The 115,343-nt window shown below is 37.9% G+C and carries 115 protein-coding genes and 1 other annotated feature (2 of these 116 running past the window's edge); of the genes, 95 read left to right on the forward strand and 20 right to left on the reverse strand.

What is annotated here, in order from left to right; genetic code table 11:
* The 13 genes from O7776_RS03730 to O7776_RS03790 all read left to right on the forward strand — a co-directional run.
* On the forward strand, positions 1-536 hold the 3' portion of the coding sequence (locus O7776_RS03730; protein ID WP_274309303.1) for an NAD(P)-dependent oxidoreductase. 331 nt of this gene lie to the left of the window's left edge; only the last 536 of its 867 coding nucleotides appear in the window; its start codon lies beyond the left edge, outside the window; the stop codon is at positions 534-536.
* 115 nt (positions 537-651) lie between these two features.
* Entirely contained in the window at positions 652-1,557 is a 906-nt protein-coding gene (locus O7776_RS03735) for a chemotaxis protein (RefSeq protein WP_274309304.1), read from the forward strand.
* Positions 1,558-1,726: 169 nt separating this feature from the next.
* Positions 1,727-3,271: a Ppx/GppA phosphatase family protein gene (locus O7776_RS03740; protein WP_274309305.1), complete on the forward strand. Its 1,545-nt coding sequence runs from the start codon at positions 1,727-1,729 to the stop codon at positions 3,269-3,271.
* A 26-nt stretch (positions 3,272-3,297) separates the two neighbouring features.
* Positions 3,298-5,436: an RNA degradosome polyphosphate kinase gene (locus O7776_RS03745; protein WP_420802167.1), complete on the forward strand. Its 2,139-nt coding sequence runs from the start codon at positions 3,298-3,300 to the stop codon at positions 5,434-5,436.
* 169 nt (positions 5,437-5,605) lie between these two features.
* The gene (gene fadH / locus O7776_RS03750; protein ID WP_274309307.1) at positions 5,606-6,373 is read left to right on the forward strand and encodes a 2,4-dienoyl-CoA reductase; all 768 of its coding nucleotides are present in this window, start codon (positions 5,606-5,608) and stop codon (positions 6,371-6,373) included.
* A gap of 162 nt (positions 6,374-6,535) precedes the next feature.
* Positions 6,536-6,772 (forward strand): short-chain dehydrogenase, encoded by a 237-nt coding sequence (locus O7776_RS03755; RefSeq protein ID WP_274309308.1) that lies wholly within the window; start codon positions 6,536-6,538, stop codon positions 6,770-6,772.
* Between the two features lie 214 nt (positions 6,773-6,986).
* Positions 6,987-7,427: a cyclic-di-AMP-binding protein CbpB gene (gene cbpB, locus O7776_RS03760; protein ID WP_241367804.1), complete on the forward strand. Its 441-nt coding sequence runs from the start codon at positions 6,987-6,989 to the stop codon at positions 7,425-7,427.
* Between the two features lie 319 nt (positions 7,428-7,746).
* On the forward strand, positions 7,747-8,640 hold the full coding sequence (locus O7776_RS03765) for a transcriptional regulator CcpC (protein WP_241367806.1): 894 nt from the start codon (positions 7,747-7,749) through the stop codon (positions 8,638-8,640).
* Between the two features lie 84 nt (positions 8,641-8,724).
* Entirely contained in the window at positions 8,725-9,438 is a 714-nt protein-coding gene (gene dapD / locus O7776_RS03770) for a 2,3,4,5-tetrahydropyridine-2,6-dicarboxylate N-acetyltransferase (protein WP_274309309.1), read from the forward strand.
* Between the two features lie 12 nt (positions 9,439-9,450).
* Positions 9,451-10,569: an N-acetyldiaminopimelate deacetylase gene (locus tag O7776_RS03775; RefSeq protein WP_274309310.1), complete on the forward strand. Its 1,119-nt coding sequence runs from the start codon at positions 9,451-9,453 to the stop codon at positions 10,567-10,569.
* Positions 10,570-10,700: 131 nt separating this feature from the next.
* Positions 10,701-13,019: a DUF8725 domain-containing protein gene (locus O7776_RS03780; RefSeq protein ID WP_274309311.1), complete on the forward strand. Its 2,319-nt coding sequence runs from the start codon at positions 10,701-10,703 to the stop codon at positions 13,017-13,019.
* Complete coding sequence (locus tag O7776_RS03785) at positions 13,016-13,960, forward strand: ABC transporter ATP-binding protein (RefSeq protein ID WP_274309312.1); 945 nt, start codon at positions 13,016-13,018, stop codon at positions 13,958-13,960. The genes O7776_RS03780 and O7776_RS03785 overlap by 4 nt, the downstream gene beginning before the upstream one ends.
* Complete coding sequence (locus O7776_RS03790; RefSeq protein WP_274309313.1) at positions 13,941-14,759, forward strand: ABC transporter permease; 819 nt, start codon at positions 13,941-13,943, stop codon at positions 14,757-14,759. Before O7776_RS03785 ends, O7776_RS03790 begins: the two co-directional genes overlap by 20 nt.
* A gap of 42 nt (positions 14,760-14,801) precedes the next feature.
* Here the strand turns inward: O7776_RS03790 and O7776_RS03795 are convergent, their stop codons facing one another.
* A complete protein-coding gene (locus O7776_RS03795) occupies positions 14,802-15,986 on the reverse strand; it encodes an MFS transporter (protein WP_274309314.1) in 1,185 nt (394 codons plus the stop codon).
* Between the two features lie 183 nt (positions 15,987-16,169).
* Between O7776_RS03795 and O7776_RS03800 the strand changes: the two genes are divergently transcribed.
* Positions 16,170-16,631 carry an 8-oxo-dGTP diphosphatase gene (locus tag O7776_RS03800; RefSeq protein ID WP_274309315.1) on the forward strand — a complete coding sequence of 154 codons (462 nt, stop codon included), beginning with the start codon at positions 16,170-16,172 and terminating at the stop codon, positions 16,629-16,631.
* A 42-nt stretch (positions 16,632-16,673) separates the two neighbouring features.
* Here the strand turns inward: O7776_RS03800 and O7776_RS03805 are convergent, their stop codons facing one another.
* Genes O7776_RS03805 through O7776_RS03825 form a run of 5 tightly spaced genes read right to left on the reverse strand, consistent with a single transcriptional unit; the run spans position 16,674 to position 21,006 of the window.
* Positions 16,674-17,750 (reverse strand): ABC transporter substrate-binding protein, encoded by a 1,077-nt coding sequence (locus O7776_RS03805; protein ID WP_274309316.1) that lies wholly within the window; start codon positions 17,748-17,750, stop codon positions 16,674-16,676.
* A complete protein-coding gene (locus O7776_RS03810) occupies positions 17,747-18,547 on the reverse strand; it encodes an ABC transporter permease (RefSeq protein WP_274309317.1) in 801 nt (266 codons plus the stop codon). Before O7776_RS03810 ends, O7776_RS03805 begins: the two co-directional genes overlap by 4 nt.
* Positions 18,547-19,353 (reverse strand): ABC transporter permease, encoded by an 807-nt coding sequence (locus O7776_RS03815; protein WP_274309318.1) that lies wholly within the window; start codon positions 19,351-19,353, stop codon positions 18,547-18,549. Before O7776_RS03815 ends, O7776_RS03810 begins: the two co-directional genes overlap by 1 nt.
* Entirely contained in the window at positions 19,346-20,446 is a 1,101-nt protein-coding gene (locus tag O7776_RS03820) for an ABC transporter ATP-binding protein (protein WP_274309319.1), read from the reverse strand. Before O7776_RS03820 ends, O7776_RS03815 begins: the two co-directional genes overlap by 8 nt.
* Positions 20,447-20,463: 17 nt before the next feature.
* On the reverse strand, positions 20,464-21,006 hold the full coding sequence (locus O7776_RS03825) for a helix-turn-helix domain-containing protein (protein ID WP_274309320.1): 543 nt from the start codon (positions 21,004-21,006) through the stop codon (positions 20,464-20,466).
* A 486-nt stretch (positions 21,007-21,492) separates the two neighbouring features.
* Between O7776_RS03825 and O7776_RS03830 the strand changes: the two genes are divergently transcribed.
* Both O7776_RS03830 and O7776_RS03835 read left to right on the forward strand, forming a co-directional pair.
* Positions 21,493-21,921 (forward strand): TlpA family protein disulfide reductase, encoded by a 429-nt coding sequence (locus tag O7776_RS03830; protein ID WP_274309321.1) that lies wholly within the window; start codon positions 21,493-21,495, stop codon positions 21,919-21,921.
* A 59-nt stretch (positions 21,922-21,980) separates the two neighbouring features.
* Positions 21,981-22,637: a potassium channel family protein gene (locus O7776_RS03835; RefSeq protein WP_274309322.1), complete on the forward strand. Its 657-nt coding sequence runs from the start codon at positions 21,981-21,983 to the stop codon at positions 22,635-22,637.
* A 177-nt stretch (positions 22,638-22,814) separates the two neighbouring features.
* On the opposite strand, the gene rnjA is transcribed toward O7776_RS03835, so the two are convergent.
* Together rnjA and O7776_RS03845 are read right to left on the reverse strand one after the other, a co-directional pair.
* Positions 22,815-24,482 (reverse strand): ribonuclease J1, encoded by a 1,668-nt coding sequence (gene rnjA / locus O7776_RS03840; protein ID WP_274309323.1) that lies wholly within the window; start codon positions 24,480-24,482, stop codon positions 22,815-22,817.
* 5 nt (positions 24,483-24,487) lie between these two features.
* Positions 24,488-24,697, reverse strand: coding sequence for a DNA-dependent RNA polymerase subunit epsilon (locus O7776_RS03845; RefSeq protein ID WP_241367825.1), 210 nt, complete (start codon positions 24,695-24,697; stop codon positions 24,488-24,490).
* Positions 24,698-25,035: 338 nt separating this feature from the next.
* Between O7776_RS03845 and O7776_RS03850 the strand changes: the two genes are divergently transcribed.
* Positions 25,036-25,806 carry a Cof-type HAD-IIB family hydrolase gene (locus O7776_RS03850; protein WP_274309324.1) on the forward strand — a complete coding sequence of 257 codons (771 nt, stop codon included), beginning with the start codon at positions 25,036-25,038 and terminating at the stop codon, positions 25,804-25,806.
* 255 nt (positions 25,807-26,061) lie between these two features.
* Here O7776_RS03850 and def read toward each other — a convergent pair whose 3' ends face one another.
* Positions 26,062-26,619, reverse strand: a complete 558-nt coding sequence (gene def / locus O7776_RS03855; protein WP_274309325.1) for a peptide deformylase — start codon at positions 26,617-26,619, stop codon at positions 26,062-26,064.
* Positions 26,620-27,002: 383 nt separating this feature from the next.
* On the opposite strand from def, the gene pdhA reads away from it, so the two are divergent.
* From pdhA to O7776_RS03885, 6 genes are all read left to right on the forward strand, one after another.
* A complete protein-coding gene (gene pdhA, locus O7776_RS03860; protein ID WP_274309326.1) occupies positions 27,003-28,118 on the forward strand; it encodes a pyruvate dehydrogenase (acetyl-transferring) E1 component subunit alpha in 1,116 nt (371 codons plus the stop codon).
* A gap of 3 nt (positions 28,119-28,121) precedes the next feature.
* Positions 28,122-29,099 (forward strand): alpha-ketoacid dehydrogenase subunit beta, encoded by a 978-nt coding sequence (locus tag O7776_RS03865; protein ID WP_241367831.1) that lies wholly within the window; start codon positions 28,122-28,124, stop codon positions 29,097-29,099.
* An 18-nt stretch (positions 29,100-29,117) separates the two neighbouring features.
* Positions 29,118-30,473, forward strand: coding sequence for a dihydrolipoamide acetyltransferase family protein (locus tag O7776_RS03870; protein ID WP_274309327.1), 1,356 nt, complete (start codon positions 29,118-29,120; stop codon positions 30,471-30,473).
* 3 nt (positions 30,474-30,476) lie between these two features.
* Positions 30,477-31,889, forward strand: coding sequence for a dihydrolipoyl dehydrogenase (lpdA, locus tag O7776_RS03875; protein WP_274309328.1), 1,413 nt, complete (start codon positions 30,477-30,479; stop codon positions 31,887-31,889).
* Between the two features lie 1,141 nt (positions 31,890-33,030).
* On the forward strand, positions 33,031-33,444 hold the full coding sequence (locus O7776_RS03880) for a CidA/LrgA family protein (protein ID WP_255731159.1): 414 nt from the start codon (positions 33,031-33,033) through the stop codon (positions 33,442-33,444).
* Complete coding sequence (locus O7776_RS03885) at positions 33,407-34,096, forward strand: LrgB family protein (protein WP_274309329.1); 690 nt, start codon at positions 33,407-33,409, stop codon at positions 34,094-34,096. Before O7776_RS03880 ends, O7776_RS03885 begins: the two co-directional genes overlap by 38 nt.
* Positions 34,097-34,323: 227 nt before the next feature.
* On the opposite strand, the gene O7776_RS03890 is transcribed toward O7776_RS03885, so the two are convergent.
* The gene (locus tag O7776_RS03890) at positions 34,324-35,793 is read right to left on the reverse strand and encodes an aminotransferase class I/II-fold pyridoxal phosphate-dependent enzyme (protein ID WP_274309330.1); all 1,470 of its coding nucleotides are present in this window, start codon (positions 35,791-35,793) and stop codon (positions 34,324-34,326) included.
* A gap of 125 nt (positions 35,794-35,918) precedes the next feature.
* Here O7776_RS03890 and O7776_RS03895 point away from each other — a divergent pair, with 125 nt between their 5' ends.
* Together O7776_RS03895 and O7776_RS03900 are read left to right on the forward strand one after the other, a co-directional pair.
* Positions 35,919-36,878 (forward strand): NAD(P)H-dependent flavin oxidoreductase, encoded by a 960-nt coding sequence (locus tag O7776_RS03895; RefSeq protein WP_274309331.1) that lies wholly within the window; start codon positions 35,919-35,921, stop codon positions 36,876-36,878.
* A 24-nt stretch (positions 36,879-36,902) separates the two neighbouring features.
* The gene (locus O7776_RS03900) at positions 36,903-37,175 is read left to right on the forward strand and encodes a UPF0223 family protein (protein ID WP_274309332.1); all 273 of its coding nucleotides are present in this window, start codon (positions 36,903-36,905) and stop codon (positions 37,173-37,175) included.
* A gap of 104 nt (positions 37,176-37,279) precedes the next feature.
* Here the strand turns inward: O7776_RS03900 and O7776_RS03905 are convergent, their stop codons facing one another.
* Positions 37,280-37,909 carry a YktB family protein gene (locus O7776_RS03905; protein WP_274309333.1) on the reverse strand — a complete coding sequence of 210 codons (630 nt, stop codon included), beginning with the start codon at positions 37,907-37,909 and terminating at the stop codon, positions 37,280-37,282.
* A gap of 192 nt (positions 37,910-38,101) precedes the next feature.
* Here O7776_RS03905 and O7776_RS03910 point away from each other — a divergent pair, with 192 nt between their 5' ends.
* Positions 38,102-38,299: a hypothetical protein gene (locus O7776_RS03910; RefSeq protein WP_274309334.1), complete on the forward strand. Its 198-nt coding sequence runs from the start codon at positions 38,102-38,104 to the stop codon at positions 38,297-38,299.
* 226 nt (positions 38,300-38,525) lie between these two features.
* On the forward strand, positions 38,526-39,320 hold the full coding sequence (locus O7776_RS03915; protein WP_274309335.1) for an inositol monophosphatase family protein: 795 nt from the start codon (positions 38,526-38,528) through the stop codon (positions 39,318-39,320).
* A 63-nt stretch (positions 39,321-39,383) separates the two neighbouring features.
* On the opposite strand, the gene O7776_RS03920 is transcribed toward O7776_RS03915, so the two are convergent.
* Positions 39,384-39,599, reverse strand: coding sequence for a DUF5325 family protein (locus O7776_RS03920; protein ID WP_274309336.1), 216 nt, complete (start codon positions 39,597-39,599; stop codon positions 39,384-39,386).
* 130 nt (positions 39,600-39,729) lie between these two features.
* On the opposite strand from O7776_RS03920, the gene typA reads away from it, so the two are divergent.
* The 3 genes from typA to O7776_RS03935 all read left to right on the forward strand — a co-directional run bounded on the left by typA (position 39,730) and on the right by O7776_RS03935 (position 42,772).
* Positions 39,730-41,580, forward strand: a complete 1,851-nt coding sequence (gene typA / locus O7776_RS03925; RefSeq protein ID WP_274309337.1) for a translational GTPase TypA — start codon at positions 39,730-39,732, stop codon at positions 41,578-41,580.
* 27 nt (positions 41,581-41,607) lie between these two features.
* Positions 41,608-42,003 (forward strand): YlaH-like family protein, encoded by a 396-nt coding sequence (locus O7776_RS03930; protein ID WP_274309338.1) that lies wholly within the window; start codon positions 41,608-41,610, stop codon positions 42,001-42,003.
* Positions 42,004-42,133: 130 nt separating this feature from the next.
* Positions 42,134-42,772 (forward strand): fucose permease, encoded by a 639-nt coding sequence (locus tag O7776_RS03935; RefSeq protein WP_274309339.1) that lies wholly within the window; start codon positions 42,134-42,136, stop codon positions 42,770-42,772.
* A 68-nt stretch (positions 42,773-42,840) separates the two neighbouring features.
* Here O7776_RS03935 and O7776_RS03940 read toward each other — a convergent pair whose 3' ends face one another.
* Together O7776_RS03940 and O7776_RS03945 are read right to left on the reverse strand one after the other, a co-directional pair.
* Positions 42,841-43,044 (reverse strand): YlaI family protein, encoded by a 204-nt coding sequence (locus O7776_RS03940; protein WP_274309340.1) that lies wholly within the window; start codon positions 43,042-43,044, stop codon positions 42,841-42,843.
* 11 nt (positions 43,045-43,055) lie between these two features.
* Positions 43,056-43,556, reverse strand: coding sequence for a peptidyl-prolyl cis-trans isomerase (locus tag O7776_RS03945; protein WP_274309341.1), 501 nt, complete (start codon positions 43,554-43,556; stop codon positions 43,056-43,058).
* A gap of 170 nt (positions 43,557-43,726) precedes the next feature.
* Here O7776_RS03945 and O7776_RS03950 point away from each other — a divergent pair, with 170 nt between their 5' ends.
* From O7776_RS03950 to pyc, 3 genes are all read left to right on the forward strand, one after another.
* Positions 43,727-44,008 (forward strand): Fpa/YlaN family protein, encoded by a 282-nt coding sequence (locus O7776_RS03950; protein WP_241367852.1) that lies wholly within the window; start codon positions 43,727-43,729, stop codon positions 44,006-44,008.
* A 217-nt stretch (positions 44,009-44,225) separates the two neighbouring features.
* Positions 44,226-45,395 carry an FtsW/RodA/SpoVE family cell cycle protein gene (locus O7776_RS03955; RefSeq protein WP_274309342.1) on the forward strand — a complete coding sequence of 390 codons (1,170 nt, stop codon included), beginning with the start codon at positions 44,226-44,228 and terminating at the stop codon, positions 45,393-45,395.
* Positions 45,396-45,412: 17 nt separating this feature from the next.
* On the forward strand, positions 45,413-48,847 hold the full coding sequence (gene pyc / locus O7776_RS03960) for a pyruvate carboxylase (protein WP_274309343.1): 3,435 nt from the start codon (positions 45,413-45,415) through the stop codon (positions 48,845-48,847).
* Between the two features lie 45 nt (positions 48,848-48,892).
* On the opposite strand, the gene O7776_RS03965 is transcribed toward pyc, so the two are convergent.
* Positions 48,893-49,804 (reverse strand): COX15/CtaA family protein, encoded by a 912-nt coding sequence (locus tag O7776_RS03965; RefSeq protein ID WP_274309344.1) that lies wholly within the window; start codon positions 49,802-49,804, stop codon positions 48,893-48,895.
* 962 nt (positions 49,805-50,766) lie between these two features.
* On the opposite strand from O7776_RS03965, the gene coxB reads away from it, so the two are divergent.
* The 6 genes from coxB to O7776_RS03995 all read left to right on the forward strand — a co-directional run bounded on the left by coxB (position 50,767) and on the right by O7776_RS03995 (position 56,411).
* A complete protein-coding gene (gene coxB, locus O7776_RS03970; RefSeq protein ID WP_274309345.1) occupies positions 50,767-51,837 on the forward strand; it encodes a cytochrome c oxidase subunit II in 1,071 nt (356 codons plus the stop codon).
* A 39-nt stretch (positions 51,838-51,876) separates the two neighbouring features.
* On the forward strand, positions 51,877-53,814 hold the full coding sequence (locus tag O7776_RS03975; RefSeq protein ID WP_274309346.1) for a cytochrome c oxidase subunit I: 1,938 nt from the start codon (positions 51,877-51,879) through the stop codon (positions 53,812-53,814).
* Positions 53,814-54,440, forward strand: a complete 627-nt coding sequence (locus O7776_RS03980) for a cytochrome c oxidase subunit 3 (RefSeq protein WP_274309347.1) — start codon at positions 53,814-53,816, stop codon at positions 54,438-54,440. Before O7776_RS03975 ends, O7776_RS03980 begins: the two co-directional genes overlap by 1 nt.
* Positions 54,440-54,787, forward strand: a complete 348-nt coding sequence (locus O7776_RS03985; protein WP_274309348.1) for a cytochrome C oxidase subunit IV family protein — start codon at positions 54,440-54,442, stop codon at positions 54,785-54,787. Before O7776_RS03980 ends, O7776_RS03985 begins: the two co-directional genes overlap by 1 nt.
* Positions 54,788-54,961: 174 nt before the next feature.
* On the forward strand, positions 54,962-55,873 hold the full coding sequence (gene ctaG / locus O7776_RS03990; RefSeq protein WP_274309349.1) for a cytochrome c oxidase assembly factor CtaG: 912 nt from the start codon (positions 54,962-54,964) through the stop codon (positions 55,871-55,873).
* A gap of 76 nt (positions 55,874-55,949) precedes the next feature.
* Positions 55,950-56,411, forward strand: coding sequence for a DUF420 domain-containing protein (locus O7776_RS03995; RefSeq protein WP_274309350.1), 462 nt, complete (start codon positions 55,950-55,952; stop codon positions 56,409-56,411).
* Positions 56,412-56,501: 90 nt separating this feature from the next.
* Here O7776_RS03995 and O7776_RS04000 read toward each other — a convergent pair whose 3' ends face one another.
* Positions 56,502-56,858, reverse strand: coding sequence for a YugN family protein (locus tag O7776_RS04000; protein WP_241367862.1), 357 nt, complete (start codon positions 56,856-56,858; stop codon positions 56,502-56,504).
* Positions 56,859-57,008: 150 nt separating this feature from the next.
* On the opposite strand from O7776_RS04000, the gene O7776_RS04005 reads away from it, so the two are divergent.
* The 3 genes from O7776_RS04005 to O7776_RS04015 all read left to right on the forward strand — a co-directional run bounded on the left by O7776_RS04005 (position 57,009) and on the right by O7776_RS04015 (position 60,098).
* Positions 57,009-58,055: a CAP domain-containing protein gene (locus O7776_RS04005; protein WP_274309351.1), complete on the forward strand. Its 1,047-nt coding sequence runs from the start codon at positions 57,009-57,011 to the stop codon at positions 58,053-58,055.
* Between the two features lie 69 nt (positions 58,056-58,124).
* Positions 58,125-59,603 (forward strand): UDP-N-acetylmuramoyl-L-alanyl-D-glutamate--2,6-diaminopimelate ligase, encoded by a 1,479-nt coding sequence (locus O7776_RS04010; protein WP_274309352.1) that lies wholly within the window; start codon positions 58,125-58,127, stop codon positions 59,601-59,603.
* 48 nt (positions 59,604-59,651) lie between these two features.
* Entirely contained in the window at positions 59,652-60,098 is a 447-nt protein-coding gene (locus O7776_RS04015; RefSeq protein ID WP_274309353.1) for a YlbF/YmcA family competence regulator, read from the forward strand.
* Positions 60,099-60,145: 47 nt separating this feature from the next.
* Here the strand turns inward: O7776_RS04015 and O7776_RS04020 are convergent, their stop codons facing one another.
* A complete protein-coding gene (locus O7776_RS04020) occupies positions 60,146-61,054 on the reverse strand; it encodes a glycerophosphodiester phosphodiesterase family protein (protein ID WP_274309354.1) in 909 nt (302 codons plus the stop codon).
* A gap of 275 nt (positions 61,055-61,329) precedes the next feature.
* Between O7776_RS04020 and O7776_RS04025 the strand changes: the two genes are divergently transcribed.
* The gene (locus O7776_RS04025) at positions 61,330-61,602 is read left to right on the forward strand and encodes a YlbG family protein (protein ID WP_274309355.1); all 273 of its coding nucleotides are present in this window, start codon (positions 61,330-61,332) and stop codon (positions 61,600-61,602) included.
* Positions 61,603-61,732: 130 nt separating this feature from the next.
* Here O7776_RS04025 and O7776_RS04030 read toward each other — a convergent pair whose 3' ends face one another.
* Complete coding sequence (locus O7776_RS04030; protein ID WP_274309356.1) at positions 61,733-62,122, reverse strand: DUF7147 family protein; 390 nt, start codon at positions 62,120-62,122, stop codon at positions 61,733-61,735.
* Between the two features lie 52 nt (positions 62,123-62,174).
* Between O7776_RS04030 and O7776_RS04035 the strand changes: the two genes are divergently transcribed.
* From O7776_RS04035 to coaD, 3 genes are read left to right on the forward strand one after another with little or no spacing between them, the layout of a single operon-like run.
* Positions 62,175-63,596, forward strand: a complete 1,422-nt coding sequence (locus O7776_RS04035; RefSeq protein ID WP_274309357.1) for an RNA polymerase II — start codon at positions 62,175-62,177, stop codon at positions 63,594-63,596.
* Positions 63,597-63,622: 26 nt separating this feature from the next.
* A complete protein-coding gene (gene rsmD / locus O7776_RS04040; protein WP_274309358.1) occupies positions 63,623-64,195 on the forward strand; it encodes a 16S rRNA (guanine(966)-N(2))-methyltransferase RsmD in 573 nt (190 codons plus the stop codon).
* Positions 64,192-64,677 (forward strand): pantetheine-phosphate adenylyltransferase, encoded by a 486-nt coding sequence (gene coaD, locus O7776_RS04045; RefSeq protein ID WP_274309359.1) that lies wholly within the window; start codon positions 64,192-64,194, stop codon positions 64,675-64,677. The genes rsmD and coaD overlap by 4 nt, the downstream gene beginning before the upstream one ends.
* A 49-nt stretch (positions 64,678-64,726) precedes the next feature.
* Here the strand turns inward: coaD and O7776_RS04050 are convergent, their stop codons facing one another.
* The gene (locus O7776_RS04050) at positions 64,727-65,554 is read right to left on the reverse strand and encodes a hypothetical protein (RefSeq protein ID WP_274309360.1); all 828 of its coding nucleotides are present in this window, start codon (positions 65,552-65,554) and stop codon (positions 64,727-64,729) included.
* 150 nt (positions 65,555-65,704) lie between these two features.
* Between O7776_RS04050 and O7776_RS04055 the strand changes: the two genes are divergently transcribed.
* Positions 65,705-66,754 carry a SepM family pheromone-processing serine protease gene (locus O7776_RS04055; RefSeq protein WP_274309361.1) on the forward strand — a complete coding sequence of 350 codons (1,050 nt, stop codon included), beginning with the start codon at positions 65,705-65,707 and terminating at the stop codon, positions 66,752-66,754.
* On the opposite strand, the gene O7776_RS04060 is transcribed toward O7776_RS04055, so the two are convergent.
* Positions 66,751-67,959, reverse strand: a complete 1,209-nt coding sequence (locus O7776_RS04060) for a nucleotidyltransferase (RefSeq protein WP_274309362.1) — start codon at positions 67,957-67,959, stop codon at positions 66,751-66,753. The two genes, O7776_RS04055 and O7776_RS04060, sit on opposite strands and share 4 nt — an antisense overlap.
* A gap of 184 nt (positions 67,960-68,143) precedes the next feature.
* On the opposite strand from O7776_RS04060, the gene O7776_RS04065 reads away from it, so the two are divergent.
* The 48 genes from O7776_RS04065 to pyrF all read left to right on the forward strand — a co-directional run.
* Positions 68,144-68,677 (forward strand): YceD family protein, encoded by a 534-nt coding sequence (locus O7776_RS04065; protein ID WP_274309363.1) that lies wholly within the window; start codon positions 68,144-68,146, stop codon positions 68,675-68,677.
* Between the two features lie 23 nt (positions 68,678-68,700).
* The gene (gene rpmF / locus O7776_RS04070; RefSeq protein ID WP_008403415.1) at positions 68,701-68,874 is read left to right on the forward strand and encodes a 50S ribosomal protein L32; all 174 of its coding nucleotides are present in this window, start codon (positions 68,701-68,703) and stop codon (positions 68,872-68,874) included.
* 186 nt (positions 68,875-69,060) lie between these two features.
* A complete protein-coding gene (locus tag O7776_RS04075; RefSeq protein WP_274309364.1) occupies positions 69,061-69,825 on the forward strand; it encodes an enoyl-CoA hydratase/isomerase family protein in 765 nt (254 codons plus the stop codon).
* Between the two features lie 108 nt (positions 69,826-69,933).
* Positions 69,934-70,317: a transcriptional regulator gene (locus O7776_RS04080; protein ID WP_274309365.1), complete on the forward strand. Its 384-nt coding sequence runs from the start codon at positions 69,934-69,936 to the stop codon at positions 70,315-70,317.
* 119 nt (positions 70,318-70,436) lie between these two features.
* Positions 70,437-70,649, forward strand: a complete 213-nt coding sequence (locus O7776_RS04085) for an acetyl-CoA carboxylase biotin carboxyl carrier protein subunit (RefSeq protein ID WP_241367878.1) — start codon at positions 70,437-70,439, stop codon at positions 70,647-70,649.
* Between the two features lie 17 nt (positions 70,650-70,666).
* A complete protein-coding gene (locus tag O7776_RS04090; RefSeq protein ID WP_274309366.1) occupies positions 70,667-72,202 on the forward strand; it encodes an acyl-CoA carboxylase subunit beta in 1,536 nt (511 codons plus the stop codon).
* 68 nt (positions 72,203-72,270) lie between these two features.
* On the forward strand, positions 72,271-73,158 hold the full coding sequence (locus O7776_RS04095) for a ketopantoate reductase family protein (protein WP_274309367.1): 888 nt from the start codon (positions 72,271-72,273) through the stop codon (positions 73,156-73,158).
* On the forward strand, positions 73,155-73,550 hold the full coding sequence (locus O7776_RS04100; protein WP_274309368.1) for a DUF3397 domain-containing protein: 396 nt from the start codon (positions 73,155-73,157) through the stop codon (positions 73,548-73,550). The genes O7776_RS04095 and O7776_RS04100 overlap by 4 nt, the downstream gene beginning before the upstream one ends.
* A gap of 103 nt (positions 73,551-73,653) precedes the next feature.
* Positions 73,654-75,267, forward strand: coding sequence for a bacillithiol biosynthesis cysteine-adding enzyme BshC (gene bshC, locus O7776_RS04105; protein WP_274309369.1), 1,614 nt, complete (start codon positions 73,654-73,656; stop codon positions 75,265-75,267).
* A gap of 176 nt (positions 75,268-75,443) precedes the next feature.
* Positions 75,444-75,875: a division/cell wall cluster transcriptional repressor MraZ gene (mraZ, locus tag O7776_RS04110; RefSeq protein WP_241367883.1), complete on the forward strand. Its 432-nt coding sequence runs from the start codon at positions 75,444-75,446 to the stop codon at positions 75,873-75,875.
* Between the two features lie 26 nt (positions 75,876-75,901).
* Positions 75,902-76,852, forward strand: a complete 951-nt coding sequence (gene rsmH / locus O7776_RS04115) for a 16S rRNA (cytosine(1402)-N(4))-methyltransferase RsmH (protein WP_274309370.1) — start codon at positions 75,902-75,904, stop codon at positions 76,850-76,852.
* Positions 76,853-76,855: 3 nt separating this feature from the next.
* Positions 76,856-77,239, forward strand: a complete 384-nt coding sequence (ftsL, locus tag O7776_RS04120; RefSeq protein ID WP_274309371.1) for a cell division protein FtsL — start codon at positions 76,856-76,858, stop codon at positions 77,237-77,239.
* A 38-nt stretch (positions 77,240-77,277) separates the two neighbouring features.
* Positions 77,278-79,467 carry a penicillin-binding transpeptidase domain-containing protein gene (locus O7776_RS04125; RefSeq protein WP_274309372.1) on the forward strand — a complete coding sequence of 730 codons (2,190 nt, stop codon included), beginning with the start codon at positions 77,278-77,280 and terminating at the stop codon, positions 79,465-79,467.
* Between the two features lie 57 nt (positions 79,468-79,524).
* Positions 79,525-81,441 (forward strand): penicillin-binding transpeptidase domain-containing protein, encoded by a 1,917-nt coding sequence (locus O7776_RS04130; RefSeq protein ID WP_274309373.1) that lies wholly within the window; start codon positions 79,525-79,527, stop codon positions 81,439-81,441.
* 135 nt (positions 81,442-81,576) lie between these two features.
* Positions 81,577-82,551, forward strand: coding sequence for a phospho-N-acetylmuramoyl-pentapeptide-transferase (mraY, locus tag O7776_RS04135; RefSeq protein ID WP_274309374.1), 975 nt, complete (start codon positions 81,577-81,579; stop codon positions 82,549-82,551).
* The gene (murD, locus tag O7776_RS04140; RefSeq protein WP_274309375.1) at positions 82,548-83,900 is read left to right on the forward strand and encodes a UDP-N-acetylmuramoyl-L-alanine--D-glutamate ligase; all 1,353 of its coding nucleotides are present in this window, start codon (positions 82,548-82,550) and stop codon (positions 83,898-83,900) included. Before mraY ends, murD begins: the two co-directional genes overlap by 4 nt.
* 7 nt (positions 83,901-83,907) lie before the next feature.
* Positions 83,908-85,020, forward strand: coding sequence for a putative lipid II flippase FtsW (ftsW, locus tag O7776_RS04145; RefSeq protein ID WP_274310440.1), 1,113 nt, complete (start codon positions 83,908-83,910; stop codon positions 85,018-85,020).
* A complete protein-coding gene (locus tag O7776_RS04150) occupies positions 85,004-85,852 on the forward strand; it encodes a cell division protein FtsQ/DivIB (protein WP_274309376.1) in 849 nt (282 codons plus the stop codon). Before ftsW ends, O7776_RS04150 begins: the two co-directional genes overlap by 17 nt.
* Positions 85,818-86,549 carry a DUF881 domain-containing protein gene (locus O7776_RS04155; protein WP_420802168.1) on the forward strand — a complete coding sequence of 244 codons (732 nt, stop codon included), beginning with the start codon at positions 85,818-85,820 and terminating at the stop codon, positions 86,547-86,549. Before O7776_RS04150 ends, O7776_RS04155 begins: the two co-directional genes overlap by 35 nt.
* Before the next feature lie 30 nt (positions 86,550-86,579).
* Positions 86,580-87,287 (forward strand): DUF881 domain-containing protein, encoded by a 708-nt coding sequence (locus tag O7776_RS04160; protein WP_274309378.1) that lies wholly within the window; start codon positions 86,580-86,582, stop codon positions 87,285-87,287.
* 14 nt (positions 87,288-87,301) lie between these two features.
* On the forward strand, positions 87,302-87,664 hold the full coding sequence (locus O7776_RS04165; RefSeq protein WP_241367893.1) for a small basic family protein: 363 nt from the start codon (positions 87,302-87,304) through the stop codon (positions 87,662-87,664).
* A gap of 107 nt (positions 87,665-87,771) precedes the next feature.
* On the forward strand, positions 87,772-89,064 hold the full coding sequence (gene ftsA, locus O7776_RS04170) for a cell division protein FtsA (RefSeq protein ID WP_274309379.1): 1,293 nt from the start codon (positions 87,772-87,774) through the stop codon (positions 89,062-89,064).
* Between the two features lie 39 nt (positions 89,065-89,103).
* Complete coding sequence (gene ftsZ / locus O7776_RS04175; RefSeq protein WP_274309380.1) at positions 89,104-90,264, forward strand: cell division protein FtsZ; 1,161 nt, start codon at positions 89,104-89,106, stop codon at positions 90,262-90,264.
* 191 nt (positions 90,265-90,455) lie between these two features.
* Positions 90,456-91,277 (forward strand): sigma-E processing peptidase SpoIIGA, encoded by an 822-nt coding sequence (locus O7776_RS04180; protein ID WP_274309381.1) that lies wholly within the window; start codon positions 90,456-90,458, stop codon positions 91,275-91,277.
* Between the two features lie 13 nt (positions 91,278-91,290).
* Positions 91,291-91,998, forward strand: coding sequence for an RNA polymerase sporulation sigma factor SigE (gene sigE, locus O7776_RS04185; RefSeq protein ID WP_241367897.1), 708 nt, complete (start codon positions 91,291-91,293; stop codon positions 91,996-91,998).
* A gap of 81 nt (positions 91,999-92,079) precedes the next feature.
* A complete protein-coding gene (sigG, locus tag O7776_RS04190; RefSeq protein WP_274309382.1) occupies positions 92,080-92,850 on the forward strand; it encodes an RNA polymerase sporulation sigma factor SigG in 771 nt (256 codons plus the stop codon).
* A gap of 66 nt (positions 92,851-92,916) precedes the next feature.
* Positions 92,917-93,156, forward strand: a complete 240-nt coding sequence (locus O7776_RS04195) for a PRC-barrel domain-containing protein (protein ID WP_241367899.1) — start codon at positions 92,917-92,919, stop codon at positions 93,154-93,156.
* 75 nt (positions 93,157-93,231) lie between these two features.
* Positions 93,232-93,900 (forward strand): YggS family pyridoxal phosphate-dependent enzyme, encoded by a 669-nt coding sequence (locus O7776_RS04200; RefSeq protein WP_274309383.1) that lies wholly within the window; start codon positions 93,232-93,234, stop codon positions 93,898-93,900.
* Positions 93,901-93,912: 12 nt separating this feature from the next.
* Positions 93,913-94,452, forward strand: a complete 540-nt coding sequence (locus tag O7776_RS04205) for a cell division protein SepF (protein ID WP_274309384.1) — start codon at positions 93,913-93,915, stop codon at positions 94,450-94,452.
* Positions 94,453-94,474: 22 nt separating this feature from the next.
* The gene (locus tag O7776_RS04210) at positions 94,475-94,735 is read left to right on the forward strand and encodes a YggT family protein (RefSeq protein ID WP_274309385.1); all 261 of its coding nucleotides are present in this window, start codon (positions 94,475-94,477) and stop codon (positions 94,733-94,735) included.
* A 98-nt stretch (positions 94,736-94,833) separates the two neighbouring features.
* Positions 94,834-95,622: a YlmH family RNA-binding protein gene (locus tag O7776_RS04215; RefSeq protein ID WP_274309386.1), complete on the forward strand. Its 789-nt coding sequence runs from the start codon at positions 94,834-94,836 to the stop codon at positions 95,620-95,622.
* A 95-nt stretch (positions 95,623-95,717) separates the two neighbouring features.
* Entirely contained in the window at positions 95,718-96,263 is a 546-nt protein-coding gene (locus O7776_RS04220; protein ID WP_274309387.1) for a DivIVA domain-containing protein, read from the forward strand.
* Positions 96,264-96,330: 67 nt separating this feature from the next.
* Positions 96,331-96,648, forward strand: a binding site (T-box leader).
* An 86-nt stretch (positions 96,649-96,734) separates the two neighbouring features.
* On the forward strand, positions 96,735-99,500 hold the full coding sequence (ileS, locus tag O7776_RS04225; RefSeq protein WP_274309388.1) for an isoleucine--tRNA ligase: 2,766 nt from the start codon (positions 96,735-96,737) through the stop codon (positions 99,498-99,500).
* Between the two features lie 89 nt (positions 99,501-99,589).
* Positions 99,590-100,306, forward strand: a complete 717-nt coding sequence (locus tag O7776_RS04230; protein WP_274309389.1) for an AzlC family ABC transporter permease — start codon at positions 99,590-99,592, stop codon at positions 100,304-100,306.
* A complete protein-coding gene (locus O7776_RS04235; protein WP_274309390.1) occupies positions 100,303-100,629 on the forward strand; it encodes an AzlD domain-containing protein in 327 nt (108 codons plus the stop codon). The genes O7776_RS04230 and O7776_RS04235 overlap by 4 nt, the downstream gene beginning before the upstream one ends.
* Before the next feature lie 343 nt (positions 100,630-100,972).
* Positions 100,973-102,115 (forward strand): FIST signal transduction protein, encoded by a 1,143-nt coding sequence (locus O7776_RS04240; protein ID WP_274309391.1) that lies wholly within the window; start codon positions 100,973-100,975, stop codon positions 102,113-102,115.
* Positions 102,116-102,120: 5 nt separating this feature from the next.
* Positions 102,121-103,101 carry a methyl-accepting chemotaxis protein gene (locus O7776_RS04245; protein WP_274309392.1) on the forward strand — a complete coding sequence of 327 codons (981 nt, stop codon included), beginning with the start codon at positions 102,121-102,123 and terminating at the stop codon, positions 103,099-103,101.
* A gap of 88 nt (positions 103,102-103,189) precedes the next feature.
* The gene (gene lspA, locus O7776_RS04250) at positions 103,190-103,666 is read left to right on the forward strand and encodes a signal peptidase II (RefSeq protein ID WP_274309393.1); all 477 of its coding nucleotides are present in this window, start codon (positions 103,190-103,192) and stop codon (positions 103,664-103,666) included.
* Positions 103,666-104,568, forward strand: a complete 903-nt coding sequence (locus tag O7776_RS04255; protein ID WP_274309394.1) for an RluA family pseudouridine synthase — start codon at positions 103,666-103,668, stop codon at positions 104,566-104,568. The genes lspA and O7776_RS04255 overlap by 1 nt, the downstream gene beginning before the upstream one ends.
* A gap of 388 nt (positions 104,569-104,956) precedes the next feature.
* Positions 104,957-105,502 carry a bifunctional pyr operon transcriptional regulator/uracil phosphoribosyltransferase PyrR gene (gene pyrR / locus O7776_RS04260; RefSeq protein ID WP_274309395.1) on the forward strand — a complete coding sequence of 182 codons (546 nt, stop codon included), beginning with the start codon at positions 104,957-104,959 and terminating at the stop codon, positions 105,500-105,502.
* Positions 105,503-105,532: 30 nt separating this feature from the next.
* Positions 105,533-106,819: a solute carrier family 23 protein gene (locus O7776_RS04265; protein ID WP_274309396.1), complete on the forward strand. Its 1,287-nt coding sequence runs from the start codon at positions 105,533-105,535 to the stop codon at positions 106,817-106,819.
* Between the two features lie 213 nt (positions 106,820-107,032).
* A complete protein-coding gene (locus tag O7776_RS04270; RefSeq protein WP_274309397.1) occupies positions 107,033-107,911 on the forward strand; it encodes an aspartate carbamoyltransferase catalytic subunit in 879 nt (292 codons plus the stop codon).
* Positions 107,912-109,186 carry a dihydroorotase gene (locus tag O7776_RS04275; protein ID WP_274309398.1) on the forward strand — a complete coding sequence of 425 codons (1,275 nt, stop codon included), beginning with the start codon at positions 107,912-107,914 and terminating at the stop codon, positions 109,184-109,186. It begins immediately after the preceding gene.
* Positions 109,186-110,286, forward strand: coding sequence for a carbamoyl phosphate synthase small subunit (locus O7776_RS04280; protein ID WP_274309399.1), 1,101 nt, complete (start codon positions 109,186-109,188; stop codon positions 110,284-110,286). Before O7776_RS04275 ends, O7776_RS04280 begins: the two co-directional genes overlap by 1 nt.
* A complete protein-coding gene (carB, locus tag O7776_RS04285; RefSeq protein WP_274309400.1) occupies positions 110,279-113,476 on the forward strand; it encodes a carbamoyl-phosphate synthase large subunit in 3,198 nt (1,065 codons plus the stop codon). The genes O7776_RS04280 and carB overlap by 8 nt, the downstream gene beginning before the upstream one ends.
* A gap of 1 nt (position 113,477) precedes the next feature.
* Positions 113,478-114,251 (forward strand): dihydroorotate dehydrogenase electron transfer subunit, encoded by a 774-nt coding sequence (locus O7776_RS04290; RefSeq protein ID WP_274309401.1) that lies wholly within the window; start codon positions 113,478-113,480, stop codon positions 114,249-114,251.
* Complete coding sequence (locus tag O7776_RS04295) at positions 114,248-115,159, forward strand: dihydroorotate dehydrogenase (protein ID WP_274309402.1); 912 nt, start codon at positions 114,248-114,250, stop codon at positions 115,157-115,159. The genes O7776_RS04290 and O7776_RS04295 overlap by 4 nt, the downstream gene beginning before the upstream one ends.
* Positions 115,159-115,343, forward strand: partial view of an orotidine-5'-phosphate decarboxylase gene (pyrF, locus tag O7776_RS04300; RefSeq protein ID WP_274309403.1) — the start only. It continues 526 nt past the right edge of the window; the window shows 185 of its 711 coding nt (coding positions 1-185); it begins with the start codon at positions 115,159-115,161; the stop codon falls past the right edge of the window. Before O7776_RS04295 ends, pyrF begins: the two co-directional genes overlap by 1 nt.

Genomic DNA, 115,343 nt, shown 5'->3' on the forward strand with positions numbered 1-115,343 from the left:
CAAAAGAAATCGGTGTACATAGTTTAGATGCTCCTGTATCAGGTGGAGATATTGGCGCGCAAAATGGAACATTATCATTAATGGTTGGTGGAGATGAGGCTGTTTTTGAACAGATGAAACCGATCTTTGAAGTTTTTGGACAAAATATTGTTTATCAGGGTGCAGCAGGTGCAGGACATCATACGAAAATGTGCAACCAAATTGCCATTGCATCAGGAATGATTGGTGTTTGTGAGTCAATGGTCTATGGGTTAAATGCTGGACTAACGATGGATGAAGTATTACGTTCAATTACAGCAGGTGCAGCGGGTTCTTGGTCACTTTCAAATCTAGCACCACGCATGCTGAAAGAAGACTTCGATCCAGGTTTTTACATAAAGCATATGATTAAAGATATGAAAATCGCTTTAGATGAGGCAGAACGCATGAATATTCAATTACCAGGTCTTATTTTAGCAAAATCTATGTATGATAAATTACTTGAAGATGGTTATGGTGAAAATGGTACACAAGCACTAATTAAATGTTATGAATAATACATTTTACATCGTAAAATCTACCATATTAAGTGGATTCGTTTATAGGAGAATCAAATTCCCTATGATACAATAGAGTTATACATACTTGGGAAGTTGGAAGGAGAGACATGCAATGGAAAATCAAAAAGGGATTTTACTAGAAAGTGGAACAAATGAACTTGAAATTGTTGAATTTGAAGTAGCAAATAATAAATTTGGTATTAATGTAATTAAAGTAAAAGAGATTATTCAACCTATTCCCGTGACATTTATTCCACATGTGCACCCTCACGTAGAAGGCATCATTCAATTACGTGGAGAAGTACTGCCAGTTGTAGATATGTTAAAAGTATTAGGCATTCCAACAGAAAATCGTAATCCACAGCAAAAGTACATTGTTGCAGAATTTAACAAACAACGAGTTGTATTCCATGTAGACAATGTAACGCAAATTCACCGTATTTCTTGGGATCAAATCGAAAAGCCATCTGATATGTACCAAGGTGGTTCTTCACAAGTAATTGGTGTTATTAAATACAACGAAGAAATGATTTTATTACTAGACTTCGAAAAAATCATGGTAGACATTAACCCTGAATCGAGTATTAGCGTAGAATCCGTGAAAAAACTTGGTAAACGTGAGCGTACAGAAAAGAAAGTCATTATCGCGGAAGACTCGCCATTATTACGTAAACTATTATTCGATACTATGAATGAAGCAGGTTATGTGAATACAGAGTTCTTCGAAAACGGCCGCGATGCATATGATTATTTAGAGGCACTTGCGAAAGCAGATAAGGAAATCGAAAAGCATGTCCAAATGATCGTAACCGATATCGAAATGCCGCAAATGGATGGGCATCATTTAACGAAGAAAATTAAATCACATCCAGATCTACAAAAATTACCGGTAATTATCTTCTCAAGTTTAATTACAGATGATTTACGTCACAAAGGTGATCAGGTAGGGGCAGAAGACCAAATTTCAAAACCAGAAATTGCCGAACTTATTTTACGCATGGATAAGTTAATTTTGTAAATTTGTCACTTATTGAATTGAAGCAATGCCTAAATATGATATAAAATAGAAACAAAAGCCGGATACTTGTAAAAGTAGTTCCGGCTATTTTTATAAGTTATAATCAGTCGGAATAATTTGTATATTTATATAGCAATGAAATGACTTTTTGAAAGAAGTGAAGGCACCTATGAAAAATTTAAAAACGGCCATTATTGATATCGGTTCGAACACCATTCGACTTGTATTATATTCATATAATAAAAATGAAGGATTACGTGAGTTTGGCAATATTAAAACGGTGGCGCGCCTTCGCACTTATCTATTACCAAATGGAGAAATGTCTGAAGAAGGTATCCAACTGCTAGCTGATACATTAAAGTCGTTTCGATTAATATTAGCGGATTATGATGTGACAGATGTAAAGGCTGCGGCAACAGCAGCTGTGCGTCAAGCGGCTAATAATGAAGAGATCATTCGTCGTATGCAAGAAGAAACTGGGATTACAATTGATATTTTATCCGAAGAAGAAGAAGCCTACTATGGATTCGTTGCGGTAGCACATTCAATGGATACACCATCTGCTGTCACAATCGATATCGGTGGTGGTTCGACGGAAATCACCTTATTCATCAATAAAAAGCTACAAAAAACGATTAGCTTTCCTTTTGGTACCGTATCATTAAAACAAATGTTTATAAAGGGCACCATTATTAATAATGACGAACGAATTAAGCTACGTGATTACGTGACCGAACAATTTAGTTCGTTGCCATGGATCAAGGACGTAGCCTTCCCGATTATTGGAATTGGTGGGAGTGCTCGTAATATTGCTCAGGTACATCAGCAAAAAACCAATTATCCATTATCAGGTGTTCATGAATATACAATAATGCAGGATGATTTAGGAACGTTGCGAGACTATTTAACACAGTTTTCATTTGAGCAACTAAAGCAACTAAATGGGCTATCTTCAGACCGTGCAGATACGATTGTGCCTGCATTAGAAGTGTTCCTTGCATTATTATCAGTCGTAGGAACTGATACATTCCAAGTAAGTAAAAAGGGGTTACGTGAAGGGTTAATTATTGGGCGAGTATTGCAGGGAAATTCAAAGGCATACAATAAATACAATGTATTTGAGGAAAGCGCACGCCAATTAGCACATGCCTATGGACGTACAGAAGAAGAGGTTCATACACTTGCTGAGCTAACGGGGCAATTTTATCGAGAGTGCTGTAATTTACAACTATTTCATTCTAACGAAGCAGACTTAGAGCTATTAATAAAAGGCGCAAAGGTGTATGCAATCGGTGAATACATCGAGCTTGATTCATCTAGTCAACATACATTTTATTTAATATCTAATCAGTCATTGTCAGGTATTTCGCATATAAACCGCGTCAAGTTAGCGCTACTTGCATCATATAAAAATCGTGAATATTTTGAACGTTTTGCACAACCTTTTGATAGTTGGATGTCAAAAGAGGAATTAAAAAAACTACGTGATTTTGGTGCGGTTTTAAAGTTTGTTTATGCATTGAATATGACGAAGCGCAATGTGGTAAAGCAACTTATCATTAAAAATAATGGAGATGACCTTTTAATAGAAGTGATGACGTCAGAGCGAGCAAATGCGGAAATGGCACAAGTAGAGAAACAGAAAAAACATATCGAGCGAGTGTTCAAAAAAAATATTACAATTGTGTTCAATGTTGAAGGGTGGAATTGTTGATGACAACAAATATGGAGATGGATCCGATGTTTGAATCAGAAGATACATCAGAAAATACCAAGTCAGATTTTCTGATGTTAGAAGAAATCGCGAAACCAGAGTATTACAATAACCGTGAGCTAAGTTGGTTAGCGTTTAACGAACGTGTACTAGAAGAAGCGGAAGATACAAATAATCCTTTACTAGAACGCTTAAAATTTTTGGCGATTTTCAGCTCAAATTTAGATGAGTTTTTCATGGTACGTGTAGCTGGTTTACAAGACCAAATTCGAGCAGGCTTCCACAAACCTGAAAATAAGTCAGGCTTAACTCCAAAAGAACAATTAACAAAAATTGCAGAGCGTACACAAGCATTAGTACGTCGTCAAACCGAAGTATACCGTCATTTAGTGCATGATTTATTACCAAAAGAAAATGTTTTTGTACGTGATTTAAAATTGTTAACGGCTGAACAAAAAAATTTCCTTCATGAATTATTTGACGAAACGATTTTCCCGGTATTAACTCCAGTAGCGGTTGATGCATATCGTCCATTCCCAACATTACTTGGCCGCACGTTAAACTTACTTGTGCTGCTAGAAAATAATAACACAGATACAGAAATGTTAGATAAAGTCGCAATTGTGCAGGTCCCATCAGTATTAGAACGCTTTATTAAAGTACCTACCCAAGGTAATGAAACGGTATTTGTATTATTAGAAGATGTCATTTCAAGCAATATTGACCGCTTGTTCTATGGATATAAAGTGAAGTCATCTCAAGCATTCCGTTTAACGCGTAATGCAGATTTAACGATTCATGAAGAAGGTGCACAAGACTTACTTGTAGAAATCGAAAAAGAGTTAAAGAAACGTAAATGGGGCGTTGGTTCACGTTTAGAAGTACGTGATAAAGAAATGAGTGATGACGTTTTAGAATACTTACTAGATGAATTTGAAATTGAAGAGTCAGACGTATTTAAAATTGATGGACCACTAGATTTAACGACAATGTTTAGTTTTGTGAAGGTCATTTCAGCTGGCCGTGAGCATTTAGAATATGAAAGCTTCATCCCTCAACCACCACAGGATTTACAATCGGATGAAAATATTTTTGAAAAATCATTAATACAAGATTTATTCTTCCACCATCCATATGAGTCATTTGCGCCGATTGTTGATTTTATTGCAGAAGCAGCCAAAGATCCGAGCGTGCTTGCGATTAAGCAAACGCTGTATCGTGTAAGTGGGAATTCACCAATTATTCAAGCGTTAAAGCAAGCTGCTGAAAATGGTAAGCAAGTAACGGTGCTTGTTGAGTTAAAGGCACGCTTTGACGAAGAAAATAATGTGCATTGGGCGAAGCAACTAGAACAAGCAGGGTGCCTTGTTATTTATGGAATGAATAATTTAAAAACGCACTCAAAAATTACATTAGTTGTTCGCCGTCGCCAAGGTAAAATCGAGCGCTTTGTTCACCTAGGTACAGGAAATTACAATGACGCCACGGCAAAAATATATACAGATATGGGGATTATTACGTCAAACAAGGAATTTGGCATTGACGCAACAAACTTCTTTAACTATTTAAGCGGCTATACAGAAAAGCCAGAATTCCATCATATTCGCGTATCACCATATGATATTCGTGATGAATTTATTGAATTAATTAATAAAGAAATAGCGTTACATAAAAAACATGGCAATGGTTTTATTCGTGCAAAAATGAATTCATTAACGGATAAAGATTTAATGATGAAATTATATGAGGCGTCAATTGCTGGTGTGAAAATTGAGCTAATTATTCGTGGTATTTGCTGTATCCGTCCTGGTATTCCAGGCATTTCAGAAAATATTACGGTAACGAGTATCGTAGGTCGCTTCCTAGAGCACTCGCGTATTTTTTGGTTCCATCACAATGGTGAAGACAGCTTGTATTTATCTTCAGCCGATATGATGACACGTAATATGATTAAGCGAGTTGAAATTTTATTCCCGATTTATTCAGCGGAAATTAAAAAACGCATACATCGCATTATGATGTCTCAACTAGAAGATAATCAAAAAGCGCGTATTCAGGATTCTAATGGGAAATACCACTACAAAGAAAACCACAATAGCAATGTTCGCATTAATAGCCAAGAAGTGTTCCTAATCGAATCACTTGGGACAATTGTGGAAGAATAAGTAATTTGATGAAGCTACGGACTCGATTTGGTCGTGGCTTTTTCTTTGTGTGATAACGATAATAGTGTTTAAAATAGAAAATTTTAAATTTTTCTACAATTAATCTTACTTATATAGTAAAATGAATTTATGAATGGTTGTTCATTTTATTTGAAAAGGGGATGGATGGATGTTACAAGGTAAGACGATTATTATTACTGGTGGCTCTAGTGGGATGGGGCTGGGCATGGCGAAACAATTTGTGCAAGAGGGAGCTAGTGTTGTAATTACAGGGCGCGATGTGGAGCGTTTAGCAAATGCTAAAACGGAAATTCTGGCATTTGGCTCAAATATTGAAACTTTCCAAATGGACGTACGTGAGCCAGAACATGTACAAGCTATGGTCGACTTTACCGTTGAAAAATTTGGACGTATTGATAGTTTAGTAAATAATGCAGCTGGTAACTTTTTAGTGCATGCAGAAAAGCTGTCACCAAATGGCTGGAAGGCTGTCATTGATATCGTGTTAAATGGTACGTTCTATTGTTCTTCAGCAGTAGGCCGTTACTGGATTGAAAAGGGGATTAAGGGATCGATTTTAAATATGGTTGCCACATATGCATGGGGTGCAGGTGCTGGTGTTATTCATTCGGCTGCTGCAAAGGCTGGTGTGCTATCCCTTACGCGTACATTAGCAGTTGAATGGGGCAGTCAATACGGAATTCGTTCTAATGCCATCGCACCTGGGCCAATTGAACGTACAGGAGGCGCGGAAAAACTGTGGGAATCAGAGGAGCAGGCAAAGCGCACGATTAATTCAGTACCATTAAGACGCCTTGGTACACCAGAAGAAATTGCAGATTTAGCAGCGTTTATGCTGTCAGATAAGGCAGGCTATTTAAATGGTGAATGCATTTCATTAGATGGCGGTCAATGGTTAAATCAACATCCATTTTAAGTTGTATTCACAATTAGCATATTTCAATACAAAAATTGGAATGAAGTGCATTTATCTAATATGCATTTAATCCATTTTGGTTAGTGAATTTACTCAATGTTGCTTGCATACTTTCTGTTAAAAAACCACATACTACCATTATCGCAAAAGGGGGCGCTAGTAGTGGGTATGTGGCTTTATCCAACGATTTTTGTTTGCATAGTACTTTGTTTAATTGGCTATTATTTAACCGTAAAAGTGGGACATAAAATTGAGCATAGTGGTGAAGAGCGGGATTCAGAAGTGCCTGACAAAATTATAGAGCATCCATTTTTACTTAATCCAATTGTGTTATCATACGCGGTATTTTTAGCATTTACAGGTATTATTATTTTTTATTATTGGGCACGTGGTTACTAAATATTCATGCATAATAGGACGAAATTGCTCGTCTTGTTATGCTTTTTCTTTTGCGTAAATGGGCATGTTTCTTAGTCAAGGATTTACCTGTTATGGTATGATAGAGGTAAGGTAAATAATATGCGAAAAAGGGTATTGTTTACTTAAGCTTAAAATTTTCGAGTTTTTAAGTGTTGATTTGCCCGTATTTACGGAGTCAAAGGAGTAGAATGTAATGATTTCAACGAACAACCGAGCGTTACTAGACATGCCGATTAAAGATTTTATTATTTCTTCTGAAAAGGTAGCGCATGTTCAAAGTGGGAATAACGCAGAACACGCACTGCTCGTATTAACGAAAACAGGTTATTCTTCGATCCCAGTTTTAGACGTAAAGTATCGTTTAAAGGGACTACTTAGCACAAAAATGATAACGGAATCCATTTTAGGATTAGAACGAATTGAATATGAAAAACTAGCTGAAATTCGAGTAGATGATGTTATGAATCATGATGTAGCATATTTAAAAATTACGGATACATTTCGTCGTGCACTTGATTTAGTCATTAACCATGCCTTCTTATGTGTAATCGATGAAGAAGGTACGTTTGTCGGTATTATGACGCGAAGAATTATTTTAAAGCAATTGAAAAAGTATATGTATCAACAAAATTAGTAAGTAACCATTCGTCGACAAAGTCCATAAAGGATTTTGTCGACTTTTTAACTTGCTTCAGCAGAAGTCCTCCACTACTATAAGTGAAAGATGTATGCCAAGTATGTCCTTTATTTAGTAGGGTATAACCCTCGGCTGAATAGGGAAACTCAGGCTAAGAACGCCACGTCGTGAGGCAATACCTGAGTGACCAACATTGTGTTGGTCCAAGCCCCCGACGGATGTCACAGATTTTTTAGAGGAATTTTTCGAGCAAACTCGAAAAAAATCTGGACGAGAGTTAGCCGAGTAGTAATTGATGTAAGAAAGGAAGAGTTTTATGACGGCGACAGAAGCGGAAATTATCAAGGTGCTGGCAGAGGAAAAGAATATGCGTAAGGCTGCCGAGCGTTTATTTTTAACACAGCCAGCTTTGTCACAGCGCCTACAATCCATCGAAAAAGAATGGGGTGCACAATTATTTATTCGCTCACAAAAGGGATTAACGGCGACGCCAGCTGGTGAATTAGTCATCCAATATTCGAATGAAATGATAGTGAAGCGTGAAGAAATATTTGAATCCATTCAAGCGTTGCAGTCGAAAGTACATGGTACGTTAAAAATTGCCTGTGCATCGATTGTAGGTCAAAACTGGCTACCAAAAGTTTTGAAGGATTTCGTAACAAAATATCCAGATACAAAAATTTCGCTTATGACTGGTTGGAGCTCAGAAATTGTGAAAGCCCTTTATGATGGAGAAGCACATATCGGTATTGTCCGTGGGCAAGCTGAATGGAAGGGGAAAAAAATCCATTTATTCCGCGATATGATGTACTTAGTTGATAAGGAAATTCAAGATATGGAAGATATTATCACATCAGATCGCCCGTTTATTCAATTTAAAAGTGATTCGAATTATTATCAGGAAATACAACAATGGTGGCAACGTCATTTTAACTACAATCCTAAGCATCAAATTATTGTAGACCAAATCGAAACATGTAAACAAATGGCACTAAATGGCATTGGTTATGCGATTTTACCGTCCATCACATTAAATGGTGAGGAAAAGGTGCACAAAATTCCGTTAACCAACTCAGAAAATGATCATGGCTTGACACGTGATACGTGGTTAATTGGCTATGAATCGACGTTTGAATTACGCCAAGTGGAGGCATTTGTCAATGTAGTACAAGACCATGCCCGCTGTTTATATGATTATTCCAGAGGATAAGCTTAAAAAAACAGTTTTATTTTAACTGAAAATTTAGTACAATATTCCGTGTTAAGAAAACTCACATATTAAAGGGGTGTCTCAATGGAGAAATTAAATGCACAGCAAATTATTGATTTTATTTCACAGGCAAAAAAAGTTACACCGGTTAAAGTTTATGTAAAAGGTGCGGGTGTCGCTTATTTATCATATGGTCCAGATGCAAAAGTATTTGGTGATGGCAATAATGCCGTTGTTTTCGGTGAGTGGTCTCAAATTGAGGCAGCTTTAAAGGAACATGAAACACAAATTGAAGATTATGTTGTTGAAAACGATCGCCGTAATTCAGGTGTACCGTTATTAGACACAAAACATATTAATGCACGTATTGAGCCAGGTGCGATTATTCGTGACCAAGTAACAATAGGTGAGCAAGCTGTTATTATGATGGGCGCGATTATTAACATCGGTGCTGAAATTGGTGCAAAAACAATGATCGATATGGGTGCCGTATTAGGTGGGCGTGCTACAGTTGGTGAAAACTGCCATATTGGAGCAGGAACAGTGCTAGCAGGTGTAGTAGAACCTCCAAGTGCGTTACCTGTAGTCGTAGAAGATGATGTTGTCATCGGTGCTAATGCCGTTGTATTAGAAGGTGTACGAATCGGCAAAGGTGCTGTTGTTGCAGCGGGTGCCATTGTTATTAAAGATGTAGAGCCATACACAGTTGTAGCAGGTGTACCAGCTCGTGAAATTAAAAAGTTAGATGAAAAAACGAAATCAAAAACTGAAATAATTGATTCATTACGCAACTTATAAGAAGGTGTAGCAATGACAAATCTGATTGAAATTCGGCGTGATTTACATCAAATCCCTGAAGTTGGCTTTAAAGAATTTAAAACGCAGGCGTATTTATTAAATTTTATTGAACAGTTACCACAAGAGCATATGCAAGTTGTGACGTGGAAAACAGGGATTGTCGTAGCGATTGCAGGAACAAATCCGATGAAGCAAATTGGCTGGCGAACAGATATGGATGCATTGCCCGTTTTTGAAGATACAGCCTTAGACTTTCAATCGCAACATACAGGGTTTATGCATGCTTGTGGACATGATTGTCATATGGCAATTGCACTTGGCTTAGTTGAATCATTTGCAAAAAATCGTCCGACACAAAATGTAGTAATCTATTTCCAGCCAGCTGAAGAAGGTCCAGGTGGTGCTGAGCCGATGCTTGAATGGCTACGACTAGAACAGCCGCAGCTTGTTGCAGATGAAATTTATGCCCTGCATATTGCACCAGAATATCCAGTTGGTACCGTTGCGACAAAGTCAGGTTTACTTTTTGCGAATACTTCCGAGCTATTTATCGATTTAAAAGGTGTTGGTGGGCATGCAGCGTTTCCTCATAAAACACGTGATATGACGGTGGCGGCAGCGAACTTAATTATGCAATTGCAAACGATCATTAGCCGTAATGTTAATCCGATGGATAGTGCAGTCATTACGATTGGCAAAATGACTTCAGGTACCGTGCAAAATGTAATTGCTGAAAATGCGCGCTTAGAAGGGACCATTCGTACGTTAAATGCGGATGCAATGGCAGAAGTGAAGCACCGTATAGAAGCAATTTGTACTGGTATTGAGGTAGCATTTGAGTGTAGTGTGATGATTGACTATGGTTCGATGTACTATGAGGTAAATAATGAGGAACGTTGTGCAAATGCGCTTCTTGAATTTGCTCGTGATTTTGTTGGTGCAACGAGCTATGAATGTCCTGCTGCGATGACAGGGGAGGACTTTGGCTACTTTATTAAAGAGATTCCTGGAGCGATGTTTTGGGCAGGAGCGAATTGTGAATTTGGTTTACATCATGCAAAGCTAGCGCCAGACGAAGCATTAATTCCATTTAATCAAAAATTTGTCGAAGCGTTTTTACGTTCACTATAAAAGATACTGTATTATACCCATTTAACGAACTCTGTTGAATGGGTATTTTTAATATAGTAATCAAAAGATCTGATAATTCGCAACTTTGTTAGTTGTGATTCGTACAAATAAGCAAAGAGAGGTGGAGTAAAATGAAGAAATATGTCATGCTTCTAATTTTCTTAGTGACAATGTTCGCACCGTTGATGTATGGAGCTGCTGAGATGAACATTGACGTTGACTACGGTTTTGAAGGAAAAGGCAAGCAAGATACACCGATTGCTGTAACGATTACGATCCAAAATGATGAGCGTACATTTGATGGGGAGCTTGTCACGACATATGCCAATAATTATTTATTACAAAGGGGTGAAGTAATTCCGCTACAGTTAGCGCCAAATGAAGTCGTAAGGAAAAAAGTGTATATAAATTATTTACCTTATGAAATAATCGATAATTCAACAGGGAAATTCGTTTATTTATATGATGATTCGATTGAAAAAGGGAACGAATCAAAAGATTATCGTGTTACACATAACAAACCAGAGTTGACTACGTATGATGCATTTATGATTGGAGTATTCGGTGATAAGCAATTAGCTAGCGCATTACAACAACTCCGTGCAATTCAGCAAAGTAGTGTTGTTGATATATCTGAATTTGCAATAACATCACTTGAAAGTGTTCAACAATCAGAGGATTTAGCACTTTTTAACATGATCTTCTTAACGCAAGAATTGGATAAATTAACAGAAGTACAGCAAAAGGCTATTTTAGGCTGGATTCAAAGTGGGGGGCAGCTTGTAATAGATGGCGATGTTTCTGGTACTGCTTTGGAACCGTATCAAGCGTTAACAGCTTCATCGGTAACGAAAACAATTAATGCCGAACAACTTCAACAATTCACAGGGCAAGAAGGATTCGATACAGTCTTAACGATTCATGATGTACAGCCAATCCAAGGCGCACATAGTTTCAAAATCGATGAAACGGTACTTGCCGCTAGAAAACAAATTGGCTCAGGTGCACTTATTCAAACAGCATTTTCACTTACAGATGCTACAGTGTCTAAAAGCGATAATGCGGCATATTTAATGGCGAAATTATTAGATTTTGATGTGAACTTTTATACATCTACGCCAGAAAGTGATTTATCGAGTAATGTTGTGCCAGTGAATGCATTATTTGCTTCATTTGAATTTTCATTATGGAAAATTGTTGTCGTGTTTGGGTTATATATTTTACTACTTGGGCCATTACTTTATTATTTCTTAAAACGTAAAGATAAACGCGAATATGCATGGATGATTATTCCAGCTATTGCACTTGTTGTGTCAGTGGCACTCTTTTTGGTCGGTGCTAAAGACCGCATCGTTCAACCTCAAATACAGCAAATGGCAGTAGTGAAAATTAGTGACAATACTTCAGAGCAATATTTTGCACAAAGCCTATTATCTAACCGTGGAAGCGATTATCAGTTTAACTTAACAAATGATATGAAGATAGCAAGCTATGGCGGGCAATCATTTGGACTACGCGATTTTCAAAATGGTCGATGGGGCTATGTAAAACAGCAGCAGGATCATAAAACATTAACATTAAAAAATGTGCCTTATTGGGATGTCGAATCTTTTATTGGCAGTGGCGCAATTGATATAGGAAAGCTTGATGTTCAACTAGTAAATGAAAACAGCATGGTGACAGGGACAATTCGCAATGACTTAACGATTGATTTAAAGGAAGTACAAATTTGGACTGGGCTGCAATTTATTAATATAGGCGATATCAAACAAGGTGAATCAAAGCATGTTAATGAAAAATTGGTATCATCATTGATTGCACCTAACACGTTACCAGTTGATCAAACCTATTATGACAGACCGACACCAGAAACAATTGATGTAGTTAGAAAAGGACGGTTATTAAGTTTAGCAAATACACTTGTGATGGATGATCAATCCCCTGTAATCATCGGCTATTCCAATACAGCGGATATTGGGGCACAATTTACTGGGAAGGCGAAAATGCAGTCTACTGTATTAGTGGTGCAGCCATTTACGGCATCGGTAAACTTCTCTGATGATGTCACTATAAACGGAGACTTAATGCTAATGAAATATTCCACAGATTTATTTGGTGGGGTTAAGGATCAGCAGATTAGTGGTCAAGATTCCTATTATTTAGATCCAGCAGATTATAAGGTTACGTATCAATTGCCACAATCTATTATGGTGCATAATATTTCTTGGGAAAGTTTAAGTTATAAGCTATATGGTAGTGCGATTAGCTCGCAAATTTATAATGTAAAAACGAATCAATATGAATCGTTACCTAGTGAATATTCAACTGACAATGTGAATGATTATATAGAAAATGACATGATTCAATTTAGATGGCATGTTTCAGACGCTGTGTATAGTGATAATGTGAAGCTACCGATGATTGAGCTGAAAGGGGCGATGAAGCAATGATTGAATTTCAGCATGTTAGTAAAAACTATGGAACAACGAATGCGTTAGCAGATGTGTCGCTTACAATTGAAAGTGGGACTATTTACGGCTTTGTTGGAGCGAATGGTGCTGGTAAATCTACAGCATTTTCGATTTTAGCAACGCTTATTCCATCATCTTCAGGAGATATTTTAGTAAATGGTAAAAGTGTGACCAATGAAGCGCATGCCGTTCGTGCCATGATTGGCTATATGCCAGACTTTTTCGGGGTATATGACCAGTTAAAAGTAGAGGAGTATTTAGACTTTTATGGCTCGGCCTATCAATTATCCGAAGCAGTAAGGGTGCAAAAAATTACGGAGCTCCTGTCACTCGTGCGCTTGACCGAGAAGCGATTTGAATACGTTGATGATTTGTCGCGCGGGATGAAGCAGCGTTTGTGCTTAGCGCGTACTTTAATACACAATCCAGATATCTTAATTCTAGATGAGCCAGCATCAGGTCTGGATCCAAGAGCACGTGTGGAGATGCGAGATATTTTAAAGGACTTGAAGCGTCTTGGGAAAACGATTTGTATTTCATCGCATATTTTGCCAGAACTAGCGGAAATTTGTGACGAGATTGGCGTGTTACATGCAGGAAGGCTTATTGCGAGTGGTAATATTGCTGAAATTGAAGCACAGCTACAAGGTGAAAAGTGGGTGACGGTTTCAGTTGTTGAGGATGAGGGAAGTGCGCTCGCCTTTTTTGCTAACTTACCACAAGTAGCAAATGCCACTCAACAAGGAGATGCCATTTCATTTGTATTTACTGGCGATGAATACGCGCAAGCTGCAGTACTAAAACAAGCGATTGAGGCTGGTATTCGTGTGAGCGCGCTTGAAGTACAAAAGAAAAATTTAGAGGATGTCTTTATGGTTATTACCGAGGGGGTGGCGAAGCATGAATCTCAAAATATCTAATCCAGTGCTACTAAAAGAACTTAAGCTGAGATTTCGAAATGCAAAAAGCTTTTCGAGTCTCGCCTTTTATTTAATTGCGCTGACATTATTTATTATTGCGTACTTCATTATTATGTCGGGTGTGTTTTCGAATGGCTATGTGCAGCCAGAAAGTAGCTTTATCTTATTTTGCAGTTTAACAGTATTACAGATTTGTTTACTGCTATTCATTGCACCGGCATTAACAGCGGGTTCTATAAGTACAGAGCGTGAAAAGCAAACGCTCAATATTTTATTAACGACTACGCAGACATCCTCACAAATTATTATCGGTAAACTTACTGCGTCGCTTGCTTATTTAGTTGTTATGTTAATTGCGACGTTACCGATGTATAGCATTTTGTTTTTATTTGGTGGGGTATCACCATGGATGTTAGTGAAAGTATTCCTACTGTTTTTACTAACGGTATTTACAGTGGGGAGTGTTGGTATATTATTTTCAACGATTACGAAAAAGACAATTGTATCAATGATTTCTACCTATGGGGTTATGATTTTTTTAGCGGTATTTACGTTTATCTTTTTCCTGGTAGGTATTATTAATTTCGTTGATGGAACTTCGTATTATGCGTCTTATTTTTGGATTAGTATAAATCCGATTGCCGTTGTGCTAAGTTTGATTTCACCTGAAATTGCCATTGCGATTAAAGAAATGACACATCTAGATTGGCCACCGATTGCAATTTACTGTATTGCTTACGCGTTTATTGGAATTGTCTGTCTAGTGATTGCCTCGAAAAAATTACGTGAAACCAAATAAAACAGTACGCAATTCGTTAATAAGGCGAATTGCGTACTGTTTTTAATATGCTTTTAATAAATGTGCAGCTCTTTTTGATGTCCAGGTAAATGCGAGGATAAAGCAGCCGACTAAGACGACCGTTCCTAAAATGTATGGTGAATCTGGATTCCAATCAAATAAAATTCCTGCAAGTGCTGGGCCAAACATATTCCCTAAGCTCATATAAGCATTGTTCATACCTGCTGCAAAACCTTGCTCTTCACCTGCTAGTTTCGAAATTAGTGTATTAACAGCAGGACGAATGAATGTTGTTGCGATAGAGAACAAAGTAGCTACGACTAAAATAACGAAGAAGCCGCTAATATAGATTGTTAGTAACATTGTCACCGCTGCAAGTAGAAGATTTACTAATATCACTTTCATCTCACCGAAGCGTTTAAATAATTTGTTCACAACATACATTTGCAGTACAACCCCTGCAAAGCCACCAACAGTTAAAATGATTGCGATATCAGTTGGTGTATAGCCGAATTTATGATCTAAATAAAGCGATAATGTTGCTTGGAAGTTTGCAATCCCAAAGCTAAATGTAAAAACGACGACTAAAAATATGAAATATGATGTTTTTACAGAGCGAGCAAGCTGTTTAAATAATTTTTCCCTTGGCGCAGAAATCGTTTTCGTAGATTTTACATTCGGTAAGTAAATTGCAGATAGTACAGAGGCAATCAGCGCCACCGCACCTGCTAAGTAAAACGGAAATGTTAAATTGACATTTGCTAAAAATCCGCCAATACCTGGCCCAATCATAAAGCCAAGAGACATTGCCGCACCAATCATGCCCATACCTTTACCACGTTCTTCATACGTTGTAATGTCGGCGACGAATGCCATAATTGGTGGCATAATGAACGCTGCCCCAGCTCCACTTAAAAAGCGTGCTAAAAATAATACCCATACTTCTGATGCAAGCCCAAATAAAATTTGTGCGAAGCCGTATACCACAAGCCCTGCAACGATAAACATTTTACGCCCATGTCGATCTGATAAATCACCTGAAACAGGGGAAAGTAAAAATTGTGCAAGCGCAAAGCCAGCGATTAGAAAGCCAAGCACTTGTCCACCAACGCCAAATAGTTGTAAATATGCTGGCATAACAGGAACGATAATCCCGATACCACCCATAGTAATAAACATATTAAACATCAGTAAATAAAGTGCTATTTTATTTGATTGTTGTTCCATACAATTCAGCCCTTTACTAAAATATTTCGAAAGTAGAAATGAATAATTGCCAATAGCATATCATATTGTAATGACTTTCACGATAAAAATCTTCAGGCATAAGACTGAAAATGGTAGGTTGAATCTTCAGAATAATTTTGTTTAAATGAGTAAATAAACGCTATGAAAAGAAGGTTTGAAAATATGAATTATAAATTTTGGACAGTAATCATGGTACAAAAAGATGATGCAGTACTGTTATTAAATCGTCAGCATGATAATTTTAAAGGGTATATTCCACCGGGTGGAAAAGTAGATTTCCCAGAAGGCTTTGCGGAAGGCGCTATACGCGAAGTAAAGGAAGAAACGGGACTAGATGTACATAGCTTAACGTTTAAAGGTATTTCGCATTATACGAATGAGGTCAAAAAAGATCATTTTATTATTTATAACTATTTAACAGATGATTTTTCAGGACAGTTGTTAACACATAGTGATGAAGGAACACTGGAGTGGGTGAAAATTAGCGAGGTCAAAAATTACCCAATGCAAGAAGATATTCGCGTGCGATTTGATTATTTTTTTGAACCTGGTACATTTGAAATTCATATGATCTGGGATGAAGAAAACAATCGATTAGATAAAAGAATCATACATAAGCTATAACGAAAAAAACCGGGCAACAATTTAGCTGCTCGGCATTTTTATTCATTTAATGCTCATCTTAAATTCTAAGAAATACTCGTTGTACTTACCTAACCATTTAAGACCAAGATTTTCATAAACCTCTAATGTTTCACGTTGTTCATTTGATGGGTAGAAGCGCTCGTCTGAAATGACTTCCTCATCCATTAGTTCCCAAGCTGCCTCATTTGGTGTTGAGTAACCTACGTAGTCAGCATTTTGTGCTGCATTTTCAGGGTCTAACATAAAGTTAATGAATTTATGGGCACCTTCCACGTTTTTAGATGTTTTTGGAATAACCATGTTATCAAACCATAAGTTTGAACCTTCTTGTGGAACTGCAAAATTTAACTCTTCATTTTCCCACATCATATCAGCTGCTTGACCTGACCAAGTTAATGCAACGGTTGCTTCGTTGTTAATCATTAAAGGTGTAATTTCGTCACCAATTATGGCCTTGATGTTTGGCGATAATGTAATTAGTTTATCTGTCGCTTTACGTAAAAGTGCGTCATCCTTTGCATTTAATGACTCACCGATTGAATTTAAGCCCATACCAATTACTTCGCGAGAACCGTCTACTAAAAACACTTTATCTTTTAATGATGGGTCCCATAAATCTTCCCAGGAATCGAATGTTAAATGATCATCAATTAAGCTCGGATTATAAACAATACCTACTGTACCCCAGAAATAAGGGATGGAGTATTTATTGCCTTTATCGAATGCTAAGTCTAAAAAGTCCGCATTAATATTCTTTATATTTGGAACTAGGTTATGATCGATTGGAATTAATAAATCTTCTTCCTTCATCGATTCGATTGTATATTCAGAAGGTACGGCGATATCATAAGCTGAACCACCTTGCTGAATTTTTGTCAACATCGCTTCGTTTGAGTCGAATGTTTCGTATGTGACTTTAATGCCTGTTTCTTCTTCAAACTTATCGATTAATTCTGGATCGATATATTCACCCCAGTTGTAAACTGTTAATGAATCCTTGCTACCTTTGCTGCCTGCTGATTGCATTTGGTCAATTGCGACAAACAGTAGGGCACAGACAATGATAATTCCAACGGCTGCTTGAACTAAATCTCTCATCGTTGTCCCTCCGTTGCTACTGATTTTGAACGTTTATTAATGAAATAGTAACCAATAACGATTAATATCGTTACCGCAAATACTAAACCTGAAATGGCGTTTACTGTTAGCGAAATACCAGCACGAGCCATTGAGTAAATTTCGACTGATAATGTAGAGAAACCGTTACCCGTTACAAAGAATGTTACCGCGAAATCATCTAGTGAATACGTTAATGCCATAAAGAAACCAGCGAAAATACCAGGTGAAATATACGGTAAAATAACACGTGTTAAGACGTCACGCTTTGTAGCACCTAAGTCACGTGCAGCATCGATTAAAGACTTATTCATTTCTAAAAGCTTAGGTAAAACCATTAATACAACAATTGGTACACTGAATGCAACGTGTGATACTAACACCGAAGCAAAGCCAAGCTTGACACCTATCATCGTGAATAAAATTAAGAAACTCGCACCGATGACAACGTCCGGTGAAACGATTAAGACGTTATTTAATGAAAGTAATGTATTGCGCATTTTTTTATCTTTAATTGATACAATACCAATCGCACCAAGTGTTCCAATAACAGTTGCAATTAAACCAGATAAAAGCGCTACAATGACTGTATTCAGTAAAATAACGATAAGGCGCGAATCCTCGAACACCGCTTGGTAATGCTCCCAAGTGAATGATTCGAAGTTGTTCATGTTGCCGCCACTGTTGAAGGAATAAAAAATTAAGTAAAGAATTGGCGCATAAAGTACGACGAATACAAACGCTAAATACGCTTTAGACATAGCTGATAATTTTTTCATTATGCGCGGCCTCCTTTAGATTTGTCTCGTGTGAATAACATAGTTAAAACCATGAATAAAATTAAGAATACCGCGATTGTTGAACCCATGCCCCAGTTTTGAGAAACTAAGAATTGCTGCTCGATTGCTGTACCTAGTGTAATCACTTTGTTACCCGCGATTAAGCGTGTAATCATGAATAGAGATAACGCAGGAATGAATGTTACTTGAATTCCTGATTTTACGCCATCAATTGTTAATGGGAAAATCACGCGGCGGAATGTTGTCCAAGCATTTGCCCCAAGGTCGCGTGCTGCGTATACAAGCGATGGATTCATTTTATCTAATGAGTTGAAAATCGGAATAATCATAAACGGAATGAAAATATAAACCGATACGAAAATAAAACTGAAATCTGTAAATAAAATTTGCTGTGGATCAAAACCAAATACTTCTATCATTGCATTGATTGGACCATATAAACCGAAGATCCCGATAAATGCATACGTTTTTAATAGTAAGTTAATCCAAGACGGAATAATGATTAACATTAACCATAATTGTTTGTGCTTTGTTTTTGTTAATAAGTAAGCAGTAGGGTAGGCGAATAATAATGTAAACAACGTAATTAAAAACGCATACCAGAAACTACTTAACGTCATTTTTAAATAAACAGGTGTGAAGAACTTCGCATAGTTGGCAAGTGTGAAGTCACCGTTTAAATCAAGTAATGAATAATAAACGATTAAAGCAATTGGCGCGATTACGAATAAAAGTATCCAGAATAAATAAGGAATTAACGGTCCTTTAGATGCTTTGTTATTCATGGTCTTCAACCTCATATGCTTCTAAACGTTTGTCGAAATCTTCTTCTGTTTCATTTAAGCGCATTACATGAATTGCTTCAGGATCAAAATCTAAGCCGATTTCTTCGCCAACCTCTGCTTTTTTCAGTGAGTGTACTAACCATTCATTACCGTCTTTATCGTACGTTGATAGCTCGTAGTGAACCCCTCGGAATAGCTGTGTATCAACAGTTACAACTAATTTGCCTTTTTCAGGTGTTGTGATTTCTAAATCTTCTGGACGGATTACCACATCGATTTTTTCGTTTGGTTTCATCCCACCATCGACACATTCAAATTCCTTACCAGCGAATTTTACCTTGTAGTCTTCAATCATGATACCGTCAACGATGTTTGACTCACCGATGAAATCCGCAACAAAGCGGTTAATTGGCTCGTCATAAATGTCTACCGGTGTACCTGATTGTTTAATTTCGCCATGAGAAAGAACGAAAATTTCGTCGCTCATTGCTAACGCTTCTTCTTGGTCATGCGTAACGAAGATGAATGTTTTACCGAGACGCTGTTGTAGCTCGCGCAGTTCATACTGCATTTCTGTACGTAATTTTAAGTCTAATGCTGATAATGGCTCATCTAATAAAATTACATCTGGGTCGTTTACAATCGCACGTGCAATGGCAACACGTTGACGCTGACCACCTGACATTTCTGAAATTTCACGGTTGCCATAGCCTGCTAAGTTGACGAATTTTAATGCTTCTTGTACGCGTTCTTTCACCTCTGCTTCTTTTACCTTTTTAATACGTAAGCCGAATGCTACGTTTTCAAAAACGTTTAAGTGAGGGAATAATGCGTAATCTTGGAACACGGTATTTACTTGTCGCTCGTTTGCAGGCACATCATTAATACGTTTGTCATTGAAGAACACATCGCCTGTTGTCGCGTCAGTAAAGCCCGCAATAATACGTAAAATGGTTGTTTTCCCACAACCAGATGGCCCAAGTAATGTGTAAAACTTTCCACGTTCTAACTCAAAATTAATATTTTTTAATACAACCGTACCGTCATTGTATGATTTTGTAACATTTTCAAAACGAATAATCGTGTTATCCATGTAAGTAGCCTCCTAAGTTATAAATAAGATTGCGTTGCGACTAACAGTAATTTGGTAATACCATTGTGCGCATTAAAAATTTGGTGATTAGAAGATGCCTCATAGTAAACGGCATTTCCTTCACTGGCGATATATTCATTGCTGCCAAGTACAACACGAATTCGGCCGTTTAATACATAAATGAAGGTTTCCGCCAATGAAGGCTCAAACGCTTTGAACTCCGCATCCTTTTGTAACGTGATAAAAACAGGTTCCATTTCTTTTTCATTGGATGTAGGGATTAGCCACTCGATTTCGTATTTTTTATCGTGGTCAATAAAACTCGTTTGGTCATCCTTTGTAAAGACAATTTTTTCGTTTTCTTGCTCGTCATCAAAAAAGTCACGTGGTGAACAGCCTAGCACTTCTAATAAGTTGAATAATGTTTCGATTGAAGGGGAGTTTAAATCGCGCTCCAGTTGAGATATATAGCCTTTAGTTAAGTCTGTACGTTCCCCAAGCTCTTCTTGGGTAAGACCCTTTTTTAGGCGTAATGCTTTGATCTTCGTACCAATTTGCATTTGGGACGCTCCTTTTTGAGATATTAGAAAGTAAAAATTTTTCTGTTATAACAGTGTCTAGGCATTCGCGCCAGCTCCTTGGTCATTATGGTCCCGCCGTCGAAAATGGTGAAGCGTTTACTTTCTAGTCGGACCCTCCAATGACTGAGGCTCACACGATGTGAGTCATTGGCGGCATGCCACATGGATGTGGCGTTTTGCCCACTCGGAGCTAAAAGGGCGCGAATGCGCTTTTCTTATAATAAAAAATCCCCCGGTAAGAGTTTACTATTGTTAAACCTTAAGTACGGAAGTTTACTTTTACAAAACTTTTAGTTTACGAAAGCAATAACAATTATACAGATTCTAGCAAGTATTTCAAGTCTATTTATGTTACATTTTGAAAGAAATTTAGTTGATACTTAAGATTATTACTTCGTTTTCTGTAAAGCCCGATACTGTACGTATTTGGAAATACATACATATGCTATTTTAAGGAGGAGATAAATGAAACTTTATACAGCTATGCCAGCATTAAAAGGTGCTTCTGTTATTTTAAATAAGCAACAGGTACAAAAGGAAAGTACTTTGCCAACCTTTATTTATTTTTGGTCAATGAGCTGCCCACAATGTAAACAATCGATTGAAAAACTAAATGACATTCAAACACTTTATCAAAATCGATTATCGGTTTATGCAGTTCATATGCCTCGAGAAAAAAGTGATTATTCAATAGAACAATTAAATGATACAGTTCAACGATTACAATTAACTATTCCGATATACGTAGATAATGAATTAACAATCAGTGATGCGTTTAAAAATCAAATCGTACCTTCCTATTACTTATTTGATGAATTGCAACGCTTACGATTTTTCAAAGTTGGTTTTCTAGCGACGAAATCATTACAACAAAAAATTGAACGAATTCTTTAATGGAAACAATTCGTTAATTGCGGTAAAATGTTGGCAATGATTTGTTCGGAGGAGACTATATGAAAAAAGAATTCGTAGTAATTGGATTAGGTCGTTTCGGAGGCAGTATTGTTCGCGAGCTTGTGAAGCAGGGCGCTAACGTCATGGCGATTGATACCGATAGCGAGCGTGTCGATGAATTTGCGCGTATTGCTACACAGGCAGTCGTTGCCGATACAACTGAGGAAGAAACTGTAAAATCACTAGGCTTGTGGAACTTTGAACATGTCATTGTGGCAATAGGAGAAGATATTCAATCGAGCATTTTAACGACGCTCATTTTAAAGGAACTTGGTGTACAACAAATTACGGTAAAAGCGCAAAATGATTATCATGAAAAGGTGTTGCGTAAAATTGGCGCAGACTTTGTCGTGCATCCTGAGCGCGATATGGGGATTCGTATTGCAAACAATATGATTTCAAATAGCGTACTCGATTACTTAGAATTATCAGGAGAGCATTCGATTATGGAAATTCGCGCGAGTGAAACTATTGCAGGTCATTCATTAATTGAATTAGACATTCGTGCAAAATATGGTGTCAACATTCTCGGCATTACGCGCGAGGACGAAATTATGATTTCCCCACCAGCAACTGAACGTATTCAACTAGGCGATGTTCTACTCATTATTGGTGCAGATGTCGACATTAATCGTTTTGTGAAAAAGGAAATTTAGGCTAAATAAACAAGGGTGCTCCGAATTGAATTCGGGGCACCCTTGTTTATGTCTAGGCATTCGCGCCAGCCCCTCTGCCATTTCTGTCCCTCCATGCAAAAGTGGTGGATCGTTTACTTTTGCGTCGGGCCTTCCAATGTCTTTCGGAGCTTAACGGGCGCGAATACCTTTTCTTATTTATACTTCCATAATAATCGGTAAGATCATTGGGCGACGTTTTGTTTTTTCGTATAAATACGGTCCTAAAACGTCTGTAATTTCATTTTTCAAATCAGTCCATTGTGTATCTTTTTCTTGGATTGTGCTGTTTAAATGTTGATTTAACATTTTTTGAGCTTCATTAATCATTGTACCTGATTCACGCATGTACACGAATCCACGAGAGATAATGTCAGGACCTGAAACAATTTTGTTGTTGGCCATATCAACACTTACAACGACAATTACTAAGCCTTCTTCAGAAAGAATACGACGATCGCGTAATACAATGTTGCCAATATCACCGATACCATTACCATCAATGTACACATCACCAGAAGGAATACGACCAGCAACATGAGCTTCGTTAGCACTTAATGCAAGTACATCACCGTTTTCCATAACAAATGAGCTTTCTAAAGGAATATCACAGGCTTCCGCAAGTTCCGTGTGGATTTTTAACATGCGATATTCACCGTGAATTGGCATAAAGAACTTCGGTTTCATTAAGCGTAACATTAGTTTTTGCTCTTGCTGAGAACCGTGACCAGAAGTATGGATGTTATTGAGTGCGCCGTGAATAACTTCTGCACCAGCGCGGAATAATAAGTTGATAATTTTGTTTACGCTCATCGTATTACCAGGTACTGGAGAAGATGAGAACACTACTGTATCACCAGGTTGAATTTGAATTTGACGGTGCGTACCGTTCGCAATGCGTGATAATGCGGCCATCGGTTCACCTTGAGAACCTGTACATAAAATCATCACTTCATTTGCAGGTAAGCGGTTTAAGCTTTGTACGTCGACAAATGTTTCTTTTGGTGCTGTAATATAACCTAATTCACGACCGATTGTAATGGCGTTGTCCATTGAACGACCAAATACGGCAATTTTACGACCGTATTTTACAGCGGCATCCGTTGCTTGCTGTAGACGGTGAATGTTTGATGCAAATGTCGCAAAGATAATACGTCCATCGACTTTGCGGAAAATTTCATCGATACTTTTCCCTACAGTACGCTCAGACATCGTAAAATCTGTTTTTTCAGCATTTGTACTATCAGATAGTAAGCAAAGCACGCCATCACGACCAATTTCAGCCATTTTAGTTAAGTTGGCAGGTTCGCCTACAGGTGTGAAGTCAAATTTGAAGTCCCCGGTATGCACGATGTTACCAGGAGGTGTTTTGACAACGATACCGTATGCATCTGGAATACTATGCGTCGTACGGAAGAAGCTCACAGAAGTTTTACGGAACTTAATGACATCGTTTTCTTTAAATTCGATTAATTTTGTTGAACGTAATAAACCATGCTCTTCTAATTTGTTGCGTAATAAGCCTAAAGCTAATTTACCACCATAAACTGGAACGTTTACTTGACGTAATAGGTAAGGAATCCCGCCGATATGATCTTCGTGACCATGTGTTATAAATAAGCCTTTAATTTTGTCTACGTTTCGAACTAAATACGTATAGTCCGGAATAACATAGTCAATTCCAAGTAGGTCGTCCTCAGGGAATTTAATACCTGCGTCAATTAAAATAATTTCATCTTGGAACTGTACTGCGTATGTGTTTTTGCCGATTTCGCCCAGTCCGCCGAGTGCGAATACAGCTGCTTGATCATTCTTAACGAATTTCATAAGAGTTAAGCGTTCTCCACTTGGAAGTTAGAGCTGTTTTGTTCATACTCTAAATAGTTACCTTCTAATAGTTGAACTAGCTCGATATTGTAGTTGCGGTCTTTTAAGTAATAACGTACTTCACGTTCAGATGCCCCTTCTACATATACAACTTTAGTGTTTTCGCGAACTGGAATTTCTGAAATACCTTCTTGATAATAAACTTTGTAAATCATAGTTACTCTCCTTTAATAACGAACATTATTATTGCGTTGAATTTTATAAAGAAACACGCATTTCCTTTATATTATCATGGGACTCCTTTAAAATAAAGAAAAGCCCTTTAAAAATGATGGATAAACATGTCGATAACATAAAAAAATGACACGTCCTAATATAGACGTGCCAATTGAAATTGAAGGAAGTTAGGCAATTAATTTTTTTCCGAGGATGCCGTTTAATTGTTTAAGCCATTTCTTTTTGAGACGTCGTAACATAGGTCATCACTCCTTGTCTATATTATACGGAATATTCTGTTTTTTGTAAAGGGTCACTATTATAAAGGAAGATAACAATGAAAAAATTTTTATTTTTTGATGTGGATGGTACTTTGTATAATTCGAAAAAACAGCTTCCCCAATCAGCTAAGGAGGCAATTTTTAAAGCACGTGAAAATGGTCATGAAATTGCGATTGCAACTGGTCGAGCCCCATTTATGATTGCTGAAATTTTAGAGGAACTTCAAATTGATACATATGTTACGTTTAACGGTCAATACGTCGTTTACAAAGGGGAAGTAATTTATACCAATCAAATTGCGAATGAAACGTTAAGGGAGATTTTACAATTTGGTGCGCAGCATGACCATCCTTTCGTTTTTTTAAACGAAAAAGAAATGATTGCGTCGAAAAGTGGTTATTGTGAAATTGAAGAAAGTTTAGCGACACTCCATTATCCTTATCCAACGATTGATGAAAATTATTATTTGCATACACCTGTTTATCAAACGCTTGTCTTTGCAAAAGAGCATGAGCAAGTACTGTATGAGCAACAATTCCAAGAGATACAATTCGTTCGCTGGCATCCATATTCCTGCGATATGCTCCCGAGTGGTGGTTCGAAGGCGCTTGGTATTACTAAATTAATTGAACACATCGATTTTGAAATGGAAGATGTCATTGCTTTTGGGGATGGTTTGAATGATGTGGAGATGTTGCGTGAAGTAGGGTTAGGTGTAGCGATGGAGAATGGTCATGATGAAGCCAAAAAAGTCGCATCGATTGTAGCAGACCATGTTGATCAAGATGGTCTATACAAAATAATGAAAGAATTAAAATTATTTTAACTACATGAAAAGCGCTGCGAGATTATCCGCAGCGCTTTTCTTAAAATATAATAAAGTATAAATTTTTTCAAAGTGTCTAGACTAAAGCGCCAGCCCCTCGCACCATTAGATCCCTCCTGCAAAAAGTGGTGGTGCGTTTACTTTTGCGTCGGGCTCTCCAAAACTTGCGGCTCACACGACGTGAGTCATTGTGGGCATGCCACATGGATGTGGTGTTTTGCCCACCTGGGGCTGGAAGGCGCTTTAGCGCTTTTTTTATTCGCGACCAAAAGGTGTGCTATTTTCAATTTCACCGAATGGATCTTTTTCGTTAATACGGTCAAAGAACATCACACCATTTAAGTGGTCTAATTCATGTTGAAATGCGATTGCAGGTAAACCAGTTAAACGAATTTTCTTTTCTTCGCCGCCAACAGTCATAAATTTTGCAGTAATGCGGGCGTAGCGAGGTACATAGCCTGGCACAGCGCGATCTACAGAGAGACAGCCTTCACCGCTTGTAATATAAGTTTGTTCTACAGAGTGGCTAACGATTTTAGGATTGACAGCAACAAAGCTTAAAAGCTCACCTTTGTCATCTTCTAAATGCAACGCAAACATACGCTTAAGGCTATTTACTTGGTTAGCAGCTAATCCAATTCCACCTCGTAAATTATATTTTTCAGCCATTTCAGGATTTTGACTATTTATTAGATATTGCAGCATATCCTCAGCTAATTGACGATCTTCTTTTGTTAATGGGAAGGTTACCTCCTCAGCGCGTGTGCGCAATGTAGGATGACCCTCACGAATAATCTGTTCCATTAATATCATGTGAAACTTCCTTTCAGTTCTAACTTAATTACCTTTAAGTATACACGACTTAGAAAAAGTGAAGTAGAAAAAACATTTGAAAGGTGAAATAATTCATCTTATAGATTGAATGTGGCTGAAATGGGGAATGATTTACACTGGTTAGTAAATTGTATTGTAAATAATAAAAGAATAAAACAGGTATTCTATTATAGTACAGAATTAATAAATTTATAATACAGATAACGCTACTGTTATAATTTTAGTGGTGAATGAAATTTCTTTTATTTAGATGATAAACAATGATTGACCGATGGAATTTTATTCATTATACTCTGAATAGAACAATATTGTACTATTCGAATTTAATTTTTTTTTAATACAGTTCAAAGGGGATGTAAATAATGGCAGAAAAAATGATGAATCAATTTGATCCAGCTGGAACATTACATGAGATTGAAAGCAAATTTGAAATGTTCCAAATCTTAAATGAAAACGGAGAAGTAGTAAACGAAGCAGCAATGCCGGAATTAACGGACGAGCAATTAGTGGAATTAATGACACGTATGGTTTATGTACGTATTTTAGACCAACGCTCGATTTCATTAAACCGCCAAGGTCGTTTAGGTTTCTATGCCCCAACAGCAGGTCAAGAAGCGTCTCAATTAGCGTCACATTACGCGCTTGAAAAAGAGGACTGGATTTTACCAGGTTATCGTGATGTTCCACAAATCGTTATGCACGGATTACCATTATGGAAAGCATTCTTATTCAGTCGTGGTCACTTTATCGGTAACCAAGTGCCTGAAGGAGTTAACATTTTAGCACCACAAATTATTATCGGTGCACAATATATTCAAACTGCAGGTGTCGCATTAGGTTTACAAAAGCGCGGTACGAAATCTGTAGCAATTACGTATACAGGTGACGGTGGTTCTTCACAAGGGGATTTCTATGAAGGGATTAACTTTGCGGGTGCATTTAAATCACCAGCAATCTTCATCGTACAAAATAACCAATTTGCGATTTCGACACCACGTGAATTACAAACTGCTGCAAAAACTATCGCACAAAAAGGGATTGCGGCAGGTATTCCATCGGTTCTGGTAGACGGTATGGACCCATTAGCAGTTTATGCAGCAACAAAAGATGCGCGTGACCGAGCTGTTCGTGGCGAAGGCCCAACATTAATCGAAACAATGTGTTACCGTTATGGCCCACATACAATGGCAGGAGATGACCCAACTCGTTACCGTACAACAGACACAGACAATGATTGGGCAGCAAAAGACCCATTAATTCGTTTCCGTAAATTCTTAGAAGCAAAAGGGTTATGGGATGAACAAAAAGAAGAGTCTGTAATCGAAGGTGCAAAAGAAGAGATTAAAGAAGCAATCAAATTAGCGGACCAAGCACCAAAACAAAAAGTAACTGAGTTAATGGACAATATGTACGCAGAAGAGATGCCATATAACTTAAAAGAACAATATGCAATTTACAAAGAGAAGGAGTCGAAATAAGCCATGGCACAAATGACGATGATTCAAGCAATTACAGATGCATTACGTTGCGAATTAAAAAACGACGAGAACGTATTAGTATTCGGTGAAGACGTTGGGGTAAACGGAGGGGTATTCCGTGCAACTGAAGGTCTTCAAAAAGAATTTGGCGTAGATCGTGTATTTGATACACCACTTGCTGAATCAGGTATCGGTGGTTTAGCAATCGGTTTAGCATTAACAGGCTATCGTCCAGTACCGGAAATTCAATTTTTCGGCTTCGTTTTCGAAGTAATGGATTCAATTAGTGGTCAATTAGCGCGTATGAAGTATCGTTCTGGTGGCACGTATAATGCGCCGGTAACAATTCGTTCTCCATTTGGTGGTGGCGTGCATACACCGGAAATGCACTCAGACTCATTGGAAGGGCTAATGGCGCAATCACCAGGCTTAAAAGTGGTGATTCCATCAACTCCGTATGACGCAAAAGGTTTATTAATAGCTTCAATTCGTGATAATGACCCAGTTATTTTCTTAGAGCACTTAAAACTTTACCGTTCATTCCGTGAAGAAGTACCTGAAGAAGCGTACACAATCGAAATTGGTAAAGCAGACGTAAAACGCGAAGGTAAAGATTTATCGATTTTCGCATATGGCTTAATGGTTCATGAGTCTTTAAAAGCGGCAGAAGAGCTGGAGAAAGAAGGTTATTCTGTAGAGGTAGTGGATTTACGTACAATTCAGCCACTTGATATTGAAACAATTATTGCTTCTGTTGAAAAAACAGGTCGTGCAATCGTTGTTCAAGAAGCACAAAAGCAAGCTGGGATTGCAGCGAATGTTGTAGCGGAAATTACAGAACGTGCAATTCTTTCTTTAGAAGCACCTGTATTACGTGTGGCAGCGCCGGATACAATTTACCCATTCCCTCAAGCAGAGGGTGTATGGTTACCAACATATAAAGATATAATGGAAACTGCGAAAAAAGTTTTAACATTCTAAGAATTGAGGGTGAGAGAAATGGCATTTACGTTCCGTTTACCAGATATTGGAGAAGGTATTCATGAAGGCGAAATCGTTAAGTGGTTTGTGAAACCTGGCGATCAAGTTAAAGAAGATGATATTTTAGCAGAAGTACAAAATGACAAAGCAGTCGTTGAAATTCCTTCACCAGTAGACGGTACAGTTGAAGAAATTTTTGTAGAAGAAGGTACAGTTGCAGTTGTAGGTGATGCATTAATTCGATTTGACGCACCTGGCTACGAAGACTTAAAACTTAAAGGTGACGAACACCATGACGCAAACGAAGCAGCGAAAACAGAAGCACAAGTACAAGCAACTGCCGAGGCTGGTCAAAATGTGAAAAAAGAAGAAGTATCGGACAAAGCGCAAGCACCAAAAGAAGAAACGCCGGCTCCTAAACAAGTAGAGGATGTATCTTCAAATAAACGTATTATCGCAATGCCATCTGTTCGTAAATACGCACGTGAAAAAGGTGTAGACATCGCACAAGTAACAGGTTCAGGTAAAAATGGACGTATTGTGAAAGAGGATATCGAGAGCTTCTTAAATGGTGGTGCTCAAATACAAGTAGAACAAGCAACACAACAAGAAACATCAGTTGAAGCTACACCAGCAGCAACATCAGCTGCACCGGTTACTCTTGAAGGGGAATTCCCAGAAACACGTGAAAAAATGAGCGGTATCCGTAAGGCGATTGCTAAAGCGATGGTACATTCTAAACATACAGCACCACATGTGACGTTAATGGATGAGGTAGATGTAACAGAATTAGTTGCACACCGTAAACAATTCAAAGATATCGCAGCAGAGCAAGGTGTTAAATTAACGTATTTACCGTATGTTGTGAAGGCTTTAATCTCGACATTACGTAAATTCCCTGAATTCAACCGTTCGTTAGATGACGCTACACAAGAAATTATTCAAAAACATTATTATAATATTGGTATCGCTGCTGATACAGAAAAAGGCTTATTGGTTCCAGTAATTAAACATGCTGATCGCAAATCGGTATTTGGCTTATCAGCGGAAATTAATGAGCTTGCTGTAAAGGCGCGTGATGGTAAGCTAGCACCGCACGAAATGAAAGGTGCGTCAATGTCGATTACAAACATCGGTTCAGCAGGTGGACAATGGTTTACGCCTGTGATTAATCACCCTGAAGTAGCAATTTTAGGAATTGGGCGAATTTCAGAGAAACCAGTAATAAAAAATGGTGAAATTGTAGCCGCACATGTGTTAGCATTATCATTGAGCTTTGATCATCGCATGATCGATGGAGCGACTGCACAAAACGCTTTAAATCATTTAAAACGTTTATTAAGTGAGCCGCAACTTTTATTAATGGAGGCGTAAAAAATGGTAGTAGGAGATTTCCCAATCGAACTTGATACTCTTGTAGTAGGTTCAGGCCCTGGTGGTTATGTAGCAGCAATTCGCGCAGCACAAACAGGTCAAAAAGTTACAATCGTAGAGCGTGGAGCATTAGGTGGCGTTTGCTTAAACGTTGGCTGTATCCCATCTAAAGCTTTAATTTCTGTAGGTCACCGTTTTGAGCACGCTCAACACTCTGACGACATGGGTGTTGTTGCATCAGAAGTTAAATTAGACTGGTCAAAAGCACAAGCATTCAAAGACGGCGTTGTTAAAAAATTAGTAGGCGGCGTTGAAGGTTTATTAAAAGGAAATAAAGTAGACATCTTAAAAGGTGAAGCATACTTTGTTGATGGAAACACTGTACGTGTAATTGATGGCGATAAAGCCCAAACTTACACATTCAAAAACGCTATTTTAGCAACTGGATCTCGTCCAATCGAAATCCCAACATTCAAATTCACTAAGCGTGTAGTATCTTCTACAGGTGCTTTATCATTCCCTGAAGTACCAGGTAAATTAGTTGTAATCGGTGGCGGTTACATCGGTACTGAGCTAGGTTCTGCTTACGCTAACTTAGGTTCTCAAGTAACAATTATCGAAGGCGGTAAAGACATCTTAGCTGGTTTCGAAAAACAAATGACGCAAATCGTTAAAAAAGGTCTTAAAAAGAAAGGCGTTGAAGTAGTAGTAGGCGCATCTGCTAAAGGCGTTGAAGAAAACGAAAATGGCGTGATCGTTACTTATGAAGCTGGTGGCGAAGAAAAAACGGTTGAAGCAGATTACGTATTAGTAACTGTAGGTCGTCGTCCAAATACAGACGAAATCGGTTTACAAGAAATCGGTATCGAATTTGCTGATCGTGGTTTATTAAAAGTTGATAAACAAGGTCGTACTTCTGTACCAAACATCTATGCAATCGGGGACATCGTTGCTGGTCCACAACTTGCGCACAAAGCTTCTTATGAAGGTAAAGTGGCTGCAGAAGCAATCGCTGGTGAACATTCAGTAGTTGATTACTTAGCTATTCCAGCAGTATGCTTCACAGATCCAGAAATGGCTACTGTAGGTTACTCTGAAGAGCAAGCGAAAGAAGAAGGTCTTGAAGTGAAAGCTGCCAAATTCCCATTCGCTGCAAACGGTCGTGCATTAGCGCTTAACGCTACTGACGGTTTCGTTAAATTAGTAGCTCGTAAAGAAGACGGTTTATTAATCGGTGCTCAAATCGTTGGTGTTGGTGCATCTGACATGATTGCTGAAATGGCTACTGCGATTGAAGCGGGTATGACTGCAGAAGATATCGCATTAACTATCCATGCTCACCCAACTTTAGGTGAAATTACGATGGAAGCTGCAGAAGTATTATTAGGCAACCCAATCCACATCGTATCTAAATAATAGATAATTTTCCAGGCTGCGTAGTACAAATTTTGTACTGCGTAGTCTTTTTTGTCCAAATAATTGTTCAGTAGTTGGTTCGTTACTATAAGTGAATGGTGCCCAAATTAATTTGGAATTGATGATGAAAAAATTTACTTTCAAAAAATAGATTAAGTACAGTGTTACTTATTTTTGGAGGGCTCCGGCATGACAGCATATTTAAAGTCAGCACCGTATGGCTGACTTTAAATACTGCGACGAAAGCGTAGCGACAGGAGCAAGAATTCTTTTTGCGACGAAAACGAAGTGACAGGAGCATTCTTGCTTCTGCGGGTAGTAAAATCGCGATTTTACTATCCTCGGCGCAAAGAGAAATTCTAAAAAATGTTTTAGAATTTCCCTTTACTACTGTCTTTAATGCCGTATGCAAAGCCCGCCAAACTAAAATGTTGTCTTTAAATTTAGTTAAAAGAGTCTAATGCTGCCGCTTGCGCTATTGCGAGGCGGCGGGGATAAATAAAATATATCCCTGTTTACAATGTTGTAGCTTTGAATAAAAGTTGGATCTGTAAATAAAAATTAGCTATTTTGAATGCCTCAAAATTAAATCACTTTTAGATGAAAGTAAACTCTATTTCAATAACCAAGCTTAATTAAGCACACTTCATTTATTTGCTTTGTAATAAAAACCAACTTTATTTTTATAGTAGAGTGCCGCGAAGTGAAGGGGCGGACTCCTTGGGGATAAAGCGTGCGCGGAAAATCCACTATATGGTTGCCGCCGTAGTGGCAACCATATAGTTAGTTGAAGCCACGCCCCCAGGAAAGCATGCCCCGTAGCGTAGCAGAACGAATTATATTGAGTGTCCTTAATTCTAAATTTTGTATTGAAAAATACTCATCGTGAATTTGGAACTATTTTATTTCACAATGGTTGTTTTTATTAAGTTCCGTTCTACTATTCCAAGAGAACTATGTAATTGCCCGCTACAGTCATGCAGGAACGATTTAAATGAATCCAACCAACCCATGTATTGATGAAGAACTTAAACATGAAATAAAGTCGATAAATCAAGAATTTCGTTAGTTATTATCTAAAAATGAAATAGACACATAATTTGAATGGGCGTAAAATGGGACTGTATAAGGGGGAATAGTTATGAATATTGTGCGTACGATTGCTCAAATTGGTATTATCACTGTGTTTTACTTATTTGGTCAAGCGATTGTCGATTTTACTGGGATTATTATTCCAGGTAGTATTATCGGCTTAGTGCTATTATGGTTGGCGCTATTCTTTAAAGTATTAAATGTGAAATACATACAAAAGGGAGCTAGTATTTTACTTGCTTATTTAACATTATTTTTTATACCTTCGACAGTTGCGGTAATTAAATATCCCGAATTGCTAACGGTTTCAGGTGGACTGCTAATTTTAGCGGTAATTATTAGTACGCTAGTTTCATTAGCGATTACGGGAAAAGTAAGTCAGTTTATTGAAAAGAAAGAGCTGCAAAAAAAGGAGGACAAGTCTGTTGCAACAGTTACTACTAATCCTGTTCATCATAAGTAGTACAGTATTGATCTTTGTGCTACTGAATAAGCTATATTTAAAAGTAGGGCACCCATTTTTGCTACCGATTCTAACAGCAACGTTTCTTACGGCTATTGTGCTTTTAGTATTTAATATTCCATATGAAACGTATATGGAAGGCGGTCAATGGATTTCAAAAATGCTTGGACCCGCCGTTGTTGCGCTTGCGTTTCCTTTATATAATCAACGCGAATTGATTTTTAAGTACAAGTATTCAATTATTATCAGTATTGTTGTGGCAATGATAGCAGGGCTCATTAGTGTTGCTATGCTACTGATATTATTTGGTGCGAGTCATACATTTTTATTAACTTCTCTTCCGAAATCACTAACAACACCTGTAGCTATGCAGGTGAGTGAGGAAATTGGAGGAATTGCACCGCTAACTGCCGTATTAGTAATGGTGGCTGGTTTTACTGGAGCTATGCTAGGGGCAACTGTATTTAAAGTATGTAAAATAGATACTGCTATTAGTCGTGGTGTAGCGATGGGAAGTGCCTCGCATGGTGTGGGCCTAACAAGATTAAAAGAATATAGCGATGAGGATTTATCAATAGGGTCGTTATCAATGGGTTTGAGTGCAGTTACCGGGGCATTTTTTATTCCGATACTCGCAATGTACTTATTTTAAGGAAAAAGGGGACATCCCAGAATTACTTCTAGGAAGTCCCCTTTATTTTGAAAATTAATTATTAGAATACATAATGCGGATAACTTTTGCAAAGATTAGCTTTATGTCCAAGCTAAAGCGCTAACTTCTTGGACATGTGGTCTTTCCTTCAAAAGTGGTGGAGCGTTTACTTTTGAGTCAGGCCCACATGTTTGTTGGAGTTGTACAAATATTTTGGTGCTTTTGCCCTAAAAAATCGCTTTTCGTTCTTTAATAACGCGGATATTTTGTAATGTGCTATCTTCAGGGCCTTGCACGGGAAGTCCTGCTTCAATATTCATTTGAATGAAGTCGATAGTACTCTGCGTAATTATTTCCCCGGGAATGAATAACGGGATACCCGGAGGATAAACCATGATAAATTCAGCGCAAATATAACCATCTGCCTGAGCTAATGGAATGCTTTCGGTTTGTGCATAGAAGGCATCACGTGGTGTCATAGCAAGTGCTGGAATTTCAGGGATTTTGACATTTGTTTCAGTAATGGTAGCTTCTGAATCAAATGCTTGTGACATACGAGAAAGCGCATTAACAAGCAAGTTAATTTCCTTTTTCGTATCGCCAATTGTTATTAAACATAAGATATTATAAAGATCCGACAATTCTACTTCTAAATTGGCGTTTTGACGTAACCATTCTTCAGCTATATGTCCGGTAATCCCTAAATCCTTTACGCTTATTAAAAGTTTTAAAGGGTCCATATCAAATGTTGCCGATGTACCTAATTTTTCACGACCTACACAATGTATGTGTGGGATTGTGTTAATACGTTTTCGTGCATCCTTGGCTAATCGAATCGCCTCATCTAGTAAATCATAGCCATTTACTGCAAGTTGACGACGTGCTGTGTCAAGGGAAGCGAGTAATGGATAGGAGGTAGAAGTCGTTGTTAGCATTGAAAATACAGATTGTGCACGTTTTACTGAAACAAGCCCTTCTTTAACATTTAAAACAGAGCTGCCGGTCATAGAGCCACCGAGTTTGTGAACGCTAGTTGCAGCCATATCTGCACCAACTTGCATTGCAGATAGTGGTAATTCATCATGGAATTTAATATGAACACCATGTGCCTCGTCAACAATAACAGGAATGTTGTGTCCATGTACAATATCAACAATACGTTTTAAATCAGCGACAAAGCCGAAGTAAGTTGGGTTAATGACTAGAACAGCTTTTACATCTGGATAGGTCGTTAAGGCACGTTCTACGGATTCAGGAGAAATACCGTGAGAGATGCCAAGTTCTGTATCTACCTCTGGATGAATAAAAATCGGAATAGCGCCCGCAAAAACAATAGCTGACATTATCGATTTATGTACATTCCGCGGTACTATTATTTTATCGCCTGGACCGACGACGGTCAGAATCATAGTCATAATGGCGCCACTAGTACCTTGTACGGAAAAGAATGTATGGTCAGCACCAAAGGCTTCAGCGGCAAGTTCTTGCGCTTGTTGAATAACGCCTTTTGGAGCATGTAAATCGTCTAGTGGAGCAATATTAATTAGATCAATTGATAAAACGTTGTCGCCTACGAATTCTCGGTAAGCTGGATCCATACCTTGGCCTTTTTTATGACCTGGAATATGGAACTGAATAGGATGTCTGTTGCGATGCTTTAAAAGGGCATCAAACAATGGAGTCTCTAATTGTGACAACGCAGGTACCACCTCACAATAATGTAATTTTTAAAAACAAATGAATTATAGCACCTTCTAGTGTTGCTGACTATAAAAATTTATAATAATTATAAGTAATTTATTTATTAACTGGGGGAATGTATATGAAATGGCAAACGCGTGTGTCAGATTTATTGCAAATTGATTATCCAATTATTCAAGGGGGATTGGCCTATTTAGCGTATTCTGAACTTGCTGCGGCAGTTTCAAATGCTGGCGGCCTAGGGCAAATAACGGCAATGAGTTTACCGAATCCGAAAGCTTTAAAGGAAGAAATAGGAAAGGTTCGCGGGCTTACAGACAAGCCCTTTGGTGTGAACTTTGCTATTGGAATGCATGGGACTGGCTACGAAAAAATGGTCGAAGTTGCTGCAGAAATGGATGTTCCAGTAGTAACAATAACAGGAGGCAATCCATCGGCAATTTTTGATATTTTAAAAACTTCACGTTGTAAAAAGCTTGTGCTTGTTGCGGCGAAGCGACAAGCGCAAAAGGCTGAACAATTAGGAGCTGATGCGGTTATGGTTGTAGGACAAGAAGGTGGAGGGCATTTGGGGAGAGATGACGTTGGTACGATGGTTTTAGTGCCGCAAGTTGTAGATAGTGTATCTATTCCAGTCATTGCTTCGGGTGGTATTGGAGATGGCCGTGGTTGGATGGCTGCGCACGCCCTAGGAGCAGAGGGAATAGAAATGGGTACGCGCTTTATCGCTACGAAAGAATGTATTCATGCATCGCAACGTTATAAACAAGCATTAATGGACAGTGATGAAACAAATACAATCGTTATAAAACGTTCAATTGGCGCACCGGCTCGTGTGATTCGCAATGATTTTACAGATCATATATTAGCGATTGAACAACAAACACCAACATATGAAGCATTAAAGTCTTATATTAGTGGTGAAGCGAATAAAAAATTTATATATGAGGGCAATGAAGAACAAGGTTTTGGTTGGGCAGGGCAAGTAACAGGTATGATTCATGATATTCCGAGCGTCGAACAGTTAATTCAGCGTATGGTTGTACAAGCGGAAGCATTCCGTATAAAATGGGGACAGTAATTACGTAAAGGTAGGTAACAACAAATGGAATATTCATATCCACTTAATACAGATTGGACAACACAAGAAATGGTTGATGTTGTACAATTTTTTGAAGTAGTCGAAATGGCTTACGAAAAAGGCGTAAAGCGTGAATTAGTCATGACACGTTACAAACGATTTAAAGAAATCGTACCATCACAGGCGGAAGAAAAAACAATATGCCGTGACTTTGAGGACGCAAGTAAATATGTAGCATATCGTGTTGTGAAGCTTGCAAAAGAATTAGCGGATGGCCAAATTGTAAAAATGAAATAATGTGAAAGAGCTGAAAACGAATATCGTTAACAGCTCTTTTTTTAACATTTTTCAAATTGACAGGAATGTTTGCCAACCTTTTGTGCATAGTAATAATAAATGGTTTACTTCTTACCAATAATGATGTTATAGATGGGCATTAACTCATCGAAAGTTTGCTCAGCTAAATGTAAAAAGCTTTTTGCTGACATATTTACTGCATCTTCGGCAGGAATATGACGACCTACTAAAAATTCGCCCTTTTTTACATCACGTAGGCGAACAATCATTTTTTCTAATTGCGTATCACGTGCTTCTTTCAGCGAGATAGCAGCTGGTTGCATATGATCGCCTGAAATGACATAATCATCGCTTAAATTTTTCACAGAATTGATGTTTTGAAGTAGGCGTTCAGCCATCTCTTGTTTATGTGGTGCTTCATAAATTACAGCAACAACGATAAATAAATGTGTGCCCCAAAGTCCAATTTGAAAGTGAGGTAATGATTTGTAACCGCGTTTATACGGGGCAAATGCTACCCAAGAATCTTTTGGCGGGTTAACTGTACGACGTGCATGCTTTGCAACGTGGGCGAAAAATTCATCGCCTGTTTGTGCGCTGAAATAACTAGAAAAAGTCTCGCCAAGCTCGTGAAATTTAGGGCGAACGATAGAAGTTAATGCTTCCATACGCTCGTCTAAACCTTCAATTTGGAATACTTGAAAGTCCTCGTTAGACCAATTAACAATACTCATATTTTTTATATTCCTTTCGAATAAATGTTTAATTTTTTAGTTTTTTGGGAAAAAATCAGTTAATAGAAACTTTTTACCATACGAATTAACTTCGCGTAACGACAGTAGTCTTAAATGACTGGAGGTGTTATCCGAAACGGTGAATTCGCTTAGTGGTAAATGTTTTATACTAAAGACGAGGAAGTGATTATTATGAAACAGATGATTAAAATTATACGCAAAGTAGACATTGAAAAGCAATATGAAGAAATTTTAATGCTTGAAATGGATTATGAATTAGCGACATTATTTACAGCCATGACTGATAATGACCAATCTGAAATCGACAAATCAAAAAAACGTTTAACTGAAATCCAAGAGGAACTAAAAGGTCTACATGTATATGCTTAGAAAAAAAACGTATCCAAAATAAAAAATCACTTGCAGATTTAAGATTGCAAGTGATTTTTTGTTATAATAAAACTATTTAAAGGACAGGATTTTTTAGTGGACAGGTAACTTTGAATTTATTTATGAAAACCACATAGGAAAAATCTTTAATTACGTCATTTTGCGCGAAATGCGTTTTTCTCAAGGTAAAAACAATACGTTTCGTAGTTGGAAGGTGGATGCTAATATGGATATCAAACAAGTGGATGAATTTGCAAAAGAAATAATTTTTAAAGCAGGCCAAAGAATACGTGATGCCTTTTCTTATGACATCGAAATTGAAACAAAATCAAATGCCAACGATTTAGTGACGAATATTGACCGTGAAACAGAATTATTCTTTATCGAGAAAATTAAAGAGTTTAATCCGACACACCGTATTTTAGGTGAAGAAGGTATGGGCGAAAAGGTGGAGAGCTTAGAAGGGGTTGTATGGATTATTGATCCGATTGATGGCACGATGAACTTCGTAAAGCAGCATCGCCACTTTATGATTTCGATTGGTATTTACGTTGATGGGGTTGGAAAATTAGGGTACATATTTGATGTGATGCGTGAGGATTTATTTAATGCGATTTCAGGGGTTGGGGCTTGGTATAATAATTCACCGCTACGCAAATTACAGCCACTTAAAATTGAAGAGGCAGTAATCGGTATCAATGCCAATTGGGTAACGCCAAATAAGCGGATTAACCATGATAAAATCATTGAACTTGTGCGTACTGTTCGCGGAACACGTTCATATGGTTCTGCCGCGATGGAGATTGCGTTTGTAATAAGTGGTAAGCTAGATGCGTATATTTCGATGCGTTTGGCACCTTGGGATATTGGTGGTGGTGTTGTCATTGCCAAAGAGGTAGGGGCCGTCGCAACGAACTTTAATGGAGAGGTCTTTGACTTTTTAACGCAAGACACGTTTTTAATTGCTAACCCAGCAATTCATCAATTAATTTTAGAAAAATATATTGAAGAAAAAAAATAGAAAAGGGGTTGTCCGAGAAGTGATTCAAGGACAGCCCCTTTGTACATAATAGCGAAAAAACGATTATAACAAGCCTTTGTCGCGGAATTTGCGTTTTTGTATGAACGCCATGCCGAAAATTGCGCACATCAGAACAACACCAAGTACAACAGTAATCCAACCGATTGTTTCGTATTTATCGCCAGTCATGAAAATAAGTGAAAATGCAAAACCAATGCTAACCATCGATAAGATAGCAGCTAGCGCATAAATAAACATAACGAATTTTGCTTTATTCATCATCTATACCTCCAACTTTCAATCATTTATGTGACAAAAATGAACATGAATTTTTCTAAAAAGACATTTAATCTTTCTTGTGCTATAATATCACAGTTAAACAATTGAAAAAAGAATATGGAGTGGAATAATGACAAATTTACGTCAAGATATACGTAATATCGCAATTATTGCTCACGTTGACCATGGTAAAACAACGTTAGTAGATGAATTATTAAAACAATCAGGTACTTTCCGTACAAATGAGCGCGTTGAAGAACGTGCAATGGACTCAGGCGACATCGAGCGTGAGCGCGGAATTACGATTTTAGCTAAAAATACAGCAGTAAACTATAATGGTACACGTATCAACATCCTTGATACGCCTGGACACGCAGACTTCGGTGGAGAAGTAGAACGTATCTTAAAAATGGTAGATGGCGTTTGTTTAGTTGTCGATGCGTATGAGGGTTGTATGCCACAAACACGCTTTGTATTAAAAAAGGCGTTAGAACAAAAAATTACGCCAATCGTTGTAGTTAACAAAATTGACAAACCTTCTGCTCGTCCATTAGAAGTTGTAGACGAAGTATTAGAATTATTCATCGAGTTAGGTGCAGATGATGACCAATTAGACTTCCCAGTAGTATATGCTTCAGGTGTAAACGGTACGGCATCATTAGATCCAGACCCAGCATCACAAGAAGAGACATTAACATGCTTATTCGAAAAAATTATCGAAGCTATTCCAGCGCCAGTTGATAATTCAGACGAGCCATTACAATTCCAAGTTTCATTACTTGACTATAATGACTTCGTAGGTCGTATCGGTATCGGTCGTGTATTCCGTGGAGAAATTTCTGTAGGTCAACAAGTTTCATTAATGAAACTTGACGGTACAGTGAAAAACTTCCGTGTAACAAAAATCTTTGGTTTCTTCGGCCTAAAGCGTGAAGAAGTACAAACAGCTAAAGCTGGTGACTTAATTGCCGTTTCAGGTATGGAAGACATCAACGTTGGTGAAACAGTTTGTCCAGTAGATCATCAAGAAGCGTTAACACCATTACGTATCGATGAGCCAACGTTACAAATGACATTCTTAGTAAACAACTCTCCTTTTGCAGGTCGCGAAGGAAAATGGGTAACTTCTTCTAAAATTGAAGAACGCCTACGTTCACAATTACAAACAGATGTATCTTTACGTGTTGAAGATACAGACTCTCCAGATGCTTGGACAGTTTCAGGTCGTGGTGAGCTTCATTTATCGATCTTAATCGAAAACATGCGTCGTGAAGGTTTTGAGCTACAAGTATCAAAGCCACAAGTAATTATTAAAAACATCGATGGTGTGAAATCAGAGCCAATCGAGCGCGTACAAATCGACATTCCTGAAGAAAATGTTGGTTCAATTATTGAATCTATCGGTATGCGTAAAGGTGAAATGTTAGACATGATTAACAACGGCTCAGGACAAGTTCGTTTAATTTTCAACGTACCAGCACGTGGTTTAATCGGTTACACAACAGAATTCATGTCATTAACTAAAGGTTTTGGTATGATGAACCATACATTCGATCACTACGCACCAGTAGTTCCTGGTAAAGTAGGCGGACGTCACCAAGGTGTATTAGTATCAATGGAAAACGGTAAAGCAACAACTTACGGTATGATGGGTGTTGAAGACCGTGGTACATTATTCGTGGAGCCAGGTACGGAAGTTTATGAAGGGATGATCGTTGGTGAAAATACACGTGACAATGACATCACTGTAAACATTACAAAACAAAAACAAAAAACAAATATTCGTTCAGCAAACAAAGACCAAACGAATGTTATTAAAAAACCTCGTATTCTTTCACTTGAAGAAGCATTAGAATATTTAAGTGATGACGAGTATTTAGAAGTAACACCAGAATCAATCCGTTTACGTAAACAAATTCTTGATAAAGGTGAACGTGAGCGCGTAGCGAAAAAGAAAAAGAACGCTGAATTAGAAGCATAACAATTGGCGTTAATAGGGAAAGGTTGAATGATGTTGAATATGATGGCTGTGTTATCTAGCTATTTAAATTTAGTATTACTAGCAACTGTATCTACAATTGAAAATGATTATGCATTTAATCGTATGTCAGGAATTACAAGATATTTATACGGAAATTTACCAAGCTTCGAAATAGCAGGCTATGTAACATTCGTTCTCGTATTCCTTTTATCGGCTCTTGTCTACAAACTAGGTTTTGCAAAAAAATTATCCATCGGCAGAAATATAATAATTTATACATTTCTATTTGTAGGATGTATTGTTCTAACGTTTTTAGCATTATATTTACCGATGATCGAAGGGTTAATTATTTCGGCTTTAATTTTAATCGTTTATAAATCACGCTTATGGCGCGAAAAACGTGGAGAAGCAAAGCAAGCATAATTTTTAAGGGGTGGAAAAACAAATTTTGTTTTTCTGCCTCTTTTTTGATGTAAGGGTGTTTGTTTGCGTATGTTTACAATGTAGCAGTATAATTTGTTATTGGAAAATAAATAAAATGGAGTAGAGGATTATGAAATTTACAAAAAAACAAGTAATCATTAGTGTTTTTTTAGCGCTAGTCATTATTTCATGTATTATTTTCGTGCCTGCTGTATTATCGGCGAAAAATGAAGATAATGCTGCAGCAGAATTAAGTGAAATTTACAACGATCAATTTGTTGTAACAAAATCAACAGCGGGTGCGTTTACTAAAAAATTTGAAGTAACGGTACAATCAGAAAAAACAAAAATAGTTTATGATTTTGATGTAAATGACGGCGAATATATTGGTGAATATTATGCTGAAAACGTTAATACAAAAGTAAATGAACTGTTACAGCCAATTGTTGGAGAAGAAAACCTAGTGATGTCAAATGTATTTCAAAACGGTTTACAACAAGATATTACATTAGATGAAGCAAACGTAGAAAATGCAACAGTGCATATTTTGGTAGAAGAAGATATTTCAGAAGAAACAGCACAGCAAATCGCCAATACCTTAAAAGCACAATTTGGTGAAATTCCTGTATTAATCGAAGCGTATGTGGTTGACGAAGAGCCTATATTCGAAGGGGTAAAAACCGAAGTAGGGCAGTTCTTCCAACTTAGCAAAATCAATGCAGAAAGTTTCATTGATTTTAAATTCCATAAGCAGACGTTTAATTATTAATATGCTTCGGCATAATTAATTGAAATAAAAAGGCGGTGAGCTCTCAACAATTGAGGGCTCATCGCCTTTTAAAATTCTTCATCAAATTTGGATGATGTTCTAAAGAATTGGAATTTTCCTGTTTCAATTCGTTTGTGTGTGTTATTAGTAACGCGGACGTTGCATTCGTCACACATAAACGTATGAATCGGACGATTTCGTAGTTTTTTTGCTAAAGGTAAATCATTAGGTAATTCATGTATTGTATCGCAAATGACACATTTTACACGCATAGTGATACCTCCTATTGAATACGTATCGCGCGAACAAATTTAATTGGATTATCTACATTTGAACCGTCCGCAAATAAAACATGCACAGGACCATCTTCTAGTAAAGGTTTGCCATCTTGGCTAAATTTGAAAATAAAGTTTTGTGCTTCTTCGATTGAAAACGTATGCTCTTCATTGTTTACACATTCGAAAACAACTTCTTTTGCATCTGTTTGGATTTCAGCATTGTTAAAGAATGGTTTAATTTCCATACCGAATGTACCAGTCAACATACCTTTACGGTCAAATTTTCGTTCCGTTTTTAATGTTGGTGGAAATACCGCACCTTCCATAATTTCACGTGACCAGTGTGCACCCATATCGCGTAAGTATTTTTCGTTATCTTCTTCAGCTTTTTCTGTTACGAAATAAGTATTCAGATCAAGCTTACGATCATCGAAAATCCATACAGTTGGATCAAGTGTCAATTGAAATTTGACTGCACCTTTAACTGGAATGATTGTTTCGACCATTTGTAAGTCCCCCTTAACTATTTTCCTACATTATTATAACGTTTTCTGACCTAGAAAGAAATATAATTGAATTGGTGCTAAATCATACAAAGAAGCTTGCAATTTTTGAAGTAAAAAGATACACTTTATTAAGATAGAATCGAAGAAATATCATAGATGGGGGCGTCCTCATGGATACGAAAGCACAAGCTTCCTTTCAGGAAAGAGCATTAGAGCAACTAACTGTAGATGCAGCAAAAATCGCTCAATTAATTCACGTTCAAATGGATAATTTGACAATGCCATCTTGTCCATTATATGAAGAAGTATTAGATACACAAATGTTTGGATTGTCGCGTGAAATCGAGTTTGCAACGAAGCTCGGTTTAATTGAACGTGAACAAGGAAAGCAAATTCTAGACTCTTTAGAAAAAAAGCTTTCTTTATTACATGATGCGTATACAGACAAATAAAAGAAAACTCAAACGCTTTTACGCGCTTTGAGTTTTTTTTTCAAAGAATTAAGAAAGTATAAATTTTACATAAAGAAAATTTGAACATAAAGCTGTCTTATGACTAGGTAACCGTGCCAATTTTTTGTTTCAAAAAGTGTATCATGCAAAAGAGATGGAGCGTTTACAGTTATGTCGGCCGCTTTAGCGTTGTTGTTCAAAATGAGGTTTTGAAAAAATGAAGCAGTATTTTAAAAATTATTTCCGTAATTTTGATTATGGGCTACTATTTGTATATATTTCACTCATGCTCTTTGGGCTTGTAATGATTTATAGTGCAAGTATTTGGGTATCTATAGTCCATTTCGAGGAAGATCCAGATCATTATTACAAGCGCCAATTATTAAATATTTGTATGGCGTTTTGTTTGTTTTTAGTTGCGGTCGTATTTCCTTATAAAAGATTTGCAGATAAAAAGATATTAGGGATATTATTTGCAATTATGTTTTTCCTTGAAGTGGCTTTAATATTAGTAGGTAAAGAAGTAAATGGTGCGAGAAGTTGGATTGATATTGGCATCATGAATTTCCAGCCTTCAGAATTTGCTAAACTCTTTATTATTATCTATTTTGCGGGTACCTTTTATCGTAAAAGTATTCATAAAGGTTCGATGCAGCTCTTATCATTTGAAGATATTACCCCTCCATTAGGAATATGGTTATTTATCGTGCTTGTTGTAGGATTTGAAACCGATTTAGGGGCACTTGGCATAATTGTTTGTATTGCTTTGTCGGTTGTTATGGCAAGTGGAGTTAAGGGAAAAACACTGAGAAAAATTTTCAGTTTATTATTTGCACTAGGAGCTATTGGTGCTATTGGTATTTTAATTTTTAAATGGGACACCGTGTTTAACTCAAGTCGTCGTGGTCGTATTACGTCATATTTAGATCCATTTAGTGATCCACTCGACACAGGTTATCATGTAATAAATGGTTATTATGCAATCGGAGCAGGGGGTCTTGAAGGTCGTGGGTTAGGGCAATCGATTCAGAAGCTCGGCTACGTACCAGAGCCACAAACCGATTTTATTATGGCGATCATTGCAGAGGAACTTGGGGTTGTTGGTGTTTCCATTGTTATTTTTGGTTTAGGTTTTATTGTAATGCGCGGTTTATACGTTGCAATGAAAACAAAAGACCCGTTAGCACGTATGCTCGCAGCGGGCATTTCAACTTGGATTGGTATACAAACCTTTATTAACTTAGGTGGTTTATCGGGACTTATCCCGTTAACCGGAGTAACGCTTCCTTTTATTAGTTATGGCGGTACTTCTATATTATTGCTATCTGTAGCAATGGGGATTTTAATCAATGTTTCTACACATTACAAACTAGAAAAAAGAAAGTAATGAGGGGTTGAGGAGAAATGAGAGCAATTAAAAAGATATTAGTAGCAAACCGAGGGGAAATTGCCATTCGTATTTTACGAGCATGTAACGAATTGCACATTAATACAGTAGCAATTTATTCTCGTGAGGATAGCGGTTCGTATCACCGTTATAAAGCAGATGAGGCGTACATTATTGGGGCTGGTAAAAAGCCGATTGATGCATATTTAGATATCGAGGGTATCATTAAAATTGCGAAAGAGGCAAATGTTGATGCGATACATCCAGGTTACGGATTTTTAGCAGAAAACGTACATTTTGCACGTCGTTGTGAAGAAGAAGGCATTCAATTTATCGGACCGACTTCACGTCATTTAGATATGTTTGGAGATAAAGTAAAAGCTCGTGAACAAGCGATTGCAGCGGGAATTCCTGTGATTCCAGGTACAGATGGTCCAGTAGCAAGCTTAGAAGAAGTGCAATCTTTTGGTGCCACACATAGCTATCCAATTATGATTAAAGCGGCACTAGGTGGTGGTGGTCGAGGCATGCGTCTTGTCCATTCAGCTGAGGATGTTCAAGAGGCTTATGACCGTGCAAAGTCTGAAGCAAAAGCGGCATTTGGCTCGGATGAAGTGTATGTAGAAAAGGCAATTATTAAGCCAAAACATATCGAAGTCCAAATTATTGGCGATACGCATGACAATATTGTTCATTTATATGAGCGTGATTGCTCGATTCAACGCCGTCATCAAAAAGTAGTTGAAATCGCTCCGTCTAATTCAATTTCAGATGATTTACGAAATCGTATTTGTGATGCAGCCGTTAAGTTAATGAAAAATGTAGGTTATATTAATGCTGGTACGGTAGAATTTTTAGTAGCAGGCGATGATTTTTATTTCATTGAGGTAAATCCGCGCATTCAAGTTGAGCACACAATTACAGAAATGATTACAGGAATCGATATTGTTCATGCACAAATTAAAGTAGCACAAGGGGCAAATATCCATTCTGAAGAAGTGGGTATTCCAGCACAAGATAAAATTCCGTTATTTGGTTATGCAATTCAATCACGTGTTACAACAGAAGATCCTGCAAATGATTTCATGCCAGACACAGGCAAATTAATGGTGTATCGTTCAAGCGGGGGCTTTGGTGTACGCTTAGATGCAGGAAATGGTTTCCAAGGGGCAGTAGTAACTCCGTATTATGACTCGTTACTCGTGAAAATTTCAACGTGGGGCATGACATTTGCTGAAGCCGCTGCAAAAATGGATCGTAATTTACGTGAGTTTCGTATTCGCGGTGTGAAAACGAATATTCCGTTTTTAGGTAATGTTGTGCTGCACGAAAAGTTTTTAACAGGTGCATTTGATACGAGCTTTATTGATTCGACACCTGAATTGTTTGAGTTCCCAGAACGAAAAGACCGTGGAACAAAGCTATTAAATTATATTGGGAATGTCACATTAAACGGCTTCCCAGGAGTAGAAAAACGTACAAAGCCAATTTTTGTACAGCCAGATAAGCCGAAAATCGATTTGTTAACAGCTCCACTAAGTGGAACAAAACAAATTTTAGATTTGCAAGGTGCAGATGGATTAGTCAAGTGGGTAAAAGAGCAGAAGGATGTACTTTTAACGGATACAACATTCCGTGATGCACATCAATCACTGCTTGCTACGCGTGTTCGTTCGCAGGATATGTTCCAAATTGCAGATGAAACAGCGCGTCTAATGCATAACTATTTCTCGCTAGAAATGTGGGGCGGTGCGACATTTGACGTAGCGTATCGCTTTTTGAAAGAAGATCCATGGGCTCGACTTGAAAAATTACGCGAGCAAGTACCGAATGTGTTATTCCAAATGCTGTTACGTGGTGCAAATGCAGTAGGCTACACAAATTACCCAGATAATTTAATCCGTGAATTTATCCAGCAATCGGCTACATCAGGCGTTGATGTATTCCGTATTTTCGACTCGTTAAACTGGATTAAGGGAATGGAAGTAGCAATTGACGAAGTGCGCAATACCGGTAAAATTGCTGAAGCAGCGATTTGTTACACAGGTGATATTTTAGATGACAGCCGTGCAAAATATACCGTGCAATATTATAAAGATATGGCTCGTGAATTAGAGGCTACAGGGGCGCATATTTTAGCGATAAAAGATATGGCTGGCTTATTAAAACCACAAGCAGCATATCGCTTAATTTCCGAGCTAAAAGACGCGACAAACTTACCGATTCATTTGCATACACATGATACGAGCGGCAATGGGATTTATTTATATGCAAAAGCAATTGAAGCTGGCGTAGATATTATTGATACAGCATTAGGTTCAATGGCTGGCTTAACATCACAGCCAAGTGCGAATTCATTGCATTATGCAATGAAAGGCTCCGAACGCAATGTACGTGCAGACATCGAAAGCTTAGAAAAATTATCGTACTATTGGGAAGATGTGCGTAAATATTATGTGGACTTTGAAAGCGGGATGAATGCACCACATTCAGAAATATATGTGCATGAAATGCCAGGTGGTCAGTACAGTAACTTACAGCAGCAAGCAAAAGCAGTAGGATTAGGAGACCGTTGGGATGAAGTGAAAACAATGTATTCACGTGTCAACATGATGTTTGGAGATATCGTAAAAGTAACACCTTCATCAAAAGTTGTAGGAGATATGGCATTGTTCATGGTACAAAATGATTTAACAGAAGACAATGTTATTGAACGTGGGCAAGCAATCGACTTCCCAGAGTCAGTTATTGAGTTTTTCCAAGGTTATTTAGGGCAACCACATGGCGGCTTCCCAAAAGAGCTTCAAGCGGTTGTATTAAAAGAACGTGAAGCAATCACAGTACGTCCAGGAGAGTTATTAGCACCGGTTGATTTTGAAAAGTTATCGGTACAGTTAGAAGAAAAGATGGGCCGTACACCTACGAAAAAAGATGTTCTAGCGTATGCATTATATCCAAAAGTATTTGAACAATATGTACAAGCGTCTGACCAGTTCGGTGATATTTCGGTACTTGATACACCAACGTTTTTATATGGCTTAAAGTTGGGTGAAGAAATAGAAGTGGAAATCGAAAAAGGAAAAACACTGATTATTAAGCTAGTGTCAATTGGTGAACCGCAGCATGATGGTACACGTGTTATTTACTTTGAGATGAACGGTCAATCTCGCGAGCTCGTTATTCAAGATTTAACGGTTGAAGTAGATGGCAGTATCGCATTAAAGGCAGATCCATCAAACCCAAATCAAATTGGTGCAACAATGCCAGGGACAGTGCTAAAAGTTGTAGTAAACAAGGGAAGTAGCGTTAAGCGCGGCGACCATTTATTAATAACAGAATCGATGAAAATGGAAACAACTGTCCAGGCACCAAAAGACGGTATTGTCAAAGAAGTTTATGCGATAGCAGGCGATGCTATTTCAACAGGCGATTTATTAATAGAATTACAATAAAAATAAAAAACCTAATTCCCTACTAATGAGGGAATTAGGTTTTTTTTATTTAGCACGTGAAACAAGCAATATAAAGTAACATAATAAACCGAATAATAATGTAATTAATAATGAGTGCAATAATGAAACGAGTAAATGTAGCTTGAATAATACAACGAGCATCCCCGCTAATACTTGCCCAACGACAAGTGACATTGCAATAACCCATCCCCAGTAAATAACACGTTGATTTTTATAATTTCGAACGACATAAACTGTAATATATAATATCCAAATGACGAATAGTAATACGGCAAATCGATGCCCCATTTGAACCCATTCATACATATTATATGGAATTGCAAATGGTTCCTCGTTACGGCAGAATGGCCAATCTGGACAAACTAAACTTGAATCTGTATGACGAACAAGTGCGCCAGTGTAAACAACGATATAAGAATATAAAGTAACACAGATAGTATGTATTTTTAATTTTTTACTCATGAAAATCCGTTCGGTATCGAATTTGGAATCTGTCTCAAAGACGATAAACGTTAGTAACAGAACAGCTGCGAATGAAATTAACGAAATACCAAAATGTAATGCTAAAATGAAATCTCCTTGTCCCCAAAGCACTTGTGCAGCCCCGATTAACGCTTGAAGAATTAAGAAGAATATTGCTAAAAATCCCAAAAATTTTACTTCTCGAATATGTCCAAGTGAGCGCCAAGTCCAAACGACTAAAATAAGGATGAAAATGGAAACTGAACCTGTAACTACCCGATGCGAAAATTCTATTAAAACTTCCGTTGTAATTTCTTTAGGAATTAATGAGCCGTTACAATCTGGCCAGTTTCGGCCGCAGCCTAAACCACTATCAGTTTTTGTAACGAGCGCCCCACCTTGCAGAATGAGCAACATGCCAAGCGTTGATAAAACACCAAACCATTTTAAAAATTTACTGTATTTTTGTTGCATGAAGTTGAGTCCACCTACTTTAATATTCAACATCGCTTATGAAAGCGTCTCTAGTTTAAAATGATAGCGAAAAAATGGTAAAAATACAACTTATATCAAGGTTTCGCTTGGAACAGCAACCATTTTTTCACAAATTGTTCATAAATTCGTCTCCTATCCTTCACAAATATTGGCAGAAAATGCATTACTATATATATGTTGTTTAAGATTTCTAAGCGCTTCACAATTTCAGAAATGGCTTTTTGAAATTTCGCAAAACGTCTAGAAATCCGATACAAATTTAGATATAGTTATGGTAGCGGAATATGCTTACAAATTTGAAAGGAAAAGTAATAATAGGGCGTCCACCCTTTGTAATAACAAGCAAGGTTTATTACATAACGAGCAATTTCATGTGCGTTTAAGTTGTACGATGATTAAAATTGGAAATTCAATTTTAATTGAAACGACCATGAAGTAGGAAATTCATCTTTATGTATTTGTCTCACATTAACTTTATGACTTGAGACATATTGAGATGATCAGAGTACAAACTATTATTATTTGAAATTTCAAAACTGTTTATGAAATTTTGTAAGCAATGGCATCGTTTTCTGCCATACATGTGGGGACTAGCAACTTGATTAGCATATACGATTAATTTTTATTAGTAACATTGTAAGTTTACTAATTTGATAGGGATCAAACTTCTAGCACTGATTATTTTATTGTATGTCCACTATCAATTGTAATTTTACAGACGCATGAAGCTTTGCTGCGAAAATTATTTATAAAATGCTGATCGTTTTGAAGTTAGTGCTTACTTATTTGAATTCTTACGTTAGCGGTATTTACTGCTTAAGAAATACATTTAATATGCTTTGCGCATATGCGTGTATTACTTACTTAAGGATGCACATAGGCATAACCGTAGTCCTGGTAACACATGAAAATACAACAAAGAAAGAGGGGTTTATTAAGCTATGATGAAAGGGCTTAAAAAATGGCGTTTATTTTCGCTATTAACAGTAATGACCGTTTTCCTTTCAGCATGTGGTGAAGATTATCTTTCGACACTTCGCCCAGCAGGTGCGGTAGGTAAAGAGCAATTAAACATTTTATTATTATCTATTGTAATTATGGCATTAGTCGTAGTTGTAGTATCTACAATCTATTTAGTTGCATTCTTTAAATTCCGTCGAGCTAAATTAGGCGAAAATCATATGCCTAAGCAAGTAGAAGGAAGCCACACATTAGAAGTAATCTGGACAGTTATTCCGATTATTTTACTACTAATCTTAGCTGTACCAACATTAAACTCTACTTATAAATTTGCAGATGTTGCTGCAATGGATGAAGTAGATGAAGCTGGCAACAAAACGGCTCTTACAGTAAATGTAACGGCAAAATTATATTGGTGGGAGTTTGAGTATCCAGATTTAGGTATTATTACTGCGCAAGAGTTAGTAGTTCCGACTGGTGAAAAAGTATACTTCAACCTAATCGCTTCAGACGTTAAACATTCATTCTGGATCCCATCAGTGGGCGGTAAGATGGATACTAACGTTGATGGAATTAACAAATTCTATTTACAATTCGACAAAGAGTCAGTTGGATTAAATGATGGAGAAGGCGTATTCTACGGGAAATGTGCAGAGTTATGTGGTCCTTCTCACGCATTAATGGACTTCAAAGTTAAAGCGCTTGAGCCAGCAGCATTCGATGCTTGGGTTGCAGCAATGAAAGCAACAGAAGGTCAAACTGCTAGCGCGGATTCAGCAGATGTTGGTGAAGCAGCATTTGCTAACTCTTGTATAGGATGTCACGCTGTATCAGCAGTAGCTGGTAGTGGTGTAGGTCCAAACTTAACAACATTCGGTGACCGTAACCGCTTAGCTGGTTTTATGGAGCATAGTGTTGAAGAAACAACAAATTGGATTATGGATCCAGAGAAGTACAAACCAGGCAACACAATGACTGGTAAATATAATGTTTCTCCAGAAGAAGCAAAAGCAATTTCTGAATACTTAATGAAATTAACTGTTGAGAAATAATTATAAAACAAGAGAGATACTTTGAAGGAGGTTAAAGTTGTGAGCTCTGTTACACAAAAAAAGGGCTTTGGAGCACATGTATGGGACTATTTAACAACAGTCGATCATAAAAAAATCGCGATTATGTATTTAGCTGCCGGTACTTTGTTCTTCGCAATTGCAGGTTTTGAAGCGTTACTTATGCGTATTCAATTAATGTTCCCAGAAAGTGACTTCATTTCTGCAGGCCTATTTAACGAATTATTAACGATGCACGGTACAACGATGCTATTCTTAGCAGCGACGCCGATTATCTTTGCCTTTATGAACGCCATCGTGCCACTTCAAATTGGTGCGCGTGACGTAGCATTCCCGTTTTTAAACTCACTAGGGTTCTGGTTATTCTTCCTTGGTGCAGTTTTCCTTCACCTTTCATTTTTCCTAGGTGGAGCACCTGATGCAGGATGGACATCATATGCATCATTATCTTTATATTCTCCAGGCCATGGTATTGATTTTTATATCCTTGGTTTACAAATTTCTGGTGCGGGTACGTTAATCTCTGGTATTAACTTTATCGTAACAATTATTACGATGCGTGCACCTGGTATGACGTTCATGCGTATGCCACTATTCACTTGGACTTCATTAGTATCAAGTTCATTAATTTTATTCGCGTTCCCTCCACTTACTGGTGGATTATTCTTAATGTTAGTTGACCGTATGTTCGGAGCAAACTTCTTCGATCATACAATGGGTGGTAACACAATTATTTGGGAGCATTTATTCTGGATCTTCGGGCACCCTGAAGTATATATCTTAGTATTACCAGCGTTTGGTTTATTCTCTGAGATTATTCCAGTATTCGCTCGTAAACGTTTATTCGGGTACTCTTCAATGGTATTCGCAACTATCTTAATCGGTTTCTTAGGGTTCATGGTATGGGCTCACCACATGTTCACAGTTGGTTTAGGTGCTACTGCGAACGCAATCTTCGCTGTTGCAACAATGGCGATTGCTGTTCCTACAGGTATGAAAGTATTCAACTGGATTCTTACAATCTGGGGCGGTTCAATTAAAGTTACAGTACCAATGCTTTATGCACTTGGTTTCATCCCGTCATTCGTTGCGGGTGGTGTTACAGGGGTAATGCAGGCAACTGCTCCACTTGACTACCAATTACACGATTCATATTTCATCGTAGCTCACTTCCACTACGTAATCGTAGGTGGTATCGTAACTGCGTTATTCGGTTCAGCTCACTTCTACTGGCCGATTATGTTTAACCGTGCGTTAAATCCGAAACTTGGAGCTCTTACTTTCTGGGTATTCTTCATAGGTTTCCACTTAACATTCTTTATTCAGCACTTCTTAGGATTAATGGGTATGCCACGTCGTGTATTCACGTATATGGGTGGCCAAGGTTGGGATCTGTTCAACTTTATCTCAACAATTGGTGCTATTATGATGGGTATTGGGGTAGTATTATTAGTAATCGATGTATTATTATCAATTAAATCAGAACCAGTTAACAAACGTGATTACTGGGGCGATGGTCGTTCACTTGAGTGGGCAATCGAAACGCCACTACCATTCTATAACTTTAAACAAACGCCACTTGTTCGTGGCTACGATCCATATTGGATTGAAAAAGAAGAAGGTAACAAAGAAGGGATGGTTTATGCTGAGCCACTAGGCGAAATCCATATGCCAAACAACTCAATCTTACCTTTAATTATGTCAATCGGTACTTTCATCGCTGCATTCGGTGCGTTATATAGCCCATGGGGTGACCAAGCGCAAGCAGGTGCGACACATGCTTCACCAGCTGTATCATTAGCTTTAATAATCGGTGGTTTAGGCTTAACAATTGGATGTATGATTGCTCGTTCATTCAAAGACGATCTTGGCTTCCACGTAACAGTTGCTGAAATTGAAGCAATTGAATCTGATTTAGCTCACTACCGTGCAACAGGCAAAAAAGGGGGTAACAAGTAATGGAAATTAATCAAAAATTTACTCCACAAACTTGGCCAAAACACCCTGAACAAGCAACACAAGAAGGGAAAAACAAGTTAGTTGGTCTTTGGATTTTCCTAGCGTCAGATACAGTGTTGTTCGCGAGTGTATTTGCTACATACATCGCATTAAAAGATCATGGTCCTGCAGGGATGGAGTTTGCTGCAAAAGACCTTTATGAATTACCATTGGCATTCATTATGACAATGTTATTATTAACATCTTCATTAACTTCTGTGTATGCAATGTACCATATGAAGAACTATAACTTTAACGGTGTTCGTACGTGGATGGGTATTACTGTATTATTAGGGTTAGGATTCTTAGGTTTAGAAATTTACGAATTCCAGCACTATGTACACATTGGTTTTGGTTACACGCAATCAGCATTCTCTTCTGCGTTCTTTACGCTTGTAGGGATGCACGGTTTACACGTTATCATTGGTTTAGTTTGGATTACGGGCTTGATCATCCGTAACAGTGGTCGCGGTCTTAACCTTTACAACGCACCGAAGTTCTTTGCCGCTTCTTTATACTGGCACTTCATCGACGTTGTTTGGGTATTCATCTTTACAGTAGTATATCTGATGGGAGTGTTGGGATAATGGCTCACGGAACTCATGTAGAAGTACGTACTCAAGCTCAATACGAATATGACAAAGCTCAGTCTAAAGTTCATATGCGTAAACAAGTAGTAAACTTTGCGATCATGATTTTCTTAACATTTATCGCGTTTGCTTCTGTACTATCTGGCTTCGCGCCAACATTCATCATTCCAGTGATTTTACTATTAGCTGGAATCCAAGTAGTATTACAACTTTATGCTTTCATGCACTTAGAAGACCGTTCAACACATATGGTTGGTGTGATTGAATTCTTCATATGGAGTGCTGCCTTCATCGCGTTCACGTTCTTCCTTGCGTTTACGACAATCATTTGGTGGGGCATCTAATTAATAAACACGTCCTTAGCAATTTGCTAAGGGCGTTTTATTTTTTTATCTCAAATCTTTAACATATACACAAAATACATGTTTGATTTCAAGCAATTGTCATAGTTATTCCATTGAAGTTATAAATTTCCCATTCTATAATGAACTTACTGATGTTTAAAGGAGCATGGTCAAATGCCGATAAGTATTTTTGGTTTTCAAGCGTTATGGAGTCCTTTTTTATTAGGGACGCTTATACTCGTGACAGTGTTATATTTTTTAGTAACTGTAAAGTGGCAGCACAAATTTAAAGCAGGCGAACCATTAAAGAAAAGTGAAGCGACCAATTTTATTCTCTTTGTCATTTCTTACTATATTATTAAAGGCTCGCCGATTGATTTATTAGGTCATATTATGTTTACAATGCATATGACACAGATGGCTTTTTTATTGTTGTTAGTACCGATTTTCTTTATTAAAGGTATTCCAGGATGGATTTGGAAAATTGTTGTGGAAGCGCCAATTATGCGTACAATTTTTAAAATTTTTACGAAGCCTTTAGTTGCGATTGTGTTATTTACGGGATTGTTTTCGGTATATCATTTACCTTCAGTTTTTGACACAATTAAGTTAAATGAAGTATTACATATGGTTTATACGAGTATTTTATTTATTGCTTCGGTTTTTATGTATTGGCCATTATTGAATAACATTGAAGGTCAACATGAGATGAAAAATATGAGTAAATTGGCGTATATTGCATCGAATGCAGTATTGATTACTCCGGCATGTGCGTTAATTATTTTCGCATCAAGCCCGATGTATGGTACATATAGCAATAGTGAGATGTGGATTAAGGCGATGGAGCTCTGTGTACCTTCAGCGACATTATCAGAGCTTACATTATCAGGCCCAGAGTTATTTTCGAATATGGATTTAGTAAGTGACCAGCAAGTAGGTGGCGTACTGATGAAAATTATTCAAGAAATCATTTTTGGTGTTATTTTATTCCGTATTTTCCGTAAATGGTGGAATACTGAACGTACAAACCAAGAGGAAATTACAAAAAATGCATTAAAGGAGTTTCAAAATAGAACTCACTACTAATAAAATGATAAACTAAGTAGGCATGATTGATCATGTGAATAAAACAAATGAAACATTAAGATTGGGGATTTTATCAATGGGCGTACCTATTTTACCTACAATCAGCACCGCATTTATCGTAATCAGTGCTGTTTTAGTAGCAATTGGTTGGGTATTAATTGCACAACGAAAAGTTGAAGCACATAAAAAAGTGATGTTCGCTGCTGGTGTTTCAGCGCTAATATTCTTCATCATTTACGCAACACGTACAGTGTTTATCGGAAACACGGCTTTTGGTGGACCAGATGAATTAAAAGGCTACTATACATTCTTTTTGATTTTCCATATTACATTAGCAACTGTTGGTGCTGTATTTGGACTTACGAGCCTTCTTTCTGGCTATAAAAATAACTTAAAATTACACCGTCGTATTGGCCCTATTACAAGTATTATTTGGTTCTTCGTAGCAATTACAGGGGTTGTAGTATACTTTTTACTTTATGTAATTTATGAAGGCGGAGAAACAACATCCGTATTTAAAGCCATTTTAGGTTTCTAATAGTAAGCTTCTCATGCACTAGTGTGGGAAGCTTTTGTTTATTACAAAATAAAAAAAGCTGGGTACGAGCAACCAGCTTTTTAGCATGTATTAAATACCGTATGCAGATAATTCTTTACGAACATCAATTAATACTTTTTCACACTCTTTTAATAAATGTGAAGGGAAAACTTCGTCTGTGTATTCAACACCGTGTGGATAGTAGTATTTGCCGATTGCAGGCTTGTTGATGTTTAATGTTGCACTGTGTGCACCTACATCACCAGATACAGCATCACAGAAAACACGTAAGTAGAAACGACCTTCTTTAACGTCGTATTTACGGTCAAATGTCATACGGTCATAATCCCATGCACCGTGGCACTCTAAACCAAATTTACCCATTACTGTTGTTAAAACTTCTTGGTCAACTTTAACATTTTCCAGTTGTGTATTATCAATATACATTTCGTTATCCTCCTTTTACCTAGCGTACATAACTATACGGTCAAATTTAATAATAGAACAAAATGGTAAATGTTTCAATGACAACATTGTGTCATCGTGTCCAAAATTGGTATAATAATACTTGAAAAAAATAGGGGAGCGGAGGGCTTTATGAAGGCTTTATTTCAAATATTGATCGTAGCGACATGTATCTGTATTGTCGTATATTATACAAATGTAGAGCCTTCTAAAACAGAGGTGCTAGAAGGGCCAACGACTATTACAAAGCCTGTGATAGATCTAGAGTCAACGCAGCAAAGTATCAATGAACTGCCAAGACCTACAACAGGTATTTCCATTTATATCGGGAAATCGGCTAATGGAATTTTGGATAATTACGGTAAGCCTGTGCGTGTAGACCCTACTGAATTTGGTTATGAATGGTGGGTATACGAGAATAAGGCAGGTCTATTCATGGTAGGTGTAATGAATAATATTGTCACTCAAATATATACAAACGATATGAATTTTAATACAACACCATATACAATTAATGAATCAATTGATGATATTTATCGAATGACGATTTTTGAGCAAGAAGTGACATTTGAAAGTGACGACAACGTTTATTTGTTTGCGATGAATGAAGAAGATATGAAAAATCGGATTTTAGTGAAGTATGATGATGTTTATATACAGCTTTACATAGATAACGAAACGAATACATTATATGGTGTGCGTTTCATAGATGGTGCGACGCTAGTTTTACATAAATCTTATGAAATGCAGTTTTTTGGAAAGTTAGTAGAGGCAAACACACCATCGAGTTTTGCACAAATCGAAATTAATTTAGCGAATGGACGAATTTTGACAGCGCTAACGAATGCGTTTCGTGAAAAATTTGAATTACCGAAATTAGCGTATTCGAATGTGTTAACATCATTAGCGAGTGATAATAGTGAACAAATGTTTTTAACATTGATGGAAACACAAACAACTGAATCAGAAAAATTTGATGTCGGTGGAGAATTAGTTGCGCTTGAATTTAGCTATGAGCAGTTAGGTGAAAATGTAGCAGCAAATTATAAAGATCCTATTGAAGTATTACATGGTTGGATAAATTCAAAAGAGCATCGTGCACTTGTATTAAACGAAGAATATACGCATATCGGTTCGGGTGCGTATGTGAATAACTTTACACAACTTTATATGAAGTAACGAATAAAAACGCTGCATACTAGTAGCGTTTTTTTATTTGCTTCATACAGTAAAGTAAGGAGTGTGAGCGTGCAATTAGCAGAGCTATTAAATGATTGGCCGTGTACTGTTAAGGGCTCTGTGCGATGTGAAGTAATGCGTATTGAGGATCATGCGAGTGAAGTGACAGCCGGATCTATTTTTGTTGCAAGAAAAGGTAAGGAATCTAATGGGATAACGTTTATTCCTCAAGCAATATTAAATGGTGCGGTAGCGATTGTTGTAGATGATGAACACTATTATAATTCGGCTAAGCTTACAGTTCCGCTAATTTGGGTGCCAAATACATTAAGCTTTTTAGCGTATAGTTCAGCGAAAATTCATCATTTTCCTGCAGAAGCGTTGACGATTATTGCTGTGACAGGCACAAATGGGAAAACAACCGTGACTCATTTAATTGGGCAGTTATTGCAACGAATGAAACAAAATGTCATGGTTATTGGTACAAATGGTGTATATGTCAATGGCAAACGATCTTTTGAGCATTATCAATCATTAACTACCTTGCAACCAAAACAATTGCATGCGTTGTTTCATGAAGCTGTGAAAACCGGCATTCGCTATGTAGTATTAGAAGCTTCCTCAATCGGTTTGCATAAGCACCGGCTAGATTTCTGTGATATTGATATCGGCGTGTTTTTAAATGTGACGGAAGATCATATAGAAGACCATGGTAGTTTAGAAAATTACAAATTAGCCAAGCAAATATTGGCGACAATGGCGAAACAAATTATTGTGAATAGTGACGATGTTATTTGTCGTTCCATTGGCTTTTCGAAAAAAGGGAAAAGAAGCTTTTTTGGTAAGGGACAGCATGTGGATTATTTTTATCAAGTTTTGTTTGAAGGGACTTCTTATACAACATGCTTAGTGCAATATAAAGACGAAAAGCATGTAGTGCACATACCGTTTGTTGGGGACTATCAATGTGCGAATGTTCTAGCGGCAATGAGTGTGTTAACTCAATTAGAATATCCACTTGAGCAATTATGTCACTTTAGTGAAGAACTAACTTTACCAGAAGGAAGATTTGAACGCATTAAAAATGACTATGGATTAGATATTATTATTGATTATGCACATACACCAGATGCGATGAAACAACTACTACTAGCTGTAAAAAGACAAGCAAAACAACGAGTCATTGTTGTATTTAGTTGTGGTGGCAATCGTGATCAAGCAAAGCGGCCGAAAATGGGTATGATTGCTTCGATTTATGCGGATGTCATTATGCTGACAACGGATAATGCCCGCGATGAAGATCCAACAACGATTAATGAACAAATACAACAGGGCTTTTCATCTACACAAGTATTTCATGAAATTCTTGATCGGAAGCAGGCTATTTTCGCTGCATTAAATGAAGCAAAAGTAGGCGACACGGTTGTAATATTAGGCAAGGGGCATGAAAAGACACAACAGATTGGCAAGATACAAAGCGAATTTTCAGATCATCTATGCGTTTCGCAATTTTTAAAGGATGCACAACAAGCAAGAAACGATAATTGATTTTCGAAGCGATTCTGTTATGATTATATGAGATTGGAGGAATTAACAATGCTCATGACTTCAGATTGGATAATGATTTTAGATGAGGTCGATGAATTAAGCGCGATGATTCTTTCTTCCACACAAGCACAGCAATATCGAGATGCATACCATGCTGTGTATGAGGATGAAGCATTAAGTGCTCAAATTAAGACCTTTCAACGTTTAAAAGATCATTATGAGGATGTCCAACGCTTCGGAAAATATCATCCTGATTACAATACAATTATGAAAAAAATTCGAATGGAAAAGCGTGCGCTCGATTTAAACGAGCAAGTAGCTTCACTTAAATTAGCGGAAAATGATTATCAAGACTTATTAGATGAAATTAGTTTTATAATCGGTCGTTCCGTTTCAGAAGCGGTTAAAATTCCTGCGAGCAATCCGTTCTTTGCAAGTGGCTCATCATGTGGCTCTGGCTGTGGTACAGGTGGCGGCTGTTCTTGTTCGGCTTAATGTTATACAAAAAACCAACATTCGTTTAGGAATGTTGGTTTTTTTATTTAAGCTTCAATGGTTTCATTTATTAAAGCAGCAATATCAGGGCGGTTTGTAATGATACCCATCGCGCCTTGACGAATTAAGCGATTCATCGTCATTAAATCGTCAATATCACTATATATTGTTGGGACATTTAAGTCTGCTAAAAACTTTACAAAGCGCGGCGAGTCATAGTTGAAAACACCTGCTTTTAGCGGTACAACGAATAAATCGACTTTTGGATGATATAAATGACCGAATTGACTCGTAAATGCTGTCATTGCTTTTTTTACATCGCTTTCACCTGCACCTAATGCAATACGGTTTTGTGCGTATAAATTGAAACGGTCGATTTGCTCGCTATATGGGCTTGTTACGATAATTTGATACTGAATATCTAATTCTTCGATTAAGCGCCATAGTTTTGAAGGCATTAAACTACCTTCATATGTGTCAGGGCTGTCCTGAATAGACACGATAAATAGTTTATTTGGATATATTTCGAATAGTTCACGCAATGTAACAACTGCAACAGCTTCGTCTTCATATGGGTGTGTGCCGTCAATTGCTTCAAAATGATAGCCGATATTAAGTTGCTTCAGTTCTTCTAATGTTAAATCTTTAATGTAACCTGCACCGTTTGTTGTACGATCAACAGTCGCGTCATGGAATGCGATAATTTCTTCGTCTTTTGTTAGACGTACGCTTACAGCAAATCCATCTACACCATGATTACTCGATTGTTCGAATGCAAGTGATGAGTGTTCAGGAGCTAAAGCAGAGCCCCCATACTGTGCGATAATAATTGGACGTTCAAATTGTAATGCTTCTTTAGATTCGCGTTTTTGCGGCTTCGAAATAGCTTTGGATCCTGCCCATGCCGCAGCACTCGCCGCAGCAATTGCTAAAGCAACTTTTGTTTTCTTACCCATTAAATTCGTCCTCCTCTAACCGTACATTTCTTCTATTAAGGTTATGAAAAATAGAGTGTGAAAAGTGCTTGAACGCATGGAGTGCATATTATCACTCTACTCGTTCCTATTATAACGGATAACGACGTCTACTGTCTAAACTCTGTTGCTATCAATTTGCACATTTGGTATTCTTTTAATGGATAATGTAGTAAAAATTTTGTTCAAATGAGCAGGGATTACTGTTCATTTTTGACAATATACGTGGTGGTTTATATGAGAAAAGAGGGATGTATATGAATGAAAGACAAGGTTTGATTGTTTACGTTCATCAATTAAAGCATGCGAAATCGCTGAGGAAATATGGACATGTTAATTTTATTTCACGGAAACAGAAATATGTAGTGATTTATTGTAACCGTGATGAAATGGAAGCCTTGAAGACAAAAATACAACGCCTTCCATTTGTGAAAGACGTTGTAGAGTCATATCGACCATTTCTTAAAACGGAATTTGAAAATGCAAAACCAGATAAGGCAAAAGAATACGATTATAAAGTTGGACTTTAACTTCTTTTAGCTAGTGTTCAAACATCCGCTGAAAGAAGTTAATCTTCCGGCGGATATCAAAATTCGGTAAGTAGTTCTTTGCACGGGCGCAAAACAAATCCCAGACACATATACACCCAGACAAAATGATTTATTGCATTGGTGGTATGTAATGGTTTAGTCGTAAAATACCTATTAAGTATTGATAATATTGATTTGTTTCCGAAAAAATAGAGGAGTGCTTAATTTCGAAAATATTTTCTAGCTGACCCGCATCTTGGATCGCTTGTTTAAAAATTTCGATGCGCTTCGAAGGTTTTTCTTCGTTAAATGGAATTCCTTCGCGGCAAATATATATTGGCATGAATTTGCTTTCGCTGGCTGGTTTAAAAGCTACAGCAAGGGAAGCAACTTGTTGGCCGTTATGATTAGCAGTGAAAATGAACGCGTTATGGAAACGGTTTTCATTTGTTTTAACTAGCTCGCAAAGCTCGTAAATGTCACCATAACCTTGACCAAGTTCGATAAATTGTTGAATCATTATGACACATCCTTTCTTTACAATAATATCATGATGCAGGAGGGGAGAGCACATGAAAATTGCAGTAAGTATTTTTTCCTTTTTAGCAATTTTAATTGGAACCGTACTTTTTATGCAGTTCCAAGTTTATTCGGATGAAGTAGACTCAATCGAAAAGGGCTATCAATACTCGCAAGAAATTGAAATTGTTTATCATGGCGATAGTTTAGACATTCGCCAGCATTTCAAAAACTTACCTACAGAAGAAATTAGTATCGAGTGGCCGAAAAAAGCGATTAATCCGAATTGTTTTATTGAAAATGAAAATAGCTGTGCGCGTTTAAGTGAAGATTCTTTAACATTTAAAGCAGGTGAAACACGTGCACAATCGATTTCTTATGTTATTCCGTTAGAAAAAGGGTTGCAGTCTAGCAAACTGATGAAAGATGTGTTCGCAACATTAAAAAAAGGCAATGTCCAGTTTTCTACGGTACATATTTCTACTCAACCTGAAATTCAAGGGGAGTGGGTGACAGGCTTACCGTTAATTGGTGAGCAAAAACTAACATTAGTAAATTACACGATGTTTAGTGGGCGTGGTGCAGTAAAAGATTTATACTGGCAAGATGGTGTCATTGATTTACAGCATCAATCCGATGTGTTATCCATTTATTCGAAAACAGAAATGAATCCGGCTTTTTATGAAAAACTAAAAACGGTAAATTTTTTAAGTGATGATTATTTTGCGGTTATAAATGGAACAAATATGGATAGTTTAGAAGGATATCGAATGTTATTTTTACCGAATCTTACAGTAGAGAAATTACAACATACCGTCGTAATATCACAATTAGAAGCAATGTATGAATTCGGTGACAGTCCAAATTGGGTGAAAGAATTAGTTGCCTCTTATTTAACGGGAACTGTATTCGGTAGTGATAAAACAAAAGAAGTTGCAGCTACGATTACAAATCAAATGACTGATGAACAATTAGATGATTGGTTAGCGCGTTTACAAGCGTTAGAAGGTCAAAAAATGAATCCGCAAGTTTTGGATGAGCAATTGTCAGAAGTGCTAGGTGCGTCAACTAAATACATAACGATGAGTGCGACAACAGAAGGTTCTTATCCATTTTTATTTAATGACCCACGTGAAATTTATGTCAACTTGCATAAGCAAGAAGCGATTCAAGTGGTATTAAAAGATGGGGAAATATTATATTCCGCAGATTCTTTATTAAATGAGTTAGGATATGATGTGAAAACGGGTGAAAACGGGTATTATGTAACGAGTGAAACACGTGCGTTCCGATTCCCACATGACCCAGGCTTCTATGTATTTAACCAGCGTCGTTATAATACGGTATCAATGCCGATTAAAAAAGTTGCAGGGCAGAATTTCATTGAAGAAGCGTGGTTACAGCGTCTATTTTTAGTCGAGTTAACAAAATCGGAAAATCGTATTACGATTACAGCACCTGGTGAACAACAATAGACGATTTTAGAAAGATTGGTGAAAACATGCGCGTAGTTGCGGGTGATCGAAAAGGAATGCCATTAAAGGCCATTGCAGGTAGTACAACTCGACCAACAACCGATAAAGTAAAGGAATCAATATTTAATATTATTGGGCCGTTTTTTGACGGTGGTACGGTAGTTGATTTATTTGCTGGAAGTGGTGGGCTAGGAATTGAAACATTAAGCCGTGGGGCAGCGCATGCTTTATTTATAGAAAAAGATAGTCGCGCATTCCAAGTGTTGCAAGAAAACATTAAAAAATGTCGTTATGAGGACTCTTCGGAATTATTCCGAGTTGATGCAACACGTGCGGTAAAGGCATTAATAAAGCGTGATATTGTTATTGACTATTTATTTGTCGACCCACCATATCACAAAAAAGAGTATTATGAGTTAGTTGAGACGCTTGTAGAAAGCGGTAAATTATCTGAGCAGGCGATTATTATGTGTGAGCATTCGACAGAAGTAACGCTGCCAGAAAATTATGGTGTGTACCGTCTTGTTAGACAAGAAACATATGGAAGTACAATTATCTCGATTTATCGTTACGAAGAGGAAGAGGGAGCAATCGAATGACGGAAAAAATAGCTGTAGTACCAGGAAGTTTTGACCCGGTTACAAAGGGGCATCTGGATATTATTCGACGTGCAGCAGATGTGTTTGATGTAGTCTATGTCGCAGTATTAAACAACTCTTCAAAACAGCCACTATTTTCGATAGAAGAACGTACAGAGTTAATCAAAGAGGTAACGAAAGATTTACCGAATATCCATATTGAAACATCTTCGGGTCTTTTAATTGATTATGCTCGTGAAAAAAACGCAAAGGCGATTGTACGTGGGTTACGTGCTGTTTCAGACTTTGAATATGAAATGCAAATTACCTCGATGAACCGTGTTTTAGATGAAAATATCGAAACATTTTTCATCATGACAAAAAATCAATATTCGTTTTTAAGTTCAAGCATCGTAAAGGAAGTCGCGAAATATGGCGGCAATGTTAGCGAGCTTGTACCTGCATGCGTTGAACAAGCGTTAAAACAAAAATTTCATAACTAATAAAAAGCTTTTGTGTCAGAGGAATTCCTCTTAGTACACAAAAGCTTTTTTACATGAAAAATAAGAAAAAGAGCAGTGGGATACATAGGATATAAATCGCACGTAATATAAAATAAGGACGCATTGGAATTTGTGCTGTACGCGCGATAACTACTACTTGTAGATGGATGCTAAAACTTTGGGTAGTAAGAAGTACAACTATGAAAAATACAAGCCAATCCCCGTACATATGTTGTTGTAGCATCGCTAGTCCATTTGTCATTTCAAGTAAGCCAGCTGTAAATACTTTGAATATAGTAGGGAGGGTAGTGAAGGATTCAATACTATGAATGACAACGTGATAAATTGTGGTGAAAAATATTAACGTTATTGCCACTGTAAGAATTGTCGGTGCACTATCACGTATGCTATTTGAAAAAGGCGTTGTTTCTTTGAAATGGGCTACTTCTTGAACCCCTTCCTTTGCCACAAGGCGAAAAACAACTAGTAACAAGCAGAGTGAAAAGCTATGTATTAACAGTAAATATTGCCAGCTAAACGTAGTAGATTGCAGTAAGTCCTGTCCAACAAAACCGAATAGAAATAACGGACTAGGGCTATGACAAATCCCAAGCATTAAAGCCGCTTGACGTTTTGTAAATACTTGTTGTTTTGTGAGCTGTGTAATGGTTGCAGCACCTGTAGGAAATCCACCAATCGCGCTTATGAAGTAGGTTTGAAAAAAGGTGAAATAGGAAGCTTTAGAGGAAGTAGTAGTGATGCGAATGAGCCAGCTCGTTAAAATTAAATACGGCAATAAATAAGGGAAAAGCGCCTCCATAAAAAGTGTAAATCCTAAATCTACTCCTTCATGCGTAACATCAGGAAATTGTAACATTAAAAAAATTAGTACTAAGCATAAAAGGATCTTCCAAATAATTCGTCATCCTTTACAAAGTTTTGTCATTCATTCGTTCAAATGCTACACTAATTGTATGCACAGGTAATTTAATTTAGTCTTTCACTGATTTTGGAGGCGTTCGTAAAAATGAACAATAAAGCGAAAATTTCATTAGGAATCTTTTTTATCTTTTTAATAGTGATATCTTTTTATCGCTTGGATTATTATATTACAAAACCTGGTGGTACCTATGATGTGAGCGATTTCCTATCCGTTCAAAATGGTGATGTGGACGATGAGGGTGCACTATACATGACAACCGTTGCAATGGGACGTGCAACCATTCTCACGTATGCAATGGCGAGTGTTATGGACTATTATGACATTGTAAAAATTAACGATGTACGTCAAGAGGAAGAAGATGACGAGGAATATAATGTACGCCAATTAAAATACATGACGGATTCACAGTTTAGTGCAACGTATGTCGCGTTTAAACACGCAGGGTTAGATTATCAAGTGACGTATAAAGGGCTCTACGTACTCAATGTGTTAGCAAAAGGTGCGGCAGATGGGCATTTAAAGCCGGGCGATGAAATTGTTGAAGCAGATGGCAAGCGCATTGATAGTTTAGAAACGTTCCGTGAAATCATTACCCCAAAAACTAATGGGGATCAAATTCGTCTTGTAGTGAAGCGTAATGACAAACTGATTGATGTTAATTTAGATATTAAAGAAATTCCAGGTTCGGATGGCCGTTATGGGATAGGTATAACCTATTCAGAAAGTAAATCGATCAAAACCGACCCGAAAGTGAACGTGAAAACGGAAGATATTGGTGGTCCTTCAGCAGGTTTAATGTTTACTTTAGAGCTATTAAATCAGTTGATTGACGAAGATATTACAAAAGGCTATAACGTGGCAGGTACTGGTGAAATGTTTGAAGATGGTACAGTAGGTCGCATTGGTGGGATTGAGAAAAAGATTGTATCAGCAGATAAAAAAGGAGTCGATATTTTCTTTGCGCCTGATGATGAAATAACAGAAGCGATGCTTGAGTATGACCCAAACATCGAATCTAATTATGAAACTGCGAAGAAAACAGGCGAAAAAATTAAGACCAACATGAAAATAGTGCCGGTGAAAACGATTGATGATGCACTGGACTATTTGGAAAAATTACAACCAAAAAATTAAAAACGGATAGGCGGAGATTTATAATCTTCGTCTATTTTTATATTCGAAAATTGTGCGACCCCTTGTTGGTACATTTGTGTCGCATGTAAATCAATTGCTAAAACGGGATCACTAACAGAAGCTACACGACTAATAAGTGGTAACGTAAGAGATTTTTTTATGCTTGAAATATAGCCTTGCCCTTGCTTTGTCATTCCTAAAATTCGGATATAACTTGGTGTTTTCGTTTGATGTAATTGCTCTTTTGTAACCCCAGTAAAAATATGTGTCAACATACGTTGTAGACGTGTCCATGTATAACGCTTTGACTTTAAGCTATTCATAAATTCAGCATAGCTATCACTTGTAGCTGCGTGTTTAATGAGTGAATTTTCAAGACCTTCTGCGACATCGGCATATTGTTTTAATTGCTGTGGTGTATGGCGAATAATCGCATATTTTAAAAGTGGCCAAAAGCTTTCCCAACTAGCAAATTGTCCATGGGTTTGCTGCCAAATTTGAAGTTGCTCTATACTTGCATGAGGTAAAAATTGTGCCACTTCATTTAAGTCTTGTCCGCCAAATAATGCTTGTCGAATACCCGTTGCACTAGCGATTTGGCTTGAAGTATCAATCGCATCATAATAGCCTGCAGCAATGCGCTGAATCGTAGCCGGTTGCATAATGCAATGGAGCTGTTTAATTGCTTCTACATAGTGATAGCCTAAAATATTGTTTGGCTGAGCTAAATCAATGTATGCATTTGGATAATGCTGAGTAAGCTGTTCGTAGGCAATAAACAAGGCTTGTGGATAGCTTTTACCTTGTTGAACATGTTCTTTAATAATGCTGTTATACAGGTCACGATTGCTTTCAATGACCTCATAAGTATTAATGAAAGGAGTGATTGTTCCTTGTTCACTTCCGAAAGCAAGATGTTTGCAATGCATGGCCTCTAGTAGTTGAATTGAGCCTGATGCAAACAACGTGGCTTGCGCGGTACTAAAAATGTATGGAAGCTCAATAACGATGTCGACACCGCTTTGTAATGCCATTTTTGTGCGATGCCATTTATCAACAAGTGCAGGTTCTCCTCGCTGTAAAAATTGCCCACTCATTACCGCAACTGCAACATCGGAATTTGTTGTGCGTTTTGCTTCGGTTACATGATGTAAGTGACCGTTGTGAAAAGGATTATATTCTACGACAATACCAACAGCTTGCATAAATTTCCTCCTTACGATAAAATATTTTTTTATTGGGTACATGATATTTTGGTGAATGTTTTGTTTCAATATGATAGAATGTAACTTGATTATAAGCAGGTTTTTAAAGAGTGACAAGAAATTATCTTGACATCTTTTTTTGTTCACTATATAATCAACAGTGTTGTCTCGAGGTGATAAACGAATGAAATGGTCAATTCATCAATTATCGAAGTTTCGAAAAGACGGTATGCCACTTGATACTAATGTCGAGTTGGATAGCGTAAAAGCTCGTAATTTAGATATTCGCAACGTTTCACCCGTTCATGTAAAAGGGCTATGTACTTTTGGTGCATCGCAAATGACTTGTCAATTAACGATTAGCGCTACATTGACGCTTCCATGTGCCCGCACGTGGGAAGATGTTGAATATCCTGTGGAAATCGAGACAGTTGAAGTTTTCAGCTGGGTTGATCCAGAAAACCGCGGGGATGTTGATGGTGATATCCATTATGTTGATGGAGAAGTGATTGACATGAAGCCAGTACTTGAAGAATTGATTCTTCTTGAAGTACCAATGCAAGTATTCAAAGAGAATACCGAAGGACAAGTGCAAGGCGGTAAAGACTGGTCCTATTCAACGGATGAAGATGTAGAAAAAGCTAAAGAGGTTGACGAACCAAAACTGGATCCAAGACTGGCTGATTTAGCTAAGTATTTTGATCAAACAGATGAATAACTATCTGTAAGGAGGTGCCAATAATGGCTGTACCATTTAGAAGAACTTCTAAAACTGCAAAAAGAAAGCGTCGTACGCATTTCAAATTATCTGTACCTGGTATGGTAGCTTGCCCAAACTGTGGTGAAGCTAAATTATCACACCGCGTGTGCAAAGCTTGCGGACAATACAAAGGTAAAGAAGTAGTAGCAAAATAATTCAGTATTTTGCTCATGCAAGACTAGTTAAGAGGCCATGGCTCTTAACTAGTCTTTTTTCTATTTCCCTCTCTTTTGCGCAAATTATTGTAAAATCATTTTTGCTCGCGTACTATTAATATTGTTAGAAAATTTCATTATTTTATATTAAGGTAAATAATTTGAAGGTGATACGGGGGATGGAAAATGGATTACATAATTCATAATGACAATGGGATTTTAACCTTTACAATTAATCGTGAGGAAAAGCGTAATGCGATTAACTATGCAGTAATGGATGGCTTAAAAGAAGTGATTACATACATAAAAGAAAATGATGACGTGCGCTTTTTAGTCATTACTGGAGCAGGAGAAAAATCATTTTGCTCAGGTGGAGACTTATTAGAGTTTCATAATTTAGAAACGGAGGATCAGGCGTTTGGTATGTTGAGTAAAATGGCAGACATTTTATATGAAGTAGCAACATTACCTGTGCCGACAATTGCATTAATTAATGGAACGGCAGTCGGTGGTGGCTGTGAGATTGCGACAGCTTGTGATTTCCGTTTAATGGCCTCACATGCGAAGGCGGGCTTTATTCAAGGTTCACTTGCGATTACATCTGGCTGGGGTGGCGGTACGTATTTATTTGAGCGTGGAATACGTCATGATCGTGCATTAAAAATGCTAGTAGATGCAAAACCATATAATGCACAAACATTGTACGAAATTGGTTGGGCAATGCGTGTTTATATTGAAGGGACAAAAGAACAAGCACTAGCTGATTTTATTGAGCATATGGCAAAAATTCATCCATCTGTGCATCAAGCATATAAAGAAATCGAGCTTCGTAAATGGCGTGAACGTAATATGTATGAGCGTGTGATGGAGGAAGTTCGTTTATGCGCAAAACTTTGGGAATCTGATGCACACCATGTAGCAGTGCAAAATTTCTTGAATAAGAAAAAATAATGTGTATACGGTTGCGACGAAACTATTTTTGTCGTAACTTTTTTTATTTTAAAGTCTATTTCGATGTCACGGGCATATAGTAGTAAAAAATATGAGGTGGTGCATGGAGTGGAACAAAAAAGACGTAAAGATCAATGGACGGTTGCGGATGATGAAAAGCTAGCGGAAATTGTCATTCATAGTGTACAAAATGGTCGTACACAACTAGAGGCGTTTGAGCAAGCTGCCCAAGCGTTAAATCGTACGAAGCAGGCGTGTGGGTTTAGGTGGAATAAAACACTGCGTACGCAATATGGACAAGTGCTAAATAGTGTAAGGAAACGACCGAAGCAACTCATGCGTAGTCATTTGAAATTGGCGTTAACGAGTTTTGAAGAATTGACAGAGGCGTACAATGATTTAGAAATGAAATATTCAGAGCTACAATCAGATTATGATAAAATGCAAAAATGGCTGCAACAAGGCTTCGTCCATGTAAAAGAAAAGGGTTGAAAGTAGAAATAATGATATTATACGAGAAAATAATTGTAATTAAATTTACAGCTAGCTTACAATAGATGTAGCAATACTGCGTAATATTACGTAAATATCTTTCTAAGGGGGCAATTTTTATGACACAAGTAAAAGCACAAATGGCAGGTACCGTTTATGAGGTGAGTGTAAAAGAGGGAGATAGCGTTACGAAAGGGCAAACATTAATTATCTTAGAATCAATGAAAATGGAAATTGCACATGAGGCTGAAAATGATGGCACAATTGAAAAAGTGAACGTTGCTGAAGGGGATTTTGTAGAAGAAAATGATGTATTAGTAGAATTAGCCTAAGTGACGGGGGAATAGACATGCAAGCAAACTATAAAGAGCACTTACAGCAAAAAATCGAAACAATTTATTCGGGTGGCGCTCAAAAATACCATGAAAAGCTAAAAGAAACTAATAAATTATTTGTACGTGATCGTTTGGAGCTATTATTTGATAATGGCATATATGAAGAGGATGCACGTTTTGCAAACTGTGAAGCAGATGATTTACCAGCAGATGGTGTCGTGACAGCAATTGGACAAATCGATGGGCAAACAGTGTGTGTCATGGCTAATGACTCAACGATTAAAGCGGGGTCATGGGGATCACGTACTGTTGAAAAAATCATTCGTATACAAGAAACGGCCGAAAAATTACAAGTACCAATGCTATATTTAGTAGACTCTGCTGGTGCGCGTATTACAGATCAATTAGAGATGTTTCCTGGACGTCGGGGAGCGGGGCGCATTTTTCATAACCAAGTTCGAATGAGTGGGGCAATTCCGCAAATTTGTATTTTATTTGGTCCGTCTGCTGCTGGTGGTGCGTATATCCCCGCCTTTTGTGATATCGTAATCATGGTGGAAGGCAATGCTTCGATGTATTTGGGCTCTCCTCGAATGGCGGAAAAAGTGATTGGGGAAAAGGTGACGCTTGAAGAAATGGGCGGTGCACGTATGCATTGTACGGTAAGTGGCTGTGGGGATGTACTTGTAGAAACAGAGGAGCAGGCAATCCGTGAAGCCCGTCGATACATTGGATATTTTCCGGCTAACTTCTCTGAATTTCCACCGTTAGAACAACCGAAAGCACCGATTGCAGGACGCGCATTAGAAGAAATTGTCCCAGAAAATCAAAATGCACCATTTGATATGTATGAAGCGATTGATCAGATAATTGATGAGGGTAGTTTTTTTGAAATTAAGAAGCTATTTGCATCAGAGTTAATTACAGGACTAGCGCGCATTGATGGTCAAGTTGTAGGAATCATTGCAAACCAGCCTAAAGTAAAAGGTGGTGTATTGTTTGTCGATTCGGCAGACAAGGCTGCTAAGTTCATTACGCTATGTGATGCGTTTTCAATTCCGCTATTATTTTTAGCTGACGTGCCTGGTTTTATGATTGGCACAAAAGTAGAAAAAGCGGGTATTATTCGTCATGGTGCTAAATTTATTTCCGCGATGAGTTCGGCTACCGTGCCGAAAATTTCGGTCATTGTGCGTAAAGCATATGGAGCCGGGCTATATGCGATGTGTGGACCAGCATTTGATCCGGATGTGGTCATTGCATTACCAACTGCTCAAATTGCTGTAATGGGTCCTGAAGCAGCTGTGAATGCAGTGTATTCAAATAAAATTGAAGCGATTGAAGACCCTAAAGAACGCATGCAGTTTGTGAAGCAAAAAATCGAAGAGTACAAAGAAGAAATCGATTTATACAAACTTGCATCAGAAATGGTCATTGATGATATCGTTGCCCCAAAAGAACTACGCAACGTATTAATTCAGCGCTTTGGTTACTATAATTCGAAGCAAATGGTGTTACCATATCGAAAACATCCTGTGTATCCAGTATAATAATGTTAGCTGAAGGTCTGTCTTGAAGGCAGACCTTTTTAATTCGAAATAAATATGAGGTATAATAAATGCGTATCGAAATTATTGGAGCAGGTTCAGTAGGATTATTGATTGCGAGTTATTTAATAGAGCAGCAAACAGATGTGACCTTAGTGAAGCGCAAACAATACCAAAAAGAGCAAAGCATCGCACGAACAAATATTGATGGTAGCATAACTAGTGATTTACATGTATCAATATCGTCTCGCCCTTCAAGTAAAGCTGATTTAATTATTGTGGCTGTTAAATATGGACAATTACAAGCCGTTTATCCAATGTTAGCGGAAATTCCAGTGAATATCCCGGTATTATTTGTCCAAAATGGATTAGCTCATTTTGAAGAGGCGTTACAGTTACCGCAACAACAAATCGCGTTTAGCTCAATTCAATTTGGTGCACAAAAAATCGAGGAATTCCATGTTGCACATAAAGGAATAGGTGTGATGAAAATTGCAGTAGCACGTGGAGATTTGACGTCATTTACTTTTTTTAAAAAGTTTTCCAAAATGAATTTTCCAATCGATTTTGAACAAGATGCAGAATTAATGCTTTTAGAAAAGGCATTGTTAAATTGCTTTATTAACCCGTTAACTGCTATTTTGCAATTAAAAAATGGACGATTAATAACCGAAAACAATGCTTTTCAATTGCTAAAAAATTTATATAATGAAGTAATGACGGTATTTCCACAATATGAAAAAATCATTCAATTTGGGCAAGTTGTAGCGCTATGTGAAAAAACAGCTTCAAATACCTCATCTATGTTGGGAGATCGCTTGGCAGGTAGAAAAACTGAAATTGATACAATCGTAGCGCCGATTTTGAAAAAGGCAGCCCTGCAAAATCAAACGATGCCGATGTTACAAACGGTATACTTACTTGTCAAAGCCTTTGAAGAGAGCGGTGAAAAAATGTGATCTTATTTCTTCAGTTCATGTTAGCGACCATTATTATTTTTCCGATAATCGCTTTTTTGATTATGTTAATTGTTTGCCGGATACTGAAGTTTAACAAGCAAAAAGCGATAGGATTAGCAGCGGATGTGACGACATTGATTTTGTTATTTTCAGTCCCAATTGCTATTCGTAGCCTATGGGAATTGTCGATTTGGATTCCGATGCTTGTCGTTTTGCTTATTGTTGCAATAATCTTTACATATATGGATTGGCGATCAAAAAAAGAAATCGAAGTAGGGCCGTTATTAAAGAAGATTTGGCGTGTGGATTTTTTAATGCTAAGTTTGGCTTATTTCACAGTTTGGCTTGTTGGCATTGCTCATTCCGTAATGATTTTTATGATGATTGAATAAGAGTATATTCTTTTGTTATGCCGAAATACTAGATACAATAGAACAGCAGTTGAAAAGTGAATGACTATTAGAACCGCGTAGAGTGAAGTAGAGGAGAATTTTCATGGAACTGGAACAAATCCAACCCCCAGTCAGCAATAAACTATTAGTAGATTATTGGTCAAATGATGCTGAAATTCATGCATTTTTTGATCATGTATATAATGATGAAGCATTTATCGCGCGTGCGGCTTATTTACAACAACGAAATTATCGTACGGCAGAATTAGCACAAATTATTCGTGGATATATGACGCCATTTGGTATTTCACAACAAACTGAATCGCATTTACAGCAACTAGAGCAAGGTGCGCTTGTTGTTGTTGGCGGTCAACAAACAGGATTACTTACAGGTCCTTTATATTCTGTCCATAAAGCGATTTCGGTTATATTATTAGCAAAAGAAAAACGTGTACAGCTAAATACGAATGTAGTGCCTATGTTCTGGATTGCGGGTGAAGACCACGATATCGAAGAAATAAATCATACGTATACAATCATGGATGCACAAACGAAAAAGCGTGGTTATAGTGAGCGCTCAAAATATAAAACAATGGCTTCAACAACCGTTTTAAATCAAGAAGCATTAACACAATTCATTAAAACAACATTTAAAGATTTCGGTGAGACGGAATATACAGAGAGTTTATTAGCTAGTGTCTTAGCGCATGCTCAAAATAGTACAACGTTTACGGATTTCTTTAGTCGCTTGATGAATGACTTATTTGAAAACCATGGATTACTTATGCTGGATGCTACTTATGCGCCATTCCGTGACTATGAAAAGGCGTATTTTGGAGCGTTAATCGAAAATAATGAGGACATCGCATATGGGGTTGTCGCACAAGAGCAAAAACTAGCTGATGCAGGATACAATAAACCAATTGAAGCGACGGAAAACAATGCAAACTTATTTTATGTAAAAGAAGGCGAGCGCTTTTTATTAGAGCGTAAAGACGACCGCTTTAGAAATGTATTAGCGCATGTGAATTTTACAAAAGAAGAGTTATTGCAGCTTGCAAACGAAACACCACAAGCGTTAAGTAATAATGTTGTGACACGTCCATTAATGCAGGAAATGACCATTCCTGTGTTAGCCTTTGTTGGTGGACCGGGGGAGTTAGCGTATTGGGCCACATTGAAACCAGCATTCCATACATTAGATTTGCAAATGCCGATTTTTGCGCCACGTATCAATATTACGCTTGTTACACGCCAAGTGCAGGCGTTGTTAAAGCAAAAAAATATGACTGTCGCAGAAGTGTTAGATAGTAAAATTGACACGAAATTAGCTGATTTTATTGAAACGATTCGTGACAATGATTCTCGACAGTTTATCGAATCGATGCAACAGCAATTACAAGCGCAGTACGAGCATTTCCAGCAACAATTACAACAGCGCTATCAATTGAGCGACTTACTTGAAAAAAATATGAATTATCATCTACGACAGTTCCAATACTTGCAAGCAAAAATTGAACAGCAAAATATTGAACAGCATGGTGTAGCAATTCGTCAATATAATACACTGCAGGCGCAATTGTACCCAAATAAGGGGTATCAAGAACGTGTATATAGCCCATATGTATACCTAAATGAATATGGGGAGACATTAATTGATGAGTTACTATCATTACAGATGAGTATTTCAGATCATCATAAAATTGTGTATCTATAAAGGGTAAGAGTTATCTCATAGAGGGGTAACTCTTTTTTTGTATCTTTTGACACCGAACTAATGTACTGAAATGAGTGCATTTTCGTGATTTCTTTTTATTGGTATTGGATTACATGAAATAAGTGGTGGAAAGTGGGGGCATGTGGTACATTATTTAGTAAAGTGGGGTGAGTAGCATGTTCATGGGTGAATATCAACATTCAATCGATGCAAAAGGCCGTATGATTGTACCAGCAAAATTTCGTGAATTACTTGGCGAAACATTTGTACTAACACGCGGATTGGATCATTGTATTCTTGGATACCCTATGGATGAATGGCGAAAACTCGAACAAAAATTAAAAGATTTACCGATGACCAAAAAAGATGCCCGTGCATTTGCCCGCTTTTTCTTTTCTGGGGCAAGCGAGGTAGAACTCGACAAGCAAGGCCGAATTAACATTCCTTCCACCCTAATTAACCATGCTAATCTTGAAAAAGAGTGCATCATACTAGGAGTATCAAGTAAAATAGAGATTTGGGCAAAAGACGCTTGGGATTCATATTTAGATGAATCATCGGAGTCATTTAATGATATTGCAGAAAATTTAATTGGATTTGATTTTTAAGTTTAAGTTTAAGAGGTGCTTTAATAATGTTCGATCATACAACCGTATTATTGAAAGAAACTGTTGATGGATTGAACATCAACCCAGATGGTATTTATGTAGACTGTACTTTAGGTGGTGCAGGTCATAGTGAATATCTAGTAAAGCAATTGTCAGAAAAAGGTCGTTTGATTTGTTTTGACCAAGATACAATTGCAATTGAAAATGCAAAAGTAAGGTTAGCGGATTATTTAGATCGTGTGACATTCGTACATTCGAATTTCCGTTACTTAAAAGAAGAACTATACAACTTGAATATTCATCAAGTAGATGGAATTTTATATGATTTAGGTGTTTCATCTCCACAGCTAGATACACCAGAGCGTGGCTTTAGTTATCATCACGATGCACCACTTGATATGCGAATGGATCAAACTGCAGAATTAACAGCTTATCATGTTGTAAACGATTGGTCTTATGAGGATTTGGTACGTATTTTTTTCCGTTATGGGGAAGAGAAATTTTCAAAACAAGTTGCGCGTAAAATTGAACAAGCCCGCGAAATTGCACCAGTAGAAACAACGGGGCAGCTAGTAGAGCTCATTAAAGATGGTATTCCAGCTCCTGCACGTCGTAAAGGTGGACATCCCGCAAAACGAATTTTCCAAGCAATCCGAATCGCTGTTAATGATGAGTTAGGCGCAGCTGAAGATTCGTTAGTAGATGCAATCGACTTATTAAAGATCGGCGGTCGCATTAGTGTGATTACGTTCCATTCTTTAGAAGACCGCTTAACAAAAACGCTGTTTAAAGAGGCTTCATCACTTCCAGATTTACCACCTGGATTACCGGTAATTCCAGATCATATGAAACCGGTACTTAAATTAGTAACGAGAAAGCCGATTTTACCATCAGATGAGGAGTTAGCTGCGAATAATCGTTCGCGTTCAGCAAAATTACGTGTCGCTGAAAAAATTAACGATAAAGGGCGTGGGTAAGTAATGGCCGTAAGAGTCCGCCAAACATATATTCAACAACAGCCTGAAATACTTGAACAAGAACAACAACAAAGGCAAATGCAGCAAGCCGTAAAGAAAAAGCCACACGTGAAGTTTTTTACGGCAGGTGAAAAGTTTTTATTCATTATTTTTGCAGTGGTCGTAGCATCTTTCGCAATTTCCATATTACATATACAAGGAGAAATTCAAGCTGTAAGTATGGAAATCCAATCTATTGAACGAGAAATAACAGAAGTTAATAATAATAATGTTGATTTAAAAGTACGAGTTAGTGAGCTATCAACTCATGAGCGTATTTGGGAAAAAGCGAAAGAACTCGGCTTAACACTAAATGAGAAAAATGTGAAGGTAGTGCCGGGGGAATGAAAAAGAGAAAATTTCGTTACCAGTATGGGGCCTTTCTAATGTTTTTATTATTTGGAGGGCTCTTTTTACTGTTATATTGGCGTTTTGTATCAATTCAAGCTACAGGAATTGTAAAAGGACACGAACTCGAAACAGAAGCATTATCTAAATATGAATCGGGTTATGCATTGTCTGCGGATCGCGGGAAAATATTAGATCGCAATGAAAATGTCATTGCAGAGGATACATTGAGCTATCGTCTAGTAGCGGTTATTTCAGAAGAGGCAACGGAAAATGAAAAAAATCCTAGACATGTTGTCGATACTGCCAAAACGGCGAGTGAGTTAGCGAAGTTTATCCCGATGGACGAAGATAAAATTTATGAGCGTCTAAATCCGAGTAAAAAAAAATATCAAGTAGAATTCGGACTAGCAGGTCGAGGAATTAGCCACGATGTGAAAAAGCAAATTGAAGCACTGAATTTACCAGGGATTATTTTCTTTAGCGATAAAAAGCGCTACTATCCAAATGGCGTATTTGCCTCGCATTTAATTGGTTTTGCGTTGCGAGAAACCGATGAAGAAGGAAAATCGGAAGTAGTAGGGAAAATGGGGCTTGAATCCATCTACGATAAGCAACTGACAGGTACCGATGGCAAATTGTCTTATCAACGCGATGCGCGAAACTATCTGTTGCCAAATAGCAATAATATCGTACAAGAGGCGCAGCATGGTAATGACATTTATTTAACGCTTGATAAAACGATCCAAAACTTTTTAGAAGATGCGATGAGCCGAGTGAATACAAAATATAGCCCGCAGTCAATGATTGGCGTTGTTGCAAATCCAAAAACGGGCGAAATTTTGGCCATGTCACAACGCCCGACATTTAATCCAGATACGCGTGAAGGGCTAGATGGCAACTGGTTAAATGATGTTGTAGAAAACACAATTGAGCCAGGTTCAACATTCAAAACCTTTACCGTAGCAGCAGCAATGGATTCGGATAATTGGTTTCCAAATGCAACCTATAAATCGGGGCAATATACCGTTTATAAGGATATAATTCGAGATCATAATAGATATGGTTGGGGAACGATTTCATATTTAGAAGGTTTCCAGCGTTCATCCAATACCGCAATGACCAATTTACTTGATGTAATGGGCTGGGAGACATTAGAAAAATATTTAGATGATTTTGGTTTCGGTCAAAAGACAGGGATTGATCTACCGAATGAGGCAAGTGGGATTATCAACTCACGCTATCCAATTGATAAGTATACAACGACATTTGGGCAAGGTTCTACGGTGACGCCAATTCAGCTAATTCAGGCATTATCAGCTATCGCAAATGACGGTAAAATGATGCAGCCATATGTCATCGATAAGATTGTGAATCCAAATACGGGTGAAGTCGTTATGAATTCTGAGCCTGTAGAGAAGGGGCAACCAATTAAAGCAGAAACAGCGAAAAAAATGCGTGAATTACTAGCTTCTACTATTTATGGTGAAGCTGGGAACGCAAAACGCTTCCAAATTGAAGGTTATGAAGTGGCAGGGAAAACAGGTACGGCCCAAATGCCAAAAGCAAATGGGCGCGGTTACGACTGGGGGAAAAATGAATTCTTGTATTCGTTTTTAGGTATGGCACCAGCGGACGACCCGCAATTAACTGTTTATATTGCAGTTGCGAAACCGAAATTAGGTGCGACAGAGGCTGGTTCTGACCCAGTGTCACAAGTATTTAATTCCGTTGTTCAAAACAGTTTAAAATATATGAACATTAATCCAACTGATACAGCAGAGGTAAAAAAGAAGGAAGTAGCCAATTATGTTGGTGAACATTCAGATTCAATTATTACCGAACTAGAAGCAGATGGTCTGCATCCAGTGCTAATTGGAGAAAGTGGCGAAATTACGGAACAATTTCCGGCACAAGGGAAAGTGTTAACGCAAGGTGGCATAGTCTTTTTAAAGACAGCTGGCGCGATAACTGTACCATCCTTTGAAAAGTGGTCATTACGTAATTTACTCGTATATAAATCATTATCTAATTTACCAATCGAAATATTTGGTGAGGGCTTTGTCGAAAGTCAAAGTGTGTCACAAGGTACGACAATTTCTGATGGTGCACCGATTGTCGTTAAATTAAAAACACCAGAAGAACAGTATTTAACTCCGCCTGCAGAGGATATGGAGTTAGAAGACGAGACTGGTGAAGAGGAAGAACAACAACTAACAGAAGAATAAAACGCTTAGAATACAACCTTTCCTTAAGACATACGCTGTTGTTAGTGAGGTGTTTTAATGAAATGGGTACAAAAAAGTTCTAAAAATCGATTAACATGGATCGCCATCGCATTTGTTTTATACGGCGTGGCGATTTTTGTTAAATTGTTGTACGTTCAAATTGTTCAATATGACGAATTGTCAACATTAGCAAAGGAAAACTGGGACCGAGAAATACCTTTTAATGCAGAGCGCGGTGAAATAGTTGACCGTAATGGCGAAGTAATCGTTACGAATGCCTTAGCACCAACTTTATATTTTATGCCTGCGCAAAATGAAAACAAGGAACAAGTTGCGGATGCCATTAGCGAAGTGTTGAACAAAGATCGAACGCAAATTTTAAAAAAGCTTCAACAGCGAATAAACCTTGTCAAACTTGCACCCGAAGCAAAAAACATTACCTATGATCAAGCGATTACATTGCAGCAAATGCAAATACCAGGACTTTATAGTGGGATTGATTATGTAAGAGCTTATCCTAATGGAAATTTATTGTCGCGGTTTTTAGGGTTCACTGGTGTCGACAATCAAGGCTTAGCAGGGATTGAATATGAGTATAATGATATATTAACAAGCTCTAGCGCGGCTGTTCGATTATATACTGACGCAAAGGGAACTCCACTTGATCATGTTGATGATGAATGGAAAGACGGTAAAGATGGTGCTACATTACAATTAACGATGGATCTCGAAGTGCAGAAAATTGTTGAGAGGGCATTATCGCAAGCAATGCTACAATACGACGCTGACCAAGCGCTTGCAATTGCAATGGATCCAAATAGTGGTGAAATTTTAGCATTATCATCGTTCCCAACGTATGACCCGACAAATTTTTCAGAAGTCGATCCAATGATTTATAACCGTAACTTACCAGTGTTTATGTCATATGAACCTGGTTCGACCTTTAAAATCATTACATTAAGTGCGGCGATTGAAGAAGGCGTAGTCGATATGGAACATGATGAATTTTATGATGCGGGTTATACGCTCGTTGAAGGAGCAAAATTACGTTGTTGGAATCGATCTGGACATAAACATCAAACCTTTTATGAAGTTGTACAAAACTCATGTAATCCAGGCTTTGTAGAGCTAGGTCAACGTCTTGGTCCTGACAGATTACTCGATTATATTCACAGATTCGGCTTTGGAAAAAAAACAGGTTCGAATATTGCTGGGGAGTCTTCGGGGATTCTATTTTCAAGAGAAGGTTTTGGTCCTGTAGAGCAGGCTACAACGTCCTTTGGCCAAGGAATATCAGTTACTCCGATTCAACAAATGCAAGCAGTAGCGGCAGTCATTAATGGTGGTACACTATATCAGCCGTATGCGGTATCAAAAATTGTGGATAGTCAAACAAAAGAAGTCATTAAGGAGCAACAGCCGATTGCAAAAGCACAGGTAATCAGTGAGGAAACTTCTGAGCAAGTGCGTCATGCCTTAGAATTGGTTGTAGCAAATGGTTCTGGGCGTCAGGCATACCGTGATGGTCTACGGATTGCAGGGAAGACAGGTACAGCACAAAAGGTAGAAAATGGACGCTATAAAGAAGGCGATTATATCGTGTCATTTATCGGGTTTGCACCTGCAAATGACCCTAAAATTCTTGTTTATGTCGCGATAGATCATCCGAAAAGCGCCTTACAATTTGGTAGTGTTATTGCTGCACCAATCGTTGGTCAGATTATAGAAGATGCTGCACCAATTCTACAAATCGAAAAACAAACGGAGCAAATCGAGCGACGTTATGTTTGGGGTGATGAACTAACAGAACGAATCCCAAATTTTGTTGGACTAAAAAAAGAAGAAGTCGTTGAGATATTACATCCTTATAAAATTGTATGGCACGGTGAAGGGAAGAAAGTCATTCAGCAAATTCCTAGCGAAAATAGTCGAATTTTGCAGAATGACACAGTCCATTTATATTTAGGTGATTAAATTGCAATTCAACCTTTAAAAATCCAACTAAAAGAACTATTATAGTGAATGACGTTTTTGTAACGATATAGTAAAAAGATATTGAAACATACGACGCCAACGTATTTCAAACAGAAGTTTTAAAGGAGATTTTTTATGACACTATCAACAACATTGACCATACTCGTTTCTTCGTTTTTATTAACGGTCATTTTAGCGCCGATCGGTATTCCGATTTTGCGCCGATTGAAGTTTGGCCAAAGCATCCGTGAGGAAGGCCCTCAATCACATTTGAAAAAAGCAGGCACACCGACAATGGGCGGCTTAATTTTCTTAGTAGCAATCATTGTTTCGACAATCGTTGTGGCGATGATTTTTGATTTATTCACAACACAAACCGTTGTACTATTACTTGTTTTAGTTGGATTTGGTGTCATTGGCTTTTTAGATGATGGTTTAAAAGTCATTTTTAAACGTAATTTAGGATTAACGTCATTACAAAAGCTCATCGGACAAATTGTTCTTGCAGTGGCAGCATTCTTATTATTACGCTTAGGTTCATTTGATACAACAGTTGGAATTCCATATACGGATATTTCAATTGATTTAGGGGTACTATACGTAGCATTTTTAATTTTCTGGCTTGTTGGGTTCTCTAACGCAGTAAATTTAACAGACGGGCTAGATGGTCTTGTTTCAGGTACAGCCTCTATTGCGTTTGCAGCATTTGGTGTGATTGCATTATTTAATGAGCAAGCAGATATCGCATTATTTGCATTTGCTGTTACAGGTGCATTGTTAGGTTTCTTAATCTTTAATGCAAATCCTGCGAAAGTTTTCATGGGTGATACTGGTTCGTTAGCTCTTGGTGGTGCATTAGCGATGATTTCTGTCCTTGTGAAGCAAGAGTTATTGCTACTGTTGGTCGGTCTAGTATTCGTTGTTGAAACATTATCCGTTATTTTACAAGTAGGTAGCTTCAAGTTACGTAAAAAGCGTATTTTCAAAATGAGTCCAATTCATCACCATTTTGAATTGTCAGGATGGTCTGAATGGAAAGTCGTAATCGTATTTTGGTCAACAGGTTGTATCGTAGCACTTATTGCAGTATTAGCGGAGGCGTTATTATGATTCAGTATGAAGGATTACAGTCTAAAAAAGTTTTAGTATTAGGATTAGCTAAAAGTGGTGTCGCAGCTGCAGAGCTTTTACATGAGCTAGGCGCGTTTGTAACAGTAAACGATGCAAAACCATTTGATGCTAATCCTGAAGCGCAAGAGCTATTATCAAAGGGAATTACCGTAATTTGCGGTCGTCACCCAGAAGACTTATTAGATGAGGGCTTCGAATTTGTAGTAAAAAACCCAGGGATTCCATATACAAACCCAATCGTGGCAGATGCAGTTGGGCGAGGGCTACCGGTACTTACAGAAGTAGAGCTTGCATATTTAGTAAGTGAAGCGCCGTTTATCGGTATTACAGGTTCAAATGGTAAAACAACCACGACGACTATTATTTTTGAAATGCTACAACAAGGCAATTTAAAGCCGTTAATCGCAGGGAATATTGGAACGGTTGCATGTGGCGTTGCTGCAGAAGCAAAAGCAGATAATGTTATCGTAACGGAATTATCGTCGTTTCAACTAATGGGAATACGTGATTTCCGTCCACGCATTGCAATTTTAACAAACCTTTATGAAGCGCATTTAGATTATCACGGAACATTTGAAGAATACGCCGAAGCAAAATTCTGCGTAACAAAAAATCAAACAGCTGAAGACTATTTCATCTATAATGCAGACCAACAAATTGTCGTTGATTATGCTAAAAAATCAAAGGCACAACTTGTACCATTTACTACGAAAGGTCGTTCAGAAACGGGCATTAGTGCGGACGCTGAAACCATCTACTGGCAAGGTGAAGCCATTTTAAATCGTGCTAATATCGTTTTACCCGGCAATCATAACTTAGAAAATATTTTATGTGCAGTAGCTGCAGCTAAGTTATCAAACTGTCCAATCGAAGCAATTGAAAACGTACTTGCAACATTTGTAGGTGTGCGTCATCGTACACAATTTGTTCGTGAATGGCAAGGCCGTAAAATATACAACGATTCAAAAGCGACAAATGTATTGGCTACGAAAAGTGCATTAACAGCATTTACAGCACCGATCGTGTTATTAGCAGGTGGTTTAGATCGTGGTCATTCATTTGAAGAGCTACGTGAAGAAATGAAAGGTGTTAAAGGTGTAGTTGCATTTGGTGAAACGGCGTTACGCTTTATCGAATTTGCGAAGTCTTGTGGCGTTGAAAATATTGTCCGTGCAATTGATGTAGAAGATGCTGTTGGCTATGCTGCAAAAATGTCAGTAGCCGGCGATATTATTTTACTATCTCCTGCATGTGCAAGCTGGGATCAGCATGAAAGCTTCGAAATTCGAGGCGACTTATTTATCGAACGTGTAATGAAACTTTCTTAAAGAAAGGATAGCGACACTGTCACAGCACTTAAAGGGATATTTTTTCGTCAGTGCCTTTTTGTTATCGATTATTGGTATTGTTTTTATTTATTCAGCGGGAACATATTGGGGTGAGGTACATTATTTTGGACAAACCCCGTTTTATATCAAACAGGCAATCTATTTTGGAGTAGCACTCGTTTGCTGCATAACGGTCATGAATATTCCAGCATTACAAAATCCGAAATTGTGGGCCATCTTCTATATTGTATCCCTTGTATTATTAGTTGCTGTATTAATACCTGGGATAGGTATTGTACGAAATGGCTCACAAAGCTGGATTGGCTTAGGGGCATTAACTGTTCAGCCAGCTGAACTTGCTAAAGTAACAACTCTTACGTATTTAAGTGCGATATTATCTAAGCGAAAAACATATGAACGCGTAGTTCAAATACGACATTTTGCAGTTATTTTTATGCCGGTATTTCTAATTATGCTGCAGCCGGATTTTGGGGCCGTGTTTATATTAGTTGTTGTGGCGTTTATATTGCTTTTTATTGCGAAATATCCGATTCGTTTATATGTTGCATTAATAGTAATTGGAATGGCAGGACTTGCGGTGTTAATTGCTGCGGCACCATATCGTTTAAAACGGATTGAAGCTTTTATCAATCCATGGGCCGATCCTTTAGGAAGTGGATTTCAGGCGGTACAATCACTTTTTGCAATCGGACCTGCAGGGCTATTTGGACATGGGTTATTAAAAAGTAGACAAAAGTATTTATATTTGCCTGAACCGCAAAATGACTTTATTTTTGCCATTATTTTAGAAGAAATAGGGCTTGTTGGCGGATTAGGATTGCTGCTTATTTTTGCGTGCTTTTTAGTAACAGGCTACCGTTTAGCGCTTCGTTGTAATGAGGCATTTCATTTTTATGTAATATGCGCATTAACAACAATTATTGCAGTGCAAGCATGTCTAAATGTGGGGGTAGTGATTAATTTATTACCAGTAACAGGCGTAACGCTACCATTTATCAGCTATGGAGGAACGTCGTTAGTTGTTGTGTGGTTGACTGTGGCGCTCATTTTAAATTTTTCAAGTGAAGAAAGGAGGAAAAATGATGGAAAAAGTGATTGATATTACAGAACGTGTACCCGCCATGAAAAAACGAAGAAAAAGAAGAACCAATTTTAAATTTATTGCTTTAATCACCATTTTCCTCCTAATCATTTTAGTACTGCTTTACTTTCAATTACCTTATAGCAATATAAAAAAAATTGACATTAAAGGTGCAGAACTTCGAGAAGAGGCATTTTATTTGCAACAGTCTTCGTTGCAAATAGATGACTCATTATGGGGATTCAAAACGTCTGAAGTGGAACAAACTATTGCTGAAAATGAATGGATTAAATCTGTTCATGTAAAACGAAAATTTTTAAATGATGTAGAAATTACAATCGATGAATGGAAAAAGGTAGCATACATTTCAAAAGATGGCGAGTTTTATCCGATGCTTGAAAATGGTGTGATATTTAATGATGCTAATGAAGTCACACCAATTGACGCGCCAATTTTTTGGGGGATTGAAGATGAAGCACTTCGTAAAAAGCTTTTAAAGCAACTAGTTATGTTAAAGCCAGAAGTGCTGTCGCTCATTTCTCAAATAAATTCCAATTCAACAGACGCCGACCCATATGCCGTTACATTATTTATGAATGACGGCTATGAAGTACGAGCTGATGCCAATACATTGGGGGAAAAGTTAAATTATTATCCTTCAATCATTGCACAAATTGAGCAAGAAGAAGGGTTTGAAAAAGGGATAATTGATATTGAAGTGGGTTCGTATTACCGTCCTTTTTCAGATGAGTATTCATTAATTGGTGATGTGAAAGCGGAGTCTGAGGAAGGGGGGCAAGAAGAAAATCAAAATGATGAACAACAAGAGCAACAAACAGGGCAAGAATAAGTCATCTTTGTTTTCACGTAAATATTTGATGTTATTTATTGTATGTATCATTACCGGATTTATTATTGGTTTTTCGTATAATTTGTCTAAGGATAAGCGTACCTTGAGCTCAGCCTCCTCACAATACGAGCAAGAAAATCAGTATATGGAAGAATTAATAAGCCAAAAAGAACGTAGTAAAGAGCTTGTAAATGAGCTTGCCGAACTTGAAGAAAAAATACGCACATATGAGAAAAAGTATTCTTCCAATGAAGCAGATTATAAACAAAATATTCAAGATGCCGAACAACTTAGATTATTACTAGGCTTATCAGCGGCTGTTGGAAAAGGCATCAAAATTACATTACAAGACGGCGATTATAATCCACAATCGACGAATCCGAATGAATATATTGTCCATGAAAGTCACATTTTCAAAGTATTAAATGAGCTAAAAATTGCGGGAGCAGAGGCAATTTCGATAAACGGCCAACGCTTGAAAACCAATTCTTATATTAGCTGTAATGGCCCTGTAATTACGATTGATGGTCAGCAATACCCAGCACCCTTTGTCATTGAAGCAGTTGGCAATCAGGATGCATTAATTTCTTCGTTAGAGTTAACGGGTGGTGTGTTTGATCAACTATTAAATGAACAAGTTGTCGTGACAATTGAGCGCAGCAGTTTAGTTGAAATGGCAACAATCAATGAAGATTAAAGTAGTGAAAAATCATTCGGAGGGGTCATGATGACGAAAAAAATGTACCGTAATATAACGATTATCTCGTTCATCATTGGTTTTATGTTAGCGGTACAATACAATACTGTTCAAAACCCAACCGAACGAAATACAGTAGATATTTGGGAAATTCGCCAGCAATTATCGGAAGAAAAAGAGCGACATTTAGATTTACTAACTACGATTGCGGAAGTGACTGAAACAGTTAATAAATATGAGGATGCCGAGTTCGATAATCCAGAGCTACTTTTACAGCAAACAGTGGATAACTTGAAGGCGCAGGCAGGGATTTTACCGATAAAGGGTCCCGGTGTTACGATTTCAATTGAACCGGCTCCCGAATTGCTACAATTTGGATATGAAATAAAGCCCATTTCACCAGAATTGTTGATTCGACTAATCAATGATTTATATCGATATAACGCTCAGGCGATCGAAATGGGAGGAAAACGGCTAACATTTAATAGTGCTATCCGTGATATCAATGGAAAAACAATGGTGAATAGTGAGCCACTCGATGATCTTAATGTCGAAATTAACATTATTACACAATCATACGATCAAGCTGAGAAGTTAAAAAACCATTTATTAGCTTCATCATACCCAGAGCAATTTTATATTGATAATCTCGTTTTAAATGTCCATGAACCTTCTGAAAATATACGTATTAATTCGACGGTTGTTGTCAAAAAGAGCAACTATTTATTAGAGAAGTAAAAGGGGATGCGAATATGTGGTTACCACTTTTAGGGTTGATTTTTGGCGTGGTATTAGGAATTTTTACAAATATTCAAATTCCATCTGTTTATGAAAACTATTTGTCAATTGCAGTACTTGCAGCACTTGATACGATGGTTGGAGGAATTCGTGCTCAATTACAACAGGTTTACGATGATAAAGTTTTTATTTCGGGCTTTTTCTTTAATATACTTTTAGCAGCGGGACTTGCTTTTTTAGGTGTTCATATTGGAGTAGACTTGTATTTAGCGGCAATTTTCGCGTTTGGTGTACGTCTTTTCCAAAATATTGCTGTAATCCGACGAATCTTATTAACAAAATTAGAAAATAGACGAATAAAAAAAGGTGAAAACTAATAACAATCACGTTAAAATATCATTACAATTTATTGATTTACTTAGACAATCACATGATTTTACAATAGAATGAACTATAGGGAGTAATTCGAAGGAGGTGCAGAATTTTGAATCATCAAGAAATTTATGTTTCGCTCGATATTGGTTCGTCTTCTATTAAAGTATTAATCGGGGAAATGAGCGATGATCAATTGCACGTAATTGGTGTAGGGCATGTTAAATCAACAGGAGTTCGTAAAGGGGCCATTGTTGATATTGATGCAACCGTACAATCAATTAAAAAAGCGGTAGACCAGGCTGAGCGTATGACGGGTATTAAAATAGATGAAGTAATTCTCGGAGTACCTGCTAACCAAACGCTTTTACAATCTGTAAAAGGTGTGGTAGCAGTAAATAGTGAAAACCGTGAAATCACAGATGATGATTTGGCACGTGTAATAGACTCTGCACAAGTAATGTCTATTCCACCTGAACGAGAGCTAGTAAACTTAATTCCTAAACAATTTATCGTAGACAATTTAGATGAGATTAAAGATCCACGCGGTATGATAGGCATTCGCTTAGAAATGGATGCAGCAATGATTACTACATCGAAAACGCTAGTACATAATGTGTTGCGTTGTGTAGAACGTGCTGGACTCCAAATTCGTGAAATTTATTTGCAACCGTTAGCGGCAGGAACGTTTGCTTTAACGGAAGACGAAAAGAATCAGGGGACGGCATACATCGATTTAGGTGGTGGTTCTACTACAATTGCGGTATTCCAAGATGGATTGTTAACGAATACAGCAGTAATTCCAGTTGGTGGAGATCATATTACAAAAGATTTATCAATCGTTTTAAAGACACCAACAGAGCAAGCTGAAAAAATTAAAAAACAATATGGACATGCCTTTTATGATGATGCTTCTGATGAACAACTATTTGAAGTACCAGTTGTCGGAACAGATTCAACAGATCAATATAGTCAACGCTATATTTCTGAAATCATCGGTGTTCGTTTAGAAGAATTATTTGAACTTGTTTTAGACGAACTTGCTCGCATGGGCATTCAAGATTTACCCGGTGGTATTGTAATTTCAGGTGGGGTAGCACAGTTAGAAGGTATTGCTCAACTCGCACGTCAAATGATGCTAACGCGCGTACGAATTTATACGCCGGATTATATCGGTGTTCGTGAACCAGCATTCACAACTTCAGTTGGATTAATTCGTCATGCATACGCAGATGACGAATTTTATGGACATAGCGAGCCAGTAAATGCGATACCGTATCATACTCAACCAGCTCCTTCTAAAAAGCAAGCTGCTAATGTATCGGAGAGAGTAGATAGCGCTAATGCTAATAAAGTAAGTGTTATTGATCGCGCAAAAAACATATTAAATAAATTTTTCGATTAAGACGAAAAGTATGACGTGAACAATTAGGAGGAGAACTGTATGTTAGAATTTGAAACGGGTATGGACCAACTAGCCGTAATTAAAGTAATCGGCGTTGGTGGTGGCGGTAATAACGCTGTTAACCGTATGATTGAACATGGTGTTCAAGGTGTAGATTTTATCGCTGTAAACACAGATTCACAAGCTTTGAACTTATCAAAAGCTGAATATAAATTACAAATTGGTGGGAAATTAACGCGTGGTCTTGGCGCTGGTGCAAACCCTGAAGTAGGTAAAAAAGCAGCAGAAGAAAGCCGTGAGCAATTAGAAGAAGTATTACGAGGTGCCGATATGGTATTCGTCACTGCTGGTATGGGTGGCGGTACTGGAACTGGTGCTGCGCCTGTAATCGCTTCTATTGCACGTGATTTAGGCGCATTAACTGTAGGGGTTGTAACACGTCCATTTACATTTGAAGGTCGTAAACGTCAAACTCAAGCGATTGGTGGCATTTCTACAATGAAGGAAGCCGTAGATACACTAATTGTTATTCCAAATGATAAGTTATTACAAATCGTTGATAAATCTACACCGATGTTAGAAGCGTTCCGTGAAGCGGATAACGTTTTACGTCAAGGTGTACAAGGTATTTCAGATTTAATCGCAACACCTGGTTTAATCAACCTTGACTTTGCCGATGTAAAAACGATTATGTCTGATAAAGGTTCAGCATTAATGGGAATCGGTATTGCTTCAGGTGAAAATCGCGCTGTAGAAGCAGCGAAAAAAGCTATTTCATCTCCACTTTTAGAAACATCAATTGATGGTGCTAAAGGGGTTATTATGAACATTACTGGTGGCGTAAACTTAAGTCTTTACGAAGTACAAGAGGCAGCAGATATCGTTCAATTAGCTTCTGATGAAGAAGTGAATATGATTTTCGGTTCGGTAATTAATGACAACTTAAATGACGAAATTATTGTAACGGTTATTGCGACAGGTTTCTCTGATGATTTCATTGCGCCAAAACCACAGCCAGTTCGTCCGTCGTTAGGTGCACGTCAGCAAGCTGCGACGCATCAAACACCTCAACCACAGCCATCTACTCGTGCTCAAGAATCAGTACAACAAGAGGTTCCACGTCAGCAACAACAAACGAACTATCAACAAGAAGAAGCTTTAGACATTCCAACATTCTTACGTAATCGTCGTAATCGATAAGTTATTCTTTTAAACTAGTGCAACGCTTAAAAGCGGGGCGCTAGTTTTTTTGTCTATTTTTTGATTGCTATAACTGTCGAAAAAATTCAGAAGATTGAATAAATTGTCAAACGATTTCTTAAAATAGGTGAGCTTGTTTGACAAAAAGCGCAACCCTACATTTGCTAGTCTTATTAGCAGGAGGACAAAGCATGTATGCAGAGTGGATACTGTTATTTAATTTTCTTGTAAATGTGGCGCTTTTAAAATTCATAGAAGCAATGACTTCTTCAACGATTCCGATATGGAGATTAGTAGTAAGTGCATTTAGTAGTGCGCTCATTGCGATCGTATTTTATGGTCATATACTTAGCATCTTCTTTTGCTTTATTGTGCTTATTGGTATTGCGTATTCTTTTCGCTTCACAGCACTTTTACTGTATGGTCGCTGGCTTGTTGTAGCGACGCTATTAGTAGGCGGCTTATTAACAGCGTTGCAACCCTTATTAAGTTTAGATGCATTTTTTGTATATATTTTGCTGTGTGTTGGCATAGTATGTAGTAGTTTACTAGCATTTAAACTTGGTTGGATGAAAAAGCTACAACAAATTGTGCAGCAACGATTTATTACACCATGTACCGCACAGTTTCTTCATGAACAATGGGAGCTCGTTGCCTACATCGATACGGGCAACGAATGCGTAGAACCAATTAGCCGAGCACCTGTTCATTTTATCGCATTTGATGCGGTGCAAACATCAATGACACCTGAGTTAAGAAATGGGTTACTTGCTTGGGATGAGGCGCAGCCATATAAGTTGTCAATGTTTGCAGAACAGCATCAAAAATACATTCGAATGGTGGCCATTTCAACTGTACAAAAAACGACGACATTTGTTCCAGCATTTCGCATGACGCTTACAATTCACGAACACACTTATGTGAATCATTATGTTGTTTTTACGAAAAGTGCGACAAAGTTTCCACAAAGTGCACATCTAATTGCACATGTTTCTGTTCTAACCAATTCATAAGGGAGGCTCGATATTGTTACAAAAACTAAAATCATGGATTGTTAAACTATTTAGCTATTTTACGAAAAAAGGGACATACTATATAGGAGGACATGATTCATTGCCAATTCCATTAACACGAGAAGAAGAAGTTGTTGTCGTTGAAGCTTTTATGAATGGGGACTTACACGCGAGAGATATGCTGATAGAACGTAATTTACGTTTAGTTGTTTATATTGCAAGACGTTTTGATAATACAACGACACCAATCGAGGATTTAATAAGCATTGGTTCGATCGGGCTAATTAAAGCAATTGAAACTTTTAATTTAGACAAAAATATTAAGTTAGCGACTTACGCATCTCGCTGCATTGAAAATGAAATTTTAATGCATTTACGTAAGACAAGCCGCATGAAGGGGGAAGTGTCTTTTGACGAACCGCTCAATGCTGATGCAGATGGCAATGAATTATTACTGTCCGACATTTTAGGGACAGAAGAACATATAATTACAATGGATGTTGAACGAAAAATTGAACGCCAGCATATGTTTATGGCGATCAATCAATTAACACCACGTGAAAAATATATTATGGAGTGTCGCTTTGGTTTAAATGGCAAAGAAGAAATGACACAAAAGGAAGTGGCGGATCACTTAGGTATTTCTCAGTCATATATTTCGCGTTTAGAAAAGAAAATTATTTTAGATTTACGTGAATATTTAAATGAACCTATTGCGTAATACTGGCTAATTTTGGCGTGCATAGTGTAACTAATTCCGGACAAACTGATGTTAATCATGAAGTTCGAAAGGTGAAATGCTATGCGGACGAAAGTAGAATTATGTGGTGTTGATACTTCAACCTTACCAGTTTTAAAACCGGAGGAAATGAAGCAATTATTTATTCGATTACAACAAGGAGAGCTGTATGTACGTGACGAGCTTGTCTTTTGTAATTTACGGCTTGTGTTAAGTATTGTAGGACGTTATGCGTATCGGGGAGAACAGGCAGATGATTTGTTCCAGGTGGGCTGTATTGGCTTATTGAAGGCGATTGATAACTTTGATTTAAAGCATAATGTGCGTTTTTCAACGTACGCAGTGCCGATGATTATGGGGGAAATTCGCCGCCATTTACGTGACCATCATGCTTTACGTGTATCACGTTCACTACGAGATATTGCATATAAGGCGATGCAAGCAAAGGAACGTTATATTGCTGAGCATTTACGTGAACCGACAATTGAGCAGCTAGCACAGGAAATTGAGATGAAAAAAGAGGATGTGCTATTTGCACTTGATGCGATTCAAGATCCGATGTCGCTGCAAGAACCGATTTACTCGGATGGCGGCGATGCCATCTATATGATGGATCAAATTAGAGATAAAGTAACCGAAGAACAATGGGTAGGTACGATTTCGCTACAAGAGAGCATGAAGCGTTTGAATAGTCGCCAAAAGATGATTATTGAAAAACGATTTTTCCTCGGCGAAACACAAACTGAAATTGCTCAAAGCTTAGGGATATCACAAGCACAAATTTCTAGATTAGAAAAAAGCGCGGTTGAATTATTACAGCGTGATTTTCGTTAAAGTTTTTGAAAGAGGGACTGTCCGTGATAAGGGCTGTCCCTTTTAGTTCATAGAAAGGATGGGAACATGAGATTTTCTTCTGTACAGGAAAAGGAGATTATTGATTCTGTTAGTGGGAAATTTATCGGGTATATTGTAGATGCAGAAATTGACGAGGCGCGTGGAGAAATAGTAGCACTAATTATTTCTGCACCAAAAAAGTTTTACCACTTATTTCAAGGGGAAGAGACAGTTAAGAAGATAGCCTTTAGTCATATACTCACAGTAGGAAAAGATGTTATTTTAGTGAAAACGCATGATGAATAGGTCAGCCTATTCATTGTAAATTGCCACTACGCTTGTTACAATGTAGGAAACTACTGTAGTAAAGTTGGGAAAAAAGTGGCTAAAATCGAAAACAATCTAGAAGTTATTCAACAACATATAGAACAGGCAAAGCAACGTGGAAAAGTACAGCAGCAGGTAAATATTATCGCTGTGACAAAAGAGGTAGATGTAGCGCGCACGAAAGAGGCTATTGCTGCCGGCTTAACTCATTTAGGGGAAAACCGTCCAGAAGGTCTCGCAACTAAATTACAAACAATTAATGCAAAAGTTTTGTGGCATTATATCGGTTCATTACAAACTAGAAAAGTAAAGCAAGTAATCGACCAAATTGATTACTTGCATTCATTGGATCGTTTAAGTTTAGCACAGGAAATTGAAAAAAGAGCTTCAAAAAAAGTGAAATGTTTTGTACAGGTAAATGTTTCGGGTGAAGATTCAAAGCATGGCCTAACGAATGAGCAAACAATAGAATTTGTAAAACAATTAGAGCAATTTTCGAAGATTGAAGTAGTTGGCTTAATGACAATGGCTCCTTTTACTGAAGATGAAACCGTCATTCGTAATGTGTTTAAACAATTAAAACAATTGCAACAACAAGTGTCCGAGTTAAACATTCCGAACGTACCTTGTACAGAGCTTTCGATGGGGATGTCAAATGACTATGAAATTGCAGTCGAGGAAGGCGCAACATTTGTCAGAATAGGAACGGCTCTTGTTGGCTAAGGAGGATGTAATATGAGCATTAAAAATATTTTTGATAAATTCTTTTATTTAGAAGACATCGAAGAAGATCAAGCTCCGGCTCAAGCGCAAGCAACGCCATCAAAGCAAGTTCCTAAAGCGACACCACAAGAAGCATATTATCAAGAGGCAGTTCAAAAACAACAAACACAGGTGATTCAAAACCGTATGAAGAAAGAACGAAAAGTAACTCAACAGCGTAATGAAGTAATTATGCAACCTAACATTCAAAATAGTAATAATGTTGTAAGCCTTCAAGCTGCAGCATCATCTAAAAATTCAAAACTAGTATTAATAGAGCCACGTGTTTATGCAGAGGCGCAAGATATAGCTGAGCATTTAAAGCAAAGACGTGCAACAGTTGTGAATTTACAGCGCATTGACCGCGATCAAGGAAAGCGAATTATCGACTTTTTAAGCGGAACAGTATACGCTTTAGGTGGAGATATTCAACGTATCGGTAATGACATTTTCTTATGCACACCAGAAAACGTAGAAGTATCCGGAGAAATTTCGAATTTAACATTCGAATAATTTTTAGTAGAGAGGTAATATAATGATTATTTTTGGAGTTATTAGTACAGTATTTCTTGTTTATCGATATATGCTGATTGGTTACATATTAATGTCTTGGGTGCCAGCGCTACAAGAATCTGCAGTTGGTCGTTTCCTAGAGCAAGTATGTGAACCATATTTAGGCTTTTTCCGTAAGTTTATCCCACCAATTGGCATGATTGATATTTCACCGATTGTTGGTTTATTCGTGCTATATTTCATTGAGCGCGGCGTCTTTAATGTTCTAAGTTTTTTACTATAAACGATTAAACCCCTACACTTCAAACATGTTGGGGTTTTCTTTTCAATTTGGGCATTAAATGGAATACAACACTGAACATAATAGAAAGTAGGCTTAATATGGAGCATTTAATACAGCATTTTCGTAAAGATGAGCAGCCATTTATCGAACAAGTTGTCGGTTGGCAACGCGAGGTAGAGGACCGTTATGCTCCAAAACTAACGGATTTTTTAGATCCAAGGCAGCGCTATATTGTCGAATCGGTAATTGGTCAAAATGCCGACCTTCTTATTTTTACGGCAGGTGCCTTTGAAGAAGCAGAACGCAAGCGTATGCTCATTGCCCCATCCTATTTTGAACCAACAGAAGACGATTTTCAAATTGGTGTCTATGCGATAAACTATCCTGCAAAGTTTGTACAATTACGTCATCCTGATGTTCTCGGAGCATTATTGTCAATTGGATTAGACCGTAGTAAGTTTGGGGATATTCGCTTGGCAGAAAATACAGTGCAATTTGCTTTAGCATCTGAAATTTCTGATTATGTACGTGCTAATCTATCGGGTATTGGGAAAGTGAAGGTACATGTTGAACAAGTCAATTTAACAACCTCGCTTATTCAAAATGAGGAACAGTGGGTTGAAAATTCTTATACGGTGTCTTCTATGCGTTTAGATGTTGTCTTAGCAACTGTAGCTAGTATTTCACGTCAAAAATCACAAAATTTGATAACGGCAGGCAAAGTAAAAGTAAACTGGACTGTGCGTGAAGCAGTGGCATTTGAGTTACAAGAGGGCGATATTGTATCAGCAAGAGGATTCGGTCGCATGAAGGTTATTATGACAGAAGGACGTACAAAAAAAGATAAAATACGCTTACAAGTAGGACGTTTAGAGCAAAAAGCATAGGTTTCGAGGATTTTTTAAGAAAACATGATGTTATTCGATTAAGAAACGTTTATAATGTGTTGTAACAATGTACATGTAAAGGAGAGTAGAACGATATGCCATTATCACCTCTTGATATACATAATAAAGAATTTACACGTGGCTTCCGTGGCTATGCAGAAGACGAGGTAAACGAATTTTTAGATCAAGTAATCAAAGACTATGAAATTATTTTGCGTGAGAAGAAAGAGCTAGAAGATCAAGTACAAACAATGATCGAAAAAATGAATCATTACAATTCATTGGAAGATACATTGCAAAAATCAATCGTTGTCGCGCAAGAGGCTGCTGATGAGGTACGTCGCAACTCTCAAAAAGAAGCAAAATTAATAGTTAAAGAGGCAGAAAAAAATGCTGATCGTATTATTAACGATGCATTAACAAAAGCCCGAAAAGTAACAATTGAAATTGACGAATTAAAAAAGCAATCGAAAGTGTTCCGCAACCGCTTCAAAATGTTAGTAGAAGCACAATTGGATTTATTAAATACAGGCGATTGGGATCATTTATTAGAATATGAAGTAGATTTAACAGATATTCAAGACCAGCACCGTTCCGATGAAGCTGAAGCTGCGTCAACAGATAGTACTCCATCCTATTAAGGAAACGTACTTGACATTTCGCGGTGTGATTTCTATACTGAAGAATAATGAAATGATATGCAAAACGCATAAAGCTTTGATGGAGACAGTACATTTGGCATTGCCGCTTAGCGATTCGAGGATAGTGAAAGCTCGAACCAAACAAGCTAAATCGAAAATCACTCCTGAGCTAAATAGCTGAATGAAGTTAATATGCCCCTGGCAGATGTCACAGATTTTTAAAGGAAGTTTTTTGAGTGAACTCAAAAAAATCTGGACAAAAGTTAGCCGAGGCGTAATTGATTAAGTAAGCTATTTCGTATCACACGACGTTACAGTGTCTAATGAGGCGAATATTTCGCGAAATTAGGGTGGTACCACGAGACTAATGCTCCTCGTCCCTTTTACTGGGATGAAGGGGCTTTTTTATTTTGAAAAGCAGCTCTCCCTAGTTCGAGCATACAACTTCAATAAATTTAGGAGGCTTTTTACATGGTAGAGTACAAAGAGACGTTATTAATGCCAAAAACAGATTTCCCTATGCGCGGGGGCTTACCGACTAAGGAACCGCAAATTCAAGCACAATGGGATGAAATGGATATCAACAAATTAGTAATGGAGCGCACGGAAGGTCGCCCAGAATTTATATTGCATGATGGACCTCCTTATGCAAACGGTGATATCCACGTAGGGCATGCATTAAATAAAGTAATTAAAGATATGATTAACCGCCAAAAAACAATGTCTGGTTTTCATGTGAACTATGTGCCAGGTTGGGATACACACGGTTTGCCAATCGAGCAAGCGTTAACGAATAAAGGTGTTAAGCGTAAAGAAATGTCAATTGCTGAGTTCCGTGAGCTTTGTGAAAAGTATGCGTACGAGCAAATTGAAAATCAAAAAGGTCAATTCCGTCGCTTAGGTGTACGCGGAGACTGGGAAAATCCATACATCACATTAAAGCCTGAATTCGAAGCACGACAAATTGAAGTATTCGGCAAAATGGCGGAAAAAGGCTATATTTATAAAGGCTTAAAACCTGTATATTGGTCACCATCTTCTGAGTCAGCATTAGCAGAAGCAGAAATCGAATACAAAGATGTTGAATCATATTCAATCTACGTAACATTCGGCATTAAAGATGCAAAAGGTGTCGTACCTCAAGATGCAAAATTCGTTATCTGGACAACAACACCTTGGACAATTCCAGCGAACTTAGGGATTTCAGTGAACCCTGAATATACGTATGTTGTGGCTGAAGTTGCGGGTGCAAAATACATCGTAGCAAAAGAATTACTTGAAAAATTATCAGTAACATTCGGTTGGGAAGATGTACAAATCGTTCAAGAAGTAAAAGGGCAAGAGCTTGATTTAATCGTAGCAGAGCACCCAATTTACAAACGTGATTCATTAGTGATGGTTGGAGAGCACGTAACTTCAGATGCTGGTACTGGCTGTGTACACACAGCACCAGGTCACGGTGAAGACGACTATAACGTTGGTAAACAGTACGGCTTAGAAGTTTTATCACCTGTAGATAACGGCGGTTGCTATACAGATGAAGCACCAGGCTTTGAGGGCTTATTCTATGAAAAAGCAAACCCTATCGTAATCGAAAAGTTAAAAGAAGAAGCGGCATTACTAAACGTTTCAAAGTTCACCCATTCATATCCACATGACTGGCGTACAAAAAAACCAGTTATTTACCGTGCAACACCACAATGGTTTGCATCGGTAGAAATGTTCCGTGGCGAATTATTAGAAGCGGTAAAAGCGACAGAGTTCACACCTGCATGGGGTGAAACACGTCTTTACAATATGATTCGTGACCGTGGTGACTGGGTAATCTCTCGTCAACGTGCATGGGGTGTGCCAATTCCGATTTTCTATGCAGAAAATGGCGACCCAATCATCACACCAGATACAATCGCACACGTTTCTAAATTATTCCGTGAGCACGGTTCAAACATCTGGTTCCAAAAAGAATCAAAAGAATTATTACCAGAAGGCTTTACACATGAAGGTAGCCCGAACGGTAAATTTACAAAAGAAAATGACATCATGGACGTTTGGTTCGACTCAGGTTCATCACACCAAGGTGTGCTTGTGGAGCGCGGCATGAAATACCCAGCTGACCTTTATTTAGAAGGTTCTGACCAACACCGTGGCTGGTTCAACTCTTCATTAATTACATCTGTTGCAATTAATGGCTATGCACCTTACAAAGGCTTATTAACACATGGTTTCGTACTTGATGGTGAAGGCCGTAAAATGTCGAAATCATTAGGGAATACGATCGATCCACTAAAAGTAATGGAGCAATATGGTGCAGATATCCTACGTATGTGGGTAGCATCAGTAGACTATACAGGTGACGTTCGTATCTCAATGGATATGATTAAACAAGTTTCGGAGACATACCGTAAAGTACGTAACACATTACGTTTCTTACACGGAAACGTAACAGACTTCAATGATGCAACAGACCGCGTTGCTTACGAAGACTTACGTGAAATGGACCAATATATGTATATGCGCTTACAAGATGTAGTGAAAACGATTCTTGCAGCATATGACCGTTACGACTTCTCAACAGTGTATACAACTGTGAATAACTTTGTAGCGATTGAACTTTCTTCATTCTACTTAGATATTGCAAAAGATGTTGTGTACATTGAAGGAACGGACAATAAAGCCCGTCGCGCAATGCAAACGGTAATGTATGATACATTAATGGCGTTAGTGAAATTATTAACACCAATTATTCCTCATACAACAGAAGAATTATGGGGCTACATGGAGTTCGAAGGTAAAGAAGCTTCTGTTCAATTAACAGATTTCCCAGAGGTTGATGAACAAGCAAACTTCAAACAATTACGTGCAAAATGGTCAAAAGTGATTGCTGTGCGTAATGAAGTGCTAAAAGCATTAGAAGAAGCACGTAATGCAAAAACAATCGGTAAATCATTAGAAGCAAAAATCTCTGTATATGCAGATGCCGAAACGGTAGAAATATTAAATGATGCAACTATCGACTTTGCTCAACTTTCAATTGTGTCACAATTTGTTATTGCAGGTGGTAAAGAATCAGCTCCTGCTGAAGCGCTAACTTTAGAAAAAACAGCTTTAGTTGTTGAAAAAGCAGACGGAGAAAAATGTGAACGCTGCTGGACAATTTCAGAAACGGTTGGTTCTGATGAAAAGCATGCTACATTATGTAAACGTTGTGCCGATGTTGTAGAAAATTATTACGTATAAAAAATTGGAACGCTGTTGCCTTTTGGTAACGGCGTTCTTTCAAACCTTTTTTATTTTCAGAAAAGAAAGTTTTTTAAGGGGGCGTTGTAGTGGAATATACAGAACAAAAACCGTATACACCAGATACCTTTTTACAAGGTGTGAAAGATTGCATCCCAACATTGCTCGGCTATATTAGTATTGGCGTTGCGTTCGGTGTTGTCGGGATTGCATCTGGAATTTCTGTTTTCGAAGTGTTTTTACTTTCAGTACTTGTTTATGCAGGTTCAGCGCAGTTTATTTTTTGTGGGCTATATTTAGCTGGAGCTCCTCTTTCGGCTGTTATCGTGACGATTTTCATTGTGAACTTAAGGCATTTATTAATGTCTTTAACAATTGCGCCGTATTTTACGAAATATTCGATGCTGCGTAATATCGGTTTTGGGACACTGCTAACAGACGAAACTTTTGGGGTATCTGTTGTAACGGCTGGGAAAGAAGGACGTCTAGGTGGGAAATGGATGGATGGCCTCAATGTGACTGCATATACAACATGGATTGTAGCTTGTACAGTAGGTGGGATTATTGGGCAATGGCTGCCAGATCCAGAAAAGTGGGGCTTAGACTATGCACTTGTTGCGATGTTTGTTGCATTGCTTGTGTTAACGCTGCAGAGCATTCCAAAGGAAAAAATAATGCATTATCTAAAGTTAATTGCGGTCATGGTCGTCAGCATGTACGGGATGCTGTATTTCATGCCTGGGCATTTAGCGGTGCTACTTTCAACGATAGTTGTGGCAACGATTGGAGTGGTAACTGAAAAATGACGACAACAATTGCGATGGTATTATTAATAGCGGGCTGTGCATTGGTAACATGGATTCCACGTATTTTGCCTTTTGTGTTAGTGAAAAATATGAAAATGCCAGACATTGTACTGCGCTGGCTAGCGTACATACCGGTTTGTATTTTATCTGCTCTTGTTATTGAAGGATTTTTTCATAAGCAGCAATCTTTTGTAACAATTGATTGGTTAAATGTGGGAGCGTTTATTCCTACTTTGGTTGTTGCACTCATTACAAAAAGTTTATCGAAAACGGTAGTGGCGGGTGTTGTAACAATGGCAGTTATGCGCTTATTATTTGTTTAACCTGATACAGCGTGGGGGCAAACCCCGGTTGTATAGGGGAACTCAGGCTAAGAACGCCGCGTCGTGCGGCAACGCCTAAGTGACCAACATCGTGTTGGCCCAAACCCCGGCGGATGTCACAGATTTTTTAGTTGGATTTTTCAAGCGAGCTTGAAAAAAATCTGGATGCAATTACGCCGAGAAGTAATTGATAATTTTCTCGACTTACTTAACAAATTGTTAGGTAGGTCTTTTTTTATAGGATATTGGAAATTTTATAGAGTATTAGTTTATGCTATAATATTCTGAAGTTAAACAATGAGATTTAATTAATAGTATAAGTTTACTAAAAGGGAGTAATAATATGGATTTAATTTGTTCCGCTATAACTAAATTGAAACAAGCAAAGCAGGCAGTGGATGAGCTTGCGCTAACAATACATAAAGACCCAGCATTGTTGCTGTTTTTTGCTAGTACATCCTATTCTTTTGATGAGTTGGTATCCTGTTTTACGAACAAATTTCCGAAAAGCCAAATTGTAGGTGTTACAACAACTGGTGAAATAGGACCAACAGGATTTGACGAATTTAGTCTAAGTGTACAAAGTTACGCATCACAGATTGGTAAATTTCAAGCGACATTAATGACAGACATTGCAAAGTATCCGATTTTTGAGCGCCAAAAGCTTGTTGACACTGCAAAACAGCTAGGTATTCCGTTACATTCGAAAAACATTGAAAATGAAGGACTAGCGTTTGTTTTTCCTGTGGGCTTACAGGCTGGTGAGGAAAAAATGCTGTCCGTTGTGAATTCAATTTTTGAACAAGATGGATTTCCGATTTTTGGTGGGACGGCAGGTGATGATGCAAAATTTGAAGCGACCTATGTTAGTGTAAATGGTGAATTTACTACAACAGGAGGAGCAGTCATTTTTATAAAGCCGTCTGTTGATTTTTATATTATTAAAGAAAATAACTTTGAAAGTATGGGCAAGAAAGTAAAAATTACAAAGGCTGACCCAGAAAAACGAATTGTTTATGAAATGAATGGTAGACCAGCAGCCGAGGTATTTGCACAAGCGTTAGGAGTGTCGGTAACTGCGTTAGATAAGAATTGGGCACTGCATCCATTAGGTAGAAAGTTAAATAATGATTTTTATAATGCATCGCCATTTATGTTGAGGGAATCCGGTGCAATTGAATTTTATTGCCAAGTATATGAGGGGACAACACTAGAAATATTGCAACCACGTGATGCGATTGTAGAAATGGAAAAAACAATCGACAATTTTACAAATCATTTTACGCAATTAAATGGTGTATTAGCATGTAACTGTATTTTACGAAAGCAGCAATTTCAACAAGAGCGTCTAATGGAAAAGATGAATGAACGCTTAAAGCAATTGCCAAATTTATGCGGATTTTCAAGTTATGGAGAGCAGTTAAATAAATCACAGCTTAACCAAACAATGCTGTTAATTGGCTTTGGAAAATTACGAGCGGAGTGAATGATATGTTAAAAAGATGGTTTGAAAAAGGACAAATAGTTGAGCAAGTGAATGAGGAAATTGAGAAGCTAACACAGGCAGAACGCACACAAATTATTGAAGGTGTAGAGGAATTGCTACACTTATTAAAAAAAGCAAATGCTAAAAATACCGAAGATGATAGTTTATTTTTGGAGCGTATTACAGTGATTTCAGAGTCGCTACAACAGGATCAGATAATGCTTGATTTTACATATGAGAGTGCGCATACAATTGTACAAGAAACAGAGGAAATTCAACAAATTACAGCTTCAGTTGAATCGCAAGTTGAGCATAATAATCAATTGATTCAAGAGGGGCGTAATCAGATGGATGCGCTATATAGCCAAATGGAAAAGGTACGCCAAATTTTTACGATTGTCGGTGTATCCATTGGTGATTTACAACAGGATACGAAGGAAATTCAAGATTTCGCTCAATTAATTGGTGCAATTGCGGACCAGACAAATTTGTTAGCTTTGAATGCCTCCATTGAAGCGGCGCGTGCGGGGGAGCATGGTAAAGGCTTTGCAGTGGTGGCAGCAGAGGTACGTAAATTAGCGGAACAAAGTAAACAAGCTCTCGAACAGATTAATGGAAAAGTGACAGAAATTGTACGACATATGGAAAATGTTGCAGCTAGTGTACAGCAAGAGCAAAAAACAGTCGATTTTACGCAACAAATGTCTGCAGAAACACAGCAATATTTTGTGAGAATTGAACAGTCTGAACAGCAATTAGCAAAAAGTATGCAAGAGATTCAGCAAACGACAGAACAAACATTAAATCAAGTGATGACATTACAAGATGTATTAGAGAAAATTGTATATTCGTCTCAAAATTCTATACAGCATATCGAACAGCTTTATGGTTTTTCTGAAACAAAGTCATATAATGCAAATGATATGATTTCCTATATCATACAAGTAAAAAAATTAGTGGAAGCACTAAAAAATAATCGACTGTAGTGATCGCAGATTTCCCATGCTAATATTATCGTTTCATCGTGTAATTATGTTAAAATAGGAAAGATATATCGTAAACGGAGGATTGGCTGTGTATAAATATTACGGATTAGCAGTGTTTGCAGTCATTTTGGATCAATGGACAAAGTGGCTAATCGTTAAAAATATGGAGCTTGGGGAACGTATTAGTATATGGGACCCATGGCTAGGCATTTTATCGCATCGTAATCGTGGTGCGGCTTGGGGTATGCTAGAAGGACAAATGTGGCTATTTACAATTGTGACAATTGCAGTAATTATCGCAATTATTTACTTTAATCATACAGAAGCAAAAGGAAAACCAATGTACCATGTGAGCTTAATGTTTCTTTTAGGCGGGGCTGTCGGTAACTTTATAGACCGTTTATTCCGTGGTGAAGTTGTAGACTTTGTTGATGTGCTCATTCCGGGCATTAACTATCACTTCCCAATTTTTAATGTTGCAGATGCAGCACTAACAATTGCTGTAATCATGCTATTTATTACGATTATTTTTGAGGAAAAAATGAATAAGAAAAAGGTGAAATAATGGCAGTAGTCACGTTAACAATGGAGGATTTTGCTGGGGAACGTATTGATAAAGCCCTTTCTTCTATGGAAGCTTCATGGTCACGTTCGCAAATTTCGAACTGGTTAGATGAAGAGCGCATTTTAGTAAACGGCGTAAACGTCAAAGCAAAATACAAAGTAAAGCTAGGGGACGTTGTAGAAGTAGACGTTCCTGAAGTGGAAGATTTAGAAATCGTTCCAGAAGATTTAAATTTAGAAATCGTGTATGAGGATGCGGATGTATTAGTTGTAAACAAACCTCGTGGCATGGTTGTACACCCTGCACCAGGTCATGCAACAGGCACGCTTGTAAATGGTTTAATGTATCATTGTAAAGACTTATCAGGAATTAATGGCGTAGCACGTCCTGGTATTGTGCACCGTATTGATAAAGATACATCGGGTTTATTAATGGTTGCTAAAAATGATGTTGCGCATGAGGGGCTAGTGAACCAGTTAGTCGAAAAGTCCGTTACACGTAAATATACAGCGCTAGTTCATGGGCATATTGCACATGAAAAGGGCACAATTGATGCACCGATTGGACGTGACCAAAAAGATCGTCAAAAGCAAGCGATTGTAGATAACGGCAAGCATGCGGTAACACATTTCCAAGTAATGGAGCGTTTTGGGGAATTTTCATTAGTAGAATGCCGATTAGAAACGGGCCGTACTCACCAAATCCGTGTACACATGAACTACATTGGCTACCCGTTAGCAGGAGACCCAAAATACGGACCAAAGAAAACGATTGATTTTGGGGGGCAAGTACTACACGCAGGCGTACTAGGATTTGTGCACCCTGTTACAAAAGAATATCTAGAATTTAGCGCACCATTACCAGCTGACTTCCAAGAGCTATTAGCGGAGTTGCGTAAATAATATAAACACCGAAATTTTACCTCAGAGTAAAGTTTCGGTGTTTTTTTTCAATATCAGACAATTTAAATTTTTTGTTTTTGTTGTCCAACCTATAACTTGACTGTTGACTTAAGCTAAAAAGAAGCATATACTGACAACAGTGAACGAAAGAGCTTGACGAGAGCAAGCAAGTAGTCACCTTATAAAATTACATAATGTTCACCTTTAAAGGCAGTCCAGAGAGACTGAAAAGGGAAAATGTGAATGGCTTTACGTATTTTTGTGCGCAAAAATTTACGTATGCAATTTTTCAACATGACTTTTTCAACCCTCTAGATGATCTAGAGGGTTTTTTATTTGGAAATTTGTACCCAAGTGAACATGATAAATTTACGGAAGGAGAACAACCATGCAACAAACTTCGGTATTACTAGATGGACCCTCAATGAATCGTGCCGTTACACGAATTGCGCACGAAATTATTGAACGAAACAAAGGCATTGATGAAGTAATTTTAGTCGGGATTAAAACTCGCGGAGCCTATTTAGCGAAACGATTAGCCGATCGAATTGAAACGATTGAAGGCAAAGCCATTCGAACAGGTGAGATAGACATTACGTTATATCGCGATGACTTATCAACAAAGCAAGTCAATGATCAAGCGCAAGTACAGCAAGTAGATATTGAATATCAAGTAAGTAACCAAAAGATTGTTTTAGTAGACGACGTACTTTATACAGGAAGAACAGTACGTGCTGCTCTCGATGCAGTGATGGATTTAGGGAGACCTTCCCAAATTCAGTTAGCCGTATTAGTAGATCGAGGTCACCGAGAGTTGCCAATTCGAGCAGATTATGTTGGAAAAAACGTTCCGACAGCTGGTCATGAACGCATTGTCGTCAACTTAGAAGAAGTAGATGGACAAGATATTGTAAAGATTGTAAAAGAAGATTAAAAAGAGCATAGAAAGAAAAGAGGAAACGGAATGTCTTCTAAAGCAGTATTAGATATTAATGACAAACCTAGTGCCGTACAACTTATTACACTTAGTTTGCAACATTTATTTGCTATGTTCGGTTCAACCATTTTAGTACCAACATTAGTAGGGTTAGAACCTTCAATCGCATTATTAACAAGCGGTATCGCAACGATTATTTTCTTATTAATAACACAATTTAAAGTTCCTGCCTATTTAGGGTCTTCATTTGCTTTCATTTCACCAATTATTACTGTGGCAGGCTTAGATGCTTCAGGTATGGCCGTTAATCCAGGAAATGCGATGATTGGGGCAATGGCGGTCGGAATTGTTTATGCGATAGTCGCATTACTAATTCGTATGACCGGTTACAAATGGTTAATGGCTTTATTACCACCAATCGTTGTAGCACCCGTAATTATCGTTATAGGTTTAGGTTTAGCAGGTACAGCAGTAGATATGGCGATGAACGTAAACGGCGAATATAACGGATTACATTTTTCAGCTGCGTTAGTAACTTTATTCACAGCAATCATTTTCAACGTATACTTTAAAAATATTTTAAGCGCAATGCCAATATTATTAGGTTTAGTTGTCGGTTATCTATATTCGTTAGCAATTGGGATTGTTAACTTTGCCCCAGTTAAAGAAGCAAGCTGGTTTGCATTACCGAAGTTCTTAATTCCTGGTGTTGACTATGATTTCACGATTACAGGTACGATTTTACTGGCAATGGTTCCAGTTGTAATTGTAACGATTTCTGAACATATCGGTCACCAATTAGTATTAGGGAAAGTAGTAAACCGTAACTATGTGAAAGATCCAGGTTTAGACCGCTCGCTATTAGGGGATGGTTTAGGGACATTAGTTAGTGCATTAATCGGTGGTCCACCAAAAACAACTTACGGTGAAAACATTGGTGTATTAGCCATTACACGTGTCTATTCGGTATATGTAATCTTTGGAGCAGCAATTGCCGCGGTTATTATTTCTTTCTTCGGTAAAGTAATGGCGATCATTTCAACAATACCGGTATCTGTTTTAGGTGGTATTTCCATTCTATTGTTTGGTATTATCGCATCAAGTGGTTTACGGATGTTCGTAGATAACAATGTAGATTTCGGGAACAACCGTAACATGGTAATTGCATCGGTAATTTTAGTAATCGGTATCGGTGGCGCGAAAGTTGAATTCGGTTCACTCGTTGTATCTGGGATGGCATTAGCAGCTATTATCGGAGTATTATTAAACTTAATCTTACCTGGCCGTGATAAGACGGTAGAAGATTTTGACTAACTTTATAAGCAGTACCTTTTAACATTGTCCAGAGAGGCAATAAAGGGTAAGGCAACTTAGGCGGATAGTGAAAAACGATCACGCTTAGCTTGTCACACCCTTTAAACCTCGCTCTGTGAATTAGCGAGGTTTTTTTAGTGGATATGAATGCAACAACTTTTCAATAAAATACACATTTTGCTAAAGTGTATATTCAAAATCGGAGGCGCGAGCATGAAAAATTTATTATCGATGGAACATTTATCGAATGAGGAAATCATAGCGATTTTAGATCGAGCACAAGACTTCGAAAACGGAATGGAGCCTAATTTAAAACGCTCTTACAATGTAGCAAATCTTTTCTTTGAACCAAGTACTCGTACAAAAACAAGCTTTGAAATGGCGGAGCGACGCATTGGTTGTACAGTAATCCCATTTGATGCAGGTTTTTCAAGTACGACAAAAGGTGAAACGATGTATGACACAGTCAAAACATTAGAAATGATTGGGATTGACGCAGTGATTATTCGTGATAAGGAAGATGAGTATTACAACGAATTACTAGAAGGGATTAACTGTGCGGTCATTAACGCAGGAGATGGTGCAGGTCAGCATCCATCACAAAGCCTACTAGATCTTTATACGATTCGCAAAGAGTTTGGCAAGTTCGAAGGTTTAAATATTACAATTGTCGGTGATATTTCACATAGCCGTGTCGCAAAATCAAATGCGACTGCACTAACGCGTTTAGGTGCAAATGTACGATTTTTATGTCCACCAGCGTGGGCGGGAGATTTTGAAGCAGCACATAGTTGGGATGAAGTGTTAACAGATAGTGATGTCATCATGTTGTTACGTATTCAGCACGAACGTCATTCAGTAAGTAAAAATTTTTCAAAAGAAAGCTATCATGAAGAATTTGGTTTAACACCAGAGCGTGAAAAGCAAATGAAAGATGGGGCAATCATAATGCACCCTGCACCAGTAAATCGTGATGTTGAAATTGCGGATGAATTAGTCGAATGTGAGCGTTCAAGAATTTTTGAACAAGTTCGAAATGGCGTGTTCACACGAATGGCTATCGTAGAAACAATTTTGAAAGGAAGAGAATAAATGACAACAGTACTTCAAAACGTAAAACTAATAAATGATCAAGGTGAATTAGTAGTTTCTTCTATTATAATGGATGACGGCAAAATTGTTTCAATCGGTGGAGACATTCCAACGGGAGCGGAAGTAATTGACGGTAAAGGTCACTTCGCTTCACCAGGTTTCGTAGATGTCCATACACATTTACGTGAACCAGGTTTTGAGCATAAAGAAACGATTGCAACAGGTACAGCTTCTGCAGCAAAGGGTGGCTTCACAACGATTTGTGCGATGCCAAACACAAAGCCAGTACCAGATTCAATCGAAAATATGCAATTAATTAATGGCCTAATTAAAGATAGTGCAGTCATTCGCGTATTACCATATGGCTCGTTAACAAAAGACATTTCAGGCGAAGTGCGCACAGATATGGCAGAGCTAAAAGCAAATGGCGCAGTAGCATTTTCAGACGACGGTGTAGGCATTCAGCTTGCTTCAACAATGTATGAGCAAATGCAACAAGCGGCGAAATTAGATGCAGTTGTTGTTGCACACTGTGAAGATAACTCATTAATTTATGACGGCGTTATGCACGAAGGTACGCGTAATAAAGAGCTTGGCTTACCAGGTATTCCATCAATCTGTGAATCAGTGCAAATCGCGCGAGATGTACTATTAGCGGAAGCTGCTGGTGCTCGTTACCACGTATGTCACGTATCAACAAAAGAATCAGTACGTGCTGTGCGTGATGCAAAAGCTGCTGGTATCAAAGTAACAGCAGAGGTTTGTCCACACCACTTACTATTAGAAGAAATGGACATCCCATCAGATGATGCAAACTGGAAAATGAACCCACCATTACGAGCATTAGATGATAAAGATTCATTACACGCAGCATTATTAGATGGAACAATTGATTGTATCGCAACAGACCATGCACCACATACAGTAGAAGAAAAATGCTGTGGTATGGTGGGCGCACCATTCGGGATTGTAGGCTTTGAAACAGCATTCCCATTACTATACACGAGTTTTGTAGAAACAGGGAAATGGACATTAAAGCAATTAGTTGATTGGATGAGCGTAAAGGCAGCTGAAATTTTCGACTTACCATATGGTACATTAACGGTTGGAGCTTCAGCGGACATTGTATTAATCGACCTTGAAAAAGAGCAAACAGTTGATGCAGAAGGATTTGTATCTAAAGGCCGTAACACACCATTCAATGGATGGGTTGCAAAAGGTTGGCCGGTAGTAACTATTTTCGAAGGCAATATCGTATATCAGGAGGCAGAATAATGAAAAAGCGTTTATTAATTTTAGAAGACGGAACAGTATTTACAGGTACGGCATTCGGTAGTGAACAAGCTAGCCAAGGTGAAGTAGTGTTCACGACAGGTATGACAGGCTACCAAGAAACATTATCTGACCCTTCTTTCTACGGTCAAATCGTAACATTAACATATCCATTAATCGGTAACTACGGGATTAACCGTGACGACTTTGAATCAATTTCGCCAGCTATCCGTGGTTTCGTTGTTCGTGAATTAGCGGATCAACCATCGAACTGGCGCTCAGATATGACATTAGATGAATATTTAACATCACAAAATATTCCTGGTATCGAGGGAATTGATACACGTAAATTAACACGTATCATCCGTGCAAAAGGAGCAGTACGCGCGATTTTAACGGAAGCAGATGCAGAAGTAGATGTAGAAAAAATCGTAGCAGAGCTTCAAAATACACCATTCATTACACATCATGTACGTGAAGTATCGCCAAAAGCAGCATATCCATCTCCAGGTCGCGGTAAGCGTGTTGTGTTATTAGACTTCGGTATGAAGCACGGCATTTTACGCGAACTAAATAAGCGTGATTGTGATGTAATCGTTGTTCCTTACAACACAACAGCAGAGCAAATTTTAGCAATGCACCCAGATGGCATTATGCTATCAAACGGTCCTGGTAACCCAGAAGATGTAACAGAAGGTATCGAAACGATCAAAGGTTTAATCGGCAAGGTTCCAATTTTCGGTATTTGCTTAGGTCACCAACTATTCTCATTAGCATGTGGTGCAAAATCGTTTAAATTACCATTCGGTCACCGTGGCGGAAATCACCCTGTAAAAGATTTACGAACAGGTCGTACAGACTTAACATCTCAAAATCATGGCTATGCAATTGACATTGAGTCATTAAAAGATACAGATTTAGAATTAACGCACGTTGCACTGAACGACGGTACTTGTGAAGGTGTACGTCATAAAAAGTACCCAGTGTTTACAGTACAATACCACCCAGAAGCTTCACCTGGCCCTGAAGATTCAAATCACTTATTCGACGAGTTTATTGAAATGATGGAACAAGAAGCAGCAAAGGAGAATCAACATGCCTAAACGTACAGATATTGAAACTATTTTAGTAATCGGATCAGGTCCAATTGTAATTGGACAAGCAGCAGAGTTTGACTATGCAGGAACACAAGCGTGTCTTTCATTAAAAGAGGAAGGCTATAAAGTAATTTTAATTAACTCAAACCCTGCGACAATTATGACAGATACAGAAATCGCAGATAAAGTATACATCGAGCCAATTTCTTTAGAGTTCGTATCACGTATTTTACGAAAAGAGCGCCCAGATGCAATCCTTTCCACATTAGGTGGTCAAACAGGATTAAACATGGCAATCGAACTTGATGAGTCAGGTATTTTAGATGAGCTTGGAATCGAAATTTTAGGAACAAAATTAGATGCGATCCATAAAGCAGAGGACCGCGACTTATTCCGTAACTTAATGTACGAATTAGGTGCACCAGTTCCTGAGTCTGACATTATTCACAATATGGAAGAAGCAAAAGCATTCGTTGCTAAAATCGGTTACCCAGTAATCGTACGTCCTGCATTCACACTTGGTGGTACTGGTGGCGGTATTTGTTACAATGACCAAGACTTACAAGAAATCGTTACTTCAGGTCTAAAATATTCACCAGTAACACAATGCTTACTTGAAAAATCAATTGCAGGCTTTAAAGAAATTGAATATGAAGTAATGCGTGACGCAGCGGACAACGCAATCGTAGTTTGTAACATGGAAAACTTCGACCCAGTAGGTATCCATACAGGGGACTCAATCGTAGTAGCACCAACACAAACATTATCTGACCGCGAAAACCAAATGCTTCGTAATATCTCACTTGATATTATCCGTGCATTAAAAATCGAGGGTGGCTGTAACGTTCAATTAGCGTTAGACCCATACTCATTCCAATACTATGTAATCGAAGTAAACCCACGTGTATCTCGTTCTTCAGCTTTAGCGTCAAAAGCAACGGGTTACCCAATCGCAAAATTAGCAGCGAAAATCGCAGTTGGTTTAACGTTAGATGAAATCAAAAACCCAGTAACTGGTTCAACATTTGCATGCTTCGAACCAGCACTTGACTATATCGTAGCAAAAATTCCACGCTGGCCGTTCGATAAATTCGAATCTGCAAAACGTAACTTAGGTACACAAATGAAGGCAACTGGTGAAGTAATGGCGCTAGGTCGTACGTTCGAGGAAGCGATCTTAAAAGCCGTACGCTCACTTGAAACAGGTCACGTACACATCGAAATGAAGCACCCTGAAGAATTATCAGATGCTTGGATCGAAAAACGTATTAAAAAAGCAGGGGACGAGCGCTTATTCTTCATCGGTGAAGCACTACGTCGCGGCGTAACAATCGAAACAATCCATGAATGGTCAGCAATTGACTTATGGTTCTTAAATAAATTAAAGAAAATCGTGGATATGGAAACAACGCTTGCTAACAACGTCAACGACAAAGACGTATTACGCACAGCAAAACGTCTAGGCTTTGCAGATAAAAAGGTTGCAGAGCTTTGGAACACAACGGAAAGTGCAATCTACGCATTCCGTAAAGAAACAGGCATCATTCCTGTGTACAAAATGGTGGATACTTGTGCAGCGGAATTCGAGTCAAACACACCATACTTCTACGGGACATACGAAGATGAAAACGAGTCAATTCGCTCTGAAAAAGAGTCAGTAATCGTACTTGGTTCAGGTCCAATCCGTATCGGGCAAGGGGTAGAATTCGACTACGCAACAGTACACTCTGTATGGGCGATTCAAGAAGCGGGCTATGAGGCAATCATCATTAACTCAAACCCAGAAACAGTATCAACAGACTTCTCAATTTCTGATAAGTTATACTTCGAGCCATTAACAATCGAGGACGTAATGCACATCGTAGACTTAGAGCAACCAATGGGCGTTGTTGTACAGTTCGGTGGTCAAACAGCGATTAACTTAGCAGATAAATTACAAGCAAATGGCGTGAAAATTTTAGGAACAACGCTTGAAGATATTGACCGCGCAGAAAACCGTAACAAGTTCGAAGCAGCACTTCAAGAGCTAAAAATTCCACAGCCAGCTGGTGAAACAGCGGTATCAACAGAGGAAGCATTAGCAATCGGTGAAAAATTAGGCTTCCCAGTACTTGTACGCCCATCATATGTATTAGGTGGTCGTGCGATGGAAATCGTTTATAACTTAGACGAGCTTGCATACTATATGGAGCACGCGGTAGAAGCATCTCCAGACCACCCAGTATTAGTTGACCGTTACTTAACAGGGCAAGAAATCGAAGTAGATGCAATTTGTGATGGCGAAAATGTGTTAATCCCAGGTATTATGGAACACGTGGAACGCGCAGGGGTTCACTCAGGTGACTCGATCTCTGTATATCCACCACAAAAATTAACAGATGCGCAAAAGCAAACACTTGTGGACTATACGACGCGTTTAGCAAAAGGTCTTGGCATTATCGGCTTAATGAACATTCAATATGTAATGAGCGAGGGGAATATTTATGTAATCGAAGTAAACCCACGTTCTTCACGTACAGTACCGTTCTTAAGTAAAATTACGAACATTCCAATGGCAAATATCGCAACAAAAGCGATTCTTGGCCAATCAATCGTAGAACAAGGATACCCAACAGGCTTAGCACCTGAAAAAACGGGCGTATTTGTAAAAGTACCAGTATTCTCATTTGCAAAATTACGCCGTGTAGACATTACATTAGGACCTGAAATGAAATCAACAGGTGAAGTAATGGGGAAAGATGCAACTTACGAAAAAGCATTATACAAAGGTTTCGTTGCTGCAGGTATGGAAATTAAAACACATGGTACAATCCTGTTTACAGTATCAGATAAAGACAAAGAGGAAGCAGTTAGCTTAGCAAAACGCTTCTCTACAGTGGGCTACCGAATTGTAGCAACAGAAGGAACTGCAAATTTATTCGAAGCAAATGGCGTTAAAACAGACATCGTTGAAAAAATCGGTGGTAAAGGAAAAACATTATTAGACATGATTCAAAACGGAGAAGCGCAATTAGTTGTTAATACGTTAACAAAAGGTAAACAACCTGCGCGTGATGGATTCCGTATCCGCCGTGAGTCAGTAGAAAATGGTGTACCTTGCTTAACTTCACTAGATACAGCAGAAGCGATGTTACGTGTTATTGAATCAATGACATTTACAGCAGAAGAAATGCCAAAAGCGGAGGTAGTACACTAATATGATACGTCAAGAGAAAATGACAGTAGTTGCGCAGGCACAAATTGCGACGAACATTTTCGAATTGACACTACAAGGGCAACTGGTTCAGGACATGACTCCTGGCCAGTTTGTTCATGTAAAAGTGTCAGATACATTCGAACCATTATTACGTCGTCCAATTAGTATTGCCAATGTCGATAAAGAAAAAAATGAATTTACTATGATTTACCGTGCGGAAGGGCGCGGAACAAAGTTTTTAGCAACAAACCGTGAAGGGCAAATGGTCGATGTATTAGGTCCATTAGGTAACGGCTTCCCAGTTGAAGCAGCGCAGCCTGGTCAAACTGCCCTATTAGTAGGGGGAGGAATTGGAGTACCCCCATTACATGAGCTATCAAAACAGCTGAATGCGCGCGGTGTGAAAACAATTCACGTATTAGGCTTCCAATCAGAAGATGTATGCTTCTACGAAGAGGAATTTACAGCATTAGGTGACACATACTACGCAACAGTTGATGGATCAAAAGGAACAAAGGGCTTTGTCACTACGGTATTTGACGAAGTGAAGCCGGAGTTCGACATCTTTTATTCATGTGGCCCACTACCCATGCTACGTGCATTAGAAGGTTACTACCCTGAAAAAGAAGGCTATTTATCGTTTGAAGAACGTATGGGCTGCGGTATTGGTGCTTGCTTCGCGTGTGTATGTGATACAACAGACAAGATTGAAAAAGACTATGTAAAAGTGTGTTCAGACGGGCCAGTATTCCCGAAAGGAGTTGTGGCATTATGAGCCGTTTAAATTTACAATTACCAGGATTAGAGTTGAAAAACCCAATTATGCCAGCGTCAGGCTGCTTCGGTTTTGGTCGTGAGTACGCGCAGCTTTATGATTTATCAAAGCTTGGTGCGATTATGATTAAAGCGACAACAGTCGAAACACGTAAAGGCAATCCAACGCCACGTGTCGCGGAAACGTCAGCAGGTATGTTAAACGCAATTGGTTTACAAAACCCAGGAATCGATAAAGTAATGGGCGAAGAGCTAAAGTTTTTGGAAGGCTACGATGTACCAATTATCGCAAATGTTGCGGGAACTGAAGTAGCTGACTATGTAGAAGTAGCAGAGCGTATTTCAAAAGCGCCAAACGTCAAGGCATTAGAATTAAACATCTCTTGCCCAAACGTAAAATGTGGCGGGATTCAATTTGGAACAGATCCAGCAACAGCAAAAGAATTAACGGCAGCAGTAAAGGCCGCTTCAAGTGTGCCGGTTTATGTAAAATTATCACCAAACGTAACGAATATTGTCGATATTGCAAAAGCGGTAGAAGCAGGTGGCGCGGACGGGATTACGATGATTAATACACTTGTTGGAATGCGTTTAGATGAACGTACAGGAAAACCAGTTATCGCAAATGGTACAGGTGGTTTATCAGGTCCGGCAATTAAACCAGTGGCAATTCGTATGGTTTACGACGTGTACAAAGCAGTGAATATTCCGATTATTGGTATGGGCGGCGTTACATGCGCACAAGACGTGATCGATTTCATGTCTGCTGGTGCCTCGGCAGTTGCAGTAGGTACAGCAAACTTTGTGGACCATTTCGTTTGTCCAACGATTATTGAACAATTACCAAACGCTTTAGATGCGTTAGGGGTTGAACATATTTCTGAAATTATCGGAAGGAGCCATCGCTAATGTTAAATACAAAACCGATTATTGCCTTAGACTTCCCAGGGGAAAAGGATGTACTAAATTTTTTAGCGCAATTTGATGAGAAGTTATTCGTTAAAATTGGCATGGAATTATATATGCAGGAAGGTCCGTCGATTGTTGCCAAAGTAAAGGAACAGGGCCATGATATTTTCTTGGATTTAAAATT

Source organism: Solibacillus daqui (assembly GCF_028747805.1).
Classification (GTDB): Bacteria; Bacillota; Bacilli; order Bacillales_A; family Planococcaceae; genus Solibacillus; species Solibacillus daqui.

What these genes read in the sequence shown, in the direction of transcription:
- O7776_RS03985 (WP_274309348.1), top strand. Translation starts at nt 54,440, where the DNA reads ATGGCTCACGGAACTCATGTAGAAGTACGTACTCAAGCTCAATACGAA.
- def (WP_274309325.1), bottom strand. Translation starts at nt 26,619, where the DNA reads ATGATATTAATGGAACAGATTATTCGTGAGGGTCATCCTACATTGCGC.
- mraZ (WP_241367883.1), top strand. Translation starts at nt 75,444, where the DNA reads ATGTTCATGGGTGAATATCAACATTCAATCGATGCAAAAGGCCGTATG.
- O7776_RS04265 (WP_274309396.1), top strand. Translation starts at nt 105,533, where the DNA reads ATGTCTTCTAAAGCAGTATTAGATATTAATGACAAACCTAGTGCCGTA.
- carB (WP_274309400.1), top strand. Translation starts at nt 110,279, where the DNA reads ATGCCTAAACGTACAGATATTGAAACTATTTTAGTAATCGGATCAGGT.
- cbpB (WP_241367804.1), top strand. Translation starts at nt 6,987, where the DNA reads ATGATTTCAACGAACAACCGAGCGTTACTAGACATGCCGATTAAAGAT.
- O7776_RS03805 (WP_274309316.1), bottom strand. Translation starts at nt 17,750, where the DNA reads ATGAGAGATTTAGTTCAAGCAGCCGTTGGAATTATCATTGTCTGTGCC.
- O7776_RS04050 (WP_274309360.1), bottom strand. Translation starts at nt 65,554, where the DNA reads ATGTTACAATTTCCTGATGTTACGCATGAAGGAGTAGATTTAGGATTT.
- O7776_RS04255 (WP_274309394.1), top strand. Translation starts at nt 103,666, where the DNA reads ATGGCAGTAGTCACGTTAACAATGGAGGATTTTGCTGGGGAACGTATT.
- O7776_RS04240 (WP_274309391.1), top strand. Translation starts at nt 100,973, where the DNA reads ATGGATTTAATTTGTTCCGCTATAACTAAATTGAAACAAGCAAAGCAG.
- O7776_RS03965 (WP_274309344.1), bottom strand. Translation starts at nt 49,804, where the DNA reads ATGCAACAAAAATACAGTAAATTTTTAAAATGGTTTGGTGTTTTATCA.
- O7776_RS04270 (WP_274309397.1), top strand. Translation starts at nt 107,033, where the DNA reads ATGAAAAATTTATTATCGATGGAACATTTATCGAATGAGGAAATCATA.
- O7776_RS04060 (WP_274309362.1), bottom strand. Translation starts at nt 67,959, where the DNA reads ATGCAAGCTGTTGGTATTGTCGTAGAATATAATCCTTTTCACAACGGT.
- pyc (WP_274309343.1), top strand. Translation starts at nt 45,413, where the DNA reads ATGAGAGCAATTAAAAAGATATTAGTAGCAAACCGAGGGGAAATTGCC.
- O7776_RS03780 (WP_274309311.1), top strand. Translation starts at nt 10,701, where the DNA reads ATGAAGAAATATGTCATGCTTCTAATTTTCTTAGTGACAATGTTCGCA.
- rsmH (WP_274309370.1), top strand. Translation starts at nt 75,902, where the DNA reads ATGTTCGATCATACAACCGTATTATTGAAAGAAACTGTTGATGGATTG.
- O7776_RS04275 (WP_274309398.1), top strand. Translation starts at nt 107,912, where the DNA reads ATGACAACAGTACTTCAAAACGTAAAACTAATAAATGATCAAGGTGAA.
- O7776_RS04205 (WP_274309384.1), top strand. Translation starts at nt 93,913, where the DNA reads ATGAGCATTAAAAATATTTTTGATAAATTCTTTTATTTAGAAGACATC.
- O7776_RS04015 (WP_274309353.1), top strand. Translation starts at nt 59,652, where the DNA reads ATGCTCATGACTTCAGATTGGATAATGATTTTAGATGAGGTCGATGAA.
- O7776_RS03940 (WP_274309340.1), bottom strand. Translation starts at nt 43,044, where the DNA reads ATGCGTGTAAAATGTGTCATTTGCGATACAATACATGAATTACCTAAT.
- O7776_RS03900 (WP_274309332.1), top strand. Translation starts at nt 36,903, where the DNA reads ATGGAATATTCATATCCACTTAATACAGATTGGACAACACAAGAAATG.
- O7776_RS03830 (WP_274309321.1), top strand. Translation starts at nt 21,493, where the DNA reads ATGAAACTTTATACAGCTATGCCAGCATTAAAAGGTGCTTCTGTTATT.
- O7776_RS04195 (WP_241367899.1), top strand. Translation starts at nt 92,917, where the DNA reads ATGAGATTTTCTTCTGTACAGGAAAAGGAGATTATTGATTCTGTTAGT.
- O7776_RS04130 (WP_274309373.1), top strand. Translation starts at nt 79,525, where the DNA reads ATGAAATGGGTACAAAAAAGTTCTAAAAATCGATTAACATGGATCGCC.
- O7776_RS03795 (WP_274309314.1), bottom strand. Translation starts at nt 15,986, where the DNA reads ATGGAACAACAATCAAATAAAATAGCACTTTATTTACTGATGTTTAAT.
- O7776_RS03915 (WP_274309335.1), top strand. Translation starts at nt 38,526, where the DNA reads ATGGATATCAAACAAGTGGATGAATTTGCAAAAGAAATAATTTTTAAA.
- ftsZ (WP_274309380.1), top strand. Translation starts at nt 89,104, where the DNA reads ATGTTAGAATTTGAAACGGGTATGGACCAACTAGCCGTAATTAAAGTA.
- O7776_RS04095 (WP_274309367.1), top strand. Translation starts at nt 72,271, where the DNA reads ATGCGTATCGAAATTATTGGAGCAGGTTCAGTAGGATTATTGATTGCG.
- murD (WP_274309375.1), top strand. Translation starts at nt 82,548, where the DNA reads ATGATTCAGTATGAAGGATTACAGTCTAAAAAAGTTTTAGTATTAGGA.
- coxB (WP_274309345.1), top strand. Translation starts at nt 50,767, where the DNA reads ATGATGAAAGGGCTTAAAAAATGGCGTTTATTTTCGCTATTAACAGTA.
- O7776_RS03910 (WP_274309334.1), top strand. Translation starts at nt 38,102, where the DNA reads ATGAAACAGATGATTAAAATTATACGCAAAGTAGACATTGAAAAGCAA.
- pdhA (WP_274309326.1), top strand. Translation starts at nt 27,003, where the DNA reads ATGGCAGAAAAAATGATGAATCAATTTGATCCAGCTGGAACATTACAT.
- O7776_RS04180 (WP_274309381.1), top strand. Translation starts at nt 90,456, where the DNA reads ATGTATGCAGAGTGGATACTGTTATTTAATTTTCTTGTAAATGTGGCG.
- O7776_RS04295 (WP_274309402.1), top strand. Translation starts at nt 114,248, where the DNA reads ATGAGCCGTTTAAATTTACAATTACCAGGATTAGAGTTGAAAAACCCA.
- O7776_RS03935 (WP_274309339.1), top strand. Translation starts at nt 42,134, where the DNA reads ATGAAATTTACAAAAAAACAAGTAATCATTAGTGTTTTTTTAGCGCTA.
- O7776_RS04125 (WP_274309372.1), top strand. Translation starts at nt 77,278, where the DNA reads ATGTTTTTATTATTTGGAGGGCTCTTTTTACTGTTATATTGGCGTTTT.
- O7776_RS03945 (WP_274309341.1), bottom strand. Translation starts at nt 43,556, where the DNA reads ATGGTCGAAACAATCATTCCAGTTAAAGGTGCAGTCAAATTTCAATTG.
- O7776_RS03765 (WP_241367806.1), top strand. Translation starts at nt 7,747, where the DNA reads ATGACGGCGACAGAAGCGGAAATTATCAAGGTGCTGGCAGAGGAAAAG.
- bshC (WP_274309369.1), top strand. Translation starts at nt 73,654, where the DNA reads ATGGAACTGGAACAAATCCAACCCCCAGTCAGCAATAAACTATTAGTA.
- O7776_RS04030 (WP_274309356.1), bottom strand. Translation starts at nt 62,122, where the DNA reads ATGATTCAACAATTTATCGAACTTGGTCAAGGTTATGGTGACATTTAC.
- ftsL (WP_274309371.1), top strand. Translation starts at nt 76,856, where the DNA reads ATGGCCGTAAGAGTCCGCCAAACATATATTCAACAACAGCCTGAAATA.
- O7776_RS03785 (WP_274309312.1), top strand. Translation starts at nt 13,016, where the DNA reads ATGATTGAATTTCAGCATGTTAGTAAAAACTATGGAACAACGAATGCG.
- O7776_RS03955 (WP_274309342.1), top strand. Translation starts at nt 44,226, where the DNA reads ATGAAGCAGTATTTTAAAAATTATTTCCGTAATTTTGATTATGGGCTA.
- O7776_RS04210 (WP_274309385.1), top strand. Translation starts at nt 94,475, where the DNA reads ATGATTATTTTTGGAGTTATTAGTACAGTATTTCTTGTTTATCGATAT.
- O7776_RS04055 (WP_274309361.1), top strand. Translation starts at nt 65,705, where the DNA reads ATGAACAATAAAGCGAAAATTTCATTAGGAATCTTTTTTATCTTTTTA.
- O7776_RS04150 (WP_274309376.1), top strand. Translation starts at nt 85,004, where the DNA reads ATGGAAAAAGTGATTGATATTACAGAACGTGTACCCGCCATGAAAAAA.
- O7776_RS03930 (WP_274309338.1), top strand. Translation starts at nt 41,608, where the DNA reads ATGATGTTGAATATGATGGCTGTGTTATCTAGCTATTTAAATTTAGTA.
- O7776_RS03845 (WP_241367825.1), bottom strand. Translation starts at nt 24,697, where the DNA reads ATGATTTACAAAGTTTATTATCAAGAAGGTATTTCAGAAATTCCAGTT.
- O7776_RS04155 (WP_420802168.1), top strand. Translation starts at nt 85,818, where the DNA reads ATGAACAACAAGAGCAACAAACAGGGCAAGAATAAGTCATCTTTGTTT.
- O7776_RS03815 (WP_274309318.1), bottom strand. Translation starts at nt 19,353, where the DNA reads ATGAATAACAAAGCATCTAAAGGACCGTTAATTCCTTATTTATTCTGG.
- O7776_RS03745 (WP_420802167.1), top strand. Translation starts at nt 3,298, where the DNA reads ATGTTTGAATCAGAAGATACATCAGAAAATACCAAGTCAGATTTTCTG.
- O7776_RS04160 (WP_274309378.1), top strand. Translation starts at nt 86,580, where the DNA reads ATGACGAAAAAAATGTACCGTAATATAACGATTATCTCGTTCATCATT.
- O7776_RS04035 (WP_274309357.1), top strand. Translation starts at nt 62,175, where the DNA reads ATGAAAATTGCAGTAAGTATTTTTTCCTTTTTAGCAATTTTAATTGGA.
- O7776_RS03800 (WP_274309315.1), top strand. Translation starts at nt 16,170, where the DNA reads ATGAATTATAAATTTTGGACAGTAATCATGGTACAAAAAGATGATGCA.
- ileS (WP_274309388.1), top strand. Translation starts at nt 96,735, where the DNA reads ATGGTAGAGTACAAAGAGACGTTATTAATGCCAAAAACAGATTTCCCT.
- O7776_RS03790 (WP_274309313.1), top strand. Translation starts at nt 13,941, where the DNA reads ATGAATCTCAAAATATCTAATCCAGTGCTACTAAAAGAACTTAAGCTG.
- dapD (WP_274309309.1), top strand. Translation starts at nt 8,725, where the DNA reads ATGGAGAAATTAAATGCACAGCAAATTATTGATTTTATTTCACAGGCA.
- coaD (WP_274309359.1), top strand. Translation starts at nt 64,192, where the DNA reads ATGACGGAAAAAATAGCTGTAGTACCAGGAAGTTTTGACCCGGTTACA.
- O7776_RS04235 (WP_274309390.1), top strand. Translation starts at nt 100,303, where the DNA reads ATGACGACAACAATTGCGATGGTATTATTAATAGCGGGCTGTGCATTG.
- O7776_RS03825 (WP_274309320.1), bottom strand. Translation starts at nt 21,006, where the DNA reads ATGCAAATTGGTACGAAGATCAAAGCATTACGCCTAAAAAAGGGTCTT.
- O7776_RS03740 (WP_274309305.1), top strand. Translation starts at nt 1,727, where the DNA reads ATGAAAAATTTAAAAACGGCCATTATTGATATCGGTTCGAACACCATT.
- O7776_RS03850 (WP_274309324.1), top strand. Translation starts at nt 25,036, where the DNA reads ATGAAAAAATTTTTATTTTTTGATGTGGATGGTACTTTGTATAATTCG.
- O7776_RS04020 (WP_274309354.1), bottom strand. Translation starts at nt 61,054, where the DNA reads ATGGGTAAGAAAACAAAAGTTGCTTTAGCAATTGCTGCGGCGAGTGCT.
- pyrR (WP_274309395.1), top strand. Translation starts at nt 104,957, where the DNA reads ATGCAACAAACTTCGGTATTACTAGATGGACCCTCAATGAATCGTGCC.
- O7776_RS03995 (WP_274309350.1), top strand. Translation starts at nt 55,950, where the DNA reads ATGGGCGTACCTATTTTACCTACAATCAGCACCGCATTTATCGTAATC.
- O7776_RS03810 (WP_274309317.1), bottom strand. Translation starts at nt 18,547, where the DNA reads ATGAAAAAATTATCAGCTATGTCTAAAGCGTATTTAGCGTTTGTATTC.
- O7776_RS04245 (WP_274309392.1), top strand. Translation starts at nt 102,121, where the DNA reads ATGTTAAAAAGATGGTTTGAAAAAGGACAAATAGTTGAGCAAGTGAAT.
- O7776_RS04280 (WP_274309399.1), top strand. Translation starts at nt 109,186, where the DNA reads ATGAAAAAGCGTTTATTAATTTTAGAAGACGGAACAGTATTTACAGGT.
- O7776_RS03865 (WP_241367831.1), top strand. Translation starts at nt 28,122, where the DNA reads ATGGCACAAATGACGATGATTCAAGCAATTACAGATGCATTACGTTGC.
- rsmD (WP_274309358.1), top strand. Translation starts at nt 63,623, where the DNA reads ATGCGCGTAGTTGCGGGTGATCGAAAAGGAATGCCATTAAAGGCCATT.
- rpmF (WP_008403415.1), top strand. Translation starts at nt 68,701, where the DNA reads ATGGCTGTACCATTTAGAAGAACTTCTAAAACTGCAAAAAGAAAGCGT.
- fadH (WP_274309307.1), top strand. Translation starts at nt 5,606, where the DNA reads ATGTTACAAGGTAAGACGATTATTATTACTGGTGGCTCTAGTGGGATG.
- O7776_RS04065 (WP_274309363.1), top strand. Translation starts at nt 68,144, where the DNA reads ATGAAATGGTCAATTCATCAATTATCGAAGTTTCGAAAAGACGGTATG.
- O7776_RS03870 (WP_274309327.1), top strand. Translation starts at nt 29,118, where the DNA reads ATGGCATTTACGTTCCGTTTACCAGATATTGGAGAAGGTATTCATGAA.
- O7776_RS04000 (WP_241367862.1), bottom strand. Translation starts at nt 56,858, where the DNA reads ATGTATATTGATAATACACAACTGGAAAATGTTAAAGTTGACCAAGAA.
- O7776_RS04220 (WP_274309387.1), top strand. Translation starts at nt 95,718, where the DNA reads ATGCCATTATCACCTCTTGATATACATAATAAAGAATTTACACGTGGC.
- O7776_RS03880 (WP_255731159.1), top strand. Translation starts at nt 33,031, where the DNA reads ATGAATATTGTGCGTACGATTGCTCAAATTGGTATTATCACTGTGTTT.
- O7776_RS04075 (WP_274309364.1), top strand. Translation starts at nt 69,061, where the DNA reads ATGGATTACATAATTCATAATGACAATGGGATTTTAACCTTTACAATT.
- O7776_RS04165 (WP_241367893.1), top strand. Translation starts at nt 87,302, where the DNA reads ATGTGGTTACCACTTTTAGGGTTGATTTTTGGCGTGGTATTAGGAATT.
- O7776_RS03895 (WP_274309331.1), top strand. Translation starts at nt 35,919, where the DNA reads ATGAAATGGCAAACGCGTGTGTCAGATTTATTGCAAATTGATTATCCA.
- lpdA (WP_274309328.1), top strand. Translation starts at nt 30,477, where the DNA reads ATGGTAGTAGGAGATTTCCCAATCGAACTTGATACTCTTGTAGTAGGT.
- O7776_RS03775 (WP_274309310.1), top strand. Translation starts at nt 9,451, where the DNA reads ATGACAAATCTGATTGAAATTCGGCGTGATTTACATCAAATCCCTGAA.
- O7776_RS03920 (WP_274309336.1), bottom strand. Translation starts at nt 39,599, where the DNA reads ATGAATAAAGCAAAATTCGTTATGTTTATTTATGCGCTAGCTGCTATC.
- O7776_RS04290 (WP_274309401.1), top strand. Translation starts at nt 113,478, where the DNA reads ATGATACGTCAAGAGAAAATGACAGTAGTTGCGCAGGCACAAATTGCG.
- O7776_RS03735 (WP_274309304.1), top strand. Translation starts at nt 652, where the DNA reads ATGGAAAATCAAAAAGGGATTTTACTAGAAAGTGGAACAAATGAACTT.
- ctaG (WP_274309349.1), top strand. Translation starts at nt 54,962, where the DNA reads ATGCCGATAAGTATTTTTGGTTTTCAAGCGTTATGGAGTCCTTTTTTA.
- rnjA (WP_274309323.1), bottom strand. Translation starts at nt 24,482, where the DNA reads ATGAAATTCGTTAAGAATGATCAAGCAGCTGTATTCGCACTCGGCGGA.
- O7776_RS03905 (WP_274309333.1), bottom strand. Translation starts at nt 37,909, where the DNA reads ATGAGTATTGTTAATTGGTCTAACGAGGACTTTCAAGTATTCCAAATT.
- O7776_RS03950 (WP_241367852.1), top strand. Translation starts at nt 43,727, where the DNA reads ATGGATACGAAAGCACAAGCTTCCTTTCAGGAAAGAGCATTAGAGCAA.
- O7776_RS04025 (WP_274309355.1), top strand. Translation starts at nt 61,330, where the DNA reads ATGAATGAAAGACAAGGTTTGATTGTTTACGTTCATCAATTAAAGCAT.
- O7776_RS03980 (WP_274309347.1), top strand. Translation starts at nt 53,814, where the DNA reads ATGGAAATTAATCAAAAATTTACTCCACAAACTTGGCCAAAACACCCT.
- O7776_RS04215 (WP_274309386.1), top strand. Translation starts at nt 94,834, where the DNA reads ATGGAGCATTTAATACAGCATTTTCGTAAAGATGAGCAGCCATTTATC.
- O7776_RS03835 (WP_274309322.1), top strand. Translation starts at nt 21,981, where the DNA reads ATGAAAAAAGAATTCGTAGTAATTGGATTAGGTCGTTTCGGAGGCAGT.
- sigG (WP_274309382.1), top strand. Translation starts at nt 92,080, where the DNA reads ATGCGGACGAAAGTAGAATTATGTGGTGTTGATACTTCAACCTTACCA.
- O7776_RS04090 (WP_274309366.1), top strand. Translation starts at nt 70,667, where the DNA reads ATGCAAGCAAACTATAAAGAGCACTTACAGCAAAAAATCGAAACAATT.
- O7776_RS04085 (WP_241367878.1), top strand. Translation starts at nt 70,437, where the DNA reads ATGACACAAGTAAAAGCACAAATGGCAGGTACCGTTTATGAGGTGAGT.
- typA (WP_274309337.1), top strand. Translation starts at nt 39,730, where the DNA reads ATGACAAATTTACGTCAAGATATACGTAATATCGCAATTATTGCTCAC.
- mraY (WP_274309374.1), top strand. Translation starts at nt 81,577, where the DNA reads ATGACACTATCAACAACATTGACCATACTCGTTTCTTCGTTTTTATTA.
- O7776_RS03820 (WP_274309319.1), bottom strand. Translation starts at nt 20,446, where the DNA reads ATGGATAACACGATTATTCGTTTTGAAAATGTTACAAAATCATACAAT.
- O7776_RS04005 (WP_274309351.1), top strand. Translation starts at nt 57,009, where the DNA reads ATGAAGGCTTTATTTCAAATATTGATCGTAGCGACATGTATCTGTATT.